This is a genomic window from Siccirubricoccus soli, assembly GCF_024178315.1.
Taxonomy (GTDB): Bacteria; Pseudomonadota; Alphaproteobacteria; order Acetobacterales; family Acetobacteraceae; genus Siccirubricoccus; species Siccirubricoccus soli.
The window spans coordinates 1-94,733 of record NZ_JAMZIK010000051.1; the positions used below are offsets into that span (position 1 = coordinate 1).

At 71.2% G+C, this 94,733-nt stretch carries 79 protein-coding genes, 2 tRNA genes and 3 pseudogenes; 39 read left to right on the forward strand and 45 right to left on the reverse strand.

Features of this window, described 5'->3' with window-relative positions:
* Positions 1 to 246 (forward strand): annotated as a pseudogene (locus tag NJ376_RS08520) (squalene/phytoene synthase family protein); the annotation flags it as partial.
* Positions 247 to 481: 235 nt separating this feature from the next.
* Here the strand turns inward: NJ376_RS08520 and NJ376_RS08525 are convergent.
* Both NJ376_RS08525 and uvrA read right to left on the reverse strand, forming a co-directional pair.
* The gene (locus NJ376_RS08525; protein WP_252952819.1) at positions 482 to 1,315 is read right to left on the reverse strand and encodes a calcium-binding protein; all 834 of its coding nucleotides are present in this window, start codon (positions 1,313 to 1,315) and stop codon (positions 482 to 484) included.
* A 177-nt stretch (positions 1,316 to 1,492) separates the two neighbouring features.
* Positions 1,493 to 4,390, reverse strand: coding sequence for an excinuclease ABC subunit UvrA (gene uvrA / locus NJ376_RS08530; protein WP_252952820.1), 2,898 nt, complete (start codon positions 4,388 to 4,390; stop codon positions 1,493 to 1,495).
* Positions 4,391 to 4,628: 238 nt separating this feature from the next.
* On the opposite strand from uvrA, the gene ssb reads away from it, so the two are divergent.
* Positions 4,629 to 5,144: a single-stranded DNA-binding protein gene (gene ssb / locus NJ376_RS08535; RefSeq protein ID WP_252952821.1), complete on the forward strand. Its 516-nt coding sequence runs from the start codon at positions 4,629 to 4,631 to the stop codon at positions 5,142 to 5,144.
* Positions 5,145 to 5,214: 70 nt separating this feature from the next.
* On the opposite strand, the gene NJ376_RS08540 is transcribed toward ssb, so the two are convergent.
* Together NJ376_RS08540 and NJ376_RS08545 are read right to left on the reverse strand one after the other, a co-directional pair.
* A complete protein-coding gene (locus NJ376_RS08540) occupies positions 5,215 to 6,111 on the reverse strand; it encodes a DMT family transporter (protein WP_252952822.1) in 897 nt (298 codons plus the stop codon).
* A 300-nt stretch (positions 6,112 to 6,411) separates the two neighbouring features.
* Positions 6,412 to 7,647, reverse strand: coding sequence for an MFS transporter (locus NJ376_RS08545; protein WP_252952823.1), 1,236 nt, complete (start codon positions 7,645 to 7,647; stop codon positions 6,412 to 6,414).
* 104 nt (positions 7,648 to 7,751) lie between these two features.
* Between NJ376_RS08545 and NJ376_RS08550 the strand changes: the two genes are divergently transcribed.
* On the forward strand, positions 7,752 to 8,594 hold the full coding sequence (locus NJ376_RS08550; protein WP_252952824.1) for an alpha/beta fold hydrolase: 843 nt from the start codon (positions 7,752 to 7,754) through the stop codon (positions 8,592 to 8,594).
* A 117-nt stretch (positions 8,595 to 8,711) separates the two neighbouring features.
* Here NJ376_RS08550 and NJ376_RS08555 read toward each other — a convergent pair whose 3' ends face one another.
* Together NJ376_RS08555 and NJ376_RS08560 are read right to left on the reverse strand one after the other, a co-directional pair.
* On the reverse strand, positions 8,712 to 9,254 hold the full coding sequence (locus tag NJ376_RS08555) for an MOSC domain-containing protein (RefSeq protein ID WP_305879967.1): 543 nt from the start codon (positions 9,252 to 9,254) through the stop codon (positions 8,712 to 8,714).
* Between the two features lie 334 nt (positions 9,255 to 9,588).
* A complete protein-coding gene (locus tag NJ376_RS08560; RefSeq protein ID WP_370288100.1) occupies positions 9,589 to 10,035 on the reverse strand; it encodes an Lrp/AsnC family transcriptional regulator in 447 nt (148 codons plus the stop codon).
* A 129-nt stretch (positions 10,036 to 10,164) separates the two neighbouring features.
* Between NJ376_RS08560 and NJ376_RS08565 the strand changes: the two genes are divergently transcribed.
* The 3 genes and pseudogenes from NJ376_RS08565 to NJ376_RS08575 all read left to right on the forward strand — a co-directional run bounded on the left by NJ376_RS08565 (position 10,165) and on the right by NJ376_RS08575 (position 13,552).
* Complete coding sequence (locus tag NJ376_RS08565; protein WP_252952825.1) at positions 10,165 to 11,424, forward strand: D-amino acid dehydrogenase; 1,260 nt, start codon at positions 10,165 to 10,167, stop codon at positions 11,422 to 11,424.
* Between the two features lie 123 nt (positions 11,425 to 11,547).
* Positions 11,548 to 12,129, forward strand: a pseudogene (locus tag NJ376_RS29235) (cysteine hydrolase family protein); the annotation flags it as partial.
* A 427-nt stretch (positions 12,130 to 12,556) separates the two neighbouring features.
* Entirely contained in the window at positions 12,557 to 13,552 is a 996-nt protein-coding gene (locus NJ376_RS08575) for an aldo/keto reductase (protein WP_252952827.1), read from the forward strand.
* A gap of 171 nt (positions 13,553 to 13,723) precedes the next feature.
* Here the strand turns inward: NJ376_RS08575 and lipB are convergent, their stop codons facing one another.
* Positions 13,724 to 14,374 carry a lipoyl(octanoyl) transferase LipB gene (gene lipB / locus NJ376_RS08580; RefSeq protein ID WP_252952828.1) on the reverse strand — a complete coding sequence of 217 codons (651 nt, stop codon included), beginning with the start codon at positions 14,372 to 14,374 and terminating at the stop codon, positions 13,724 to 13,726.
* Between the two features lie 29 nt (positions 14,375 to 14,403).
* Between lipB and NJ376_RS08585 the strand changes: the two genes are divergently transcribed.
* The 4 genes from NJ376_RS08585 to NJ376_RS08600 all read left to right on the forward strand — a co-directional run bounded on the left by NJ376_RS08585 (position 14,404) and on the right by NJ376_RS08600 (position 19,799).
* Positions 14,404 to 14,489 (forward strand) — tRNA-Leu (locus tag NJ376_RS08585).
* Positions 14,490 to 14,716: 227 nt separating this feature from the next.
* On the forward strand, positions 14,717 to 16,294 hold the full coding sequence (locus NJ376_RS08590; protein ID WP_252952829.1) for a hypothetical protein: 1,578 nt from the start codon (positions 14,717 to 14,719) through the stop codon (positions 16,292 to 16,294).
* 468 nt (positions 16,295 to 16,762) lie between these two features.
* Positions 16,763 to 19,048 carry an NADP-dependent malic enzyme gene (locus NJ376_RS08595; protein WP_252952830.1) on the forward strand — a complete coding sequence of 762 codons (2,286 nt, stop codon included), beginning with the start codon at positions 16,763 to 16,765 and terminating at the stop codon, positions 19,046 to 19,048.
* A 49-nt stretch (positions 19,049 to 19,097) separates the two neighbouring features.
* Positions 19,098 to 19,799, forward strand: coding sequence for a DUF1028 domain-containing protein (locus NJ376_RS08600; protein WP_252952831.1), 702 nt, complete (start codon positions 19,098 to 19,100; stop codon positions 19,797 to 19,799).
* Positions 19,800 to 20,025: 226 nt separating this feature from the next.
* Here NJ376_RS08600 and NJ376_RS08605 read toward each other — a convergent pair whose 3' ends face one another.
* From NJ376_RS08605 to NJ376_RS08620, 4 genes are read right to left on the reverse strand one after another with little or no spacing between them, the layout of a single operon-like run.
* Entirely contained in the window at positions 20,026 to 20,634 is a 609-nt protein-coding gene (locus NJ376_RS08605; RefSeq protein ID WP_252952832.1) for a LysE family translocator, read from the reverse strand.
* Positions 20,631 to 22,253, reverse strand: coding sequence for a hydantoinase B/oxoprolinase family protein (locus NJ376_RS08610; protein ID WP_252952833.1), 1,623 nt, complete (start codon positions 22,251 to 22,253; stop codon positions 20,631 to 20,633). The genes NJ376_RS08605 and NJ376_RS08610 overlap by 4 nt, the downstream gene beginning before the upstream one ends.
* Positions 22,253 to 24,391 (reverse strand): hydantoinase/oxoprolinase family protein, encoded by a 2,139-nt coding sequence (locus NJ376_RS08615; RefSeq protein WP_252952834.1) that lies wholly within the window; start codon positions 24,389 to 24,391, stop codon positions 22,253 to 22,255. Before NJ376_RS08615 ends, NJ376_RS08610 begins: the two co-directional genes overlap by 1 nt.
* 10 nt (positions 24,392 to 24,401) lie before the next feature.
* Positions 24,402 to 25,358, reverse strand: a complete 957-nt coding sequence (locus NJ376_RS08620; protein ID WP_252952835.1) for a Bug family tripartite tricarboxylate transporter substrate binding protein — start codon at positions 25,356 to 25,358, stop codon at positions 24,402 to 24,404.
* 265 nt (positions 25,359 to 25,623) lie between these two features.
* Between NJ376_RS08620 and NJ376_RS08625 the strand changes: the two genes are divergently transcribed.
* Together NJ376_RS08625 and NJ376_RS08630 are read left to right on the forward strand one after the other, a co-directional pair.
* A complete protein-coding gene (locus tag NJ376_RS08625; protein WP_252952836.1) occupies positions 25,624 to 26,577 on the forward strand; it encodes a Bug family tripartite tricarboxylate transporter substrate binding protein in 954 nt (317 codons plus the stop codon).
* 580 nt (positions 26,578 to 27,157) lie between these two features.
* On the forward strand, positions 27,158 to 28,114 hold the full coding sequence (locus NJ376_RS08630; protein WP_252952837.1) for a TIGR03557 family F420-dependent LLM class oxidoreductase: 957 nt from the start codon (positions 27,158 to 27,160) through the stop codon (positions 28,112 to 28,114).
* A 105-nt stretch (positions 28,115 to 28,219) separates the two neighbouring features.
* On the opposite strand, the gene NJ376_RS08635 is transcribed toward NJ376_RS08630, so the two are convergent.
* On the reverse strand, positions 28,220 to 29,779 hold the full coding sequence (locus NJ376_RS08635) for an acyl-CoA carboxylase subunit beta (RefSeq protein WP_252952838.1): 1,560 nt from the start codon (positions 29,777 to 29,779) through the stop codon (positions 28,220 to 28,222).
* A 160-nt stretch (positions 29,780 to 29,939) separates the two neighbouring features.
* On the opposite strand from NJ376_RS08635, the gene NJ376_RS08640 reads away from it, so the two are divergent.
* The 4 genes from NJ376_RS08640 (at position 29,940) to NJ376_RS08655 (ending at position 32,837) form a co-directional block, all read left to right on the forward strand.
* Positions 29,940 to 31,130 (forward strand): acetyl-CoA acetyltransferase, encoded by a 1,191-nt coding sequence (locus NJ376_RS08640; protein WP_252952839.1) that lies wholly within the window; start codon positions 29,940 to 29,942, stop codon positions 31,128 to 31,130.
* A 74-nt stretch (positions 31,131 to 31,204) separates the two neighbouring features.
* Entirely contained in the window at positions 31,205 to 31,525 is a 321-nt protein-coding gene (gene cutA, locus NJ376_RS08645) for a divalent-cation tolerance protein CutA (RefSeq protein WP_252952840.1), read from the forward strand.
* A 68-nt stretch (positions 31,526 to 31,593) separates the two neighbouring features.
* Entirely contained in the window at positions 31,594 to 32,511 is a 918-nt protein-coding gene (locus NJ376_RS08650) for a DnaJ C-terminal domain-containing protein (protein WP_252952841.1), read from the forward strand.
* On the forward strand, positions 32,508 to 32,837 hold the full coding sequence (locus NJ376_RS08655) for a chaperone modulator CbpM (protein ID WP_252952842.1): 330 nt from the start codon (positions 32,508 to 32,510) through the stop codon (positions 32,835 to 32,837). Before NJ376_RS08650 ends, NJ376_RS08655 begins: the two co-directional genes overlap by 4 nt.
* A gap of 93 nt (positions 32,838 to 32,930) precedes the next feature.
* Here the strand turns inward: NJ376_RS08655 and NJ376_RS08660 are convergent, their stop codons facing one another.
* The gene (locus NJ376_RS08660) at positions 32,931 to 34,085 is read right to left on the reverse strand and encodes a bifunctional 2-C-methyl-D-erythritol 4-phosphate cytidylyltransferase/2-C-methyl-D-erythritol 2,4-cyclodiphosphate synthase (protein ID WP_252952843.1); all 1,155 of its coding nucleotides are present in this window, start codon (positions 34,083 to 34,085) and stop codon (positions 32,931 to 32,933) included.
* Positions 34,086 to 34,259: 174 nt separating this feature from the next.
* Between NJ376_RS08660 and dusB the strand changes: the two genes are divergently transcribed.
* The 11 genes from dusB to NJ376_RS08715 all read left to right on the forward strand — a co-directional run bounded on the left by dusB (position 34,260) and on the right by NJ376_RS08715 (position 47,790).
* The gene (gene dusB, locus NJ376_RS08665) at positions 34,260 to 35,369 is read left to right on the forward strand and encodes a tRNA dihydrouridine synthase DusB (protein ID WP_252952844.1); all 1,110 of its coding nucleotides are present in this window, start codon (positions 34,260 to 34,262) and stop codon (positions 35,367 to 35,369) included.
* Between the two features lie 11 nt (positions 35,370 to 35,380).
* Positions 35,381 to 36,556 carry a two-component system sensor histidine kinase NtrB gene (locus NJ376_RS08670; protein ID WP_252952896.1) on the forward strand — a complete coding sequence of 392 codons (1,176 nt, stop codon included), beginning with the start codon at positions 35,381 to 35,383 and terminating at the stop codon, positions 36,554 to 36,556.
* On the forward strand, positions 36,553 to 37,992 hold the full coding sequence (gene ntrC / locus NJ376_RS08675) for a nitrogen regulation protein NR(I) (RefSeq protein ID WP_252952845.1): 1,440 nt from the start codon (positions 36,553 to 36,555) through the stop codon (positions 37,990 to 37,992). Before NJ376_RS08670 ends, ntrC begins: the two co-directional genes overlap by 4 nt.
* Positions 37,992 to 40,394 carry a sensor histidine kinase NtrY-like gene (locus tag NJ376_RS08680; RefSeq protein WP_370288103.1) on the forward strand — a complete coding sequence of 801 codons (2,403 nt, stop codon included), beginning with the start codon at positions 37,992 to 37,994 and terminating at the stop codon, positions 40,392 to 40,394. The genes ntrC and NJ376_RS08680 overlap by 1 nt, the downstream gene beginning before the upstream one ends.
* Positions 40,384 to 41,796, forward strand: coding sequence for a nitrogen assimilation response regulator NtrX (ntrX, locus tag NJ376_RS08685; protein WP_252952846.1), 1,413 nt, complete (start codon positions 40,384 to 40,386; stop codon positions 41,794 to 41,796). Before NJ376_RS08680 ends, ntrX begins: the two co-directional genes overlap by 11 nt.
* A gap of 281 nt (positions 41,797 to 42,077) precedes the next feature.
* Positions 42,078 to 42,950, forward strand: coding sequence for a D-amino-acid transaminase (locus NJ376_RS08690; protein WP_252952847.1), 873 nt, complete (start codon positions 42,078 to 42,080; stop codon positions 42,948 to 42,950).
* Positions 42,940 to 43,605, forward strand: a complete 666-nt coding sequence (locus NJ376_RS08695) for an HAD family hydrolase (protein ID WP_252952848.1) — start codon at positions 42,940 to 42,942, stop codon at positions 43,603 to 43,605. The genes NJ376_RS08690 and NJ376_RS08695 overlap by 11 nt, the downstream gene beginning before the upstream one ends.
* Entirely contained in the window at positions 43,602 to 44,966 is a 1,365-nt protein-coding gene (locus NJ376_RS29240; protein WP_252952849.1) for a methyltransferase domain-containing protein, read from the forward strand. The genes NJ376_RS08695 and NJ376_RS29240 overlap by 4 nt, the downstream gene beginning before the upstream one ends.
* A 337-nt stretch (positions 44,967 to 45,303) precedes the next feature.
* On the forward strand, positions 45,304 to 45,624 hold the full coding sequence (gene hfq / locus NJ376_RS08705; protein ID WP_252952850.1) for an RNA chaperone Hfq: 321 nt from the start codon (positions 45,304 to 45,306) through the stop codon (positions 45,622 to 45,624).
* A gap of 67 nt (positions 45,625 to 45,691) precedes the next feature.
* Complete coding sequence (gene hflX, locus NJ376_RS08710) at positions 45,692 to 46,969, forward strand: GTPase HflX (RefSeq protein ID WP_370288112.1); 1,278 nt, start codon at positions 45,692 to 45,694, stop codon at positions 46,967 to 46,969.
* A complete protein-coding gene (locus NJ376_RS08715; RefSeq protein WP_252952851.1) occupies positions 46,966 to 47,790 on the forward strand; it encodes an inositol monophosphatase family protein in 825 nt (274 codons plus the stop codon). Before hflX ends, NJ376_RS08715 begins: the two co-directional genes overlap by 4 nt.
* 168 nt (positions 47,791 to 47,958) lie before the next feature.
* Here NJ376_RS08715 and mazG read toward each other — a convergent pair whose 3' ends face one another.
* From mazG to NJ376_RS08760, 9 genes are all read right to left on the reverse strand, one after another.
* Positions 47,959 to 48,738 carry a nucleoside triphosphate pyrophosphohydrolase gene (gene mazG / locus NJ376_RS08720; protein ID WP_252952852.1) on the reverse strand — a complete coding sequence of 260 codons (780 nt, stop codon included), beginning with the start codon at positions 48,736 to 48,738 and terminating at the stop codon, positions 47,959 to 47,961.
* 356 nt (positions 48,739 to 49,094) lie between these two features.
* Entirely contained in the window at positions 49,095 to 49,895 is an 801-nt protein-coding gene (locus NJ376_RS08725) for an MBL fold metallo-hydrolase (RefSeq protein ID WP_252952853.1), read from the reverse strand.
* Between the two features lie 5 nt (positions 49,896 to 49,900).
* Positions 49,901 to 50,680, reverse strand: a complete 780-nt coding sequence (locus tag NJ376_RS08730) for a TatD family hydrolase (protein ID WP_252952854.1) — start codon at positions 50,678 to 50,680, stop codon at positions 49,901 to 49,903.
* Positions 50,681 to 50,684: 4 nt separating this feature from the next.
* Positions 50,685 to 52,220, reverse strand: a complete 1,536-nt coding sequence (gene metG / locus NJ376_RS08735; protein WP_456309138.1) for a methionine--tRNA ligase — start codon at positions 52,218 to 52,220, stop codon at positions 50,685 to 50,687.
* 12 nt (positions 52,221 to 52,232) lie between these two features.
* The gene (locus NJ376_RS08740; protein ID WP_252952856.1) at positions 52,233 to 53,258 is read right to left on the reverse strand and encodes a DNA polymerase III subunit delta'; all 1,026 of its coding nucleotides are present in this window, start codon (positions 53,256 to 53,258) and stop codon (positions 52,233 to 52,235) included.
* Entirely contained in the window at positions 53,255 to 53,887 is a 633-nt protein-coding gene (gene tmk, locus NJ376_RS08745) for a dTMP kinase (RefSeq protein WP_252952857.1), read from the reverse strand. Before tmk ends, NJ376_RS08740 begins: the two co-directional genes overlap by 4 nt.
* Before the next feature lie 239 nt (positions 53,888 to 54,126).
* Positions 54,127 to 55,362, reverse strand: a complete 1,236-nt coding sequence (locus tag NJ376_RS08750) for a D-alanyl-D-alanine carboxypeptidase family protein (RefSeq protein ID WP_252952858.1) — start codon at positions 55,360 to 55,362, stop codon at positions 54,127 to 54,129.
* Positions 55,363 to 55,547: 185 nt separating this feature from the next.
* Positions 55,548 to 56,453, reverse strand: coding sequence for a septal ring lytic transglycosylase RlpA family protein (locus NJ376_RS08755; RefSeq protein ID WP_252952859.1), 906 nt, complete (start codon positions 56,451 to 56,453; stop codon positions 55,548 to 55,550).
* Positions 56,450 to 57,424, reverse strand: coding sequence for a lytic murein transglycosylase (locus NJ376_RS08760; protein ID WP_252952860.1), 975 nt, complete (start codon positions 57,422 to 57,424; stop codon positions 56,450 to 56,452). The genes NJ376_RS08755 and NJ376_RS08760 overlap by 4 nt, the downstream gene beginning before the upstream one ends.
* A 165-nt stretch (positions 57,425 to 57,589) precedes the next feature.
* Here NJ376_RS08760 and NJ376_RS08765 point away from each other — a divergent pair, with 165 nt between their 5' ends.
* Positions 57,590 to 58,990 (forward strand): MmgE/PrpD family protein, encoded by a 1,401-nt coding sequence (locus NJ376_RS08765; RefSeq protein ID WP_252952861.1) that lies wholly within the window; start codon positions 57,590 to 57,592, stop codon positions 58,988 to 58,990.
* A gap of 150 nt (positions 58,991 to 59,140) precedes the next feature.
* Here the strand turns inward: NJ376_RS08765 and NJ376_RS08770 are convergent, their stop codons facing one another.
* The 6 genes from NJ376_RS08770 to NJ376_RS08795 form a co-directional block, all read right to left on the reverse strand.
* Positions 59,141 to 60,307, reverse strand: coding sequence for a beta/alpha barrel domain-containing protein (locus tag NJ376_RS08770; RefSeq protein WP_252952862.1), 1,167 nt, complete (start codon positions 60,305 to 60,307; stop codon positions 59,141 to 59,143).
* The gene (locus NJ376_RS08775) at positions 60,307 to 61,680 is read right to left on the reverse strand and encodes a class II 3-deoxy-7-phosphoheptulonate synthase (protein WP_252952863.1); all 1,374 of its coding nucleotides are present in this window, start codon (positions 61,678 to 61,680) and stop codon (positions 60,307 to 60,309) included. The genes NJ376_RS08770 and NJ376_RS08775 overlap by 1 nt, the downstream gene beginning before the upstream one ends.
* A gap of 188 nt (positions 61,681 to 61,868) precedes the next feature.
* The gene (gene gorA, locus NJ376_RS08780; RefSeq protein ID WP_252952864.1) at positions 61,869 to 63,248 is read right to left on the reverse strand and encodes a glutathione-disulfide reductase; all 1,380 of its coding nucleotides are present in this window, start codon (positions 63,246 to 63,248) and stop codon (positions 61,869 to 61,871) included.
* A gap of 88 nt (positions 63,249 to 63,336) precedes the next feature.
* The gene (locus NJ376_RS08785) at positions 63,337 to 64,566 is read right to left on the reverse strand and encodes a YeeE/YedE family protein (protein WP_252952865.1); all 1,230 of its coding nucleotides are present in this window, start codon (positions 64,564 to 64,566) and stop codon (positions 63,337 to 63,339) included.
* Positions 64,567 to 64,704: 138 nt separating this feature from the next.
* Complete coding sequence (locus NJ376_RS08790; RefSeq protein ID WP_252952866.1) at positions 64,705 to 65,151, reverse strand: MaoC family dehydratase; 447 nt, start codon at positions 65,149 to 65,151, stop codon at positions 64,705 to 64,707.
* A 165-nt stretch (positions 65,152 to 65,316) separates the two neighbouring features.
* Entirely contained in the window at positions 65,317 to 66,795 is a 1,479-nt protein-coding gene (locus tag NJ376_RS08795; RefSeq protein WP_252952867.1) for an NAD-dependent succinate-semialdehyde dehydrogenase, read from the reverse strand.
* Between the two features lie 106 nt (positions 66,796 to 66,901).
* Between NJ376_RS08795 and NJ376_RS08800 the strand changes: the two genes are divergently transcribed.
* The 3 genes from NJ376_RS08800 to NJ376_RS08810 all read left to right on the forward strand — a co-directional run bounded on the left by NJ376_RS08800 (position 66,902) and on the right by NJ376_RS08810 (position 69,272).
* Positions 66,902 to 67,849: a Bug family tripartite tricarboxylate transporter substrate binding protein gene (locus NJ376_RS08800; protein WP_252952868.1), complete on the forward strand. Its 948-nt coding sequence runs from the start codon at positions 66,902 to 66,904 to the stop codon at positions 67,847 to 67,849.
* A gap of 262 nt (positions 67,850 to 68,111) precedes the next feature.
* Positions 68,112 to 68,900: a cyclase family protein gene (locus NJ376_RS08805; protein ID WP_252952869.1), complete on the forward strand. Its 789-nt coding sequence runs from the start codon at positions 68,112 to 68,114 to the stop codon at positions 68,898 to 68,900.
* Positions 68,901 to 69,181: 281 nt separating this feature from the next.
* A tRNA-Ser gene (locus NJ376_RS08810) sits at positions 69,182 to 69,272 on the forward strand.
* Positions 69,273 to 69,806: 534 nt separating this feature from the next.
* On the opposite strand, the gene NJ376_RS08815 is transcribed toward NJ376_RS08810, so the two are convergent.
* From NJ376_RS08815 to fusA, 6 genes are all read right to left on the reverse strand, one after another.
* The gene (locus NJ376_RS08815; RefSeq protein WP_252952870.1) at positions 69,807 to 71,075 is read right to left on the reverse strand and encodes a Glu/Leu/Phe/Val family dehydrogenase; all 1,269 of its coding nucleotides are present in this window, start codon (positions 71,073 to 71,075) and stop codon (positions 69,807 to 69,809) included.
* A 424-nt stretch (positions 71,076 to 71,499) separates the two neighbouring features.
* The gene (locus NJ376_RS08820; RefSeq protein WP_252952871.1) at positions 71,500 to 72,471 is read right to left on the reverse strand and encodes a Bug family tripartite tricarboxylate transporter substrate binding protein; all 972 of its coding nucleotides are present in this window, start codon (positions 72,469 to 72,471) and stop codon (positions 71,500 to 71,502) included.
* 367 nt (positions 72,472 to 72,838) lie between these two features.
* Positions 72,839 to 73,627: a cyclase family protein gene (locus NJ376_RS08825; RefSeq protein WP_252952872.1), complete on the reverse strand. Its 789-nt coding sequence runs from the start codon at positions 73,625 to 73,627 to the stop codon at positions 72,839 to 72,841.
* A gap of 57 nt (positions 73,628 to 73,684) precedes the next feature.
* Positions 73,685 to 75,289 carry a flavin-containing monooxygenase gene (locus tag NJ376_RS08830; RefSeq protein ID WP_252952873.1) on the reverse strand — a complete coding sequence of 535 codons (1,605 nt, stop codon included), beginning with the start codon at positions 75,287 to 75,289 and terminating at the stop codon, positions 73,685 to 73,687.
* 220 nt (positions 75,290 to 75,509) lie between these two features.
* Positions 75,510 to 76,946 (reverse strand): bifunctional D-glycero-beta-D-manno-heptose-7-phosphate kinase/D-glycero-beta-D-manno-heptose 1-phosphate adenylyltransferase HldE, encoded by a 1,437-nt coding sequence (hldE, locus tag NJ376_RS08835; RefSeq protein WP_252952874.1) that lies wholly within the window; start codon positions 76,944 to 76,946, stop codon positions 75,510 to 75,512.
* A 90-nt stretch (positions 76,947 to 77,036) separates the two neighbouring features.
* On the reverse strand, positions 77,037 to 79,118 hold the full coding sequence (fusA, locus tag NJ376_RS08840; protein WP_252952875.1) for an elongation factor G: 2,082 nt from the start codon (positions 79,116 to 79,118) through the stop codon (positions 77,037 to 77,039).
* A 322-nt stretch (positions 79,119 to 79,440) separates the two neighbouring features.
* On the opposite strand from fusA, the gene NJ376_RS08845 reads away from it, so the two are divergent.
* Complete coding sequence (locus NJ376_RS08845; RefSeq protein ID WP_252952876.1) at positions 79,441 to 80,916, forward strand: LVIVD repeat-containing protein; 1,476 nt, start codon at positions 79,441 to 79,443, stop codon at positions 80,914 to 80,916.
* Positions 80,917 to 81,008: 92 nt separating this feature from the next.
* On the opposite strand, the gene wrbA is transcribed toward NJ376_RS08845, so the two are convergent.
* Positions 81,009 to 81,608: an NAD(P)H:quinone oxidoreductase gene (gene wrbA / locus NJ376_RS08850; protein WP_252952877.1), complete on the reverse strand. Its 600-nt coding sequence runs from the start codon at positions 81,606 to 81,608 to the stop codon at positions 81,009 to 81,011.
* Positions 81,609 to 81,674: 66 nt separating this feature from the next.
* The gene (locus NJ376_RS08855) at positions 81,675 to 82,097 is read right to left on the reverse strand and encodes an ankyrin repeat domain-containing protein (protein ID WP_252952878.1); all 423 of its coding nucleotides are present in this window, start codon (positions 82,095 to 82,097) and stop codon (positions 81,675 to 81,677) included.
* Positions 82,098 to 82,617: 520 nt separating this feature from the next.
* Here NJ376_RS08855 and NJ376_RS08860 point away from each other — a divergent pair.
* Both NJ376_RS08860 and NJ376_RS08865 read left to right on the forward strand, forming a co-directional pair.
* The gene (locus tag NJ376_RS08860) at positions 82,618 to 82,839 is read left to right on the forward strand and encodes a hypothetical protein (RefSeq protein WP_252952879.1); all 222 of its coding nucleotides are present in this window, start codon (positions 82,618 to 82,620) and stop codon (positions 82,837 to 82,839) included.
* A 10-nt stretch (positions 82,840 to 82,849) separates the two neighbouring features.
* A pseudogene (locus NJ376_RS08865) lies at positions 82,850 to 83,062 on the forward strand (VOC family protein); the annotation flags it as partial.
* A 247-nt stretch (positions 83,063 to 83,309) separates the two neighbouring features.
* Here NJ376_RS08865 and NJ376_RS08870 read toward each other — a convergent pair.
* The 6 genes from NJ376_RS08870 to NJ376_RS08895 form a co-directional block, all read right to left on the reverse strand.
* Entirely contained in the window at positions 83,310 to 83,492 is a 183-nt protein-coding gene (locus NJ376_RS08870; RefSeq protein ID WP_252952881.1) for a hypothetical protein, read from the reverse strand.
* 66 nt (positions 83,493 to 83,558) lie between these two features.
* Entirely contained in the window at positions 83,559 to 84,524 is a 966-nt protein-coding gene (locus tag NJ376_RS08875; protein WP_252952882.1) for an MBL fold metallo-hydrolase, read from the reverse strand.
* Positions 84,525 to 84,669: 145 nt separating this feature from the next.
* Entirely contained in the window at positions 84,670 to 85,038 is a 369-nt protein-coding gene (locus tag NJ376_RS08880; protein ID WP_252952883.1) for a DUF2155 domain-containing protein, read from the reverse strand.
* Entirely contained in the window at positions 85,038 to 85,250 is a 213-nt protein-coding gene (locus NJ376_RS08885) for a hypothetical protein (protein WP_252952899.1), read from the reverse strand. Before NJ376_RS08885 ends, NJ376_RS08880 begins: the two co-directional genes overlap by 1 nt.
* Positions 85,251 to 85,252: 2 nt before the next feature.
* Positions 85,253 to 85,780 (reverse strand): outer membrane lipid asymmetry maintenance protein MlaD, encoded by a 528-nt coding sequence (mlaD, locus tag NJ376_RS08890; protein WP_252952884.1) that lies wholly within the window; start codon positions 85,778 to 85,780, stop codon positions 85,253 to 85,255.
* A 5-nt stretch (positions 85,781 to 85,785) separates the two neighbouring features.
* Positions 85,786 to 86,145 (reverse strand): NADH-ubiquinone oxidoreductase subunit NDUFA12 family protein, encoded by a 360-nt coding sequence (locus NJ376_RS08895; RefSeq protein ID WP_252952885.1) that lies wholly within the window; start codon positions 86,143 to 86,145, stop codon positions 85,786 to 85,788.
* Between the two features lie 205 nt (positions 86,146 to 86,350).
* On the opposite strand from NJ376_RS08895, the gene NJ376_RS08900 reads away from it, so the two are divergent.
* The 4 genes from NJ376_RS08900 to NJ376_RS08915 are packed head-to-tail and all read left to right on the forward strand — an operon-like array spanning position 86,351 to position 90,850.
* Positions 86,351 to 87,877, forward strand: a complete 1,527-nt coding sequence (locus NJ376_RS08900; protein ID WP_252952886.1) for a TSCPD domain-containing protein — start codon at positions 86,351 to 86,353, stop codon at positions 87,875 to 87,877.
* A 13-nt stretch (positions 87,878 to 87,890) separates the two neighbouring features.
* Positions 87,891 to 88,355, forward strand: coding sequence for a RidA family protein (locus NJ376_RS08905; RefSeq protein WP_252952887.1), 465 nt, complete (start codon positions 87,891 to 87,893; stop codon positions 88,353 to 88,355).
* Positions 88,356 to 88,415: 60 nt separating this feature from the next.
* On the forward strand, positions 88,416 to 89,588 hold the full coding sequence (locus NJ376_RS08910) for a GNAT family N-acetyltransferase (RefSeq protein ID WP_252952888.1): 1,173 nt from the start codon (positions 88,416 to 88,418) through the stop codon (positions 89,586 to 89,588).
* Positions 89,585 to 90,850: a Zn-dependent hydrolase gene (locus NJ376_RS08915; protein ID WP_252952889.1), complete on the forward strand. Its 1,266-nt coding sequence runs from the start codon at positions 89,585 to 89,587 to the stop codon at positions 90,848 to 90,850. The genes NJ376_RS08910 and NJ376_RS08915 overlap by 4 nt, the downstream gene beginning before the upstream one ends.
* Positions 90,851 to 91,075: 225 nt before the next feature.
* On the opposite strand, the gene NJ376_RS08920 is transcribed toward NJ376_RS08915, so the two are convergent.
* Positions 91,076 to 91,513 carry a PaaI family thioesterase gene (locus NJ376_RS08920; protein WP_252952890.1) on the reverse strand — a complete coding sequence of 146 codons (438 nt, stop codon included), beginning with the start codon at positions 91,511 to 91,513 and terminating at the stop codon, positions 91,076 to 91,078.
* On the reverse strand, positions 91,500 to 92,462 hold the full coding sequence (locus NJ376_RS08925; RefSeq protein ID WP_252952891.1) for a Gfo/Idh/MocA family oxidoreductase: 963 nt from the start codon (positions 92,460 to 92,462) through the stop codon (positions 91,500 to 91,502). Before NJ376_RS08925 ends, NJ376_RS08920 begins: the two co-directional genes overlap by 14 nt.
* 151 nt (positions 92,463 to 92,613) lie before the next feature.
* Here NJ376_RS08925 and NJ376_RS08930 point away from each other — a divergent pair, with 151 nt between their 5' ends.
* A complete protein-coding gene (locus NJ376_RS08930) occupies positions 92,614 to 93,204 on the forward strand; it encodes a DUF4286 family protein (RefSeq protein ID WP_252952892.1) in 591 nt (196 codons plus the stop codon).
* Positions 93,205 to 93,346: 142 nt separating this feature from the next.
* Here the strand turns inward: NJ376_RS08930 and NJ376_RS08935 are convergent.
* The coding region (locus tag NJ376_RS08935) for an ABC transporter substrate-binding protein (protein WP_252952893.1) at positions 93,347 to 94,733 on the reverse strand (1,387 nt) is incomplete at its 5' end.

Sequence of the window (94,733 nt, forward strand, 5' to 3'; positions counted from 1 at the left end):
GCGACGCCCGACGCCCCGGCGGTGCGGCAGGTGGTGGCGCGGCTGGCGCAGGCGGCGCTGCCCGGCCTGGCGCCGCTGGCGGCTGGGCTGCGCCGCCTGCCGCGCGGCGCGGTGGCGGCCGCCCTGCCGCTGGTGCTGGCAAGGCGCGACCTGCAGCGTCTGGCGAAGGGGCGGGAGGTGCCGGCGGCGCGCGGCTTCGGCGACCGGGCGGCGGTGATGTGGGCCGGGCTGCGCGGGCGGGTGTGAGGGGAACCCAGGAGGTCCCGCCCATGGATTCGATCCCGCCGGGGAGGGGAGACAACTCCGACCAGGGAGCGGGAGCGGCATCGGTCATCGGCCGGGGCTGTGCACGCAGCCCGCGGCCCGTCGGGCGGCCGAGGGGCGATTGATCGGTCATGCTCAGCCGCTACCGGCATGGCTTCGCAGCGTCAGCCTTCGGGACTGACAGGACCCTCCTGCCCGATATCCGGGGCGGTCCCGGTCAGAGTGGATCCTGGCTGGCGATCGCGGTGCCCGGTACGGCGAAGGTCGCCGCGGTGAAATCCGCCGCCGTCAGGCCGATGAAGGTGAGGGTGGTGCCCTCGCCCAGGGTGAGCACGGCGCCGGAGGCACTGTCCGTCAGCGCCAGCAGCGGGTCGAAGCCCGGCGCCAGGTTCAGCAGCTGCAGCACATCCGCCGCCGGGTCGAAATCCAGCATCAGGTCGTGGCCGCCCGGCAGCGCCAGGTCGAAGCGGAAGAGATCGGCGCCGAGGCCGCCGCCCAGCGTGTCGTCGCCGAGGCCGCCGATGATGGTGTCGGCACCCGCGCCGCCGAGGATGAGGTCGTTCCCCGCATCGCCGGAGATGCTGTCGCCGGCCGTCGCGGCCGCCGCCATGGTCGAGAAGGCGGCGAGGAAATCGTCGCCGGCGCCGCCGGAGAGGGTGTCGGCCGCCAGATCGCCGCCGAAAACGGTGTCGTTGCCGAGGCCGCCGAGGACGAGGTCGCCGATGCTGTCATTCCCGGTGATGACGTCGTTGCCCGCGCCGCCATCCACCGTATCGGCGCCCTCCAGGCCGAGGATCACATCGTCCCCGGCCGCGCCGAGGACCGAGTCGCTGCCCGTGCCCGAGTCGATGGTGTCGTTGTCCGCGCCGCCATGCAGCATGTCGTCGCCCGCGCCGCCCGTCAGGCTGTCATTGCCGCTGTCGCCGGCCAGGAGGTCGCTACCGGCGCCGCCCGCGAGCGTGTCGTCGCCCTCCAGGCCAAAGAGAATCACATTCGTCGTCCCGGCGCCCAGCCCATCGCTGGCGAGCGTTCCGAACCCGATATTGGCCATGCGCAAGGCTCCTCCGCCGATGCCGGCGCTGCGCGCCGATGCGCGGCGTTACCGCAGGACAACACGAAAGCGGGATCGCCGATCGCGCGGGCGGGATCACGACTCGCGGAGAAGGCGCATGCTTCTTGCGAAATTCGCGTTCTGCGTAACTTCGGCGGAAGCCGTTCCCGTTTCGGTTCAGGCGCGCTTGCGCTTCCTGGCCGGCGGCGCCTGTTCGAGTCCCTGCGCAGGCAGCAGCGGGGCGAGGAAGCGGCCGGTATGGCTTTCCGGCGCGGCCGCCACCTCCTCTGGCGTGCCGCTGGCCACGATCCGGCCGCCGCCATCGCCGCCCTCGGGGCCGAGGTCGAGGATCCAGTCAGCGGTCTTGATGACCTCCAGATTGTGCTCGATGACCACGACCGTGTTGCCCGCCTCCACCAGCGCGTGCAGTACCTCCAGCAGCTTGCGCACATCCTCGAAATGCAGGCCGGTGGTCGGCTCGTCGAGGATGTAGAGGGTGCGGCCGGTGGCGCGGCGGGAAAGCTCCTTGGAGAGCTTGATGCGCTGCGCCTCGCCGCCCGAGAGCGTCGTCGCCTGCTGGCCGAGATGGATGTAGCCGAGGCCGACCTCGCGCAGCACCTTCAGCTTGTCGTGGATGGCGGGGACGGCGGAGAAGAACTCCACGCCCTCATCCACCGTCATCTCCAGCACATCGGCGATGCTCTTGCCGCGGAACTTCACCTCCAGCGTCTCGCGGTTGTAGCGCTTGCCCTTGCAGGCATCGCAGGTGACGTAGACGTCCGGCAGGAAGTGCATCTCGATCTTGATGACGCCGTCGCCCTGGCAGGCCTCGCAGCGGCCGCCCTTGACGTTGAAGCTGAAGCGGCCGGGCTTGTAGCCGCGGGCGCGGCTTTCCGGCAGCTCGCTGAACCAGTCGCGGATCGGGGCGAAGAGGCCGGTATAGGTCGCTGGGTTGCTGCGCGGGGTGCGGCCGATCGGCGACTGGTCGATGTCGATGATCTTGTCGAGCAGCTCCAGCCCCTCGATCCGCCCATGCGGCGCGGGCACGGTGCCGGCGCCCATCAGGCGGCGCGCCGCGGCCTTGTACAGCGTCTCGATCACCAGGGTGGATTTGCCGCCGCCGGAGACGCCGGTGACGCAGGTGAAGGTGCCGAGCGGGAAGCTGGCGGTCACGTCCTTCAGGTTGTTGCCGGTGGCGCCCACCACCTTCAGCGCGCGCTTCGGGTCGATCTTGCGGCGCGTCGCCGGCACCTCGATGCGGCGGCGGCCGGAGAGGTAGTCGCCGGTCAGGCTCACGGGGTTGGCGGCGACCTCCGCCGGCGTGCCCTGGGCGATGACGCGGCCGCCGCCGGCGCCCGCCGCCGGGCCGATATCCACCAGATGGTCGGCGGCGCGGATGGCGTCCTCGTCATGCTCCACCACCAGCACCGTGTTGCCGATGTCGCGCAGCCGCCGCAGCGTCGCCAGCAGCCGCTCATTGTCCCGCTGGTGCAGGCCGATGCTGGGTTCGTCCAGCACGTAGAGCACGCCGGTGAGGCCGCTGCCGATCTGCGACGCCAAGCGGATGCGCTGGCTCTCGCCGCCCGAGAGGGTGGCGGAGGAGCGGGCGAGGGAAAGGTAGTCCAGCCCCACATCCACAAGGAATTGCAGCCTTTCCTCGATCTCCCGCAGGATGCGGCGGGCGATTTCCTGGCGCTGCGGCGTCAGCGTCGCCATCACCGTGGAGAACCACTCCCGCGACTTGCGGATGGAAAGCTCGGAGGCCTCGCCAATGTGCTTGCCGGCGACCTTCACCGAGAGCGCCTCCGGCTTCAGCCGATGACCGTTGCAGGCCGGGCAGGGGCGTTCGGCCTGGTAGCGCGTCAGATCCTCGCGCACCCAGGGGTTGTCGGTCTCGCGGTAGCGGCGCTCGAGGTTCGGCAGCACGCCCTCGAAGGGCTTCTTCACCTCATAGGCGCGCAGCCCGTCCTTGTATTTCAGCGTCACGACCTCGGCGCCGGTGCCGCGCAGGATGCCGTCCTGCACCTTCTGCGGCAGGTCGCCCCAGGCATCCGTCATCTTCACCTTGAAGTGGCGGGCGAGGCTTTCCAGGGTCTGGTCGTAATAGGGCGACTGCGTGCCGGCCCAGGGCATGATGGCACCTTCGGCGAGGCTCCGCCGCTCATCCGGCACCACCAGCTCGGGGTCGAAGAAGCTCTCCGTGCCGAGCCCGTCGCAGGAGGGGCAGGCGCCCTGGGGCGAGTTGAAGGAGAAGAGCCGCGGCTCGATCTCCTCGATGGTGAAGCCGGAGACGGGGCAGGCGAATTTGGCGCTGAAGACGGTGCGCTCCTGGGTATCCGCATTCTCCGCATAGGCGATGCCGTCGGCGAGGGCGAGGGCGGTCTCGAAGCTGTCCGCGAGGCGCGGGGCGATGCCGTCCCGCACCACGATGCGGTCCACCACGATCTCGATGTCGTGCTTCAGCTTCTTGTTCAGCGCCGGCACCTCGGTGATGAGGTGCAGCGTGCCGTTCACCTTCACCCGCTCGAAGCCGCGGCGCTGCCACTCCGCCAGCTCCTTGCGGTACTCGCCCTTCTTGCCGCGGACGACGGGGGCCAGCAGCAGCAGGCGGGTGCCCTCGGGCATGGCGAGGACGCGATCGACCATCTGGGAGACGGTCTGCGCCTCAATCGGCAGGCCGGTGGCCGGGCTGTAGGGTACGCCGACCCGCGCCCAGAGCAGCCGCATATAGTCGTGAATCTCGGTCACCGTTCCGACGGTGGAGCGGGGGTTGTGGCTGGTGGTCTTCTGCTCGATGGAGATGGCCGGGCTCAGCCCCTCGATGCTGTCCACATCCGGCTTCTGCATGAGCTGGAGGAATTGCCGCGCATAGGCCGAGAGGGATTCGACGTAGCGGCGCTGGCCCTCGGCGTAGATCGTATCGAAGGCGAGGGAGGATTTCCCGCTGCCCGAAAGCCCGGTGATGACCGTCAGCGTGCCCCGCGGCAGGTCCAGGTCCAGGTTCTTCAAATTGTGCGTGCGGGCGCCGCGGATGCGGATCAGGCCAGACGGGGGCAATGGGGTGGGGTTGGCCATCTGCGGGGTGGCTCCAACGGGCGGTGCCCGTGTTCGCATTGTGTTCTTGTGTTGATGCCACTATATCAGCGGCAAGGGAAGGGTCGTCCTGCGCCAGGCCGGGGACGCGCCGCAAGGCTGTGGCGGGGCAGGGGCCGCACCGCTAGGCTGGCGGGCAGACTCGCCGTAAAGGCGGCCCGACCACCGGGAAGGCGGCGCACCCGCCCGCCTGGCGGACGGCAATTCGGAGATCTACGGCATGGCCGGCAGCGTCAACAAGGTGATCCTGGTGGGCAATCTGGGGCGTGACCCCGAGGCCCGCAACATGCAGTCCGGCGACCGTGTCGTCACCTTCTCCGTCGCCACCAGCGAGAGCTGGAACGACCGCGCCTCCGGCGAGCGGAAGGAGAAGACCCAGTGGCACCGGGTGGCGATCTTCAACCAGAAGCTCGGGGAGATCGCGGAGAAATACCTCCGCAAGGGCAGCAAGGTCTATCTCGAAGGCCAGCTCGAGACCCGGAAATACACCGACAAGGACGGCAATGAGCGGGAGACCACGGAGGTGGTGCTCAGCCGCTTCCGCGGCGAACTGACGCTGCTGGATGGCCGCGGCGGCGGCGAGGCGGGCGAGGGCGGCGGCTATGGCGAGCGCGGCAGCGGCCGGTCCTCGGGCGGCGGCTATGGCGGCGGCGGGCGCTCCTCCGGCAGTGGCGGCGGCTGGGACAGCAAGCCGAAGGGCGGCGGCAGCGACCTGGACGACGACATTCCGTTCTGATCCGCAGGCTTCACGCCTGAAAGGGCACGGGGCTGCCGCCCTCGCGGCGCCCCTTTGCCACCGCGGCGGGTCAGACCGCCTGCCGGCGGAGATACTGTTCCCGCAGGAAGATGAACAGCCCGGCGCCGATGATGATGACGGCCCCGGCCAGGGGCAGCGGCCCCATCACCTCGCCGAAGAACAGGTAGCCGAACAGCATCCCCCAGAGGATCAGCGTGTACTGGTAGGGCACGACCACGGAGGCCGGCGCCATCCGCAGCGACTGGTTCACGCAGAGATTGCCGCAGAGCGAGCCGATGCCGAGGAAGAGCATCAGCACCAGATCCAGCATCCCGGGCGGCGTCCAGCCCTGGACCAGCACCAGCGCGCCGCCGAAGGCCAGCGCCGCCAGGAGCTGCGCCGTCATCAGCACCGTGCCCGGCGTGCCGGCCAGCTTGCGGGTGGCAATGAGGAACAGGGCGTAGCTGAAGCTGCCGACCAGGGCGCAGATGGCGCCGAGGGAGAGCGACCCGGGCGAGGGGTGCAGCGCCAGCACCACGCCGAGGAAGCCCACCGCCACGGCCGTCCAGCGGCGCCAGCCCACCCGCTCGCCCAGCAGGAAGGGGGAGAGGGCGGTCACGTAGATCGGGCCCGCCATGTAGTAGGTCATGACCTCCGCCAGCGGCAGCTCGGTCAGGGCCCAGAAGAAGAGCGCTCCCTCCAGCGTCGAGAAGATGGCGCGCAGGAGCTGCAACCCCGGGCGCGGCGCCCGGAGGAAGGCGTAGGGGCCAAGCGTCCGGATGAAGGGCGCCATGGCGCAGAGCCCGGCGATGCTGCGCACCAGCAGCAATTGCCCGACGGCATAGGCCCCCACCAGCCATTTGCCCAGCGTATCGTTCACCGCGAAGAGCAGCACGCCGAGCAGCATCATGGCGACGCCGCCGGTGTTGCCCGTGGCCAGGGCGCCCAGGCGCTGCAGGAGAGACACGGCGATGATCCACCCTTCGCCGCCCTTCTCACCGATGGCGGGGGAGGCCACGCCGCAGCATTAGGGCAGGATCGAGCCTGGGGGAATCGCCCGCCCGGATGGCCTGCCCTGCAAAAATATAGCAACCAGAGCCGCTTATCTCCGGCCAGTGAGACCCGGCGCGGAAGGTCAGGACGTTCCGAGCCGGGTATCGCGCGCCGGGCCGGTGTCGCGGCCGCGTACCCAAGGGCCGACATCGGTCGGCATGTCGCGGGGCCGGTATGGGACGCTGTCCCGCTGCGGCGCGGGCCCTGATCCGGCTCAGCGCGCCTGGGCCGGTCCCCGCATCGCCAGCGCCCCGCCCCCCAGCAGCAGCGCCAGCCCCAGCGCCGCCATGATAGGGATGCCCGCCTGCGGCCCCAGCGCATCCGCCAGCGCCCCGGTCAGCAGCACGCCGAAGGGCCCGGTGCCGATGCAGGTCGTCACCAGCCCCAGCACGCGGGACCGGGCCTCGGGCGGCGAGGCGGTTACCGCCAGGGCGGTCTGCAGCGCGCCGAAGAGCGCGGTGCCGAGACCACCCAGCGCCAGCAGCCCCACCGCCAGCCACAAGGCCGGCATCAACGGCAGCAGCAGCAGGGCCAGCATGAAGACGGCGCAGCCGCCCAGCAGCGCCAGCGGCGACAGCCAGGCCCGGCGCCCGGCCGCCAGCGCCAGCCCGGCCAGCAGCGCGCCCATCGGCTCCGCCGCCGTCAGCAGGCCGATCTGCGCCGGCATCGCGCCATAGGCCCTTGTGCCGAGCGCCGGCAGCACGCTGGCGAAGCTGAAGGCGAAGACGTTCATCGCCACCGTCGCCACCACCACCACCCGCAGCACCGGCAGGCGACGGACCAGCGCCACGCCCTCCGCCATGTCCAGCAGCACCTGGCGCGGCCGGAAGGCCCGCCGCGCCTGCGGCAGCCGCACGCCGGAGAGCATGAGGAAGGTGCAGCCATAGCAGGCGGAGGCGAGGGCGAAGGCCGGCCCGATGCCGAGCCATTGATACAGCACCCCGCCCAGCAGCGGCCCGATCATGCGGGTGGTGTGGGCGGTGGTGGTGTCCAGTGCCATGGCCTGGACCAAATCCTCCTCCCCCGCCGCCTCGCTCAGCATGCGGCGGCGGGAGGCCATCTCGCCGGTCCAGACCAGCCCGGCCAGCAGCGCCGCCAGCCCAAGGTGCCACACCTCCAGCGCGCCGGCGAAGGCAAGGGCGGCGATCGCCGCGGTGCTGAGCGCCGTCGCCGCCTGGCCGCACATCAGCAGCTTGCGGCGGTCCAGCACCTCGGCGATCGCCCCGGTGAAGGCGCCGGCCAGCAGCATGGGCACGGAGCGCGCCATGACCACCAGGGAGGTGGCGAAGGCGGAGCCCGTCGCCTCGAAGGTGAAGACGGAGGCGACCAGGATCTCCACCCAGCGCATGGCATTGGCCAGCGCCCCCACCGCCCAGAGGCGGCGGATATCCGGGTTGCCGATGAGGCGGAGCAGGGGATGGCGGTGCGCTTCGACCGCGTCGCGTGGCATGGCTGGCTTGGCGCCCAGCCTCGCCCGTGCGGCGCCCGCTGTCGAGGGGGCTGTTCCGCAGCGCAAAACGCGGCAGGATCGGCACCGAGGAAGGAGGAACCGCCATGCCCTACGCCCCCGCAGAAGGTGCGCGCCTGTATTACGAGGAGGCCGGCACCGGCCACCCCATCCTGTTCATCCATGAATTCGGCGCCGATCACCGGGAATGGGAGGACCAGATGCGGTTCTTCTCCCGCGAATACCGCTGCATCGCCTATTCGGCGCGGGGCTACCCGCCCTCCGAGGTGCCCTCCGACCCGAAGCTCTATGGCCAGGATTTCGCCGTGGCGGATGCCGTCGCGGTGCTGAAGCACCTGGGCATCGAGAAGGCGCATATCGTGGGCCTTTCCATGGGCGGCTTCGCCACGCTGCTCTTCGGCATCCGCCATCCGGGAATGGCGACGGCACTGGTGCCGGCCGGCGCCGGCAGCGGCTCCCCGAAGCAGGAGCAGGCGGCCTTCCGCGCCGCTTGCCAGGAGCGGGGGGAGAAGCTGATCGCCCAGGGCTGGAAGAGTGAGATGGCGGAGGAGACCGGCCATTCCCCGACCCGCATCCAGTTGAAGAAGAAGGACCCGCGCGGCTGGGCCGCCTATATGGAGCGGCTGGCGCAGCATTCCGGCCTCGGCACCGGGCTGACCATGAAGCACTACCAGGGGGAGCGCGACTCGATCTTCGACTGGGAGGCGGAGCTGCGGCAGATGCAGGTGCCGACCCTGCTGGTGGTGGGTGACGAGGATTGGCCCTGCATCGAGACCAATGTCTGGCTGAAATCGGTGCTGCCGAATGCGGGCCTCTGGATGCAGCCGCGCACCGGCCATGCGATCAACCTGGAGGAGCCGGCGGCCTTCAACCGGGAAGTGGCGGCGTTCTTCGCCACGGTGGAGAAAGGGCGGTGGCGGCTGGGGTGATCGGGCGGCAGCGCCGGTGTTGAGCGGGGCCCTGCCCCTCTCAAGCTCTCCCCGCCAGGGGCCGAAAGCCCCTGGACCCCTTGAGTTCGGCGGTGGGACTGCCGGGGCTTCCTTCGGTCAGACGCGCTCCAGCTTCCGGTGCGGCAAGGCCGGCAGCGTCACGCGGATCGCATCGCCTGGCCTGACCGTGCCGCCCGCCAGCACCACGCCCATGATGCCGGCCTTGCGCACCAGCCCGCCCGCCGCATCGCGGTCCAGCACCGCGGCCAGCAGCCCGGGCTGGAAGCGCTCGATCTGGCCGCAGGGGTTGCGCAGGCCGGTCACTTCCACCCGGGCCGCCTCCCCGAGATGCAGCACCGCGCCGGTCGGCAGGGCGAGCAGGTCGATCCCCTCGGTGGTCACATTCTCGCCCAGCTCGCCTGCCGCGACGCGGAAGCCCTTCGCCGCCAGCTCGGCGAAGAGCTCGCTCTGCATCAGATGCACCTGGCGCAGATTGGGCTGGCCCGGCCCGGCCCTGACGCGGGAGCGGTGCTGCACCGTCACGCCGGCATGCGCATCGCCGGCCACGCCCAGCCCCGCCACCAGCGTGATCTCCGGGAAAAGGTGCTTGGAGAAGCGATGCCCGCCATCCCGCGCCACCGCGATCACCCGCGCCGCCATGCCGCCCTCCTGATCCTGCGTCGCCTCTCTGCTTCGGAGGAGCCGCCGCCGCCAAGCGGAGGACAGCCCGGTTGATCCGTGGCCCCGTTGATCGAAGGCGCCTTCACGCGCCTTCGACACCGCCGAAGGCGATTATTCGCGAGGGCCATGGGGCGGTTTTCGTGTCAAGGACGCAGGCGCGTCGTGCGAACAGCACGCCTCCGGCGCGACGCGCGGTGCGCCTTCGGCGCATCCTTGACACGGCAACCGCCCCATGGCCTGGGCTTGAGGTGCGCTCGACGGGATCGAGCGCACGCGGAAGCGTGCCTCACCGACGACATGCCCGGCCAGGAGCCTACCCCCGGATGACGCTGCGGATGGCGAAGCTGGACTGGATGCGTGCCACACCTGGCATGCGGGACAGCGCCTCCTTGTGGATGCGCTCATAATCCGCCGCATCGCGCGCCTCGACGCGCAGCAGGTAGTCGGCGATGCCGGTCATCAGGTAGCACTCCCGCACCTCCGGGCAGCGCCGCACCGCCTGCTCGAAGCGCTTCAGATGCTCATCCGTCTGGCGTTCCAGGGTGATCTGCACGATGACCACCACCCCCTCCCGCGCCGGCGCCTCCTCCAGCACGACGGTGTAGCCGCGGATCACGCCGCGATGCTCCAGCAGCCGCAGCCGGCGCAGGCAGGCGGAGGGCGACAGGCCCACCTGCTCGGCCAGCTTGGCATTGCTCATCCGCGCATCCGCCCGCAGCAGGCGGATCAGGGCGCGGTCGGTGTCGTCCAGGGCGTGCACGCAAGATCCTGCGAATTCCTGGCATAATATGCAACGGAACCGCCGCCGATGGCAGGGGGTTCGACGCATCGGCGGGAAATTCGCGCCATCCTTTCATAGTCTTGCTGCCGATACGGGTTGGAGGCGGCGATGCGCGTGATCGTGCTCGGCAGCGGCGTGGTGGGGGTGACCAGCGCCTGGTTCCTGGCCAAGGCGGGGCATGAGGTGACGGTGCTGGACCGCCAGAAGGCGGCCGGCATGGAAACCAGCTTCGCCAATGCCGGCCAGGTCTCGCCCGGCTATTCCGCCCCCTGGGCGGGTCCCGGCATCCCCGTCAAGGCGCTGAAATGGCTGATGATGCGCTACCGCCCGCTGGTCATCTGGCCGCAGCTCGAACAGGGGCTCTATCGCTGGCTGGGCCAGATGCTGGCCAATTGCACCGCCGCTGCCTACGGCCTGAACAAGGGCCGCATGGTGCGCCTGGCGGAATACAGCCGCGACGTGCTGAAGGAGCTGCGGGCCGAGACCGGCATCGCCTATGACCAGCGCATGCAGGGCACGCTGCAGCTCTTCCGCACTCAGAAGCAGCTCGATGCGGTGGGCGAGGACACGGCGGTGCTCGACCAGTTCCAGGTGCCCTATGAGCTGCTGGATCCGGCGGGTTGCATCGGCGCCGAGCCGGCGCTGGGGCGCGTCGCCGACAAATTCGTCGGCGGGCTGCGCCTGCCGGGCGACGAGACGGGCGATGCGCATGTCTTCACCCAGCGCCTGGCCGCGCTGGCCGCGGCGGCCGGCGTCACCTTCCGCTATGGCGTGACGGTCCAGGGGCTCGAGACCGAGGCGGGCGAAGTGGTGGGCGTCGCCACCGATCAGGGCCGCTTCACCGCGGACCGCTATGTGGTGGCGATGGGCAGTTACTCGCCGGCGCTGCTGCGGCCGCTCGGCGTGCAGGTGCCGGTCTATCCGGTGAAGGGCTATTCCCTGACCTTGCCCATCACCAAGGAAGAGGCGGCGCCGGTCTCGACCGTGATGGACGAGACCTACAAGGTGGCGATCACCCGCCTAGGCGACCGCATCCGCGTCGGCGGCACGGCGGAGCTGGCGGGCTTCTCCCTGAAGCTGCGCGCGCCGCGGCGGGAGACGCTGGCGCATTCCGTCGGCGACCTCTTCCCCGAGGGCGGCGACCTGGCGAAGGCGAGCTTCTGGACCGGCCTGCGCCCGATGACGCCGGACGGCACGCCGGTGGTGGGGCCGACGCGCTACCGGAACCTCTACCTGAACACCGGCCATGGCACGCTGGGCTGGACCATGGCCTGCGGCAGCGGGCGGCTGCTGGCGGATCTGCTGACCGGGCGGGCGCCGGAGATCGAGCACACCGATCTGGCACTGGACCGCTACGCCTTCGCCTGAACGCCAGCCCCGGATAGCCAGGCGGCGCTGCCGCAATCCGCAGCGCCGGGGTTGAGTGGTCCGCAGGGGCGCCCCGGTGCGGCGGGGCGCCCGAGACAGAGGCCATCCGGCAGCCGAATTCCATTGCCGCGCGAGCCGTGGCGGGCCGAGCAGGCCCAGGCCGCCCGGGCTCTCCGGGATGCTGGCTTAAGGCTCCCTGAGGCCAAGCGGGCGGCACTGGCGGGCGGCCATGCAGATCGACACAATCGACCCCAGGATGGCGGCGATGATCGTCGTCGACATGCAGAACGACTTCGTCGCCGAAGGCGCTCCCATGGAAACCCCGGCGGCACGGGCCATGGTCCCGCGGCTGGCGAGGCGCTGCGGATCTGCCGCGACCGCGGCATCAGGGTCATCTGTACGGCCCATGGGTACCGGCGCGACGGCTGCGACACGGGGTTGTCCAAGATGCACCCGCCGATCGCCAGCCGCGCCGCGCTGGTGGCCGACACGCCGGGCATCGAGATCTACCCGGACCTCGCGCCGCAACCGAACGAGCATGTCATCAAGAAGCGCCGCTACAGCGGCTTCGTCGGCACCGACCTCGACGTCATCCTGCGGGAATGGGGCACCGAGACGGTGATCATCTCTGGCACCGCGACGGAGAATTGCTGCCACGCCACGGGCCGGGATGCGATGTTCCGCAACTACCGGGTGGTGTTCCTGTCCGATGCCACCGCGACCTACGACTACCCGGACCGGGGCTTCGGGCCGATGCCCAACGCCGAGGTGCATCGCGCGACGCTGATCATCCTGGCGGCCTCCACCGCCCGTGTCATGCCGGTGGCGGAGATGGCGCGGCGCTTCGCCGATGGCGCAGGCGAGGCGCGGGCGGCGGAGCAGGCGAAGCGCCCGGCCCCGGCATCGGGCCTCGACGCTGCCGGCAGGCCCGGTGGCGGCTTTGAGCGGTGGCCGTCCACCTCCATCGCACAGGCGGGGACAGCCGCCGTGACCAGACCCGGCTTGACGCCCGGCCGCGCCCGGACCCAGGCTTCGCATCCGCAGCATCAAGGGGCGGACATGCAGCGATGGGGCGGCACCACGCGTCGCCATCCACGCCATGCCCAGCCCGCGAGCCCCAGGGGAGAACGCCATGGAATACCGCATGCTCGGCCGCAGCGGCATCAAGGTCAGCCGCTACTGCCTCGGCACCATGATGTTCGGCGGCCCGACCGATGCCGCGGAGAGCCAGCGCCTCATCGCCCGTGCGGCGGAGGCGGGGATCAACTTCCTCGACACCGCGGATGGCTACAATGGCGGGACGTCGGAGGAGGTGGTGGGCGCCGCCATCGCCGGCAACCGCCATGCCTGGGTGCTGGCGACCAAGATCGCCAACCGGGTGGGGAAGGGGCCGAACGAAGGCGGCCTCTCCCGCAAATGGGTGATCCAGGGGACGGAAGCCTGCCTGAAGCGCCTCGGCACCGATTTCATCGACGTGCTCTATCTGCATAAGGAGGACCATGCGACGCCGCTGGAAACCACGGTGCGGGCCCTGGCGGAGCTGGTGCATGCGGGGAAGGTCCGGCATTTCGGCGTCTCCAACTACCGCTCCTGGCGCATCGCCGAGATCTGCCGGCTCTGCGACCAGATGGGCATCGACCGGCCGGTGGTCTCCCAGCCCTACTACAACCTGATGAACCGCCAGCCGGAGGTCGAGCAGCTTCCCGCCGCCGCCTATTATGGGCTCGCGGTGTTCCCCTATTCGCCGCTGGCCCGCGGCGTGCTGACGGCGAAGTACCGGCCGGGCGAGACGCCGGAGCCCGGCAGCCGCGCCGCCCGCCAGGACAGGCGGATGCTGGAGACGGAGCTGCGGCCGGAATCACTGGAGATCGCGCAACGTCTTCGGGCGCATGCCGAGGCGCGGGGGACGAGCGCGGCGCATTTCGCCATCCAATGGGTGTTGGCCAACCGCCACGTCACCGGCGCCGTGCTGGGGCCGCGGACCATGGCGCATCTGGAGGATTACCTGGCGGCGCTGAGCTTCCGCCTCTCGCCGGAGGATGAGGCGCTGGTGGACCGGCTGGTGGCGCCGGGGCATCCCAGCACGCCGGGCTACAATGACCCGCAATACCCGATCGAGGGGAGGTAGGCCGAGCGGAGCGTCGCGGCAGTGCCGTGGCTCTCGCACCCACCCCACCAAAGGCCGAAGGGCCTTTGGAAGGCATGGGTAAGGACGCGGCGGTTCAGCCGGCCGCCTCGACCGAGCCGGTGAAGCAGGGTGCAGCGCAAGTCGGGGCGGTGAGGGAGCAGCGCCGCTCCCTCAACCGAACACCTCGGTCCAGGCGGCCATCAGCGCAGCATCCGCCTCCTCCATCGTCGCCGGGATGCCCAGCCGGTGCAGCGAGGTGACGCCATACTGGCTGATGCCGCAGGGCACGATGCCGCCGAAATGCGTGAGGTCCGGGTCCACGTTCAGCGCAATGCCGTGCCAGGTCACCCAGCGGGTGACGCGCACGCCGATGGCGCCGATCTTGTCCTCCGTCCCTCGCGCCTTATCCACCACCCAGATGCCGACGCGGCCTTCCCGCCGCTCCCCCTTCACGTTGAAGCGGTCGAGCGCCCGGATCACCCATTCCTCCAGATTGTGGACATAGGCCCGCACGTCGCGGCCGCGCCGGGTGAGGTCCAGCATCACATAGGCGGTGCGCTGGCCGGGCCCGTGATAGGTCCATTGCCCGCCGCGCCCGGCCTTGAAGACCGGAAAGCGCGGATCGAGCAGCCCTTCCGCCGCGGCGGAGGTGCCGGCGGTGTAGGTGGGCGGGTGCTCCACCAGCCAGACCAGCTCCTCCGCCGTGCCGGCGTGGATGCCCGCCACCTGGGCTTCCATGGTGGCGAGGGCTTCGGGATAGGGGGTCAGCCCCTCGGCGATGCGCCAAAGGGGCGTGGGGGCAGTTGATCGGGGCAAGGTCATCGTCTATAGGCGCGCCTCCTACCCGGTTCGCGGTCGTGGCGGAATGGTAGACGCGCCAGCTTGAGGTGCTGGTGGGGGAAACCCCGTGGAAGTTCGAATCTTCTCGACCGCACCATTTCTCTCCGCATGCCGCCGCCCGCCAGCCCGGCACGCCGGCGCGATGCCCTTCGGCCCAGCCATGTCATTCTCCGGGGCCCTGGCGGCAGGTCAGGCATCAGACATAGGCGGCAGCCCCGCCCGGCACCAGGGCCGGCGCGGCCCGCCATCCCAGCGCCGGATTGGCCGCAAGCCGCGGCCTCTCCCACTCTGTCGCCCCCGATGGCCGCGGTCGAAAGGAACGGGATGAAAGCCCTGATTGCGACCTCAGCCCTCGCGCAGCTCGCCGGCTCGGAACTGGTTGCCCTCGAATTGCTGGAATGCCTGCGGGAGCATGGCGTGGCGTGCGACCTGACGGCGCATGTCCACGGCTCGCCGATGCGGGAGGTGGCGCAGGAAGCCGGCGCGCATATCCTGCCCCATCCTGGCCGGGTCCGCCTGTTCGACTACGACATCGCCTGGCTGCAGACCCAGGTCGCCCCAACCCTGGACCTGACGATCGACGAGCATTCCCGGCCACGGACGCTCTGCCTCTTCGCCCATCTGGACCTGAAATTCGTCCTCGCCGGGCCGGGGATGCTGGAGGACCTGATCGCCGACCACTTCATGTACTGCTCGCCGGAAGCGGCAGCGCATTTCACCGGGCTCGGCCTCGACGCCGAGCGGGCCTGGGTCTTCCACAACGCCGCGCCCTCCCGCTTCGCCGGGGAGGCGAGGGCAGGGGAGGTGCTGCGGCACCTCACCATCATCTCCAACCACGCGCCGCCGGAGCTGCTGGACGCCGCCGGGCTGCTGCGCGAGGCCGGGGTGGAGGTGGTCCATTACGGCGCCGAAGGCGGCATCGAGAACATCCGGATGGCGCCCGAGCACTTCGCCCGGACTGATGCGGTCGTCACCATCGGCAAGAGCGTGCAGTACAGCCTGCTCGCCCGCCGCCCCGTCTATGTCTACGACCATCTGGGCGGCCCGGGATGGCTGCTCGAGGCGAATTTCACCGCCTGCGCCCAGGCCAATTTCTCGGGCCGGTGCTGCGGCCGCAAGCTCGGCGCAGCGGAGATTGCGGCGGAGCTGCTCGGCGGCTTCCGGCCCGCCCGCCGCGCGGCGCAGGCCTGGCCGGAGACGCTGCTGCAGACCTACCGGCTGGAGCCCTATGTGCGGCAGATCCTGGAGCGAAGCGCGAACGCCAAGCCCGCCGCCGCCGTCGCCGCCCTCATGGCGGTCCATCGCCACGCCCTCGAGCGCGAGCGGCAGCTTGCCGTCGCCGCCTATCACTACCTGCAGTCCCGCGAATACCTGCGAGGGGAAAGGCTCAGGCTGATCCGTGAGCTGGAACTGCTCAAGGCGCGGGACGGGACGCTGCCCCTGCCATTCCCATCCAACCGCACGCCGGGCCTCACCACGAGCCGGGAGGAATTCGCCCATGGCGTGGTCCGGCTGGAGAACGGCAATGGCTGGTCGCGGCTGATCGAGGGCGACCGGTACCGGCTGCATGCCGCGCGCCCCGGCGCCCAGCCAGCCGAGCTCCGCTGGGAGCTGCGCGGCGTCAGGCGCAGCCTTGCCGTCGAATGCCTGGCCGGCATCGCGGTCCCCGACTGCGCCCGGCTTTTCCTCGAGCTCCGGGTCCTGCTGGGCGGCGAGGTTTTCAGCGCGGCCGCCACGCAACTCGGGGACGGCATCGGAAGCTCCTTCCTGAAGATCCATATCCCTGAGCCTGGGGAGGCGGAGGTCGCGATCATTCTTCAGGCCGTCGCCGCCCGGCCGCTGACGGGGAAGGAAAGGGCGGTGGTGGATCTGCAGCCGTTACAGGCCGTGCCTCTGTCCTAAAGCCGGTTGGATGGGAGGCGGCGCCGCCCTGGGCTAGGGCCTGTTAGCGAATGGGCCTCGGGTCGGTCTGGCGGGTCTTTTTCGCCTTGGGGGCGTCGGTCGGCTTGCCAAGGCAACCAGCCTTGGCTGCGCCGCCCTCCTGCCCAGCACAAAAATCCCTCGCCTGCCCCCCGCCTCGCCCAGTCCCTAATAGGCCTAAAGCAATATCCGACCAGGGGGAGCCACCTGACTGGATATGCTCCAGAAAATACAATATCCGAAGCGGCTTATCTCCGACCTGATGGCTCACGGCGCGATCCATCAGGTCGGGGGCTGCTCCAGAGCGGGCCTCCGATCAGGCGGAATCGCCTGGCGGGATGCCCCGCTTCAGAAAGTGAAGTATCTGGAGCAGCCTGCCCCTGACCTGGCGGCTCGCGACGTGATCCATGCGATCGGGGCTGCTCCAGTGTCTCCGCCGGAGGTGACTGCATGGACGAGGATTTCCGCCGCGCTGCACTCGACTACCACCGCTTCCCGCGGCCGGGGAAGCTGGCGATCGAGCCGACCAAGCGCATGGCCACCCAGCGCGACTTGGCCCTCGCCTACTCCCCCGGAGTCGCCGCCGCCTGCGAGGAAATCGCCGCCAACCCGGATGCCGCCTGGGACTACACCGCGCGCGGCAATGTCGTCGCCGTCATCTCCAACGGCACCGCCGTGCTCGGCCTCGGCGCCATCGGCGCGCTGGCCGGCAAGCCGGTGATGGAGGGCAAGGCGGTCCTCTTCAAGAAATTCGCTGGCATCGATTCCATCGACATCGAGGTGGAGGAGCGCGACCCGCAGAAGCTCATCGAGGTCATCGCCGCCCTCGAACCCTCCTTCGGCGCCATCAACCTCGAGGACATCAAGGCCCCCGAATGCTTCGAGGTCGAGCGGGTGCTGCGGGAGCGCATGCGGATCCCGGTCTTCCATGACGACCAGCACGGCACCGCCATCATCGTCGCCGCCGCGGTCCGCAACGGCCTCGTCCTCCAGGGCAAGCGGATCGAGGAGGTGAAGCTGGTGAACACCGGCGGCGGCGCCGCGGCGCTCGCCTGCCTCGACCTGCTGGTGGAGATGGGGCTGCGGCGAGAGAACGTCACGGTCTGCGACATCAACGGCGTCGTCCATACCGGGCGCAACGACCTCGATCCCTACAAGGCGAAGTACGCCAGGGAGACGGCGGCACGGACTCTGGAGGAGGTGCTGGAGGGCGCCGATATCTTCCTCGGCCTCTCCGCCCCGCGGGTGCTGAAGCCGGAATGGCTGGGCAAGCTGGCGCCGAAGCCGCTGGTCCTCGCCCTGGCGAATCCGGAACCGGAGATCCTGCCGGAAGCCGTGCGCGCGGCGCGGCCGGATGCGATCGTCGCCACCGGCCGCAGCGACTACCCGAACCAGGTCAACAACGTCCTCTGCTTCCCCTTCATCTTCCGCGGCGCCCTTGATGTCGGCGCGACGGCGATCAACGAGGCGATGAAGGTGGCGGCCGCCGACGCCATCGCGGCGCTCGCCCGCGTCGAGGCGAGCGAGGTGGTGGCGGCGGCCTATGGCGGCCATGCCCCGGTCTTCGGCCCGGACTACATCATCCCCCGCGCCTTCGACCCGCGGCTGATCCTCGAGATCGCGCCGGCCGTGGCGCGCGCCGCCATGGAGACCGGAGTCGCCCGCCGCCCCATCGCCGATTTCGCCGCCTACCGGCGGGAGCTAGAGCGCTTCGTCTTCCGCTCCGGCTACCTGATGCGGCCGATGTTCGAGGCCGGCCGCCAGGCCCCCCGTCGGGTCGCCTATGCCGAAGGCGAGGATGAGCGGACGCTGCGCGCCGTGCAGACCGTGCTCGATGAGGGGATCGCCGAGCCGGTGCTGATCGGGCGGCGGGAGGTGATCGAGGCCCGCGCCCGGGCCATGGGGCTGCGCATGGATTTCTCCCAGTCGGTCGAGATCCTCGACCCCAATCTTGATCGCGCGGTGTTCGAGCCGCTGATCAGCCTCTACCAGAAAAAAGTTGCCCGCCGCGGCGTGCCGCCGGAGGCGGCGGCGCGGCGCGTCGGCACCCGCGCGGCCGTCACCGCCGCCGTCCTGCTGGAGGCCGGGCTGGTCGATGCCGCGCTGGTCGGCGGCAGCGGCAATTGGATGCGGCAATGGCACTACGCCTATGACGTGATCGGCAAGCGGGAGGATGCGGGGCGGGTCTATGCGCTCTCGGCCGTCATCATCCCCACCGGCACGCTGTTCTTCGTGGATACCCATCTGCTGGTGGAGCCCAGCGCGGAGCAGATTGCCGAGATGACGCTGCTGGCGGCCGAGCAGGTGCATGCCTTCGGCATCACGCCCAAGGTCGCCCTGCTCAGCCATTCCTCCTTCGGCGCCTCCCACGCCCCGACGGCGCGCACCATGCGGGCGGCGCTGGGGCTGATCCGCGAACGGGCGCCGGGGCTGGAGGTGGATGGCGAGATGCATGCGGATGCCGCGCTGGTGCCGGCGATCCGCGCCCGGGCGGTGCCGGAGAGCACCCTGAGCGACACCGCCAACCTGCTGGTCTTCCCCAACCTCGACAGCGCCAATATCAGCTTCAACCTGCTGAAGGCGGCGGCAGACGGGCTGCAGGTGGGGCCGATCCTGCTCGGGATGCGCAAGCCGATCCATGTGCTGGTGCCGAGCGTGACGGCGCGCGGCATCGTCAACCTGACGGCGGTGGCGGTGCACCAGGCGAATGCGCTGCGGGAGGAGTGGGCGGGCTGACCGCCCTCGCGGTCCGGGCGATGATGCGGGGACAAGGGGGAACCGTGCCATGACCTTCAGCATCGCCGCGTACTGCCCGGAGACCGGCGCGGTCGGCGTCGCCGTCGCCACCTATTCCCTGGCCTGCGGCGCCCGCGCCCGGGCGGCCACCGGGCGGGGCGCCATCATGAGCCAGGGCTTCGCCAGCCCGCCGCTGAGTCTCCTCGGCATCCGGTTGCTAGAGGAGGGGCTGCCGGCGCCGGAGGTGATGGCGCGCCTCGCTGCCAGCGACCCGGATTTCGCCTGGCGGCAGATCAGCCTGGTGGATGGCGCGGGCCGCGCGGTGGGGCATACCGGCCCGCATTGCCGCGGCTGGGCCGGGCAGGCGGAGGGGCCGGGCTGCGTCGCCTGCGGCAATGTCCTGGCCGGGGAGGGGGTGGTGCAGGCCATGGTGGCCGGCTTCATGGCCGCCGCCGGAGAGCCCCTGGCGGAGCGGCTGCTGCACGCCCTGGAAGGCGCCCGCAAAGCGGGCGGCCAGGTGGGAGCGGAGGGACCGCTGCCAGAGCGCTCCGCTGCGGTGAAGGTCCACCATGTGGAGGCGCATCCGCTGGTCGATCTGCGCGTGGATTTCTCCGCCGATGCCATCACCGATCTCCGCCGCCTCTGGGCGGAATGGCAGCGCATGGCGCCCTATTACGAGCAGCGCTGGCGCAACCCCGTGGCCACGCCAGCGCAGGATGCCTGGATGCGGTCGCAGGGCAGGGGCGGGTAGGGTGGCTTCAGGTCAGGCGGCCTCGCTTGGCGGCCCAGGCAATGCAACGCGATGAAGGGCTAGAGCATTTTCGGTTCACATGCGTTCACCGACAGCGCTCTACGCCTTTGTTTGCAGAGCAGATTCACGCCTTCGGGCGATGCCGTCCTACGGCGATCTGCTCTAAACCGAGTTCACGCAGGCCCTGTCGGCGTGAACTCGCTCCAGCGGCGCCCCGGCCCGATCCTCAGCGCGCGGCGATGGACGTAGCGGCACCGGCCATCGCAACCGCACTGCCGCGCTTCGCCAGCCGCAGGGCGCGGGGCGAGGTGAAGAAGCGCTGCGCGCGCGAGGCGGCCTGGGCATAGCCAGCGAACACCGCCACGACGATGGCGGCGATCACCAGGGCCAGTTCCAGCGCGCCCGTCAGCGTCAGCCCCGCCATGTCCACCACCGAGGGCAGCAGTGCCAGGAAGAACACCACGGCCTTCGGATTGCCGAGATTGATCGACAGCCCCGCCAGGAACAGCCGCCCCGCGCCATCCGGCTGCGGCGCGGCCTTTATCGGCTGGGTGGCGGAGCGCCAGAGCTTCCAGGCGAGGTAGAGCAGATAGGCCGCGCCGGCATAGCGCACCGCCTGGAAGAGTGGCGCGAAGCTGGCGGCCAACGCGGCCAGCCCCGCCGCCGCCACCGCGAACCACAGCAGGGAACCGGCGGCGCAGCCCGCAATGAAGGCGGGCGCTCCGCCCAGGCCGCGGGCCAGCACCCGCGCCACCAGCGCCGTCACCGCCGGCCCGGGCAGGATCACCACCGCCAGATAGGCGGTGGCGAAGAGCAGCAGGCCGGTCGCGCTCATCGCCGGTAGCTTTCTGCCTCCGTCACATAGCCATGCGTCAGATCATGGGCGAGCGCCGCCGGGTCGCGCTCCGACGGTGCGCCATGGCCGCCGCCGCCGGGCGTCCGCAGCGTCACCCGGTCGCCCCGCAGCAGGACGTATTGCCGCTTCGGGTCGGTGCGCTCGCCATTGATGCGCAACTCGCCCGGCGCCCCAGGCTTGCCGCCTTCGATCCCGAAGGCCGGGAAGATGGTGCGCTCGGCGAGAAAGGAGACGGCGATCGGTGTGTCGCTCAGGCTCTCCACCTCGATCTCCTGCCCGAGCCCGCCGCGATGCCGCCCCGGCCCGCCGCTGTCCGGCCGCAGCGTCTTGTGGTGGAAGCGCAAGGGGGCGATGTGCTCGCTGATCTCGATGCTGGTCGAGGAGACGTTGGAGGGCCAGGAAAGCGTGGTGACGCCATCCCCCCGCACATTGCCGCCCATCCCGCCGTTGAAGAAGAACATGTTGGCGAAAGGCTTGCCGTCCCGGACGCCCGACTGGTTCATGCCCCACATGGGGGAGCCGCAGGCGGCCATCACCCGCTCCGGCACCACCTGGCCGAGGCAGCCGAAGACCAGCATCGGCAGGTAATGCCCGATCAGCATGCGGGAGCCGCCGGAGGCCGGGAAGACCGGGTTGACGATGCTGCCCGGCGGCGCCGTGACGCTGATCGGCCGCCAAGCGCCTTCATTGTTCGGCAGGGAGGGGTTGGTGCAGACCTTCACCCCGTACATGCACATGGCATAGGTGTAGCAATAGGCGCAGTTGATGGCCCGATCCACCTGGGCGTCGGTGCCGGCGAAATCCATGCTGATGGCATCGCCGGCGATGGTCAGCGCCATGCGGATGGTCACCGGCTTGTCCAGCAGCCCATCGGTCTGCAGCTCGCTGTGGTAGGTGCCGTCCGGCAGGGCGCGTATCGCCTCGCGCATCGCCGCCTCGCAGCGGCCCTGGATCTCGGCGGCGAGGTCCGTCAGGTCCGGCAGGCCGTATTGCCGCATCAGGCCGAGGAGGCGGTCCTCCATGAGGTCCAGCGCCACCACCTGGGCCCAGAGATCGCCCATGGTCTGGTCCGGGGTGCGGACATTCTTGCGGATCATCGCCACCAGCGTCTCGTCGGTGGCGCCGCCGCGCATGAGCTTGAGGGGCGGGATCTGCAGCCCTTCTTCGAACACCTCGCGCGGCTCCGGGCTGCGGATCTTGCCGCCGATATCCGGCGCATGCGCGGTGGAGGCGCTGAAGGCCACCAGACGGCCATCGAGGAAGATCGGCTTGGCCACGGTGATGTCCGGCAAATGGCCGGTGCCGAGCCAGAGGTCGTTGGTGATGAGCACGTCGCCCGGCGCCAACGTCTCCGGCGGATAGGCCTTCAGGAAATGCTTCACCGTCTCCGGCAGCGTGCCGATGAAGGAAGGGATGCTTTCCGTCGCCTGCACCAGGGATTGCCCGGCGGCATCGGTGACGATGCAGGAGAAATCGTAGCTCTCCCGCACCAGGGTGGAGAAGCTGGTGCGCACCAGCGCCGCCGCCGCCTCGTCCACCAGGGAGATCAGGCGGCGCCAGAGCAGCTCCAGCTCCACGGCATCGAAAGTGCGGGCCATTACCGCTTCTCCTCCTGCGCCGGCCGATTCAGACCTCCGCGCCCTTCGGCGCTGCGGTCATCGGACGGCGCGATCTCCGCCAGGATGGTGCCATCCGCCAGCACGCGGGCGCTGGCACCGGGGCCGATGATGAAGGTGCTCTCGTCTTCCTCGAACACCGCCGGCCCTGCCACCTCGGCGCCGGGGGCCAGGGCGTAGCGGTCATAGACCGCGGTCGGCAGCGTCTTGCCGGCATCGGGGAAGAAGACCGGCCGCTCGCCCTTCCGCGCCGTGCTGCCGGCGTGCTGCGGCAGGCGCAGCGTGCCGCCGGCGCCGGGCATGGGTGCGGTGAGGGAGAGCCGCAAGGCGACGAATTGCGCCGCCGCGCCCGGCGGGGTGCGGGCGAAGAGCCGGCGGTAGGCGGCCTCGAAGGCGGCGCGCACCGGGGCTTCCGTCAACGTCTCCGGCAGCGCCACGGTGATCTCGCTGCCCTGGCCGATATAGCGCATATCCGCCAGCCGCCGCGCCACGCGCCCGTCCTCGGCCGCCCCCGTCTCCCGCAGCACCGCCAGCGCCTCCGCCTCCAGCGCCGCGAAGACGCGCCCGGCCGCGGCGTAGTCGGCGCCTGAGAGCGGCGCGTTGAAGCTGGCGACGCGGTCCACCCGGGCGGGCGCCATCAGCATGCCGATGGTGCTGCCCGCCCCGGCGCCCGGCGGGCAGGCGACGCGCGTCACGCCGAGCTTCCGCGCCACATGCCAGGCATGCACCGGCGCCGCGCCGCCGGTCGCCAGCAGCGCATATTCCGCCGGGATGCGGCCGCGTTCCGCGATGGCGACGCGCGCCGCACCCGCCATGTTCTCGTTCACCACGTCATGCACGCCGAAGGCGGCGCGCTCCCCGGCCACGCCGAGCGCCCCCGCCAGCCGGCCCAGCGAAGCCTCGGAGGCCGCCGCGTCGATCCGCATCGCGCCGCCGAGGAAGAATTCCGCGTTCAGATAGCCGAGCGACAGGTCGGCATCCGTCACTGTCGGCTCCGCCCCGCCGCGGCCATAGCAGGCGGGCCCGGGCTGCGCCCCGCTGCTCTCCGGCCCCACTTGCAGCGTGCCAAGCCCGCTGCGCCTGGCGATGGAGCCGCCGCCGGCGCCGATCTCGATGAGCTCCACCGTGGCGATCTGGATCGGCAGGCCGGAGCCGCGTAGGAAGCGCTTCTCCCGCGCCGCCTCGAAGCCCCAGGCGACCAGCGGCTCGCCATCATCCACCAAAGCGAGCTTCGCCGTGGTGCCGCCCATGTCGAAGGCCAGCACCCGGTCCAGCCCGGCATGGCGGCCGAACCAGGCGCCGGCGAGCGCCCCGGCCGCGGGCCCGCTTTCCAGCAGATGCACCGGGGCGCGCTTCGCCTCCTCCACATGCGTCAGCCCGCCATTGGAGAGCATGAGGAAGAGCCGCCCCGGAATGCCGGCCTCCCGCAGCGCGCCCTCCAGCCGGGCCAGATAGGTCTCTGCCAGCGGCCGCACATAGGCATTGGCGACGGTGGTGCTGGCGCGGGGGTATTCCCGGATCTCGGGCGCGATGTCGGAGGAGAGGGAGAGCGACAGCGCCGGGAAGCGCTTCGCCACCGCCTCCGCCACCGCCCGCTCATGCGCCGGGTTGGCATAGGCGTGCAGGAAGACCACGGCGAGGCTCTCGATGCCCGCCGCCACCAGCGACTCCACCTCCCGCAGCGCGGCGTCGAGGTCGAGCGGCCGCTCCACGCTGCCATCGGGCGCCAGCCGCTCCGCCGCCTCCCGCCGCCAGGGGCGGGGGACGAGCGGCTTCGGCATCTCGATGAACAGGTCGTAGAGCTCGTATTTCCGCTCCCGCCCGATCTCCAGCGTGTCGCGGAAGCCCGCCGTCGTCAGCAGGCCGGTCCGCGCGCCCTTCCGCTCGATCAGCGCATTGGTGAAGAGTGTCGTCGCATGCACCACCCGGCCGATCTCGCCCGGCCCGATGCCGGCCTTCTCCAGCACGGCGCGCGTGCCCGCCATGGTGCCGCGGGCCGGGTCGTCGGGCGTGGTGCTCTCCTTCCAGATCACCGCGCGCCCGTCGCGCGGGTCCAGCACCACCAGGTCGGTGAAGGTGCCCCCGATATCGATGCCGAGGGAATAGGGCGCTGCCATCATGGATCCTTCGTCAATCGGCCCGGATGTTGCCGGCTTTCGCCACCTGCGCCCAGCGCTCCCGGTCGCGGCGGATGCGGGCGGCGAAGGCGGGGCCGGCCTCCCCCAGCGGGAGCAGGCCGCGGGCGGCCAGCACCGGCGTGGTGACAGGATCGGCCAGGGCATCGAGGAACAGCGCCGCCAGCTCCGCCTGCTGCCCTTCCAGCAGGCCCGCCGGCCCGACCAGGCCGAACCAGTTGCCCATGGCGAGGGAAGGGTAGTCCGCGGTCAGCAGCGGCAGGTCGGGGAACAAGGCGAGCGGCGCATCGGCCGCCAGTGCCAGGGCCCGCACCTGGCCGCCGCGCACCATCTCCGCCACCTCCGCGATATTGGCGAAGAACAGGTCGATCCGCCCGGCGGCAAGGTCGAGCAGCGCCGGCGCCCCGCCGCGATAGGCGACATGGGTCAGCTTCAGCCCGGCCGCCACGGCGAAGCCCTCCGCCCCGAGCTGGTTGGTGCTGCCATTGCCGGTGGAGCCATAGGTGAGCGCCCCTGCCGGCCGCGCCCTGGCCTCGGCCACCAGCTCCGCCACCGTCCGGAAGGGCGCGTCCGGCCGCACCACCAGCGCCATGGGCGTGGTGGCCAGCGCGGCGATCGGCGCCAGCTCGCGGTCCAGATCCAGCGGGATCTGGCTGCCCGGCACCACCGGCGCGACGGCAAGCTGGCCCATGATGCCGATGCCGAGGGTGGTGCCATCGGCCGGGCTGCGCGCCACCGCCTGCAAGGCGATGAAGCCGAGGGCGCCGGAGCGGATCTCGACGATGACGGAGGGGCCGCCGCGGCGCTGGATGGCCTCGGCGGCGATGCGCGCCACCTGGTCGGCGGTGCCGCCCGGGGCGAAGCCGACCAGCAGGCGGATGGGGCCCCGCGGCTGGGCGATAGCCGGGGCGGCAAGCAGGGATGGCACGGCAAGCAGAAGGCGACGGCGCATGACGCCTCATCCGGCTGCGGGTGACCCCGTTCCTCGCAGGGCCTGCCCTTTATGGGTCGGTGCTGGCGAGCATATCCTCGGCGAGGTGGCGCGCGGGGTCCATCCCTCGGGAAAAGATCGGGTAGGATGCCTTGGCGGCGACCCTGACCCCTGCGCGCCCCGCCATGTGGGGACCGATTCCCGGATCCCGCTGCGCCCGCCGGGTTGACGCAAGCCGCGCGGTCCCCAAACACTCGCGCCAACCAAGCCAGGGAACGTCTTGCCCATGCCTCGCCTGTTGCGCCTCGCCTTCGCCGCGCTGCTCCTCGCCACACCTGCCGCGGCGCAGGAGCGCACCATCCGCATGGTCAGCGGCTTTGCCGCCGGCGGCTCCTCGGACCTCGTCGCGCGCCTCGCCGCCGATGCCGCCGCGTCTCTGCTGCAGGCGCGAATCGTGGTGGAGAACCGTACCGGCGCGAACGGGGTGATCGGCGCCGCGGAAGTGGCGCGCAGCGCGCCGGACGGCAACACCGTCTTCCAGTGCCCGATGAGCACCCTCGGCATCGTGCCCTTCCTCATCGGCGTCTCCCTGCCGGTCGATCCCGGGGAGGCGCTGATCCCGCTCGGCAACCTCGCCCTTTCCTCCTACGGCTTCGCCGTCGCGGCGAACGGGCCCTATCGCAGCGTGCCGGAGGTGCTGGCGGCGGCGCGGGAGAAGCCGGGGCAGGTGACCTTCGGCAGCGCCGGCGTCGGCAGCGCGCAGCATCTGGCGGGCGAGCTGCTGCAGCAGAAGGCCGGCGTGCAGATGACGCATGTGCCCTATCGCGGGGCGACACCGGCCATCGTCGACATTCTCGCCGGGCGGACGGATTTCATGATCACCAACCTCGCCGACATGGCGCGGCAGGTGCAGGACGGCGCGCTCAAGCTACTCGCCATCGGCGACGATGGCGGCTCGGCGCTGTTTCCCGATGTCCCGCCGCTCTCCCGCTTCGTCCCGGGCTTCGAGGTGGCGGGCTGGTTCGGCATCTGCGGCCCGCGCGGCATGGCGCCGGAGCAGGTGGCGCGCTGGGAGGCGGCGCTGCGCCAGGCGATGCAGGGGGAGGCGCTGCGCCGGCGCCTGGCGGAGAGCGGGCTGACGCCCCGCTTCGAGGATGCGGCGACCCTTGCCCGGCGCATCGCCAATGACCGCAGCACCTGGCGGGGCGTCATCCAGACAGTGGGCGTCCGGGCGGAATAGCATCTCCGCGGCGTCGCTGCGCGACGCCGTGGGGGCAATAGTGGCTCCCGCCATTCGGTGCTGGTCAGGCCGCTCGCATAGCGTAGGCCCGCGCGGCTATGCTGCTTTCGGTCGGACGCCGCCCACGTGCTTCCCCGGGGAGATGGCCCGGACGCCAGTCTTCCAACCAGCCATGCCGAGAGCGATGAGTGATCTCCTGACCGAGGAAGAGGCGTACAGGGCGATGTACTTCTTCCTCCGCGCGTATTGGATGAGGACCGCATCATCGGACATCGCTGCCCTGCTCGGTGAGCTGAGTCTTCTGGAGGACGGCAGCCCGACCGACCCTGCTGCCGCGGGTGATTTCCGCCTCGCGATTGCCGAGGCGAGGAACTCCGCCTCCACTCGCCCACCTCTGCGTCGGCCGTCATAGAGCGCCAACCGTCCATTCAGAGAGTGTTTCGAAACGGGTTCTAGGGGCCTCGCACAGCCTGCCAAGGCAAGCCGCGCCGGGGCAGCGGGCAGCACCCGTCCGGCGGGTGGAACAAACACCGGGCCGTGCGCCGCGTTAGCCGGGTTCTGGCAACACGGCGAGGGCGCGATGGTGAAGCTCGGCTACAAGCTGATGGCGGAGGAGCACGGCCCCGCCGATCTGGTCCGCAACCTGCAACGGGCGGAGGCGGCGGGCTTCGACCTTGCGGCGATCTCCGACCATATTTCCCCCTGGGTCGAGGAACAGGGGCATTCCTCCTTCGCCTGGACCGTGCTGGGGGCCATGGCCCAGGCGACGCAGCGCATCGGGCTGATGACCGCCGTCACCTGTCCGCTCTTCCGCTATCACCCGGCGATCATCGCCCAGGCCGCCGCCACCGTGGCGCTGCTGAGCGGCGACCGCTTCACCCTCGGCCTCGGCGCCGGGGAGCGGCTGAACGAGCATGTCATCGGCACCGGCTGGCCCGGGGTGCTGGAGCGGCATGCGCGGCTCTCCGAGGCGCTCGACATTCTCGGCGGGCTGCTCGGCGGCGAGATGACGCATTACGAGGGCAAGTATTACCGCCTGGACCATGCGAAGCTCTATGACCGCCCGGCGCATCCGGTGCCGCTGGTGCTGGCCGCGGGCGGGCCGGATGCGGCGCGGCTGGCGGCGAAAAAGAGCCACGGCCTGATCGCGACCGAGCCGCGGAAGGAGCTGGTGGAGGCCTATCGCCAGGCCGGCGGAAGCGGCCCCTGCTATGCGGAGGTCTCGCTCTGCGTCGCGGAGAGCGAGGCGGCGGGGCAGGAGGTGGCGCATCGCTACGCCCGCTGGTCGCTGACCGGCTGGCCGGTGATGGCGGAGCTGCCGCATACCGAGAGCTTCGCCGCCGCCACCGAGCATGTGACGCCGGAGATGGTCGGCCAGCAGGCGAGTTGCGGTCCGAAGGCCGAGGCCCATCTCAAATCGATCAACCGCTTCATCGAGGCGGGCTTTGACCACATCATCCTGAGCCAGATCGGCCCGGATCAGGAGCGTTTCATCGCACTCTTCGAGCGCGAGCTCGCCCCCGCCCTGCGCCGATGAGGAAGGGCGCCGCCTCCCTCCGCCCGCGACGCCCAGACTCCCGGTTTCCAAAGGCCCTTCGGCCTTTGGCGGGGTGGGTTCGGGAGGGGCAAAGCCCCTCCCGACCTAAGGCCGCAGCCCCCTTGCTCTCTGCCCCGGCTCCAGCGTCCGCTCCGCCAGCGTGGCGAATTCGCAGAGCAGCCGGCGTGTCTCCCGCGGGTCGATGATCTCCTCCGCCCAGAAGGCCTCCGCCGTCCGCAGCGGGGAGCGCAGCTTCTGCAGCCGTGCCTCGATCTCCACCAGCTTCGCCGCCGGATCTTCCGCCGCGTCGATGTCGGCCCGGTAGGCCGCCTCGATCCCGCCTTCCAGCGGCAGGCTGCCCCAGCGGGCGGAGGGCCAGGCGTAGCGGATGGTGTAGCGGTTGGCCGGCTGGTGGATCGCCCCCGCCACGCCGAAGGCGTTGCGCAGCACCACCGTGCACCAGGGCACGCTGCACTGGTTGATCGCCGCCATGGCGCGCACGCCCCAGCGAATGGTGGCCGCCTTCTCCGCCTCCAGCCCGATCATGAAGCCCGGGCAGTCCATCAGGTGCACCACCGGCAGGTGGAAGGTATCCGCCAGGTCGACGAAGCGGATCACCTTGGCGCAGGCATCCGCGGTCCAGGAGCCGGCATAGAACATCGGGTCGCCCATGATGACCGCGACCGGCAGCCCGTTCAGCCGGGCGAGGGCGGTGATGATGGAGCGGCCGAAATACCGCCCCATCTCGAAGACCGAGCCGCGGTCCATCAGCCCTTCCAGCAGCGCCCGCGCCCGGTAGGGCTTGCGGATGTCGCGCGGGATGACGGAGAGCCAGCCCTCCTCCCGCCGCGTCGCCTCGTCCTCGCTCGGCAGCCGCTTCGGCAGCTCGAAGACCGAGGAGGGCAGGTAGGACAGGAAGCGCCGCGCCGCCGCGAAGGCCTCCTCCTCGCTGTCCACGGCATGGTCCACCGCGCCCGCCTTGCACTGGATCTCCCACCCCCCGAGCTCGCTTTTCGAGAGGTTGTTGCCCATCGCGTTCACCACCGGTGGGCCGGCGACGAACATGGCGCTGGTCTCCCTCGTCATGACCGAGAAATGGGAGGCGGCGAGCCGCGCGGCGCCGAGCCCGGCAACCGAGCCGAGGCCAAGCGCCACGACCGGCACGCGGGAGAGGTTGTCCCCGGTATGGTGGTACAGCCAGGTGCCGCCGACGCCGCCCGGCAGATTGGCCCGGCCTGTCGTCTCGATGGTCTTCACCGAGCCGCCGCCGCCCGATCCCTCGATGATCCGGATGATCGGCAGGCGCAGCTCGGCCGCCATCCGCTCCGCCATGATCGGCTTGTCCCGGATGGTGGCGTCGGCGCTGCCGCCACGCACGGTGAAATCGTCGCCGACGATCACCACCGGCCGCCCCTCCACCGAGCCACGGCCCATGACGCAATTGGAGGGGGTGAACTCCTTCAGTTCACCATCCGGCCCGTAGCTGGCGCGGCCGGCGATGGCGCCGACCTCATGGAAGGAGTGCGGGTCGAGCATGGCGTCGATCCGCTCCCGCACCGTCAGCCTTCCACCCTGGTGCTGGCGGGCGACCTTGTCCGGGCCACCCATGGCCTTCGCCATGGCTTCGCGAGCGCGCAATTCGTCGAGTTCGGGTTGCCAGCTCATCTCCTGCCTTTCCTGGACGGTCCCGGCGCCGGCCTGGGCCGCCGCCTGTCCGGCCCACTGTCCCGTGTCGTGCCGCCGGGCTCAAGCCCCGGCCCGGCCGAGGCGGTAGCCCGCGCCTGAGCTTCGGCCTATCCTGCCATCCGAAAACGGAGGATCGACCATGGCCGTCCCGACGCCGAACGCCCCCGAAGCCTGCATCATCGGCTGGGCCCATACCCCCTTCGGCAAGCTGGAGGAGCCGGACCTCGAATCCCTCCTCGCCCGGGTCGGCCGCGCCGCCATCGAGGATGCGGGTATCTCCCCGGCCGAGATCGATGCCGGCTTCATGGGCGTCTTCGGGGAGGGATTCACCAACCAGGGCTTCCCCAGCTCCCTGATCCTGCAGAGCGTGCCGGAGCTGCGCTTTAAGCCCATCACCCGCTACGAGAATGCCTGCGCCACCGGCAGCGCCGCCATCCATGGCGCGCTGGACTTCCTGGCGGCGAAGCGCGGCCGCTTCGCCCTGGTGTTGGGCGCGGAGAAGATGACGGCAACGCCCGGCGCCCAGGTCGGCGAGATCCTGCTGAACGCCAGCTACCGGAAGACGGAGCAGGACATCAAGGGCGGCTTCGCCGGCGTCTTCGCCCGCATCGCGGAAGCCTATTTCCAGCGCCATGGCGACCAGTCCGACGCGCTGGCGGCGATCGCCGCGAAGAATCACAAGAACGGCGTGGACAATCCCTGGGCGCAGATGCGGAAGGACCTCGGCTACGCCTTCTGCCGTGCCGAGAGCGAGAAGAACCCCTTCGTCGCCCCGCCGCTGAAGCGCACGGATTGCTCCCTGGTCTCGGATGGCGCTGCGGCGCTGGTCATCACCGATGCCGAGACGGCCAAGAGCATGCAGAAGGCGGTGCGCTTCCGCGCCGCGGTGCAAGTGAACGACATGCTGCCCATCGCGGCGCGTGACGTCATCCGCTTCGAAGGCCCGCGCGAGGCCTGGTCCCGCGCGCTGGACCAGGCCGGGCTGAAAGGCATCACCGACCTTTCCTTCGTCGAGACGCATGACTGCTTCACCATTGCCGAGCTCATCGAATACGAGGCGATGGGGCTGGTGCCGGAAGGGCAGGGGGCCCGGGCGGTGCTGGAAGGCTGGACGGCGGCGGATGGCAAGCTGCCGGTGAACCGCTCCGGCGGGCTGAAGGCGAAAGGCCACCCGATCGGCGCCACCGGCGTCTCCATGCATGTGCTGACGGCCATGCAACTCACCGGCACGGCGGGGGCGATGCAGCTTCCGAAGGTGGAGATCGGGGGCATCTTCAACATGGGCGGGGCGGCGGTGGCCAATTACGTCTCTATCCTGGAACGCGTCTGAAGACAGGGAGGGCTCTGCCCTCCCTGACCCACCCGCCAAGGGCCGAAAGGCCGTTGGAACCCGGGAGTTTGCCGATGGCAACGGACGTCATCCTGGTCTACGTGACGGCCAGCAACCAGGACGAGGCCAGGCGCATCGGCCGCGTGCTCGTCGAAGAGCGGCTCGCGGCCTGCGTGAACATCCTGCCGGGGCACACCGCGATCTACCGCTGGGACGGAGAGATCGAGGACGGGCCGGAGGGCGCCTTCCTCGCCAAGACCACCATCGACCGCTTCGAGGCGCTGCGCGCCCGCATCCGGGAGCTGCACAGTTACTCCCTGCCCGCCATTGTCGCGCTGCCGGCGGCCGCCGGCGATGCCGAGTTCCTCGACTGGGTCAGGGCCCAGACCGGCTGAGGAACCCGCGCCCCGCCCGGCGCTTGTTGCGACAGGGCCGGGATGCATGAGGGGGAGAGACCGCACGCATGGAGGATCCCTACGCCGTCCTCGGCGTGCCGAAGACCGCCTCCGCGGAGGAGATCCGCAAGGCCTATCGGCGCCTGGCCAAGCAATGGCACCCCGACACCAACCCGGACAAGCCGGAGGCCGAGGCGCGGTTCAAATCCGTCAGCGCCGCCTATGCCCTGCTCTCGGATGCCGAGCAGCGGGCGCGCTATGACCGCGGCGAGATCGACGCCTCCGGCGCTGAGCGGGCACCCCCGGGCGGCGCGGGCGGCTGGCGCGACTGGGCGGAGGCGCCGCAGGGCGCGCGCTACCGCTCCTACGGCTTCAGCCCCGAGGCCGGCGAGATCGACCCGGAGGAGTTCGAGGAGCTGCTGGCCCGCGCCTTCGGCGGCGCCCGCCGCGCCGGCCCGCGGCGCGGCGCCGATATCGAGGTCATGCTCCGCATCCCCTTCCTCGATGCCGTGCGCGGCGCGGTGCGGCAGATCACCCTGCCAGATGGCAAGCAGGTCTCCCTGACCATCCCGAAAGGGGCGGAGGAGGGGATGGTACTGCGCCTCGCCGGCCAGGGGCGGCCGGGGCGCGGGGAGGGGGCGCCGCCCGGCGACCTGCTCGCCGCGCTGGAGATCGAGCCTCACCCCTTCTTCCGGCGGGAGGGGAAGGACATCCTGCTCGACCTGCCGGTGACGCTGCAGGAAGCGGTGCTCGGCGCCCGGATCGAGGTGCCGACCATCGAGGGACCGGTGACCATGACCATCCCGCCGCATTCCGGCGAGGGCACCCGGCTGCGGCTGCGCGGCCGCGGCATCGAGGGCGGGCACCAGATCGCCGTGCTGCATGTGGTGCTGCCGCAGGGGAGCGAGCCGGCGCTGGAGGAATTCCTCCGCAACTGGATGCCTGAGGACCGGCGCAACCCGCGGGCGGGGATGCAGGCGCCATGATCGGCCTCGCGGAACTCCTCGCCCAGGTGCCGGCGGTGCCGGAGGCCGAGGTCACGCTTTGGATCGAGCGGCGCTGGCTGCGGGCGGAGCAGGCGCCCGGCGGCGGCTGGGTCTTCACCGAAATGGACGTGGCCCGCTGCCGGCTGCTGGCGGAGCTGCGGATCACCCTGGAGCTGGAGGAGGAGGTGATGCCCCTGGTCCTCTCCCTGCTCGACCAGCTCTACGATGCCAGGCGCACCGTAAAGGCGCTGCTCGCCGCGCTGGACCAGCAGCCCGACGAGGTGCGGCAGGCAGTACTGGCCGCAGCACGACGCGAAACCGGTTGACCCGCCCGCTGCCAGCCTCCGACCGGGGTCCGGGGAGTGGTCCACCCCCGGCGGGGGGTTGGCGGCACTGCCGCCAACGGGCGGAGCCCCGCCTCATCCCATCGGCAACAGCAGCATCGCCGCCGCCTGGGCCGCGATGCCCTCGCCCCGCCCGGTGAAGCCCAGCCGTTCCGTCGTCGTCGCCTTCACGCTGACCAGCCCCGGCGCCACGCCCAGCAGCTCCGCCAGCCTTGCCTGCATGGCGTCCCGGTGCGGGCCGATGCGCGGCCGCTCGCAGAGCAGGGTGACGTCAGCATTCGCCAGCACCCCGCCACGCGCGGCGATGCGCCCGGCGGCGTGGCGGAGGAATTGCGCGCTGTCGGCGTCCTTCCACGTCATTTCGGAAGGCGGGAACCAACGGCCGATATCGCCCTCCGCCAGCGCGCCATAGATGGCATCGCACAGGGCATGGATGCCGACATCGGCGTCGGAATGGCCTTCCAGCCCGAATTCGCAGGGCACCTCCACGCCGCACAGCACCATGCGGCGGCCCTTCTCGGTGCGGTGAACGTCGAAGCCGGTGCCGATCCGGGGCATCAGGCGGGTCATCAGCATGGCCTCCACCCGGGCGAGGTCCTCCGGGAAGGTGATCTTCACATTGGTCTCGGCGCCCGGCACCAGGGCGACGGTGGCGCCGGCGCGTTCCAGGAGCTGGGCATCGTCCGTCGCTTCCTCGGCGGCGGCGCGATGGGCCGCAAGCAGGGGGGCGAAGCGGAAGGCCTGCGGCGTCTGGGCACGGTAGAGCCCGGCCCGCGGGACCGTCACTGCGATCAGGCCACCCTCGGCCCGCTTCAGCGTATCCGCCACCGGCTGGGCCGGGATGGCGCCGGGGTGGGTGTCCAACGCCGCCAGCAGGGCAGGGATGGTGCCGGACGGCACCACCGGCCGCGCCGCGTCATGCACCAGCACCGCCTCGGGCGGCGGGGCGCGCCGCGCCAGCGCCTCCAGCCCGGCCCGCACGCTCTCCTGCCGCGTGGCGCCGCCGGTGACGGGGGGCAGGGAAGGCAGCCCCTCCAGCAGGGCGGCGATCCGGCCTTCCTCGCCCCTGGCGCAGACCGGCTGGATGGCGGTGACGCGGCCCTCGGCCAGCAGCGCCTCGGCGGCGTGCCGCAGCACCGCGCGCCCGAGCAGCGGCAGGTATTGCTTCGGCTGGGCGGCGCCGAATCTCTGGCCGCTGCCGGCGGCCATCAGGAGGGCGATGACGGTCATGCCGGCGGTATAGAGCGCGCCCGCCGGCCCGCGAAGGCCACCGCGGCGGCGCAACGCTCTGCGGCGCTGCCGCGTCCCGATCCCCGACGCCGCGACAAAAATTTCGCCACCCTTCCGTCTCCGCCGGCATGGTGCGTTGCCGAAGGATGCGATCTCGCTTACTTTGCCCAAATCATGAGCACGCCATCGCCTGACCCTCAGGCCGACTCCTCCCAGGGCAAGCCTGGGTTGCGGCCGATCCAGCTCGGTCCGGTACGGATCGAGACGCCGGTCTACCTGGCGCCGATGTCCGGCGTCACGGATCTTCCCTTCCGGCGGCTGGCCCGAGCCCAGGGCACCGGCATGGTGGTCAGCGAGATGATCGCCAGCCAAGCCATGGTGCGGGAGAACCGCCAGACCCTGAAGATGGCGGAGCTGGACGGGTTCGGCGCGCCTTCCGCCGTGCAGCTCGCCGGCTGCGACCCGCAGGTGATGGCGGACGCCGCGAAGCTCGCCGCCGATCGCGGCGCCGCGGTCATCGACATCAATTTCGGCTGCCCGGTGAAGAAGGTGGCGGTCGGCCAGCAGGCCGGCAGCGCGCTGATGCGGGACGAGGTGAAGGCCGCCGCCATCCTGGAGGCGACGGTGAAGGCCGTTTCCGTCCCGGTCACGCTGAAGATGCGCATGGGCTGGGACCATAATTCCCTCAACGCCCCGCGCCTGGCCCGCATCGCCGAGGAGTGCGGCATCCGCCTCGTCACCATCCATGGTCGCACCCGGCAGCAGCTCTACACCGGCACCGCCGATTGGGCCTTCGTGCGGCGGGTGAAGGAAGCCGTGCAACTCCCTGTCCTGGTGAATGGCGACATCCTCTCCCCGGAGCACGCCGCCGAGGCACTGAGGCAATCCGGAGCGGATGGGGTGATGATCGGCCGCGGCTGCTATGGCCGCCCCTGGTTCCCCCGCATGGTGGCCGAATACCTGGCGACCGGGGAGATGCCCGCCGAACCGGCCCTGGCCGAGCAATTGTCCATTCTTCTGGAGCATTACCGGGACATGCTCAGCCATCATGGCAGCCAGACGGGCGTACGCCTCGCTCGCAAGCACATCGCCTGGTACTCGAAGGGTCTGCCCGGCTCGGCCGAGTTTCGCAGCAGGATCAACCAGGTGGACAGCGTTGTTGAAGTGGAATCCTTGATCCAGGCCTTCTACCAGCCGCTGCTGGACCAGGGGCTGGAGGCCATCCGCGCCGCCTTCCAGCAGAAGGGCCATGCGGCAGACGGCGCGGAGCGGATGGCGGCGTGAAGACCGCCACCATGGCGCGAAGCGCGCCGCTTGCCCTCAGCCGGCCGAGCCAGGTCCAGGCGCCGCTGCCGGATGCGGCGGCGCTGCTCGCCGCCCTGCCCATGCCGGCCGTGGTGCTGGATGCGGAGAACCGCTTCCGCTACGCCAACCCGGCGGCGGAGCTGTTCTTCCAGCTTTCCTTCGCCACCCTCGCCGCCATGCGGCTTGGCGACCTGCTGCCGGAGGACAGCCGGCTCTTCGCCCTGCTGGACCAGGTGCGGCAGCATGAGGCGCCGGTCTCCGACCACGACCTGACACTGGACAGCCCCCGCCTGCATCGCCGCGGCGTCACCGCCCATGGCGGGCCGCTGCCGGAGATGCCGGGCGGGGTGGTGCTGACGCTGCAGGACGGCTCCACGGCGCAGATGATGAACCGCCAGCTCAATTTCATGGGCGCGGCGCGCGGCGCCTCCGCCATGGCGGAAATGCTGGCACATGAGGTGAAGAACCCGCTCTCCGGCATTCGCGGCGCGGCGCAATTGCTGGAACAGGGGGCCGCCGCCTCGGACCGTGAGCTTTGCCAGCTCATCCAGGACGAGGCCGACCGCATCCGCCATCTGGTGGACCGGATGGACATGTTCTCCGACCGTCCGGTGGATCTGGCGCCGGTGAACATCCACCAGGTGCTGGACCATGTGAAGCGCGTCGCCCAGACCGGCTTCGCCGCCCATCTGCGGGTGGTGGAGGAGTACGACCCCTCCCTGCCCCAGGTCTGGGGCAACCGCGACCAGCTTGTACAGATCCTGCTGAACCTGGTGAAGAACGCCGCGGAAGCCGTTGATCCGGTTGGGGGAGAGATTGTCTTCTCCACCGCCTACCACCATGGCCTCCGCATCGCCGTGCCGGGCAGCACGGAGCGCGTCCACCTGCCGCTGCAGGTGAGCATCCGGGACAACGGCCCTGGCATCCCGGAAGCCGTGCGGGCCACGCTGTTCGAGCCCTTCGTCACCACCAAGCGGGGCGGGCAGGGGCTCGGCCTCGCCCTGGTGGCGAAGCTCGTCGCCGATCAGGGCGGCCTGATCGAATGCGACAGCCGTCCGGGCCGGACAGTGTTCCGCCTCTCCTTGGCCATGCCGCCGCCCGGGATGCGCGACGCATCCTCCATGACGGGGAAATCGGGGCTGCCACGCCTCAGGGACCGCCGATGAACGACAACCGTACCATTCTGATCGCCGATGACGACCGGGCGATCCGGACCGTCCTGAGCCAGGCCCTCGGCCGCAGCGGCTACCAGGTGCGGGCGACCTCCTCCGCCTCCACCCTCTGGCGCTGGGTGGAGGATGGGGAGGGCGACCTCGTCATCACCGATGTGGTGATGCCGGATGAGAACGGGCTCGACCTCGTCCCGCGGATCAAGCGGATACGGCCCGATCTTCGCGTGGTGGTGATGTCCGCGCAGTCCACCTTCATGACGGCGCTGAAGGCCGCCCAGCGCGGCGCCTTCGAATACCTGCCGAAGCCCTTCGACCTGAAGGAGCTGATGTCGGTGGTGGAGCGGGCGCTGGCCACCCCCCAGGCGCCGGCCGAGGCGGAGGAGGAGGAGGCCGGAGAGCGCCTGCCGCTCGTCGGCCGCAGCCCGGCGATGCAGGAGATCTACCGCACCGTCGCTCGCCTCACGACCACCGACCTGACGGTGATGATCACCGGCGAGTCGGGCACCGGGAAGGAGCTGGTGGCGCGCGCCCTGCACGATTACGGGCGGCGCCGCGGCGGCCCCTTCATCGCCATCAACATGGCGGCCATCCCGCGCGAGCTGATCGAGAGCGAGCTGTTCGGCCATGAGCGCGGGGCCTTCACCGGCGCGCTGAACCGCGGCGTCGGGCGCTTCGAGCAGGCGGCGGGCGGCACCCTCTTCCTCGACGAGATCGGCGACATGCCGCCCGAGGCCCAGACCCGTCTGCTGCGGGTGCTGCAGGAGGGCGAGTTCACCACCGTCGGCGGCCGCACCCCCATCAAGGCCAATGTCCGGATCGTCGCCGCCACCCACCGGGACCTGCGGCAAGCCATCCGGCAGGGGTTGTTCCGCGAGGACCTGTTCTACCGCCTGAACGTCGTCCCCCTCCGCCTGCCGCCGCTGCGGGAGCGGCTGGAGGACATCCCGCTGCTGGCCCGCCACTTCCTCGACCGCGCCCGGAATTCCGGCCTGCCGGCAAAGCAGCTCAGCCCGGAGGCGCTGGAGCGGCTCAAGCAGCATGCCTGGCCGGGCAATGCGCGGGAACTCGAGAACCTGATGCGCCGCCTCGCCGCGCTCTACGCGCAGGAGACGATCGACGCCGACGCCGTCAGCGCCGAGCTGTCCGAGGCCGAGCCGCCGGCGGAGGCCGGCGCCCGCGGGCCGGAGACGCTGGAGCAGGCGGTGGAGCGCCACCTGAAGGCCTTCGTTGCCGCGCACAAGGACGGGCTGCCGGTGCGGGACCTCTATGACCGGGTGCTGGCGGAGGTGGAGCGGCCGCTGCTGCGGCTCGTCCTCGGCGCCACAAGGGGCAACCAGATCAAGGCGGCGGCGATGCTCGGCCTCAACCGCAACACCCTGCGGAAGAAGATCCGGGAACTCGACCTGCCCGTGGTGCGCGGGCTCGGCTGATGCGTCCCGTCCCCGCCCGCGCCGCGGCTTCGGCCGAGCGAGGCGGCGGGGCGCCGGGGGAGGCGGCGCCGCCGCCGCCGAAGCCCCGGCGGCCGGTGCGGCGGCTGGCGGATCTGCTGCTCGGCCGCGGCATGACCCTCGGCCTCGCGGTCGGGGCGCTGCTGCTCGGCATCGCCACCTTCGCCGTCCTCTCGGAAGGCAGCCCCTTTGGCCCCACCAAGCCCGGCACGGTGGTCGGGCTGGTGCTGGTCAACCTCGCCGTCATCCTGCTGCTGCTGGGCTCGCTCGCCGGGCGGCTGGTGCGGGTCTGGGCGGACCGCCGGCGCGGGTCCGCCGGCTCCCGCCTGCATGTGCGGCTGGTGCTGCTGTTCGGCGTGGTCGCGGTGGTGCCGGCCATGCTGGTCGCGGTCTTCGCCGCGCTGTTCTTCAACCTCGGCATCGAGACCTGGTTCAGCGACCGGGTGCGCACTGCGCTGGAGGCCAGCCTCCAGGCCAGCCGCGGCTATCTGGAGGAGCACCGCAACACCATCCGCGGCGATGCCCTGGCCATGGCCGCCGACCTCTCCCGCGCCCGCGTCCTGCTGCCGGACAACGGCATTGCTTTCGCCCGGCTGATGGCGACGCACACCGCGCTGCGCAACCTGACGGAGGCGGTGGTCTTCGACCCCGCCACCCTGCAGGTGATCGCCCATGCCGGCTACACCACCAGCTTCACCCTGGACCCACCGCCGGAGGACGCCATCGCCACGGCGCGGCTCGGCGATGTGGCCGTGATCCCGGCGGAGGACCGGGTGCGGGCGGTCGTCGCCCTCGATATCGGCCCCATCGCCTCCGGCGGCTGGATGCTGCTGATCGGCCGGCCGCTCGACACCACCGTGCTGCTGCACCAGCGCTCCGTGGAAGCCGCGGTGGCCGAGTACAACGAACTGGACCGCAACCGCTCCGGCCTGCAGATCACCTTCGTGATGATCTTCGCGATCGCCGCGCTGCTGGTGCTGCTGGCGGCGGTGCTGATCGGCCTGGTGCTGGCCAACCAGCTCGCCCGGCCGATCGGGCGGCTGATCGTGGCGGCGGAGCGGGTGCGCGCCGGCGACCTGGCGACGCGGGTGGAGGAGGGGGCGGCGGATGAGGAGATCGCCAGCCTCGCCCGCGCCTTCAACCGCATGACCAACCAGCTCGCGGCGCAGCGCTCGGAGCTGCTGCAGGCCTATCGCCAGATCGACGACCGCCGCCGCTTCACCGAGACGGTGCTGGCCGGCGTCTCCGCCGGGGTGGTGGGGCTGGAGCGGGACGGCCGCGTGAACCTGCCGAACCGGCGGGCGAGCGAGCTGCTGGGACTCGACCTCGACGCCGCCATCGGCCTGCCGCTCGCCGCCGCGGTGCCGGAATTCGCCCCGCTGCTGGCGGCGCTGGAGGAGGGGCAGCCCGCGGCAGGGCTGGAGAAGCCGCGCACGGCGGAAATCCGCATCGGCCCGCCCTCCCACCGCCGCACCCTGCTGGCCCGGCTGGCGGTGGAACGCCCGGCGAGCGGCGAGGAAATCGCCGGCTACGTCCTCACCTTCGACGACATCACGGAGCTGCTCTCCGCCCAGCGCAAGGCGGCCTGGGCGGATGTGGCGCGGCGCATCGCGCATGAGATCAAGAACCCGCTGACCCCCATCCAGCTCTCCGCCGAGCGGCTGAAGCGCCGCTACCTCAAGCAGATCAGCCAGGACCCCGAGACCTTCGTCGCCTGCACCGACACCATCGTGCGGCAGGTGGGCGATATCGGCCGAATGGTGGATGAGTTCAGCGCCTTCGCCCGCATGCCCCAGCCGGTGATCAGGCCGGAGGATCTGGTGCAGGTGGCGCGCGACGCGCTGGTGCTGCAGCGCGACGCCCATCCCGAGATCGAGTACCGGCTGGAGCAGCCCGAAGCCGCGCCGGTGGTGCCCTGCGACCGCCGGCTGATGAACCAGGCGCTGGTGAACCTGTTGCAGAACGCCGCGGACGCCATCGCCATGCGGCCGGAGGGGGAGGTGCCGCCGCAGCCCGGGGGGCTGCGCGGACACATCACCGTGCGCGTCGCGGCGGAGGAGGAGTGGGTCCACATCGTGGTGGAGGATGACGGGATCGGCCTGCCGCAGGGCGAGGAGCGCGACAGCCTGACCGAGCCCTATGTCACGCACAAAGCGAAAGGAACCGGCCTCGGACTTGCCATCGTGAAGAAGATCATGGAGGACCATGGCGGTAGGCTGGGGCTTGAGGACCGGCCGGGCGGGGCAGGGGAGTCGGCGGAAGCCGGGTCCTCCGGCGGCGCCCGTGCGGTGCTCACCCTGCCCTGGCGTCCGGCCCAGGACAGGCCGGCGCCGCAGGAGGCGGAACGTCCCGATGGCAGCATGAGGCGCGCGCATGGCGCATGAGATTCTGATCGTCGATGACGAGCCGGACATCCGCGCCCAGATCGAGGGCATCCTGTCCGACGAGGGCTACGAGACACGGCAGGCGGGGAATTCCGACCAGGCCCTGGCGGCGTTCAAGCAGCGCCGCCCGTCGCTGGTCGTGCTCGATATCTGGCTACAGGGCTCCAAGCTCGACGGACTCGGGATATTGCAGGCGCTGCACCGGGAAGAGCCGCAGATCCCGGTGGTGATGATCTCCGGCCACGGCACCATCGAGACCGCGGTGCAGGCCATCCAGCAGGGCGCCTACGACTTCATCGAGAAGCCCTTCAAGACCGACCGGCTGCTGCTCATCGTGGCGCGGGCGCTGGAGGCGGCGCGGCTGAAGCGGGAGAATTCCGAGCTCCGCCTGCGTGCCGGGGCGGAGACCGAGCTGGTGGGGCTGTCCCCCGCCATCGCCCAGCTCCGCACCGCCATCGAGCGGGTGGCGCCGACCGGCAGCCGGGTGCTGATCACCGGCCCCGCCGGCTCGGGCAAGGAGGTGGCGGCGCGGATGATCCACGCCCGCTCCCGCCGCGCCGATGGGCCTTTCGTCGCGCTGAACTGCGCCACGCTGAACCCGGCGCGGTTCGAGGAGGAGCTGTTCGGCGTGGAGGCCGGGCCCGACCCGCTGGCCCTGCCGCGCCGCGCCGGCGTGCTGGAACGCGCCCATGGCGGCACCCTGCTGCTGGACGAGGTGGCGGACATGCCGCTCGAAACCCAGGGCAAGATCGTGCGCGCCCTGCAGGAGCAGGGCTTCGAGCGGATCGGCGGCGCGACGCGGGTGAAGGTGGATGTGCGCGTCCTGGCCACCACCAACCGCGACCTCCAGGCGGAGATCGCCGCCGGGCGCTTCCGCGAGGATCTCTATTACCGCTTGGCCGTGGTGCCGCTGAAGATCCCGGCGCTGCGGGAGCGGCGGGAGGATGTGCCAGCGCTGGCCCGCCACTTCATGGCCCGCTCCGGCGAGACCTCCGGCATGGCGCCACGGGAGATCGCGGAAGATGCGCTGGCGGCGCTGCAGGCCTATGACTGGCCGGGCAATGTCCGCCAGCTCCGCAACCTGATCGACTGGCTGCTGATCATGGCCCCGGGCGAGCCCAGGGAGCCGATCCGGGCGGAGATGCTGCCGCCGGAGGTAGGCTCCGCCGCGCCGGCCATGCTGAAGCTGGACCGCAGCAGCGAGATCATGACCCTGCCGCTGCGCGAGGCGCGGGAGCTGTTCGAGAAGCAGTATCTGGAGGCGCAATTGCTGCGCTTCGGCGGCAATATCAGCCGGACGGCGAATTTCGTCGGCATGGAGCGCAGCGCGCTGCACCGGAAGCTGAAATTCCTCGGCGTGCATGCGGAGGACCGGGCACCGCCGGCGGCGGGGCTGGCCTGACCTAGGAAGCTCCGCCCCCTGGCCCCGCCAGGGGGCTGCCCCTTGGCGGCAGCGCCGCCACGCCCCGCCGGGGAGGAGGTTCCTCCCCGGACCCTGATGCGACTCGCCGGTTGAGCCGGGAGCCCTGGGGGAAGCGGGCAGAGGCTGCGGTCCTTGAGGGCTCCGCGTCCCGGGCTATGGGCCCTGCTGTGACATCGCGGCGCTGTCCGACGCCGGGCCCCGCGCCCGCTGACCTGCCCGCCATTCCGGTCTATCCTGCCCCGCCGCAACCCGGGGTTTCCATGTCGCGCATCGCCTATGTGAATGGCCGCTACCTCGACCAGCGCCTGGCCGAGGTGAATATCGAGGATCGCGGCTATCAATTCGGCGACGGCGTCTATGAGGTGGTCCACCTCTACCAGGGCCGCTTCGTCGATGCGGCGCTTCACCTGGACCGGCTCGACCGCTCCCTGCGCGAGATGCGCCTGCCGAGCCCGATGCCCCGCGCCGCCCTGCTGCATGTGCTGGCCGAGGTCGCCCGGCGGAACCGGGTGACGGAGGGGCTGCTCTACATGCAGGTGACGCGCGGCGTCGCCCCGCGGGAGCACGCCTTCCCGAAGCGCCCGGTGCCGCCGGCCCTGGTCGTCACGGTCAAGCGCATCCCGCCCTTTCCGACCGATCTGGATCGCTGGGGCGCCAGCGCCATCACCCATCCGGATCTCCGCTGGGCTCGCTGCGACATCAAGACGGTGAACCTGCTGCCCAATTGCCTGGCCCGCCAGGCGGCGCGGGAGGCGGGGGCGATCGAGGCCATCCTGTATGAGGCGGCGACCGGCCTTGTCACCGAGGGGGCCGCCACCAGCTTCTGGATCGTGGATGAGGCGGGCACCATCCGCACCCGCCCGCTCAGCCACGCCATCCTGCCCGGCTGCACCCGCGCCGCGCTGATGGCGGAGCTGGCGGAGGCCGGCATCGGCTTCGAGGAACGCGCCTTCTCGCTCGAGGAGATGCGCCAGGCGCGGGAGGCCTTCCTCACCTCCGCCACCTCCTTCGTGCGGCCCATCACGCGGATCGACGGCGCCCCGGTGGGGGATGGGCAGGTCGGGCCGGTGGTCCGCAAGCTGTTCGCGATCTTTGCCCGCCACGTCCAGGGCGAGCGGCGCAATGCCGCCTGAGCCGCCCCGCCCCGCCGCCCTGCTCTGGGACTGGGACAACACGCTGGTGGATGGCTGGGCTGCCATCCAGCACGGGCTGAACGCCGCCTTCCGCGCCTTCGGCCTGCCGGAATGGGACCGCGAGACCGTGCTGCGCAATGTCCGCCGCAGCCTGCGGGAGAGCTTTCCAGAGATCTTCGGCGCGGAGTGGGAGAGGGCGCGCGACATCTTCTATGCCGGCGTCCGCGCCCGCCACCTGGAGGTTCTCCGCCCCATGCCCGCGGCCGAATCCGCCATCCTGGCTGCCGCCGCCGTTGGCCTGCCCCAGGGCGTCATCAGCAACAAGCAGGGCCCCCTGCTGCGGGCGGAGGCGGCGCATCTCGGCTGGGCGCCGCATTTCCGCATCCTGCTCGGCGCCGGCGATGCGGCGGCCGATAAGCCGGACCCGGCGCCCTTCCGCCTCGCTTTCCCGGCCCTCGGCATCCCGCTCGGGCCCACCATCTGGTATGTCGGCGACACCGCGCTCGACATGCAGGCGGCCCGCGCCGCCGGCTGCACCGCCGTGCTGCTGGGCGATGCGGCGCATGATGGCGGCGTCGCCAACATCGCGCCGGACCTCGCCTTCCCGGACGCCGCCGCCCTGGCCGCTTGGCTGCGGGAGCCGCCCGCCCGGTGACCGAGCGCCGCTTCATCGGCAAGGTGGAAGCGGTGGTCCGCGGCCGGCTGATGGGCTGGGCCTGGGACCGGCAGGAGGGCCGCGCCCCGCGCCTCGCCATCGAGGTGAATGGCGACAGGGTGGCGGAGCTCGCGCCGGACCTCGTCCTGCCGGGGCTGGTCAAGGCCGGGCTCGGCGATGGCAGAGGCGGCTTTGCCTGGGCCATCCCCGCCACTCTCTGCGACCCCGCCCCCTGTCGCCTCCGCCTGCTGGCGGCCGAGGATGGCAGCCTGATCTTCGAACACCCCAAGGCCCGGCTCGCCCAGGCGGGAGAGGAGCTGCTGCGCGCCTGGAAGCAGGAAGCGCTGTCCCAGGGCCTCTGGGCGCTGGAGAGCGTGGCGGAGGCCAATGGCCAGCTCAGCGGCGCCGGCTGGGCGGTGCCGCCGTGGGCCCAGCCCCAGCCCCTGCGGCTGCTGGTGAACGGCCAGCCCGCCCGCATGACCTGGCTGCGCCGGCCTGCGCCGGAGGTGGTGGATGCGCTGGGGCTGACCGGCCGCTTCGATTCGCCCCGCTTCCGCTTCTCCCTGCCACTGGGGCCAGGGGGCGGGAAGGGGAGCCCGCTCGCCGCGCCCTGGCATTTCACCCTGGCCGATGGCGCCGGCCGCAGTCTTGCCCCCGGCCAGGATGTCTGGGTTTCCAACCTCCCGGTCCCGCAGCCGCCGGAGGTGCTGCGGGAGCGCAGCCTTCCCGGCAGCGACGCCGCCGCCTTCGACCGCTCCGGCGCCACCGCGGCGGAGCTGGTGCTCCGCGCCCTGGCCCGGGTGCTGCCGGGTGGGTTGGGCAAGGCGCGGGCGGTGCTGGATTGGGGCTGCGGCTGCGCCCGGGTCGGCCGCTACCTGCTGCCGCGTCTCGGCCAGCGCTATCTTGGCCTGGACACCGATTCCGCCGCCATCACCTGGTGCCGCGCCGCCCTGCCCGGGGCGCGCTTCACCGTCTCGCCGGCCGCCCCGCCGCTGGACCTGCCGGCCGCCTCCCTGGATGTGGTCCTCGGCCTCGGCGTCATGCCACATCTCGACCCGCCGGCGCAGGCGGCCTGGCTGGCGGAATTCGCCCGGCTGCTACGGCCGGGCGGCGTCGCCCTGCTCACCAGCCTGGGCAAGATGGGCTGGGTGGCGGCGGCGCGCCGCCCGGCGGATTTCCTCGCCTGGCGGCGGGAGGGCTGGCGGGTGCTGCGGCAGGCCGGCCCGGGCCGCCCGCTGGTCCTCAGCCAGACGCCGGCGCAGGTTCACCGCGCCTGGGGCCAGCAGCTCGAGATCCTGGAGGTGCAGGAGGGCGGCATGGGCGGCTATCAGGATCTGGTTCTGGCACGGAAGCGCGGCTGACCCGGGACGTCACGGCCCCATCGGCGCCTGCCGCCCGGGGTCGTTCCGCGGCCTGGCTGGGGAAGGCGGCCCTGGCGATCCGGCGGCTCCGGGACTCCATGCGACCGATGCGCGGCCTGGGCCGCAGGGCTGCCCCCGCGGCCTCGGTCAACGGCCGGTGCCGCTGGTATCGGGCGTTCATTCGGCATGGGCGACATTCCCGGCGAGCGTGCAATGGTGCAGTGCAGCGTCTTGCATTGCCTCCGCCGCTCTGGGAATGTGGCGGCCCTTGGCGGGCTCGCCCCCGCCGCGGCGGGCCGTCTCCGGACAGCCTGCCAACAAGAAGAAGGACCGAGCCGTGGCAGCCGAGAAGTCCCAGAACGTGCAGGACGTGTTCCTGAACCACGTTCGCAAGAGCAAAACGCCGGTGACGATCTTCCTCGTCAATGGCGTCAAACTTCAGGGCATCATTACCTGGTTCGACAATTTCTCGGTGCTGCTGCGCCGGGATGGCCACACCCAGCTGGTCTACAAGCACGCCATCAGCACGGTGATGCCGGGCGCGCCGATCCAGCTCTTCGACGCGACGGCGGCCCGCGAGGGCGGCGCGGCGTCGGTCACGCGCGAGGGGACGACTCTCACCATGAGCCGTGAGGTCAACCCTGTCGGGACCGACTGAGCACGGTTTACCGCCGCCGGCCAATGACCGCGGGGACGGCACCGATACCGGGCCGACCCGCGCCGCGGTGATCCTGCCCTATGAACGCCCGCTGCGGGCCCTGGCCCCGGTGGCCGACTCCGCCCCCCGCGCCGCTGAGGCGCGGCTGGCGGAGGCTGTCGGCCTCGCCGCCAGCATCGGCGTGACCATCGTCCATACCGCCATCTTCCCGCTGCGGGAGAAGCGGCCCAGCACCCTGCTGGGCGAAGGCCAGGTGGCGGCGGCGAAGCAGGAGATCAGCGACCAGCGCGTGGCGCTGGTGGTGGTGGACGCCGCGCTGACGCCCGTGCAGCAGCGCAACCTGGAGCGCGACTGGCGCTGCAAGGTGATCGACCGCACCGGCCTCATCCTCGAGATCTTCGGCGAGCGCGCCCGGACCAAGGAGGGCGCGCTGCAGGTGGAGCTCGCCCATCTGGACTACCAGCGCACCCGCCTGGTGCGGTCCTGGACCCACCTCGAACGCCAGCGCGGCGGCTTCGGCTTCCTCGGCGGCCCCGGCGAATCCCAGATCGAGCTCGACCGCCGCCTGATCGGCGAGCGGATGGTGAAGCTGCGGAAGGAGCTGGACCAGGTCCGCCGCACCCGCGGACTGCACCGCAAGCAACGGGAGCGGGTGCCCTACCCGGTGATCGCCCTGGTCGGCTACACCAATGCGGGGAAGAGCACGCTGTTCAACGCCCTGACCGGCGCCGGCGTCTATGCCCAGGACCAGCTCTTCGCCACGCTGGACCCCACCATGCGGGGCATCCGGCTGCCGAGCGGCCGCCGCGCCATCCTCTCCGACACTGTCGGCTTCATCTCCGACCTGCCGACCCAGCTCGTCGAGGCCTTCCGTGCGACGCTCGAGGAGGTGGCGGCGGCCGACATCATCCTGCATGTGCGGGACAGCGCCCATCCGGACAGCGCCGCCCAGCGCGGCGACGTGCTGCGGGTGCTGCGGGAGATGGCGGAAGGCCCCAACCCCGCCCTCGATGCCGGTTGGGAAGGCCGGGTCATCGAGGTGCTGAACAAGGCCGACCTGCTGGGTGGCACCGCGGCGCTGCCGGGTGGCGACGCCACCCAGGGCATCCCCGTCTCCGCCCTGACCGGGGAGGGGCTGGACCGGCTGCGGGAGGTGCTGGATGAGCGCCTCGCCGCCGGCATGGACATGGTGGACTACGCCATCCCCGCCAGCGACGGCGCCCGCCTCGCCTGGCTGTACCGGCATGGCGAGGTGCTGGAGCGGCGGGAGGCGGAGGGGGACATCCATATCCGCGTCCGCCTCAGCCCCGCCGACCGCGCCCGTTTCGAGCAGGAGCCGGCATGATCTCCACCCCTCTGGCGAGCGAGGTGGCGGCGCTGCTCCGCCAGGCCGCGCAGGCCGAGATCCTGCCGCGCTGGCGCCGGCTGGAGGCGGACGCCATCCGCACCAAGACCGGGCCGCTGGATCTGGTGACGGATGCCGATGAGGCGGCGGAGCGGGTGATCGCCGCCGGGCTGCGGCGCCTCTTCCCAGGCTGCCTGGTGGTGGGGGAGGAGGCCTGCGCCGCCGATCCCGCACTGCTCGGCCGGCTGCGCGGGGCGGAGCTGGCCTTCGTGGTCGATCCGGTGGACGGCACGGCGAATTTCGCCGCTGGCCTGCCGCTCTTCGGCTGCATGGCCGCGGCCATCCACCGCGGCGAGGTCATCGCCGGCTGGATCCACGACCCGCTGGGCGACGACACGGCGATCGCGCTGCGCGGGGAGGGGGCCTGGATCGAAACCGCCGCCGGCGCCCGCCGCGACCTCCGCGTGGCGGCGCCGGTGCCGGTGGGGCAGATGGTGGCTGCCGTCTCCTGGGGGTACATGGTGCCGCCGCTGAAGGCGCAGGTGACGGCGCGACTGCCGCAGCTCGGCGCCGTCATCGCCCTGCGCTGTGCCGCGCATGAATACCGGCTGGCAGCCGAGGGCCACGCCCACGCCCTTGTCTACAACCGCCTCTACCCCTGGGACCACGCCCCGGGCTGGCTGCTGCACCGGGAAGCCGGGGGCTACTCGGCCCGATTCGACCGCACGCCCTACAGCCCGGTGGAGTTCACCGGCGGGCTGATCGTGGCGCCGAGCCGCGCGGCCTGGGAGGAGCTGCACGCGACGCTGATCGCGGCATAGGGCAGAGGCGCCCCGGCCCGGCGGAGAGCCAGGGTCGCAATCCTCCTGCCGAGCAGCGTTATCGCCACCGGCCTCCCTGCACCCCGCCTCCTGATCCCTGGCCCGATGGCATGGTGATTGGCGATCTTCGCAACAAAACCCTTCGACTCGGCCTGCTTCCAGCCCGAGTCAGGCTTTCTCCTCCCGCTTCACCGCCTGCCACTCTGCCTCCATCCGCGGCAGCCCGGCATCTGCCGGAGTCAGGCCCTGCTTTGCCAGCGCCACTTCCACAGCGTTGAATCGCCGGATGAATTTGGCGTTTGCCCCGTGCAGCGCCTGCTCCGGATCGACATCGAGCTTCCGCGCCAGGTTCACCACGACGAAGAGCAGATCGCCCACCTCATCCGCCAGCCGCTCCGGCGCGCCGCCCGGGATCTCGGCCTGCAGCTCCGCCACTTCCTCCGCCAGCTTCTCGAGGACCGAGTCGGGGTCCGGCCAATCGAAACCGACTCGGGCGACCCGCTTGCTGATCTTCAGTGCCCGAGTCAGGGCGGGGAGGGCGGTCGGCACTCCGGCCAGGGTACCGCTCTCGGCCCGCGCCGATCGCTCGCCGGCCTTCAGTGCCTCCCAGCCGGGCGTGTCGCCCTCACCAAAGACGTGCGGGTGCCGCCGAACCATCTTGGCCGCAATCGCCGCCGCCACCGCCGCGAAGTCGAAGACCCCGAGCTCCTCCGCCATCCTGGCGTGATAGACGACCTGGAAAAGCAGATCGCCCAGCTCGTCCAGCAGCGCCGGCATGTCCGGCCCCTCGGCGATGGCGGCCGCCACCTCATAGCCTTCCTCGACGGTGTAGGGCGCGATGGTCTCGAAGCTCTGCTCCCGGTCCCAGGGACAGCCGCCGACCGGCGCCCTGAGCCGCGCCATGATGTCCAACAGCCGACGCAGCGCGGCCTCCGCAGTCTCCGTCATCACCAACTCTCCCAGATCCGGCCCACCGATATGGGAGCGGCGCCGTCCCGCCAAGCCCGAGGCCGGATCTGTCGGCACGCCGAGTCGGGCAGGGTGCCAGCCGGGAGTACGCTAATTGTTCTTGTGGTCGGCCGGCTCGGCCAGTCAGGCGACCGCTTCGGATACGCTACATCCACCAGCGCCGTGTACCGCATAAGACATATTATGGAAAATATCTGATTGGGGATAAGGCGCGGGAAAAGCTGGGGAAAGCCTCGGGTCAGATGTTCCTGTTCTGGCCGGGGCGTTGCCCGCCGGGGCCCCCGACCACGGGAACGAATGCCAAACACGGGACGCCAGACAAGGGCCGGCGCCGCTCAGCCCGTCAGCGGCACCTCCAGCCGCATGCCGTCGAAGCCCGGCTCGATGCCCGGCGGCAGCTCCCGCCGCAGCGCCTGGTAGTCCATGGCGGTGCCCATATGCGTCAGCACCACCCGCCGCGGCCGCAGCCGGGCCGTCCACTCCAGCACCTGCTCCAGATTGGCGTGCACCTTGTGCGGACCCTTCTGAAAGCAGCCCACCACCCAGGTATCCAGGCCTTCGAGCGCCGCCAGGCTCTCCTCCGGCAGCATCACCACATCCGTCGAGTAGGCGAAGCCACCGATCCGGATACCGAGGGTGTCCATCACCCCATGGTCCTGGCGGAAGAGCTGTACCGGCAGGCCGGCGATCTCCCTGGTCTGGCCGTACTCGATGCGGATCGGCTCCAGCGCCGGCCGGTAGAAGAAGGGCGGCGTCGGGCCGATGAAGGCGTAGTCGAAACGATCATCCAGCTTCTGGAGGGTGGTCCTGGTGCCATAGGCATCGACCGCCCGGCCGGTGATGCGGTTCACCTGGCGGATGTCGTCGATGCCCAGGATGTGGTCGGCATGGGCATGGGTGAAGACCACCGCCTCGAACCGCGCCGCCCCCACGGCCAGGAGCTGCTGGCGGAGGTCCGGCCCGGCATCGATCAGCAGCCGCCTTCCCTCCGGCCCCTCCACCAGGGCGGAGGTGCGGGTGCGGCGGTTGCGCGGCTCGGCAGGGTCGCACTCCCCCCACTCGCCCCCCTCGCCTGCCCCGCCCAGCAGCGGCACGCCGCCGGAGCCGCCGCAGCCGAGGAGGGTGACGCGCAGCATCGGTCTCAGGCCGCCTTCGGGTAGAGGCGGAGGAAGTTCGCCGTGGTCAGCTCCTCCAGCGCGGCCATGGAGAGGCCGCGCGCCTCCGCCAGCACCTTCGCCGTATGGGCGACGAAGGCCGGCTCGCAGCGCTTGCCGCGCAGCGGCACGGGGGCGAGGTAGGGGCTGTCCGTCTCCACCAGCAGCCGCTCCGCCGGCAGCTCGGCCGCCAGCGCCCGCAGCTCCGGCGATTTCGGGAAGGTCAGGATGCCGGAGAAGGAGATGTAGCCGCCCAGCGCCACCGCCTGCCGCGCCAGGTCCGGGCCGGAGGAGAAACAGTGCAGCAGGAAGGGGAAGGCGCCGCCCGCCTCATGCTCCTCCCGCAATATGCCGATGATGTCCTCGTCTGCCTGCCGTGCATGGATGGCCAGCGGCAGGCCGGTGGCGCGGGCGGCGCGGATGTGCCGCCGGAAGCCTTCCTGCTGCAGGTCGCGCGGGGCCTTGTCGTAGAAATAGTCGAGGCCGCTCTCGCCGAGGCCGATGATGCGCGGGTGGTCGGCCAGCGCGACCAGCTCCTCGACCGTCGGCAGCCCCTCCGGCTCGCCGGCATTGTGCGGGTGGACGCCGACCGTGCCCCAGACCGTGTCGGGAAAGCGCTCAGCCAGGGCCTTCACCGCTGCGGCCTGCGCGACGCGCGTGCCGATGGTCACCATGCGCCCCACCCCGGCCTCCCGGGCCCGGGCGAGGATCGCGTCGATCTCGTCCTCGACGAAGTAGTCGAGGTGGCAATGGCTGTCGATCAGCATGGCGTCAGGCGGCCAGTTCGATCTTGCGGAAGAGCGGGCTGGGCGGCGGCAGCGGAATGCCGCCCGGCAGCGGCGTCGCCAGATCGGCCAGCTTGCGTTGATCCTTCGGCACGCCGAGCTGGTCCAGCAGCGCGTCCATGGTGGTGGGCATGAAGGGCCAGAGGACGGTACCGAAGACCCGCAGCGCGTCATGAAGCAGACGCAGCACCTGCAACATCAGCACAGGATCGGTCTTCTTTAGCGCCCAGGGCGCCATTTGGGTGATGTAGCTGTTGGCATAGCGCACCTCAAACATAATATGCTCAAGGGCGGAATGAAACTGTTGGTCCTCTAGCGCTTTGCCAACTTTCTCTCTGAGATCACTGATGCCGCTGTGTAGCGTCGTGTCGTGCATCAAATGCGGATTCTCTATTGGGGCTGGCAGCTTCCCCTCGCAATTCCGCTGGATCAGCGAGAGCGTCCGGTTCGCCAGATTGCCCAGCGCATCCGCCAGCTCGCCGTTGGTCCGCCCGGCCAGGGCGGCGCGGGAGAAGTCGCCGTCATTGCCGAAGGGCACTTCGCGCAGCAGGAAATACCGCACCGGGTCCAGCCCGTATTCGTCGATCAGCGCCAGCGGGTCGATGACGTTGCCGAGGGATTTCGAGATCTTCTGCCCCTCATTCGTCCACCAGCCATGGGCAAACACCCGCTTCGGCGGCGCCAGCCCGGCGGCCTCGAGGAAGGCCGGCCAGTAGATGGTGTGGAAGCGGATGATGTCCTTCCCGACGAAATGCACATCCGCCGGCCAGAATTTCCAGCGCGGGTGGCTCTCGTCGGGGTAGCCGGCCGCGGTGATGTAGTTGGTCAGCGCGTCCAGCCAGACATACATCACATGTGCCTCGTCGCCGGGCACCGGGATACCCCAGCGGAAGCTGGTCCGGCTAATCGAGAGGTCGCTGAGCCCGCCCTTGATGAAGCTGATGACCTCGTTCCGCCGGCTCTCGGGCGCAATGAAGCGGCGATTGTCCTCGTAATAGCGCAGCAGCCAGTCCTGCCACTTGGACAGGCGGAAGAAGTAGCTCGGCTCCTTCACCCAGGCGACCGGGGCGCCGGAGGGGGCGTATTTCACCCCGTCCCGTTCGATCAGCTCGTCCGGGCCGTAGAAGGCCTCGTCGCGCACCGCGTACCAGCCCTCATAGGCGCCGAGATAGATCTCGCCCCGATCGGCCAGCCGCCGCCACAGCTCCTGGCAGGCCGCCTTGTGGCGCGGCTCCGTGGTGCGGATGAAATCGTCGTTGGAGAAGCCCATGCGCTCGGCCAGGACGCGGAAGCTCTGGCTCACCCGGTCGGTGAAGGATTGCGGGTCCATGCCCGCATCCTGCGCCGCCTTCTCCACCTTCTGGCCGTGCTCGTCCGTGCCGGTCAGGAAGAAGACCTCTTGCCCCTCCAGCCGCTTCCACCGCGCCAGCACATCGGTGGCGAGCGAGGTGTAGGCGTGGCCGATATGCGGCTTGTCGTTCACGTAATAGATCGGGGTCGTGACGTAGTAGGGTTTCGACATCGCCGCCATCTTTCAGCGAAGGGCGAGCTGGCCGAGTCCGGTCAGCACGGCCTGCTTGCGGTCGAGGTTCAACCGCTCCGTCTCCTCCGCGAGGAGGCCGAGCTTGTCCCACAGCCCCGCCCAGTCGGCAAGCGAACGCCCGCCGAGCCAGGGCGCCGCCGCCCCATCCCCGCCCCCTTGGCCGGCCGCCCGCAGCCCCGCCGCCAGTGCGCGCCGCAGCAGGGCGAAGAAGGTGCCGAGCGCCGCCGGGTCCCGCCGCCCCGCCACCTTCTCGGCGATCTCGAAGGCGAGGCGCGGGTCGAGGGCGGGCAGGCCGCGCAGCACCTCCTCGACCAGCGCCTGCAGGGCGAGCCCCTCGCCTTCCGCCAGGCTCAGCGCCCGGCCTGGGCTACCATCGGCGATCGCCGCCAGCCCGGCGCGCTCCTCGGCCGAGAGCTCCGGCAGCCAGCGGCCGAGCAGCCCCTCCATGGTCTCCTGCGGCAGCGGGTAGAGGTCGAGCCGCCGGCAGCGGCTGCGGATGGTCGGCAGCAGCGCCCCCGGCTGGCTGGTGACGAGGAGCTGCATGGTCCGCGGCGGCGGCTCCTCCAGCGTCTTCAGCAGGATGTTCGGCACCACCTCGCGCTCGGTGCGGTCCAGCTCCTCCACCACCAGCACGCGCCAGCCGCCCTCGGCCGCGGTATGCGCCATGAAGCGCAGCGCGGCGCGGGCGTCGTCGGCCCGCAGCACCTCCTTCTTCCCCTTGTCGCCGGTGTTCGGCGCCATGGTGAAGAGATCGGCATGGGCGCCGGCGGCGACGCGGCGGAAGGCAGGGTGGTCCTCCGGCACGAAGAGCGGCGCCTGGCCCGGCACCGGCTCCGGCATGCCGGCCAGCAGCCAGCGGGCGAAGCGGTAGGCGAGCGTCGCCTTGCCCACGCCGGGCGGGCCGGCGACCAGCCAGGCATGGTGCAGCCGGCCGGCGCGGGCGGCCTCCTCCAGCAGCTTCGCCGGCAGGTCATGGCCGGCGAGATCCGGGTTGGCGCGGGGCTCCGGTGGCGTCATGGCGGCAGCAGGCGGGACCGCACCGCGACCAGGATTGCATCGGTCACCGCATCGGCCGGCGGCGCGGCGTCGATGCGGACACAGCGCCCGGGATTCTCGGCCAGCACCGTGGCGAAGCCGGCCCGCACCCGGGCGTGGAAGGCGTCGTCCAGCCGGTCATAGCGGTTGACCTCGCCGCGGCGGAGGGCGCGTTCCAGCCCCAGCGCCTCCGGCACCTCCAGCATCAGGGTGAGATCCGGCGCCAGCCCGCCCAGCGCGGCGGCCGCAATGGCCTCGAAGACCGGCCGCGTCACGCCCTGGCCATGCACCTGATAGGCGAAGGTCGAGTCGGCGAAGCGGTCGCAGACCACCCAGATGCCGGCGGCGAGCGCCGGCGCGATCAGCCGCGCCACATGCTCCCGCCGCGCGACGAAATGCAGCAGGCATTCGGCGATGGGGTCGAAGCCGCGGGAGAGGATGAGGCCGCGCACCGCCTCCGCCCCCGGCGCCCCGCCCGGCTCGCGCGTCAGCAGCACGGGCAGGCCGGCCTCCGCCAGGGCGGCGGCGAGACGGCGGGCCTGGGTGGATTTCCCTGCCCCCTCCCCGCCTTCCAGCGTGATGAAGCGGCCCCGCTGCGCGGACCCGGTCACGACCGCCCCATCCGCAGCGCGCCACGAACCAGGCCCATGGAAGGCGCGGACCCGCTCTCCCCGCCGTCCCTGTGCGCGCCTCGGCAATCCATCGTCCGGCCCATCACCGCTTCGCTCATCGGGCCACCTTATAGCAGCCGCGCTGCCCGCTGCCCTGCCGCGGCAGGCTGTGCGAAGCCTCGGGCCACGCAGCGCCCCCGGGGGGAGCCCGCGAGGACACGAAGCGGCTTCGTGGGGCGTCAGCCCCCGCCCACCCAGCGGCCGATGACCGCGGGGATGCGGGCCACGAGGCCGAGCTTGTCCACATCCGCCCCCGCCATCAGCGGCAGGGACATGGGCGGCACGCCCTGGCCGGAGACCTCGAGCCGGCCGAGCTCCGTCCCCTTCAGCACCGGCGCCGCGACGGGCGCGTCATAGCGCAGCCGCGCCTGCAGGTTCCGCCGCCATTGCCGCGGCAGCGTCACCACCACGTCCCGTCCGCCGACCAGCGGCACGGTCGAGCGTTCCCCGAGATGCACCGGCACTTCCTCGATCACGTCCTGGGCGCGGAACAGCACGACGTTCTCGAATTCGCGGAAGCCCCATTCCAGCAGCCGCTCGCTCTCCTCCGCCCGCGCCCGCATGGAGGTGAGGCCGTTGAAGACCAGGATCAGCCGCCGCTCCCCGCGCTTCGCGCTGGCGGTCAGGCCGTAGCCCGCTTCCTCGGTATGGCCGGTCTTCAGCCCGTCCGCGCCCGGCACCCGGGCCAGGGTGGGATTGCGGTTCTCCTGGGTGATGTCGTTCCAGCGGAAGCTGCGCTCATTGTAGACGCGGTAGTAGTCGGGGAAATCGGCGATGAGGCGCTTGGCCAGCCGCGCCAGGTCGCGGCAGGTCATCCGGTGCTCCGGGTCCGGCCAGCCGGTGGCGTTGCGGAAATTGCTGTCGGTCAGGCCGATCTCCCGCGCCTTGGCGTTCAGCTCCTCGGCGAATTGCTGCTCGCTGCCGCTGATGGCTTCCGCCAGCACCACGCAGGCATCGTTGCCGGACTGCACGATGACGCCGCGGATCAGCGCCTCCACCGGGACGGTGGTGCCGATCTGGACGAACATCTTGCTGCCGCCCATGCGCCAGGCCCGCTCGCTGACCGGCAGCTCCTGCGACATGGTCAGCCGGCCCTGCTTCAGCCGCTCGAAGACCAGGTACATGGTCATCAGCTTCGACATGGAGGACGGCGGCATGCGTTCGTCCGCATTCTTCTCCAGCAGCACCGCATCCGTGTCGTAGTCGATCACCAGCGCCTGCTTCGCCTGGGTGTCCAGCGGGCCGAGCGGGGTGTTGGCCGGCGAGGTGGGCGGCGGAGCCGGGCGGGCGGCGGGCGCGGCGCGGGAGCCGCGCGACTGCGCCAGGGCGGGCAGCGGCAGGCTGGCGGCCGCGGCGGAGAGGACCACAGCGCGGCGGCCGGGAGAGGATTCGGCCGAACGGGTCGGGCGGGACATGGGACGGGCTCCTGGAGCGCTGGCGGCATCGATACGCCCGACGGCCGGGTGGGCTCAAGCGCTGGATGAAGAGAGGTCGCTAATGGGTTGCGAGGGCTCCCGGCGCGGGATCCCGTAGGGGCTCCGCCACCGTCGCCTTCGTGACCACTTCACGGATCGGCGGGCTCGCCCGGAGCCTCCGGGTGCTAATCCACGAGCAGCTTCGGATCCGGCAGCCCGCTCCGCCGGAGCTGCGCCAGCGCCTGGTCGGCCGCGGCCAGGTTCGGGAAGGGCCCCATGCGCACCCGGTACTGCACCTCCCGCCCGCTGCCGAAGCCCTCCACCCGCGCCCCGGCCCAGGCCAGGCTCGTCGCCTGGCGCTGCGCCTGGTCCCGCCGGAAGAAGGTCCCGGCCTCGATGACGATGCGCCCGGCCTCGGCCGGGTATTGCGTCACCTGCTCGGGCAGCGGGTTGGGTGGCAGTTCTGCACGGCTGGGCTCCTCGCCCGGCAGCGGCGCCGGACCGGCAGCGGCGCTGCGGCCCGCCCCCTGGCGCGCCCCGGGCGGGGGCGGCAGGGCCTCGCGCTGCACGGCGCCGCTCGGCGCTGCCGCCACCTGCAGCGGCGCCGCCTCCCGGCTCGGCAGGGCGCCGGCCAGGGCCCGGCTCGGCGCCTCATCCACCGCGATCCGGACCGGGATCGCCCCCTCCCCCGTCAGCCCCAGCAAACCGGCGGCCCGGGCCGAGAGGCCGAGGATCCGCCCCGGCTGCGCCGGCCCGCGGTCATTCACCCGCACCCGGAGCTCCCGCCCATTGGCCAGGTTCCGCACCAGCAGGATCGCCGGCAGCTGCAGCGTCCGGTGCGCGCCCATGAGCTGGTCGGGGTCGAAGATCTCGTTGCTCGCCGTCAGCCGCCCGGCCCGGCGGTCCGGCAGCCGCGTGGCGAAGCCGGTCTCCACCAGGGCGAAATCCTCGCGCGGATAGGACCAGACCCCGCCGAGGCTATAGGGCTCCCCCACCACATAGCGCGAGGGCGGCGGGGGCGGGCGGCGCTCGCAGCCCGCCAGGGCGAGGCCGGCCAGCGCGGCCAGCAGCAGCGCGGCGCCAGCCCTCATGCCACCCGATCGGAGAGCAGCCCGACCGCCAGCCCGTAATTCACCGGCGGGTTGTAGCGGCGGATGACCCGCAGGTTGTGATGGCCGAGGAAGACCTGACCGCCCCCCCGGTTCGGCAGGATGAGCTGCGTCTCGATCTCCGCAGGCGGCAGCGGCCCGCCATCCACGGCGCGGAACCCCATCCGGGCGAAGTCGCGCAGCGGCCGCTTGGTCTCGGTATCCGCGCCGGCCAGGGAGAAGCCCGCGGGCGGCAGGGTCACGCGGCCCCAGGGCTCGCCGTGCCGCCAGCCGCTGCGCTGGAAGTAGTGGGCGATGGAGGCCAGGGCATCCGCCCGGCTGTCCCAGATGTCCCGGCGGCCATCGCCGTCGAAATCCACCGCCAGCCGCTCGAAATTGCTCGGCATGAATTGCGGCTGGCCCATCGCCCCGGCCCAGGAGCCGCGCATCCGCTCCGGCGTCACGTCCCCGGCCTGCAGCACGCGCAGCGCCGCCAGCAGCTCGGTGCGGAAATAGCTGGCGCGGCGGCCTTCCCAGGCCAGGGTCGCCAGCGCCTCGATGACGCCGAAGCCGCCGGTATTGCCGCCGAAATTGGTCTCCACCCCCCAGATCGCCACGACGACGTGGGGGGAGACGCGGTAGCGCGTCTCGATCGCCCGCAGCAGCGTGGCGTTCTCCGCATAGCTCCGCTGCGCATTGGCGATGCGCGTCGGGGACAGCATGATGCGGTCCCGGTACTCCTCCCAGGAGAGGCCGCCCTCCGGCTGGCGCCGGTCCAGCTCGATCACCCTGGCATTGGGGCGCAGCCCGGCGAAGGCGCGGTTCAGCGTGGCGGCGGAGATGCCGGCGCGGCGGGCATCCGCCCGGACCCCGTCGAGGAAGCTTTCGAAGCCCTGCTCGGCCTGGGCGCGAGCCAGCGCGGGGGCCGCGGCGGCAATGCCGACTCCGGCCAGGAATGAACGCCTTGGAAGCATGGGGAGGAGAGGTGCCATGGCCGGAGTGTCGCTGCAACGCGGGCCGTGTTCCTGCGGGACAAGCCTTGCCGATCTCCTGACACCGCCTGCCCCTCCGGCGGCGTGGCCGGACTTGCCCTGAGGCGCCAGCGGGCTAGACTCCGCCAGGATCCGAGGAGGAAACCCATGGCCGCCGTCACCGCCGAGCTTGCCCGCTACTGCGCCAGCCTCGACTTCGCCAACCTGCCCGCCGAGGTGAAGGAACGGACGCGGTTCCTGGTGCTGGACCTGGTCGGCAACATCGTGCGCGGCCGGCACGATGCGGAGAGCACCCCCGCCCTGCTGAGCATGGCCCGCGCCCTCGGCCTCGCCGCCGGCGGCTCCGCCGTGCTGGGCGATTCCGCCCGCTACACGCCGGCCGGCGCCGCGATGCTGAACGGTGCCCTCGCCCATTCGCTGGATTTCGACGACACCCATGCGGCCGGCACGCTGCACCCGGGCGCCCCGGTGATCCCCGCCGCCCTGGCGGCGGCCGAGATGGTCGGCGCCGATGGCCGCACCGTGCTCTCCGCCATCGTCGCCGGCTATGAGACGACCTGCCGCCTCGCCCTCGCCCTGCCGGGCGGCGACCATTACGACCGCGGCTACCACCCGACCGCGACCTGCGGCGCCTTCGGCGCGGCGGCGGCGGCGGGGCGGGTCTGCGGGCTGGACGGGAAGGCGATGCAGGACGCCTTCGGCATCGCCCTGTCCCAGGCCGCGGGCTCCCTGCAATTCCTGGCCAACGGCGCCTGGACCAAGCGCTTCCAGGTGGGGTGGAGCGCGATGAACGGCCTGGCCGCCGCGACGCTGGCGCGCGAGGGCTTCCGCGGCGCCGCCGAGGCCTTCGAGGGCAAGGCCGGCTTCCTGCGCGCCTATGCGCCAAACCCGAAGCCGGAGCGGGCGCTGCAGGGCCTCGGCACCGAGTTCGAGCTGATGCAGACGGCGGTGAAGCCCTACCCCTCCTGCCGCTACGGCCATGCCGGCATCGACGCCGCCATCGCGCTGCGCGCCGAACTCGGCCTGAAGCCGGAGGAGATCGAGAGCGTCACCATGGGCCTGCCCAACAAGGGCATGCTGCTGGTCGGCGCCCCGCTGGCCTACAAGCAGAACCCGCAGAACGTGGTGGACGGCCAGTTCAGCGGGCCCTTCGTGGTGAGCTGCGGCCTGGTCTTCGGCCATATGGGCTGGGACAGCTATGCGCATCTGCAGCACCCGCAGGTGCGGGCCCTGCTGCCCAAGGTGAATTGCGTGGAGGATCCGGAGATCCAGGCGCTGTTCCCCACCTATATGGCGGGCAAGCTGACGGTGAAGGCGCGCGGCCAGGAATTCGTGAAGCTAGTGAAGGTGGCCAAGGGCGAGCCGGAGAACTTCCTCACCGAGGCCGAGCTGCGTGCGAAGTTCCACGGGCTGGTGGATGCGGTGCTGGGCGCGGAGCGCGCGGCGCAACTCGCCGACGCGGTGCTGGGGCTGGAGCGCACCAGCGATGTGAACAGCATGATGCGGCTGGCAGCGCCGATCATGGCGGCGAAGCTGGCGGGGGAGTGAACGCAGGGGGCTCTGCCCCCTGCAGCCCTGCCGGGGACCGGACCGGTCCCCGGTCTGAGTCGGCCGGTTCAACCGGACGCGCAGGAACTCACGGTTTCCAAAGGCCCTGCGGCCTTTGGCGCGGGGAGTTTGAGGGGAGCAGAGCTCCCCTCAACCATGCCCCCCGTTCTTCTTCCGCTCGCCATTCCGCCGCAGCAGGAATTCCCGCCCCAGCTTCACCCGCGGCACGCCGTCATAGGCGACGATATCCGCGGTGGCGTAGGTCTCGGACCAGCTATCCGGGATGAAGCTGCCGGTGCCGACCACGTCGATCGGCGCGCGCGCTTCCGCCATCACCCGGCACTTGCCGACGCCGAAGCCGGAGGAGGCGACGATGCGGACCTTCGGGAAGCCGGCCTTGTCCAGCTCCTCCCGCATCCGCCAGATGGCGGCGGCGGAGACACCGGTGCCGACCAGGTGGCGCAATTCCGTCTCGCTGCGGTAGCGGCGGATGGCGCCCGGCGCGTGGCGTTCCAGCACGGCATAGCTCTCGGCGGGATCGAGCCCTTCGAGGAAGCGGCCGCCATGCGTGTCCAGCCGCACCGCCAGCCTTCCGGCCGCCGCCAGTTCCGGGAAGCGCTGGCAGACGGCGATGCCGTCCGTCACCTCCCGTCCGAAATAGTCCACCAGCACCGTCAGCGGCTCGTCCGGATAGGCCTCGTGGAACATCTCGGCGGCACGCAGCGTGCTGCCGGCATAGCCGATCAGCGCATGCGGCATGGTGCCATAGCCGTGCGAGGCGCCGAACCAATGCGCCGTGGCATCCGTGGCGTTGCCGATGAAGCCCTTGGCCCCTTCCCTTTTCGCCGCCGCCCCGCCGACCGAGGCGGCATAGGCCATCATGTTCTGCATCTCGAAGCCGGCACAATGCCGCGCATCCATGGCCAGGAACCCCACCTCCGGCAGCTCCAGGCACATCTGGTAGGCGTTGTGCGCGGCGACGCAGGGCGGCCCCAGCTTCTGCAGATACAGCGTCTCGAGGTCCGAGAGCTCGATGAAGGAGCCGGTAATGTAGAGAATAGGGTCGCCCGCGCCGACCCAGGTCCCCTCTGGATGCATCAGCTCGATCTCGAATTGCGTGCCGCGGGCGGCGGCGACGCTCTTCAGCCAATCCAGCATCAGCCGCGGGGCGCTGACGACCGGGCGCCGCAGGAAGACCGCGTAGGTCACGCGGCAATCCCCGAAGCGCTGCACGATGGCACGCGTCCGGTTGAAATAGGCATCCGTCCGCGCCGTGATGGCGCCGTCGGTGGCCTCCACCGGCGGCTCCCCGGGCATTACTGGGCTGCCTGGGCCGGCTGCAGCGGCGTGCGCCGCGCCTTCAGCTCGGCCGCGATGAGGAAGGCGAGCTCCAGCGACTGCTCCGCATTCAGCCGCGGATCGCAGAAGGTCTGGTAGCGCAGCGAGAGGTCCGCCTCGGTCAGGCGGTGCGCGCCACCGAGGCATTCCGTCACCTCCTGCCCCGTCATCTCCACATGCACGCCGCCCGGCCAGGTACCTTCCGCCGCATGGCAGTCGAAGAAGCGCCGCACCTCGGTCAGCACCGCGTCGAAGGGCCGCGTCTTGTAGCTGCCGACGGTGGTGGTGTTGCCGTGCATCGGGTCGCTGATCCAGACCACGTTGCGCCCGGCCCGCCGCACCGCGCGCAGCAGCGGCGGCAGCTTCGCCTCCAGCTTGTCGGCACCCATGCGGGTGATGAGCGTGAGGCGGCCCATGGTGTTGGCCGGGTTCAGGATCTCGGTCAGGCGGACCAGCTCCTCCGGGTCCATGCTCGGCCCGACCTTCATGCCGATCGGGTTCTTCACCCCGCGCAGGAATTCCACATGTGCCCCGTCCGGCTGCCGCGTGCGGTCGCCGATCCAGAGGAAATGGGCGGAGCAGGCATAGTGGTCGCCGGTGGTGGAATCGACACGGGTCAGCGCCTGCTCATAGGGCAGCAGCAGGCTCTCATGGCTGGTGTAGAACTCCGTCTCCCGCACCTGCGGCAGGTCGGACATGCCGCAGGCCTGCATGAAGGAGAGGGTCTCGTCGATCCGGTGCGCCAGGTCGCGATAGCGGTCGCCGAGCGGGCTGCGCTCGACGAAGCCGAGATTCCAGCGATGCACCTGATGCAGATCGGCATAGCCGCCCGTGGCGAAGGCGCGCAGCAGATTCAGCGTGCCGGCCGATTGCATATAGGCGAATTCCATCCGCGCCGGGTCCGGGATGCGGGCCTCCGGCGTGAATTCCGGGCCGTTGATGATGTCGCCCCGGTAGGATGGCAGGGTGACGCCGTCCTTCGTCTCATTGTCGCTGCTGCGCGGCTTGGCGAACTGCCCCGCCATGCGGCCGAGCTTCACCACCGGGATGCCGCCGCCGAAGGTCAGCACCACCGCCATCTGCAGCAGCACCCGGAAGGTGTCGCGGATGACGTTGGCGGTGAAGTCGCCGAAGCTCTCGGCGCAATCGCCGCCCTGGAGGACGAAGCCCTGGCCGGCGCCGGCCTTGGCCAGCGCCGCCTGCAGCCGCCGCGCCTCGCCGGCGAAGACCAGGGGCGGCCATTTCGCGAGGCGGGCTTCCACCTCGGCGAGTTTGGCGGCGTCCGGGTATTCGGGCACCTGCTTGATGGGCAGGCCCCTCCAGCTTCCCGGGTGCCAGGCGCGCGCAACCATAGTCGTTTATCTCCCTTGGAACTGGGGATGATAGCGGAGGGACAGGGGGGGTGGAACCCTGGGGCACGGTGTCGAGGAAGGGCCTTGCCCTGCCTCAAACTCCATCCCGCCAAGGGCCGAAGGGCCCTTGGATCCCTCGGGTCGGCAGGTTGACCGCCGGGTCCGAACTCCGCCCCTCTCGGCAGCCCCTACTCCGCCGCCTTGGCCTCCACCCCCGCCACCCGCGTCCGGGTCCGCATCGTCACGAACTCCTCCGCCGCGGTCGGGTGGATGCCGATGGTCCGGTCGAAATCCTCCTTGGTCAGTCCCGCCGCCACGGCGATGCCGATGCCCTGCATGATCTCGCCGGCATCCTCGCCCAGCATATGGGCGCCGAGCACCTTCCGCGTCCGCTGGCAGACCACCAGCTTCATCAGCGTCTTCCGCCCTTCCCGCTTGCTCAGCGTGTGCCGCATCGGGGTGAAGCGGGTGACGTAGATGTCCACCGGCCCGCGCGCCGCCGCATCCGCCTCCGTCAGCCCCACCGTGCCGATGGGCGGCGAGGTGAAGACGGCCGTCGGGACGTTCTCGTAGCTCGCCCGGCGCGGGTTGTTGCCGAACAGGGTATCCGCCAGCGCATGCCCCACCGCCGTCGCCATGGGCGTCAGGTTCAGCCGGTCCGTCACGTCGCCGATGGCGAAGATGTTGGGTGCGGTGGTGCGGTGCTCCGCATCCACCTCGATGGCGCCCTTCGCGGTGCATTCCACCTTCGCCGCCGTGAGGTTCAACCCCGCCGTGTTCGGCTCCCGCCCCGTCGCGAAGAGCACCGCCTCGCCCTCCAGCACCGCGCCGCCCAGCAGGGCGAGCCGCAGATGGTCCCCCTGCCGGTCCAGCCGCGCCGGCACCTGGCCGGCATGCAGGCGGATGCCCTGGGCCTCCAGCGCGTCCTTCAGCGCCTCGCGGATGTCCTGGTCGAAGCCGCGCAGCGGCAGGTCGGCGCGGTAGACCACGTCCACCTCCGCGCCGAGGGCGCGGAAGACGCAGGCGAATTCCAGCGCGATATAGCCGGCGCCGACGACGACCAGCCGCTTCGGTACCTCCTGCAGCGTGAAGACGTCGTCGGAGAGCATGCCGAGCTCGGCGCCCGGGATCTCCGGCCGCACCGCCCGGCCGCCGACGGCGATGACGATCTTCTCTGCCGTCACGCGCTTGCCGCCGACATCCAGCGTATGGGCATCGACGAAGGTGGCGCGGGCATCGAAGCTGGTGACGCCGGCATTGCCGAGCAGCCGGCCATAGATGCCGGAGAGCCGCTGCACCTCTGCATCCCGCGCGGCGGCAAGCTTCGCCAGCGAGAAGCCCTTCACCTCCATCTCCCAGCCGAAGCCGGCGGCTTCCTCCGCCCAGCCGGCATATTCGGCGGCGTTCACCATCAGCTTCTTCGGCACGCAGCCGACATTGACGCAGGTGCCGCCCCAGAAGCGCTCCTCCGCCACGCCGACGCGGGCGCCATGGCCGGCGGCGATGCGGGCGCAGCGCACGCCGGCGGAGCCGCCGCCGATGACGAAGAGGTCGAAATCATAGGCCATGCTCTGCCCTTCCCCACCATGCCGGCCGGGGCCGGACCTTTCCGGAGTATATGCGTCCGCCGGCGCGGATTGGTAAGCCGCCTGGCCGTCAGCAGCCCGTCTGCCGCGGCAGCCGCTCCACCTCCAGCCCGAACCAGGGGCGCAGCCCGGTGCCGAGCAGGTTGCCGAAGAAGGCGGCGACCATCCAGGCCCAGCCATGCAGGCTGCCGGAGGCGATACCGGAGAAATAGGCGCCGATATTGCAGCCATAGGCCAGCCGCGCCCCGTAGCCGAGCATCAGCCCGCCCACCACCGCCGCGACCGCCGAGCGCAGCGGCAGGCCCCAGCGCGGCGCGAAGCGTCCGGCGAGCGCCGCGGCCAGCAGCGCGCCGAACATGATGCCGACATCCATCACCGAGGTGACATCGGCCAGCACGCTGCCTTCCAGCGCCGCGCGCTGCGCCGGGGCCTGCCAGAAGGGCCAACTCGCCGGGTCGAAGCCGATCAGCGCCGCCGCCTTGGAGCCCCAGAGGGCGAAGGCCGAGGTGATGCCCCAGGGCCGCCCGGCCAGCGCCAGGGTGACGAAGTTCAGCACCGCCAGCGCCACCGCGCCGGCGACCAGCGGCCAGGGGCCGCGCAGCAGCCGCGCCAGGCCCACGCGCGGCGCACCCTCCGGCCGCACCAGCCGGCCGTGGCGCCGGCGTTCCAGCACCACGCTCAGGCCGGCGATGGCGGCGAAAGCGGCCAGGTTGGCGGCCAGCGCCGGCCCCACCCCCCAGGCCTGCACCAGCGAGACCGGCGGCAGGTGCGGCAGCGCCGCCCACCAGTGCAGATGCGCCGCCCCCAGCGCCGAGCCGGCGATGAAGGCGGCCAGGGTCAGCAGCATGCGGACCGAGCCGCCGCCCACGGTGTAGAGCGTGCCCGAGGCGCAGCCGCCGCCGAGCTGCATGCCGATGCCGAAGAGGAAGGCGCCGAACGCCACCGAGACCCCGACCGGCGCCACCAGCCCCTGCACCGGCTGGCCGAACAGCGTGCCCGCCGCCAGGACGGGGAAGAACAGCAGCACCGCCACCGCCAGCATCACCATCTGGGCCCGCAGCCCGGCGCCGCGGCGATCGGCGATGAAGACCCGCCATGCCGAGGTGAAGCCGAAGGCGGCATGGTAGAGCACCAGCCCGAGCGCCGCGCCGAGCAGGTAGAGCGCCGCCTGCCGGGGGCTGACCGCCTGGCCGATGAGCAGCGCGCCGCCCAGCAGCAGGGCGCCGGCGCCGAGCGCGGGACCGGTATTGATGGCGACGGACCGAACCGGCTGCGGCCCGGCAAGGGTGGTGGCGGACATGGCGGCTCCCGGCAAATTCCTATGCCGGGTGATTAGGTGCCGCGACCCCCTGGTTTCATGCTCCGTTCCGCAGCCGCCCGGGAAAAGCCGACCCGCGATGGCCGCATGGCTGCCGGCCCGTCCTGCCAGGGGCCGGGTTCAGCCGGCCGGCCGCTTCGGCACGATCAGCCGGACGGTGAAGACCTGCACCTCCTCCCCCGCCTGGTTCAGGGTGCGGTTGCGCATGAGGGCGGAGCCGCGGTCGGGCCGGGAGCGGCTCGGCGTCACCTCCAGCACCTCGATCTCCAGCCGCAGCTGGTCGCCCGGCCGCACCGGCTTCAGCCATTGCAGCTCCCCGCCGCCGCCGATGATGCCGCCGGCGAGGTCCCCCGCCGCCTGCACCACCATGGACATGGTGATGGCCGCGGTGTGCCAGCCGCTGGCCGCCAGCCCGCCGAAGAAGCTGGACTTCGCCGCCTCCGGGTCGGTGTGGAAGGGCTGCGGGTCGTAGCGGCGGGCGAATTCGATGATCTCCGCCTCGGTGACCGTCACCGGCCCGGCGGTGAAGCGCCGCCCCGGGGTGAGGTCTTCCAGGTAGAGCGTCATGGCCGGCACGCCCCTGCACGACCAGGGGGGGCGGGGCGGAACAGGGCGGGCATGCGGACCTCCGGTCGGGTTTCGCGGTTGCGGAACCCTAGAGACCCGCCTGCCGGCCGGCGACTGAATTCCCGTGGCGGCGGCGGCGCCGGCCGCACCGGCGCCGCCCGGCCCTCAGCTGCCGATGCCGCCGAGGGCGAGGTACTTCACCTCCAGATACTCCTCGATGCCGTAATGGCTGCCCTCGCGGCCAAGGCCGCTTTCCTTCACCCCGCCGAAGGGCGCCACTTCCGTGCTGATCAGCCCCTCATTGATGCCGATCATGCCGGTCTCCAGCGCCTCCGCCACCCGGAAGATGCGGCCGACATCGCGGGCGTAGAAATAGGCGGCGAGGCCGAAGGGCGTGTCATTCGCCAGGGCGATCGCCTCCTCCTCCGTCTTGAAGCGGAACAGCGGCGCGACCGGGCCGAAGGTCTCCTCGCGGAACATCAGCGCGTCATGCGGGACATTCGCCAGGATGGTCGGCTCGTAGAAATTGCCGCCGCGGCTGTGGCGCTTGCCGCCGGTGACGACGCTCGCGCCATGCTGCAGCGCGTCGGCGACATGCTCCTCCACCTTCGCCACCGCATCGGCGTTGATGAGCGGGCCTTGCGTCACGCCGGATTCGAAGCCGTCGCCCACCTTCAGCGCCTCGACCGCCGCCTTCAGCTTGGCGGCGAAGGCGTCATAGACGCCGTCCTGCACCAGGATGCGATTGGCGCAGACGCAGGTCTGGCCGGTGTTGCGGTACTTGCTGGCCATGGCGCCCTGCACCGCGGCGTCGAGATCGGCATCGTCGAAGACGATGAAGGGGGCGTTGCCGCCGAGCTCCATCGAGGTCTTCTTGATGGTCGGCGCGCATTGCTGCAGCAGCACCCGGCCCACCTCGGTGGAGCCGGTGAAGGTCAGCTTGCGGACCAGCGGGTTGGAGGTCAGCTCCTTCCCCGTCTCGCCAGAGGGGCCGGTGATCACGTTGCAGACGCCCGGCGGCATGCCCGCGCGCTCCGCCAGCACGGCGATGGCCAGCGCCGAGAAGGGCGTCTGCGAGGCGGGGCGGATGACGCCGGTGCAGCCCGCGGCCCAGCCCGGCCCGGTCTTCCGGGTGATCATCGCGGCGGGGAAGTTCCAGGGCGTGATGGCGGCGAAGACGCCGATCGGCTCCTTCGTGACGATGATCCGCCGGCCCTTGGCGTTCTGCGGAATGGTGTCGCCATAGACGCGCTTGGCTTCCTCGGCGAACCACTCGATGAAGCTCGCCGCATAGGCGATCTCGCCCTTGCTCTCGGCCAGCGGCTTGCCCTGCTCGGCGGTCATGATCGCGGCGAGGTCGTCGGTATTCGCGATCATCAGGTCGAAGAGCTTGCGCAGGATGGCGGCGCGGTCCTTCGCCAGCATGGCGCGCCATGCCCCCTGCGCCTTGTGCGCCGCCTCGATGGCGCGGCGGGTCTCGACGGCGCTCATGGCCGGGACGCGGCCCACCACTTCCCCGGTGGAGGGGTTGCGGACCTCGAGCGTCTTGCCGCTATCCGCCTGCACCCATTGCCCGCCGATGCAATTGGCCTGGCGGAACAGGTCGGGGTCCTTCAGCGGCAGGCGGGCGATGGCGTCGAGCATCGGGGGTCTCCTTCCCTCATTGGCGGCAAAGATAGGCACCGGAAGGTGCTTTGTCAGCCGCGGGCCCAGGGCTAGGCTGGCCGCAACGAGAATGCGGGAGGGAGGGATGCGGCGGCATGCCTGGGCGCTGGGGCTTGTGCTGCTCACCGCCATGCCGGCGGCGGCACAGTACCCCGAGCGGCCCGTCACCATCATCCACAATTACGGTCCCGGCACCGCCTCCGACGCCACGGCCCGCACCATTGCCGAGGCCTTCGCGGCGCATTTCGGCAAGCCCTTCCCCGTGCTGAACCGGGACGGCGCGGCGGGGGTGGTGGGGGCCCGCGCCCTCGCCGGCAGCCCACCGGATGGCTACACCCTGATGGTCGGGCCGATGACGGCGCTGACCTCGCAGCCGCATCTGGTGCGGGATACCGGGCTCTCGCCGGAGGCGGTGGCGCCGGTCTGCAACATTTCCGCCAACATGCTCGGCATCGTGGTGCGGGCGGACAGCCCGTGGCGGACCGGGCCCGACATCGTCGCGGCGGCGAAGCAGCGGCAGCTGATCTATGGCGCGACCGGGGTGGTTTCGCTGACCGCGCTCGGCGTCCACCGGATGCAGGCGGCGGCCGGGGGAGAGTATCAGTCGGTGGCCTTCCGCAGCGACGGCGCCTCGCTGACCGAGCTGCTGGCCGGACGGCTGGATTTCTCGGCGACGCTGATCGCCAATGCGACGCCGCAGATCAGGGCCGGGGCGCTGCGGCTGGTGGGCGCCTTCGCCGACCGCCGCTACCCGGACTTCCCCGAGGTGCCGACGCTGCCGGAGCAGGGCATCGCCGCCGAGCAGATGAGCTATGCCGGGCTGATCGCCCCGCGCGGCACGCCGGAGCCGGTGCTGGCGGCGCTGGAGGCGGCCTGCGCCGCCGCCATCGGCTCGGCGCCCTTCCAGCGGGCGGTGGCGCAGTACGGCATCGTGGTGGACCACCGCGGCCGGGCGGAATTCGCGGCGCTGCTGGCCAGGGAGTATCGGAGCCTCGGCTCGGTGCTGCGCGACCTGCGGGTCCAGCCGGAGTGAGGGCCTCCACAGCCGGCCGCCGGTGCCCGCTGCGGCGGGCGGTGCGGATCGTGGTCGGGGCAGGCGCCGGGCTGCACATCCGGTCGGCCGGGCATGGCCGAGGCGTGAGCGCAGCCGGGCGGCATTGCCGGCCCCTGCCCTTCCCTCACCCGCCGTATGCCGCGACGGCCCGGGCGGCGCCGGATGAGCGCGACCCGGCCCGGCCGGTTTGACCCGCCCCGAGAGTGGCACCTACCGTGCGGCGAGTATCAGGGGGAACGCCATGCCGCGCCGCATCATCGACATCTCCGTGCCGCTCAAGGCCGGGATCAAATCCGACCCGCCCTGGGCCCTGCCGAAGATCGACTACCACGACCACAAGATGACGGCGCCGCCCATCGCCGAGTATTTCGGCATCTCCCTGGACCAGCTGCCGGAGGGGAATTACGCGGCGCGGGAGCAGGTGCAGATCTCCACCCATGCCGGCACGCATCTGGATGCGCCCTACCATTTCTTTCCCCGCCAGGATGAGCGGCTGACGCCCGGCGGCCGTCCCTCGCTGCGGATCGACGAGGTGCCGCTCGACTGGTGCTTCCAGCCCGGGGTGAAGCTGGATTTCCGCGCCCTGCCGGATGGCTACACGGTGCAGCCCGAGGATGTACAGCGGGAGCTGGCGCGGATCGGCCATAGCTTGCAGCCGCTCGAGATCGTGGTGGTGAACACCCGCGCCGGCAGCCGGTATGGCGAGGACGACTACATCGATGCCGGCTGCGGCATGGGCAAGGCGGCGACGCTCTGGCTGCTGGAACAGGGGGTGCGGGTGACCGGCACCGATGCCTGGTCCTGGGACGTGCCCTTCAGCGTGACGAAGCAGCGCTTGGCGGAAGGCGCCGACCCCGGGATCATCTGGGAAGGCCACCGCGCGGGCCGGGAGATCGGCTACTGCCACATCGAGAAGCTGCACAATCTGGAAGCGCTGCCATCGGATGGCTTCATGGTGGCCTGCTTCCCGGTGAAGGTGCACCGGGGCTCCGCCGGCTGGACCCGGGCGGTGGCGATCTTCCAGGACTGATACTCGGTTCGGAACGTCCTGACGTTCCGAGCCGGATATGGCGCGCAGCTGGTGTGGCGACTGCGCGCCGCGAAGCCCGGGATTGAGGCGCAGCCCCGGGACAGCCGCGCAGCCTTCCGCGGGCGGAGGCGGCTTTGGCCGGCACATTCGCCACGCGGCGGCCAATCGCCGAGACGGTTCCGCCCTGGCCTGAAAATGCGCCGCCCCCGGTTGCCGGGACGGGGCGGGCCGATTATGGTCCGCGCCCCACGCCCGTTGGACCAGAGCGGGCGGCGCGGTACGGATGGGTGGCCGAGCGGTCGAAGGCGCGCGCCTGGAAAGTGCGTATACGTCAAAAGCGTATCGTGGGTTCGAATCCCACCCCATCCGCCAGCGCCAGTTGAGAATCACCTTCTGCGAATCCGGCGCTGAGCCCCGTGGGGTTCGGAGTGCGCAGCCATGCGCATGGGGTGACACCCGCCACACTGAACGCGCGGGGCGCCGGCATTGCTGTCGGCACGCTCGCCCCGGCTGCGTCGCCGGGCCGGGGCGGGCGTGCAAATGGCGGGCGCCCGCTGGGTCGCCCTACCGATCCCGCCTAGAGCGGTTTCCGTTCGCACTGGCTCACGGAGCCCGCTCTCGGTTGTGGTTATAGCGAGCAAATACCTCCGATCCGATGATTCCATCTGATCGGAGTTTGCTCTAGAGCAGCCTCCGACCTGATGGATGACGCCGTGATCCACCAGGTCGGAGATAAGCTGCTCTAGATCTTATGTTTCTAGGACAAGAAATCCGATCAGGTGGTTCCAACCGGTCGGATTTCTCTAGAGCAGATCGCCGTAGGGCGGCAGCGCCCGAAGGCGTGAATCTGCTCTGCAAACAAAGGCGTAGAGCGTTTTCGGTGAACGCCTGTAAACCGAAAACGCTCTAGCTGGTGAAGAACTGCTGAGTCCCGTGTGCCTCGATGGCGCCCGCCAGGCGCGAGAGGGCATGGATATAGGCCGCCGTGCGCGGGGAGACCTGCCGCTCGCGCGCAATGGCCCAGACCTTGCTGCCCTCCCGCTCCATGAGCGCCTTCAGGCGCTGGTGCACTTCCTCGACCGGCCAGTAGAAGCCCTGCCGGTTCTGCACCCATTCGAAGTAGGAGACCGTGACGCCGCCGGCATTCGCCAGGATATCCGGCAGGATGACGACCTTCCGCGCCTCCAGGATGCGATCCGCCTCCGGCGTGACTGGGCCGTTGGCGAGTTCGAGCACCACCCGGGCGCGGACCCGCTCGGCATTCCCCTCATGGACCATGTTCTCGAGGGCCGCGGGGACCAGCAGGTCGCAGTCCACAGCGACCAGATCCTCGGGCGCCAGCGGCTTCACGCCGCCCTGCCCGGCGATGGCCGTCACCGGCTGGCCGGTGTCCTTAGCACGCAGCAAGGCGTCCAGATCCAGGCCCTCGGGGTGATACACCGCACCGCGCGAATCCGAGACGGCAACGATGCGGTGCCCGTCCGCCGCCAACAGCTTGGCGATGAACTGGCCGGCATTGCCGAAGCCCTGTACCGCGACGCGCATCCGGCCATCCAGGCCGAGATCGCGGGCCAAGCGGGACACCAGGTAGTAGCCGCCGCGCGCGGTCGCATCCTCGCGGCCAAGCGAGCCACCAAGGGCGATCGGCTTGCCCGTGATCACCGCGGGGACGGATTGGCCGACGATCGTGGAATACTCATCCGCCATCCAGCCCATGATCATGGCGTTCGTGTAGACGTCGGGCGCCGGAATGTCCCGGTCCGGCCCGATGATCCGGGAGAATGCCTGCACATAGGCGCGCGACAGCCGCTCCAGCTCCGCCTTGGAGAGGGACCGGGGATCGACCCGCACGGCGCCCTTGCCGCCACCGTAGGGCAGATCCATGACGGCGCATTTGAAGGTCATCCAGAAGGCGAGGGTTTCGACCTCCTCGACCGTGGCCTCGGGGTGGAAGCGAATGCCACCCTTGGTCGGCCCCCGCGTGTCGTCATAGCGACAGCGCCAGGCAAGAAACGACTTCCGCGAGCCATCATCCATCCGGATCGTCAGCCGGACCTTGGTAGTCTCCCGAGGATATTTCAGCCGCTCGAGCACATCCCCATCGATCTGAAGATGCCGCGCCGCCTCATCCAGGCGGGTAAGCGCCAGGTCGAGGATGTTGTCTCTCTCCAACATGTTTTGAACTCTTCGGTCAAAGGAGCTGGCGTTATCGGGCGCCAGGGCGAACCGGATCGCATGGCATGCCGAGGCATGCAACTCCTCTGCCTCGGAAACCAGGCGATATTGGCGCCGGCCAGCGCCCGACGGCGTTCGCCCGACGCAGCCGGGGACGCTTGGCGGTGCCGTACCCTGTCCGCTGCCAGCGCGTTGCGCGGCGCGTTCCCTGCCGGGCAGGTCGCGCCCCGGGAGTGCCGACAGCCGGTATGTCCAGACCTCGACGGGCCAAGGCCCAACCCGTCCGCTCGCCGGCGTTCAGCCGCGTCCGCACAGCATGCCCGGCACGGAGCCACCCGCCGAAACAGCCAGCATCGGAGGCAAGCCCCTCCCTGGTGGCCTGCCACGGGGGCCTCGGCGCCCTGGGGGCGGCTCGGCGCTGTGCTTAACCCTCCAGCGTGATGTGCGCCTCGCGCACCACCTTGCCCCAGCGTGCGGCCTCCGCCTTCAGGTATTCGGCATAGCGGGCGGGGCCATAGCCCAGCTGGCTGAAGCCGTTGGTCTTCAACGTCTCGGCGAAGTCGGCGGTGGAGAGGACCTCCGCCACGGCGGCGTGCAGCGCCTCCGCCACGGGGCGCGGCGTGCCGGGGGCGGCGAGCAGCCCGATCCAGGCATCGGCAATCACCGGCATGCCGGCCTCCGCCATGGTCGGCACCTCCGGCACCAGAGGGAAGCGCTCGGCCGAAAGCACGGCCAGCATATTGGAACGGCCACGCTGCGGCTGGCCCACCGCCACGGGCACCACCGTGACATCGACCTGGTCCGCCGTGGCGGCGAGCATGGCCGGCCCGGCCCCGCCATAGGGAATGTGCGTGAGGTCGAGGCGCGCCGCCTGCTTCACCATCTCCCCCGCGGCGTGGGAGACGGTGGCGACGCCATAGGAGCCATAGGTGAGCGCCGGCTGCGCGCCGCGGGCCTTTTCCAGGAATTGCTGAAGGTTGGCAGTGCCGAGGCCGGGCCGCGCGATCAGCGCCATGACCACATTGGCGATGCCGGTGACGGGGACGAAATCCTCCGCCCTGAAGGGCAGCTTCGGGTTCGCCGCCGGCATAACGGTATGGGTGTCGCAGGTGGCGAGGATCAGCGCATGGCCATCCGCCGGCGAGGCCAGGATGTTCTGGCTGGCGACGACGCCGACGCCGCCCGGCCGGTCCTCCACCACCAGGGGCTGGCCCAGCCGGTCGCCGAGACGCTGGGAGATGAGGCGGGCGAGCATGTCCGTGGCGCCGCCCGGCGGGAAGGGCACGACGACGCGCACCGGCCGGTTGGGGCGCCAGGGCGCCTGGGCCAGGGCGGGCATGGCCAGCATGGGCGTGGCCAGAGCGCCGAGCAGCAGGCCGCGACGGGTGGGCAGCATCTGGAGGTTTCCCCGATAGTCGTTGCCGGGACGATGCGGGAGGGCGGGGGATGGGTCAACGGGGCAAGGGGCGGCACGCCATGAGGCGCGGCGCCTCCCAGGCTCTTCCCGCCGGCGTCGAAGGGCCCGAGGAAGGCGGGGCTCCGGCCTGGCGGCCGCGGTCCTGCCCTCCGGCAAACCGACGGGACCGGCTGCACGCCAGGCAACCGGCCCTGGTGTCCCGATCCCGAATTCCCGCGGCTTTCGGGATCGGACGCCAGGCTTTGCTTTCGGTGGCCTGCCTGTCCGCTCCATTCGCTGGAAACCCGGCAAGCCTCCCGGGCGGGAGCGGGGCGGTCACGGCGCGGCCGCGCCGGCCCCCCTCCCCTCAGTCGTCGATGATCGCCACTGCCCGCGTCCAGCCGGCCGAGCCCCGGTGCACCTTCACCGGGAAGCACACCACCTGGAACGCGTCCGGCGGCAGCACCTCCAGATTGTGCAGCTTCTCGAGGTGGGAGTAGCCGATCTCCCGCCCTGCCCGGTGGCCTTCCCAGATCAGCTCCGGGCTGCCGCCCGCGGCGATGCGGCGGCGGGTGTGGCTGAAGGGCGCGTCCCAGGACCAGCCATCGGTGCCGACCAGCCGCACCCCGCGCTCCAGCAGCCAGAGCGTCGCCGCCTTCCCCATTCCGCAGCCGCGGTCGATGTAGTCATCCTCGCCATAGCGGGCCCCGGCGCTGGTGTTCACCACGACGATCTCGAGCGGCTTCAGCCTGTGGCCGATGCGCTTCAGCTCCGCCTCCACATCGCCGGGCTGCACCACATAGCCGTCCTCGAAATGCCGGAAATCCAGCTTCACCCCGGGCTGGTGGCACCATTCCAGCGGTACCTCGTCGATCCGCCAGGAGGGCTCGCCGCCCGGCTTCAGCCGCTCGTTCATGCGGGAGAAGTAGTGGTAGGGCGCGTCCAGATGCGTACCGTTATGGGTGGAGATGTCCACCCGCTCCACCGCCGCGTACTCGCCCTCGGGCAGGTCGGAGACCTTCACCCCCATATACTCCGCCATGCGCGGGGCGGATTGGTGGTGGTTCACATACTCGATCTTCGGCTCCATCCCCGGCGGGTCGGATTTGATCCCGGCCTTGAGCGGCACGGAGATGTCGATGAAGCGGCGGGCCATGGCCTGTCCTCCCTTGCGGTTGGCGACGAGGCTAGCCGGCCCGGCGCAGGCTGACCATCAGGCGAAGCGCAGCTCCCGGTAGCCCTCCGCCGCCACCCGCGCGGAGATGCGCCGGTACTTCACCGCCCCGCCATAATAGCCGAGGGTGCGCCGCACCTCCTCCCGCCCCTCGACATTGCGGTTCACCCCGGTCTGCCAGGAAGCCACCTGGGTGAAGAGCAGCCCGGCGGCCGCTTTCTCGACATGCTGCGCCCAATCCTCCACCGCTGCCTCCCGCGCCTCCACGCGCCGGTGGCCATGCTCGCGCATGTAGCGGACGAGGCCGGTGAGCCAGTCCACGATCTCCTCGATGTTGCGCGGGATGTTGCCGCGGGCGGTGTGGGGGCCGAGGACCATCAGCATGTTCGGGAAGCCCTCCGCTAGCACGCCGAGGAAGGTGCGCGGGGTGCCCCGCCAATCCTCCCGGAGGCTGCGCCCGCCCGGGCCGGTGATGGCGATGCGGTCATAGGGGCCGGTCACGCCGTCGAAGCCGGTGGCGTAGATCAGGATGTCGAATTCATGCTCCCGCTCGCTGGTCCGGATGCCGCGGGGGGTGATGCGCTCGATCGGCGTCTCGTTGATGTCCACCAGCTCGACATTGGGCTGGTTGTACACCTCGTAATAGCCGCTCTCGAGCGGCAGGCGGCGGGTGCCGAAGCCGTGGTTCTTCGGGATCAGCTTCTCCGCCGTGACGGGGTCCTTCACCCGCTCGCGGATCTTCTTCTTGGCCCATTCCGTCATCAGGGCATTCGCCGCCGGGTCCACCAGCACGTCGCGGAAATTGCCGACCCAGATGCCGAAGCCCGGCTCGGCATAGAGCTTCTCCCAGAAGGCCTCGCGCTCTTCAGGCGAGACATCCAGCGCGCGGCGCGGATCGGCCTGGTGGATGAAGCAGGTATCGGTCTGGCGGCAGCGCTCGAAGATCTCGGCATAGCTCGCCTTGATCTGCGCCTGCTCCTCCGGCGTGATCGGGCGGTTGTGCAGCGGCGCCGCCCAGTTCGGCGTGCGCTGGAATACCGTGAGGTGCCCGACCTCCTTGGCGATGGTCTGGATGGTCTGGATGGCCGTCGCGCCGGTGCCGATGATGCCGACGCGCTTGCCGCGGAGATCGACGCCTTCCCGCGGCCAGCGGGCGGTGTGGAAGGCGGGGCCGGCGAAATCGTCCCGCCCGGGGATGTTCGGCAGGGTATAGGCGGAAAGCGGCCCGAGGGCGGTGATGAGCAGGGGCGCGCTCGCCTGCTCGCCGCTTTCCAGGGTGATGGTCCAGCGCGTCGCCGCCTCGTCCCAGGTCGCGGCGGTGACGCGGCTGTGGAACTGCATGTCCCGCCGCAGGTCGAATTTGTCGGCGACGTGGTTCAGGTAGCGCAGCGTGTCCGGCTGCGCGGCGAAATGCTCCGGCCATTCCCATTCCTGCAGCAGCTCCTGGCTGAAGGAATAGCCATAGGACCAGCTTTCGGAATCGAAGCGGGCGCCGGGGTAGCGGTTCCAGTACCAAGTGCCGCCGACATCGCTGCCGGCCTCGAAGACGCGGACGCGCATGCCGAGCTCCCGCAGCCGGTAGAGCTGATACATGCCGGCGATGCCGGCGCCGATGATGATGGCCTCGTAGCCGGGCTGCGCCATGCAGGCCTCCTCCCCTTCCCCGAACCGGGGTTGGGAAAGAGCTTAGCAGGCTATCGGAAATGGGAAACGGGGGGCTCCGGGGTCCTGCCGGCTCAGCCCACGGATCCGAGCTTACACCAGGGTCCGGGGACCGGTCCCCGGTGGGGGTTGGCGGCACCGCCGCCAACGGGCAAGACCTCGATCCCTGTCCCTGTTTCAGCCGGGCGCCCGCAAGGTGCCCCTACCGCCTGAGCCTGGCGATGGTGTTCGTCGTGGAGCGCCCCGGCACCAGCTCGATCAGCGCCACCTCGCCGCCGGCGGCCTGCACCACATCGGCGCCCACCACCTGCTCGATGCTGTAATCCGCGCCCTTCACCAGCACGTCCGGCAGCAGCAGCCGGATCAGCTCCAGCGGCGTGTCCTGCCCGAAGCCGACCACCGCATCCACCGAGGCCAGCGCCGAGATCACCGCCGCCCGGTCCGCCAGGCTGTTCACCGGCCTTTCCGGCCCCTTCAGCCGGGCCACGCTGGCATCCGTGTTCAGCCCCACCACCAGCCGGTCGCAGCGCCGGCGGGCAGCGCGCAGCAGCGCCACATGGCCGGCATGGAGGATGTCGAAACAGCCATTGGTGAAGCCGACGCGGAGGCCATGGGCCTTCCATTCCGCCACCAGGCGCCGCGCCGCCGCCCAGTCCAGCAGCGCCTCCTCCCCCGGGGCGGAGCCACTGCCGGCGCGGAGGGCATGGGCCAGCTCATCCGCGCTGACCGTCGCCGTGCCCAGCTTGCCGACCACGATGCCGGCCGCCGTATTGGCGATGCCCATCGCCTCCTCCAGCGGCTTGCCGGCGGCATGGGCGAGGGCCAGGGTGGCGATGACCGTATCCCCGGCGCCGGAGACGTCGAAGACCTCCCGCGCCTCGGCCGGGACGCCGGTGGCGGGGCCGTCGGCGCGGACCAGCATCATCCCCTTCTCCGCCCGCGTGCACAGCAGGGCGGGCAGGCCGGCTCCGGCCATCACCCGGCGGGCGGCCGCCTCGACCTCCGCCTCCGTCCCAGCGGGGGCGCGGGCGGCGCGGGCGAGCTCGCGGGCATTGGGGGTCAGGCAGTCGGCGCCGCGGTAGAGGCCGAAATCCTCGCTCTTCGGGTCGGCGAAGACCGGCACGCCGCGTGCCTTGGCGGCGGCGATGGCGGCGGCGACGGTGCCGGGCGCCAGCACGCCCTTGGCATAGTCCGAGAGGATCAGCGCGCCGCAGCCGGGCAGCGCCGCCTCCACCGCCGCGACCAGCGCGGCGGCCTCGGCGGCATCGGCCGGGCCCGTCACCTCGTCATCGATGCGCACGACCTGCTGGGTGCCGGCAATGACGCGCATCTTACACACGGTGGGGCGGGAGGAGCTGGCGACCAGCGCATCGGCGATGCGGGCATCCTCCGCCAGCAGGGCGCGGCATTCCGCCGCCGCGGCATCCTGGCCGACCAGCCCGACCAGCACCGCCTGGCCGCCCAGCGCCGAGATGTTCCGCGCCACATTGCCCGCCCCGCCCGGCATGGCGCGGGCCCGGCGCTGCCGCAGCACGGGCACGGGCGCCTCGGGCGAGATCCGCTCCACCTCCCCGTAGAGGAAGCGGTCCAACATGACGTCGCCGAGGACGAGGATGCGGAGGGCGCTGAAATCGAGCATGAGCGCGGCATAGCGCCCCGCCCCCTGGAAAAGCAAACGGCGCGGCGGGTTGCCCCGCCGCGCCGTGCCTGGACCGTCCGGCCTGCCGAATCAGGCGGAGTTCTTCATGATCTCATCCGCCACATTGCGCGGCACCGGATCGTAGTGGTGGAACTGCATGGAGAAGGAGGCGCGACCCTTGGTCATGCCCCGCAGGTTGGAGATGTAGCCGAACATCTCCTTCAGCGGCACATGCGCCCGGACGATGACCGAGGTGCCGGCCATGTCCTGGCTCTGGATCACGCCGCGGCGGCGGTTCAGGTCGCCCACCACGTCGCCGACATGGTCCTGCGGGGTGGTCACCTCCACATCCATGATCGGCTCCAGGATCACCGGGCCGGCCTTCTTCATGCCCTCGCGGAAGCAGGCCTTGGCGGCGATCTCGAAGGCCAGGGCGCTCGAGTCGACGTCGTGGTACTTGCCATCCACCAGGGTGAACTTGAAGTCCACCGTCGGAAAGCCGGCCAGCACGCCGGTATCGGCCTGCACCTTGATGCCCTTGTCGACCGCCGGGATGTATTCCTTCGGCACCGAGCCGCCGACCACGGCGTTGACGAACTCGATCCCCTGGTTCCGCTCCAGCGGCTCGAAGGTGATCTTCACCTCGGCGTACTGGCCCGAGCCACCCGACTGCTTCTTGTGGGTGTAGGTCTCGGTGTGGGACTTGGTGATGGTCTCACGATAGGCCACCTGCGGCGCGCCGATATTGGCGTCCACGCCGTATTCGCGCTTCAGGCGGTCGATGATGATCTCGAGATGCAGCTCGCCCATGCCGGAGAGGATGGTCTGGCCGGTCTCCTGGTCCGTGCGCAGGCGCAGGCTGGGATCCTCGCCCGCCAGCTTCTGCAGGCCGAGGGTCATCTTCTCGATGCCCTCCTTGGTCTTCGGCTCGACGGAGATGTCGATGACCGGGACCGGGAAGGCCATGCGCTCGAGGACCACCGGATCCTCCTGCGCCGCCAGGGTGTCACCCGTGCCGGTGTCCTTCAACCCGACGAAGGCCGCGATGTCGCCGGCGAAGACCTCCTTGATCTCCTCGCGCTTGTCGGCGTGCATCTGGAACATGCGCCCGACGCGCTCCTTGTGGCCCTTGGTGCTGTTCAGCACCTGGTCACCGGAGCGCAGCACGCCGCGATAGACGCGGACGAAGGTGAGGTTGCCGTACTTGTCGTTGATGATCTTGAAGGCCAGGCCGGCGAAGGGCCCGTCCTCGCTCACCTCGATGATGCGGCGCTCGCTCTCCTCGCTCTGGCCTTCCTCGGGGGCGACCTTGATGCCCTCGATGTCCACCGGGCTCGGCAGGTAGTCCACCACCGCGTCGAGCAGCGGCTGCACGCCCTTGTTCTTGAAGGAGGAGCCGCAGACCACCGGGCGGAACTCGCCGGAGATGGTGCCCTTCTTGATGCAACGCTTCAGCGTCTCGACGCCGACATCCCCCTTGTCGAAATACTCCTCCATCGCCGCCTCATCGACGCCGACGACGGTGTCGAGCAGCTTCGCGCGGTATTCGGCGGCCTTGTCCTTCAGGTCGTCCGGGATCGGCGCCTCATGGTACTTCGCGCCCAGCTCGTCGCCTTCCCAGATCAGCGCCTTCATCTCGACCAGGTCGACGATGCCCTTCAGGGTGTCCTCGATGCCGATCGGCAGCTGCAGCGTCACCCAGTTGATGCCGAGCTTCTCGGTCAGGGTGTCGGCCGCGCGGAAGAAGTCGGCGCCGGTGCGGTCCAGCTTGTTGATGTAGATGATGCGCGGGACGTTGTAGCGGTCCGCCAGGCGCCAATTGGTCTCGGACTGCGGCTGCACGCCGGCCACGCCCTCGATGACGAAGACCGCGCCGTCCAGCACGCGCAGCGACCGGTTCACCTCGATGTTGAAGTCGATGTGGCCGGGCGTGTCGATGACGTTGATCCGGTGACCCTTCCACTCCGCCGTCACGGCGGCGGAGGTGATGGTGATGCCCCGCTCACGCTCCTGCGCCATGTAGTCGGTGGTGGTGTTGCCCTCGTGGACCTCACCGATCTTGTGGGACTTGCCGGTGTAGTAGAGGATCCGCTCGGTCGTCGTCGTCTTGCCGGCGTCGATATGCGCCGTGATGCCGATGTTGCGGATGCGGTCGAGCGGGGTACGCGCCACGATGGGCCTCCATAGGCGAAGGCGGGCCCGGCCATCCGGTCCTCCCAGGGCCGGTCCCGAAAGGACCTTCCCCAGCACCGGTGCCGCCCGCCGAACGGTCTGACTCGTCGGAGTGGTATCGGGCGTGCAGATGCCCCCTCCGGCGGCGATTTGCAAGCGCGAAGTCGGGGAAAATGGGGGCAACGGGGCCAGCGCCGGGTCGCGCCGCCGCGTCCGTCCCGGCTGCGGGGCAAGGATACGCAGGCGGATCGGCGCGCAGCGCCGCTGCCGCCGGCGCTACCCTGGCCGCCACGCCCGGCGACCGGGCGGGGAGGAAAGCACCATGGGTCATCGCCTGCCAGCCTCGGTGCTGGCCGCTCTCCTGGCGGCCGCGCCGGCCCTGGCCCAAAGCCAGCAGCCGAGCCAGCCGGCTGCCGAGAGCCGGAACATGCGGCTGCTCGGCCACCACGACCTGCAGGGCCGCAGCGCCTACCAGCCGACCGTCCACCGCCAGGGGGATCGCTGGATCCTCTATGTCGGCCACCATGGCGGCAACGCGGCGGAGCCGAAGCCGCTCAACCCGATGACCGGACAGCGGGAGTTCAACGGCACCTCCATCCTCGACGTCACCGACCCGGCGAATCCTCGCTACTTGGCGCATATCCCGGGCGAGGAAGGGCTGGACGAGGAAGGGGGGGCGCAGATGGTGCGGGTCTGCGACAACCGCCAGCTCCGCGGCGCCGCCAACCCGGCGGGCTTCACCATGCTGCGGACCCAGGGCAATGCCGGCCACCAGCTCTTCGACGTGACGGACCCGGCGCAGCCGCGGCTGCTGGCGCGCATCCCGGCCGGGCACACGCACAAGAACTGGTGGGAATGCGACACCGGCATCGCCTTCCTCGTCTCCGGCAACCAGCCGCCCTGGCGGGTGCGGCGGATGACCCAGGTCTTCGACCTGAGCGACCCGGCCAAGCCGCGCCACATCCGCGATTTCGGCCTGCCCGGGCAGCAGGTGCCAGAGGGACAGGCGGCCACCCAGCAGCATGGCGAGCACGGGGCCATCCCGACCGAGTTGCATGGCGGCATCTCCACCGGGCCCGAGGGCAACCGGATCTACTTCGGCTACGGCACGAACAGCGGCGGGCTGGTGCAGATCGTTGACCGGCAGAAGCTGATCGAGGGCCCAGCGGCACCGACCGACGAGAATCTCCGCGCGCCGGAGGTGGGGCGGCTGGCGATGATGCCCTGGGTCGGCGCCCACACCGCCTACCCGTTGCTGCGCATGCCCGTCGCGGAATTCGCCCATGACGGTCGCGGCGCGGTGCGGGACTTCGTGATGATCGTGAATGAGGCGCTGCGCAACGAGTGCCGGGACGAGGCACGGCAGATGGTCTGGTTCGCCGACATCACCGTCGAGAGCCACCCCATGGTCGTCGCCAACTGGACGGTGCCGGAGGCCTCAGGGCATTTCTGCTCGCGCGGCGGCCGCTTCGGCGCGCATTCCTCGAATGAGAGCACGGCGCCAGTCTTCCACCGGAAGCTGGCCTTCATCGCCTTCTTCAATGCCGGCGTCCGGACGCTCGACATCCGCAACCCCTACCAGCCGCGTGAGGTGGGCTTCTACATCCCGGCCATCACCGACCGTACCGCGGAGCGCTGCGTGCCGGTGGATGGCCAGTCGCGCTGCAAACGGGCGATCCAGACCAACAATGTGGAAACCGACGAGCGCGGCCTGATCTACATCGTCGACCGCGCCAACACCGGCGTCCACATCCTGGAGGTCACGGGCGAGGCGCGGGAGATTGCGGCGCTGCCCTGACTCGTACCGGGGTCCGGGGCGAGGTCCTGGCCCCGGCGGGGGGGGGCAGGGGGCAGCGCCCCCTGCCGGGGCTCGGGGCGGAGCCCCGCCCTTCATCCGAACAGCTTCATGGTGATCTGCGCCACATGCTTCCCCTGGAAGCGCGCCAGCTCCAGCTCATTCTCGCTCGGTTGCCGCTCCCCCTTGCCGCCCGCGATGGTGGTGGCGCCATAGGGCGTGCCGCCCGAGACCTCGTCCAGCTTCGTCAGCCCCTGGGCGCTGTAGGGCAGGCCGACGATGACCATGCCGTGGTGCAGCAGCATGGTATGCACCGCCATCAGCGTCGTCTCCTGCCCGCCATGCTGGCTGGCGGTGGAGCTGAAGGCGCTGCCGACCTTGCCGATCAGCGCGCCGCGGGCCCAGAGGCCGCCGGTCTGGTCCCAGAACTGCGCCATCTGCGCCGCCATGCGGCCATAGCGCGTCGGCGCGCCGACGATGATGGCGTCGTACTGGTCGATCTCCTGCGGCGAGGCCAGGGGCGCGGCCTGGTTGAGCTTGGCGCCGGACTTCTCCAGCACCTCCTGCGGCACGAGCTCGGCCACGCGCTTGACCACCGCCTCGGCGCCCGCCTCGCGGACGCCCTCGGCAATGGCGTTGGCCATGATCTCCATATGACCATACATGGAATAATAGAGCACCAGCACGCGGGCCATGGGCTGCCTCCTTCGCGGTTGCTCCTCTTACGCGCGAGGCAGCGGGGCGATGCCTTCAGCGCCGCGTTACTGCGACGGTCCTGACCACACGACCCGTTCGGCCTCGGCCGGGGTGGCGAGGCGGCGGCGCAGGGCATGGTGGCCGGCCGCCTCCGCGAGGTCGGCGGCGGTGCGGCCCTGCCGGTCGCGGAGCGCCGGGTCGGCGCCGTATTCCAGCAGCAGCGCCACGGCCTCCTCCTGCCCCGCCTCCGCTGCCGCCATCAGGGCGGTGGGCGGGCCATCCGGGTCGCCTTCCGCCTGGGCGACGCCACCGGCCTGCAGCAGCAGGCGCAGCACCTCCACCCTGCCATGCCGGGCGGCCAGCACCACCGGGTCCGTGCCGTCGCCGCGGCGGGGGGCGGCGAGATGGGGCTCCGCCGCCAGCATCGCCCGGACCGAGGCCGCATCGCCGGCCATGACCGCTTCCTGGAACCGTGCTTGGCTGCTCATCGCACCCTCCCTTGCCGGGCAGGAACGCCGTGGAAAGGCGCGGGATCAGGATTTCCGATAAGTCGCGTGGCTGAAGCGCGAGCGGAGCAGCGGCATGCGGACATGCCTCCTGCCCGCTGGGGTGCTGGAGGCCGCGCAGGCGCTGCGCGGGGCGGGCCCGGCCTCTGGCAGAGGCGCCGACGGTGGCGCGGCGGATCGCGAAGCTGGCGGTCGAGCAGGTGCAGACCTCTGGCCGACCATCCGCCGGTCGCCGGCCAAGAAGGCGGGGGCTTAACGCCGGTCGGTGGAAGATGAAGGTGGTCGACCCGTCTCGGCTTCCGGGAGGGCTGGCAGTCGGCTGAAGCGGGACCGGTTTGCCTTCGCTCACCGCCGCCGCTCCAGCCTATTGTCCTGCCACGTGATCGACGCGCCCGATGTCTCCGGCTGGGACGATCACGCTCCAGGTGCGGCGCCCCCTCGGCATCGGCGCCGGCCACGCCATTCGTACGAAATAGAAACAAAAACGGAGGAGCGCGACGGCATGCCCGCAGCGCTGCCGCGGAACGAAAACGAGCGGGCGATTGAGCAAGGAGGTCGAATCATGCCGAGGCACTTTGCCCGTCTGGGGATCGTGGTGCGGGATCTGGAGCAGGCGAAAGCATTCTTCGCCGTTCTGGGCTTCAAGGAGGCCATGTCGGTGATCATCGCCGGGGAGCCGTTCGCGACTTACATGGGCGTGTGCGTATCAAGACGGATCACGTGACGCTCGTTCTGGAGAATGTATCGCCGCGGACGGAGATCCAGCTCCTGCGGTACCAGCACCGGATCCCTTGCCGGACGCGCAGATCCGACACCTGAACAAGATCGGCATGAATCACGTCTGCTTCGCGGTCGACGATGTCGAGGAAGAGGCCGCGAAGCTCGAGGCACATGGCTTCAAGACCCGCAATCAGGTCATGGATTCCACTCGAGGACGCTGGTCTTGACGCTGGTCTTCATCGACGGGCCAGAGGGGGTCACTGTCGAACTCGCCGAGTGGCACTGAGCCGCCATGGGGCCGGCCTAGCCTCGGCCACCGAACCCGTCGCCCCCGCCGGGGAGGCGTCGCACGGTCAGACCCATGCATGACACAGAACCGCGAGCTGTCCGGATGCCAACCTTGATCAAGGCTCCAGCGTGGCGCAGGCTCCTGCGCGGCGAGGCCGCGAAGGCAGCGCGCCCGCCGCGATTCCCTCAATCGTCGGGCCCGCCCTTGCTTTGATCGGTCACGCCGGGCGGATCCGGGTACAGGTCGGACGGCACCTTGGCCTTCGGGTTCTGTGTCGTTCCGCCCTGTTGCACCTCTGCGGCCGTCGTCTTCGATGTCGGATCGGCGGTGTTCATCCGTTCCCGGCCGCCCTTGGGTAGTTCGTCCATGCGAGGGTCTCCAGCTGCTCCCTGTCCAACGCCGCAGCGGGGCGAAAGGACAAGGGCCGCCAGCGGTCAGCCGCCCGCCGCGATCTCCAGCGTGGCCCCGAAGGGAATTGTGCGGAATTCTTCCGCCGCAACCCCCTGCCGGGCGCATGCCGCCGCCAGCCAGGCCTCCGGCGCCTCGATCGCCTCGTCGGTCAGGCCGGCGAAGGTGCCGAAATGCATGCCGATGCTCCGGCGCGGCCGCAGGATCCGGTGCGCCGCCACCGCCTCCTCCGGGTCCATGTGCTGGGTGCGCATGAAGAAGCGCGGCTCATAGGCGCCGATCGGCAGCAGGGCGAGATCGATGCGCGGGAAGCGCGCCGCGATCTCGGCGAAATGCGGGCACCAGCCGCTATCCCCGGCGAAGTAGAGGCAGGCCCCCGGCGCTTCCAGCACGAAGCCGCCCCAGAGGCTGCGATTGCGGTCCCAGGGGGTGCGGGCGGAGAAATGCTGGGCCGGGACATAGGTGACGCGGAGGCCGGCGACCTCCACGCTCTGCCACCAATCCAGCTCCCGCGCCCCCTGGATGCCGGCCTTGCGCAGGTGCCGGGCATTGCCGAGGCCGGTGACGGCGGGCGGCTGCCAGCGCTGCCGCACCCGGCGCAGGGTCGGCAGGTCCATATGGTCGTAGTGGTTGTGGCTGACCAGCAGCAGGTCGCAGCCCGGCAGCGTCTCCAGCGCCTGGCCCGGCACCCGCACCCGCAGCGGCCCGGCGAAGCGCAGCGGGCTGCAGCGCGGCGACCAGATCGGGTCCAGCAGCACGCAGCGCCCCCCGAGTTGCACAAGGAAGCTGGCATGGCCGATGAAGGTGGCGGCGATCCGCCCGGCGTTCAGGCGCCGCGGCGGCGGCTGCGGCGGGTCGTCCACCCGGCGCGGCCAGGGGATGGGCTGGGAGGTGCGGCGCCAGCGCCAGACATCGCGCAGCGTCTTCACTGTGCGGTCATGGACGTTGTGGAACCGCCTCCCGTCGCAATGGTCGGAGACGGGAAAGGTCATCGCCCTCCCCTCCCCGCCCGGCGGGCGCCGGGCGCGCTGCGCCCAAGGGGCCGGCAGCGCGCGGCGCAAAGGCGGCTGCGGCGCAGGGCGCCCGGCCGTCGCACCTCGGCCCGCCCCCGCCCCGCATGGCGGGGCGTGGCGGGCGTCACTTGCACCCGAGGATCCGCAGGTCGTAGACCGGGTGCTCCAGCATCGAGACCGCTGGGTTGTTGGCGAACATCCAGCCGCGGAAGACGAGCTGCGCCTCGGGCTGGCGGCGGCTGTCCCGCACCTCCATCCAGGCGGCGGCGTCCGGCACCTCATCCGGCGGCCTCGCATTGCAGGCGGCGACGTTGATGGAGAGGGTGCCGAAATTGGCCGGCTGCCCCACCGTGGCCTGCACGACGGAAATCCGGGCCGTCACCTTGTCCAGCAATTGCAGCTCGGCGGTCCGCTTCGGCTGCCATTCCTCGGCATCCTGCGCCGCCGCCGGCATCGCGGCCAGCAACGCCACCGCCAGCAGCAGGCCGCGCATCAGCCGCGCCGCTTCGGGCTGGGCAGCTCGGCGACCAGCCGGGTGAGGATGTCGCGCATCGCGGCCTCGTCCACGCCCATCAGCAACGCATCCTCGAAGGCGTCCTGCATCACCTGCGCCAGCTCGCGGTGGTTCTCCGCCAGCACCTTCAGCTTCTCCCGGCAGGAGATGGGCGCGCCGTCGGCGCCCGGCCAGGTGGCGGGGGCCGCCATGCTCATCGCGGCGCGCCGCCGCCGGAGCCCGTCGCCGGCGTGCCCTGTTGCTGCTGCTGTTGGGAGTTGGCGCTGTTCATCTGGGTGACGGAGAAGATGAAGCGGCCGAGCAGGGATTCAAGGCTGACCGAGCCCTGCGTTTCCGTGATCCGCCCGCCATCGGCCAGGATCTTCTCGCTGCCCCCCGGCACCAGGGAAACATACTTCCCGCCCAGCAACCCCTCCGAGGTGATCTCGGCCGAGGTGTCGTCCGGCAGGCGCAGGCTGCGATCGATGCGCAGCGTCAGGTCGGCGCCGAAGGTCTGCGGGTCGATCCGGCTGTCGGTGACCGTGCCGACCTTGACGCCGGCGATCCGGACATCGGCGCCGTTGGACAGGCCGTCGATGCGGTCGAACCGCGCCCGGAGTTGCATCCCCTCCGCCACCACCGTGCCGCGGCCGCTGTGCAGCACCGCATAGGCCAGGAAGGCGGCGGCCACCAGCAGCACCACGGCCCCGGTGAGCACCTCCGCCAGGCTACGCCCTTGCATGCGGGTCAGGCGCCCGGGGTCCAGGCTTCGTAGTCGCCGCCGGTCACGCGGCGGGTGCCGCCGACATAGTCATGCCCGGCGGGGCGGTAGCTCTCCGGCGTGCCGGTCAGGTTCGGCCGGTGCTCCTGCTGCCAGGGGTAGCGCTTCTGCTCCGGCAGGGGCTCCGCGACGGTATGGTGCAGCCAAGCATGCCACTCCGGCGGCACCACCGTCGGCTCCCGCCCGCCACGGGCGTAGATCGCCCAGCGGCGGGGGCGGTTATAAATGGGCTGTAACCGGCGGCTTTCGAAATAGACGTTGCCGAAGCGGTCGGTGCCGACCTGTCGGCCGGTCAGCCTGGAGGTGAGGCGCAGCAGGAAGGACATGGAGCTCCTCGGCAGGGGCTGAGTGCGGCGGTATTGCACGCGGCGGCGCCGGGCGCAAAGCAGGGTGCCGCCGTGGCGCGGAAAAGCCGGGCGGCGCGACCCCGGGGGCCTGCCGAGTCCCATCACGCGCCATCCACAGGATATTGCGGTCGAGGATGCATCTATCCCCTAGATGCAGCGCGGCGAAGGTCCTAGCATCCCCGCCATGCGACGCTATCAGGGCACTCTCTGGGATGGTCTGGCGCTGCGGCGCCAACGCGCGGCGGCGGATCCGGACAGCGATCCGCGGCCGGTCGCCTTGCCGCCGGACTGGGAAGGCGAGGCGGCCGCCGCCCTCGCCGCCCTGGCCCCCACCAGCCGGCCGGCCAGCCTGCCCGCCGCGGCCGAGGCCTGGATCCGCCGCGCCGCCGCCGCGGGGCGGAAATCCGGCCTGCTGGACGAGGCCGGCGCGGCCGAGCTGGCCGAAGGGCTGCGCGCCCTGCTGCTGTCCCGCCGCGGCAGCGTGGGCGCCGAGGCCTGGGCCGGCGGGCGGGAGACCCGTTTCCTCCTCAACCTGCCGGCCTTCCTGGAGCCCGCGGGCGGCTTCGACCTGGAGGGCTATGCCGCCGCCTGCGCCCTTGGCGTGCGGACGCTGGATGCGCTCTCCGGCAGCCGGGTGCCGCGGCTGCGACTCGGCTTCGCCGATCTGGCCGGGCTGCTGGCCGGGCTGGGCCTGCCTTATGACAGTGGCGAGGCGCGGGCGACCGCCGCCGGCATCGCCGCCCTGACCCGCGGCGCGGCGGAGGCCGAGAGCGGCCGGATCGCGGCGCGACTCGGGGCGCGGGAGCCGGTGGCGCTTCTCTGGCCGGTGCCGCCGGCGGCAACCCCGGTGCCGGGCTTGGCCGCCGCCGCCCGCGCCGCGCTGGATGCCGCCGCGGCCTCGCCGGGGCTGCGCCACCAGGCGCTGGTGGCCCTGGCGATGCCGGATGCGGTGGAGGCGCTGCTGGGCGCCGAGACCGGTGGCATCGCCCCCGCCCCCGGCTCCACCCGCCCGGTGCTGACCGAGGCCGGGGAATGGGCCGAGGTGCCGACCCGCGCCGCCATGCTGGCCACCCGCCTGCACCCGGACCGCGCCGGGGCGCTGCTGGCGCCGGTCTCCGAGACCGCGCGCGACGCGATGCGGCAGGCGGTGGCGCCCTTCCTGCACGCCGTGCCGCCGGCGCCGGTCGCCCTGCCCGCCCCTGCCCGTCCGGCGCCGAAGTCCCAGGCCCCGCTGCGCCGCCACGCCGGCACCACCCTGCATGTCTCGGTCGGCGGCCATCGCGTGGCGTTGCGAACCGCCGAGGACGAGCAGGGCCGGCTGCTGGAGGTGGCCTTCAGCCTCTCGAAGGAAGGCGCTGCCTTCCGCAGCCTGATGGATGCCTTCGCCCATTCCGTCTCGCTTGGCCTGCAGCAGGGCGTGCCGCTGGCGGAGTATGTGGAAGCCTTTGCCTATACTCGCTTCGGCCCCTGCGGCGTGGTGGAGGGCGACCCGGCCATCCCCCGCGCCACCTCGGTGCTGGACTGGGCCTTCCGCCGGCTGGCGCTGGACTATCTCGGCCGGCACGACCTGCCGCAGCCGAGCGAGGAGGATTGCCTGGGGGATACGGTGGGCAGCGCCGCGCAGCAGGCGCCGCTGCTGCCGCTGGACCTGCCGGAGCTGCCGGCCGCCAGCCCACGCGGCCGGCGGCGGACGCTGCGGCTGGTGAGCTGAAGGAAGGCGGAACATGGCAGGCAAGGTTGCGGCGAAGCTCGCCGCTCTCGGCATCACCCTTCCCACCCCCGCGGCGCCGATCGCCAATTACGTGGCCTACAACGTCACCGGGAACCTCGTCGTCATCTCCGGCCAGATCCCGCTGCAGGACAGGAAGATCGTCTTCACCGGCAAGGTCGGGGCGGGCGTCTCCATCGAGACGGCGCAGCAGGCGGCGAGGCTTTGTTTCGTCAACCTCGCCGCCCAGCTCCAGGCGGCAGTCGGCGATCTGGACCGGGTGACGAAGGTGGTCCGGCTCGGCGGCTTCATTGCCGCGGGGCCGGAATTCACCCAGCACGCCCAGGTGATGAACGGCGCCTCGGACCTCGCCGTCGCCATCTTCGGCGATGTCGGCCGGCATGCCCGCACCACGATCGGCGTGCCCTCCCTGCCCGGGGATGCGACCGTCGAGGTCGAGGGAATGTTCGAATTCGCCTGAGCGGCGGGGCGCATTCTGCGCCCTTGCCCTCCCCATGCTGCGGTGCACATGCTGCGGGCGATGCCCGATAGCGCCCCAGACCTCACCCTCTCCCTGCATCCGCGCATCACCGACGTTCCGGCGGCGGATTGGGACGCCTGCGCCGGTGGCGGCAACCCCTTCGTCAGCCATGCCTTCCTGGCCGCGCTGGAAGCCAGCGGCAGCGCCACCGGGGAGCGCGGCTGGCTGCCGCAGCACCTGGCGCTGCGCGACCCGGGCGGCCGGCTCCTCGCCTGCGCGCCCTGCTATGCGAAGAGCCACAGCCAGGGCGAATACGTCTTCGACTGGTCCTGGGCCGATGCCTTCGAGCGGGCGGGCGGCAGCTACTACCCGAAGCTGCAGGTCTGCGCCCCGTTCAGCCCCGTGCCGGGCCCCCGGCTGCTGGCGCGGCCAGGCAGTGGCCTGGGGCCGGAGGCGCTGGGCCAGGCGCTGGTGCAGGCCTGCGGCGAACTCGGCCTTTCCTCCGTCCACGTCACCTTCTGCCAGGAAGCGGAGTGGCGCGCACTGGGCGAGGCAGGCTGGCTGCGCCGGCTGGGGACGCAGTTCCACTGGCACAATCGCGGCTATGCGAGCTTCGAGGAATTCCTCGGCGCGCTGAACAGCCGCAAGCGCAAGGCGGTGAAGCGGGAACGGCGCGATGCGGCGGCCAGCGGCTTCACCCTGAAGACGCTGCGCGGGCATGAGATCACGCCGCGCCACTGGCAGGCCTTCCACCGCTTCTACAAATCCACCACGGACAAGAAATGGGGCCGCAGCGCCTATCTCACCTCGCGCTTCTGGCCGATGCTCGGCGAGGCGCTGGACGACAAGGTCGTGCTGATGGTGGCGGAGCGGGATGGAGAGCCGGTGGCGGGCGCGCTGAACCTGCTGGGGGCGGAGGCGCTCTACGGCCGCAACTGGGGCGCCATTGTGGACGTGCCCTTCCTGCATTTCGAGCTCTGCTACTACCGCGCCATCGACTTCGCCATCGAGCACAAGCTGCTGCGCGTCGAGGCCGGGGCGCAGGGCGAGCACAAGATCCAGCGCGGCTACCTCCCCTCCCCCACCTATTCCGCGCACTGGATCGCGCATCAGGGGCTGCGGCGCGCGGTGGATGATTTCCTGGCGCGGGAGAGGCCGGCCATGGAGCGGGAGATGGCGGCGCTGGCGACCCTGTCGCCCTTCCGCCAGGGCGAGGAGGGATGCGAGGCGTGACGCGTTTTGCGGCGGCGATCCGGGCGGAGGCCGAGGCGGCCTGGGCGCTGATGGAAGCGATCGGCGATGCCACGCGCGAAGGCCCCGGCATCACCCGTGCGGCCTTCGGCGAGGGCGAGCAGAAGGCGGCCCGGGCGGTGACCGCCTGGCTGGAGGAACGCGGGCTGCCAGCTGCCGCCGATCCCTACGGCAACCTGCATGTCCGCTGGCCGGGCCAGGACCCGTCCCTGCCTGCGGTCGGTGCCGGCTCGCATCTCGATTCCGTGCCGCAGGGCGGGAATTATGATGGCCTTGCCGGCACGGTCGCGGCGCTGGCGGTGCTGGCGGCGGCGAAGGCCAGCGGCACGCGGCCGCGGCGCGGGCTGCACGCCATCGCCATGCGCGGCGAGGAAAGCCCCTGGTTCGCCACCGCCTATCTCGGCGCGCGGCTGATGCTCGGCCGCTCCACCCTGGCGGAGATCGGCGGCCTGCGGCGCTTCGACAGCGGCAGGACGCTGCGGGAGCACATGGTGGCGCTGGACCTCCCCGGCGCCGAGGGCGCGGTGCTCGGCCCCAAGGATCTGGCCTGCTTCTTCGAGCTGCATATCGAGCAGGGGCCGCTGCTGGAGGGCGCGGGCCTGCCGCTCGGCATCGCCACCGGCATCCGCGGCAATCTGCGCTTCCCGGAGGCACGGATCCTTGGCGAATACGGCCATGCCTCCGCCGTGCCGCGCGCCCATCGGCGCGATGCGGTCATCGCCCTGTCCGAGCTGGTGCTGGAATTCGATCGCTTCTGGGAAGGGCGCCTCGCCAAGGGCGACGACAATTTCGTCTTCACCATCGGCATCGTCGGCACCGACCCAGCGCAGCACGCCATGACCAAGGTACCGGGTGAGGTTCGCTTCAGCTTCAATTGCGGCGGCACGGACGCGACGGTGATCGCCGCGGCGCGCGAGCTGCTGCTCCGCACCATCGCCGGGATCGAGGCACGCCGTGGCGTGCGCTTCGAGCTGGGGCCGGAGGCGGGCACGCCGCCCGTGGCGCTGGATGCCGGGCTGATGGCGAAGCTGGAAGCCAGCGCCGCCAGGCTCGGCCATGGCACGCGCCGCCTGCCCACGGTGGGGCATGACACGGCCATGTATTGTCTCTCCGGCATCCCCGGCGCCATGCTGATGGTGCGCAACCAGCACGGCAGCCACAATCCGCAGGAGGCGATGGAGAAGGCGGACTTCATCGCAGGCGCCGAAACCCTGGCCTATGCGATGCTCGAGGCCGCTGGCTGAGGAAGGGCGCTGCCCTTCCTCAAGCTCCATCCCGCAAAGGGCCGAAGGGCCCTTTGAACCCTTAGGTCTGCTGCCCCGGCGCAAGCCAGCCGTTTCCCCGTTCGGCTGGAACGGCCGCTTCCCCGTCCCGGCCTGAATTCCGCGCAGGTCACGGCTGGTGCCGGTCGAGGCTGCGCGGCAGGCGGCGCGCGGCGGGTTTGACCGCCACCGCGCACGGCCCGGCGCTCAGCTGGCCGGGCGGGCCGCCCCCAGCGCAAACACCCCGGAACACCGCGCCGCCTTCTTCCCATCGGCCCATATGACGGCATCGGTGAAGCAGAGCGTCCGCCCGATCCGCGACGCCTCCCCCACCAGTTCCAGCCAGCTCCCCTCCGGCGCCGGCGCCAGGAACTCGATGTTCATGGAAACCGTCACCAGGAATTGCTTCGGCAGCCCCTGCTGCTCCCGCAGCGCCGAGGCCGTGTGCACCAGTCCGAGATCGGCCAGGGAGGCAATGCATCCGCCATGCGCCGCACCGGCCGAATTGCAGTGCCTTTCCTCCACCCGCATCGCCAGGGTGATGCGCCCTGGCTCCCGCTTCACCCAGAGCGGACCGAGTTCCCGCGCATAGGGCCCGCCATGCTGGGCGAGTTCATAGCCTTCCGGCACGTCAAGCGGTCGCAAGCATCGCCTCCACCATCTCCTGCACCTCCAATGCTTCCCGCAGCGTCGCCAGGTGATGCGCCTCGCCCCGCGTCATCGCCGCAACGCCGGCCAATTGCCGTTGCAGCACCAGGGGCCGCATCTTCTCGTTCGGCATGGCATCCGGCGGCGCCGCCCAGGCGCCATCCGCGCCCAGCTTCTCCGCGAAGGACCAGTCCCGTAACCGGATGGCGCCGTTCAGCACCCAGGTGTTGTGGTCGTCCTTCGCCGTGGTGCCGACGCCGCCGGTCAGCGTCACCGGCACGCCGCCCGCCGTCAGCCGCGCCCGCAGCGCCGTCTCCGCGCCATCGCCGGCGGGATAGGTTGCCTTTGCCTCCTGCAGCGCCAGGGGGCCGAGGCGCCGCCGCGTCAGGAACAGGAAGTGGGAGACGACCTCCCGCGTGAAGCCGCCCTCCGCCCGGCGTGCCAACCAACCCGCGGCGCCCTGCTGCCAGCCGCGGGGCCATGTGGCGAAGCCAACCCCGATCTCCAGCCGCTCCGGCACCAGCGCCGTCTGCCATTCCGCCAGCAGCGCCACGGCCGGCGAGGAGGCCATGGGGAAATTCACCGCCGCCCGGGCGCCCGCCGCCTCGGCCTCAGCGACGAAGCCCCGCGCCTCCTCGAGGTCGGTCGCCAGCGGCTTCTCCAGGAACACCGCCCGTCCCGCCGCCAGCGCGGCCCGCGCCAAGGGGATGTGCAGGCGGGGCGGCGTCGCCACATACAGGCACTCGCAAGCCGCGATCACCGCCTCGGCCGAGCCCAGCATCCGCACGTCGGGCGCGATCGCCGCCAGCCGCGCCGCCGCCTCCGGCGCCGGGTCGAAGACCGCGACCGGCGTCACGCTCTCCGCCGCATGAGCCAGGGCCGCGCGCAGCAGGCGCTCGCCCATGATGCCGAAACCGATGATGCCAAGCGCGATGGGGGGCGGCATGCCGATGCTCCGAAGCGGTGATTGCGCATATCCGCGACGGCGCCGTGTGGAAAGCCCGACTGGCCGGCGGGGGGGATGCCGGCTACCAAGGCGAGTGGCGCGGCCGCGGGACGCGCCCTGCCCCTCCCCTCCCGCGCAAGGGCAACGGGCCATGGCCAAGAAGGGCTTCCTCCTCGTCTTCATGCATCCGCCGCCGGGTTTCGAGGAGGAGTTCAACGCCTGGTACGACACGGAGCACATCCCGGAGCGGCTGGCGGTGCCGGGCTTCCTCACCGGGCTGCGCTACATGCATGCCAGCGGCGGCACGCCGCGCTACCTCGCCCTTTATGATCTGGAGAGTGCCGCGGTCATGGACTCGCCGGCCTATCTCCGCGTCGCACACGGCAATTCCAGCCCCTGGACCAAGCGGGTCACCGCCCGCGCCCGGGTGCAGCGCTTCGCCGGGGAGCAGGCCTGGCCGGGCGACGCCGTCACCGGCCCCGCCGCCCGGCTGCTGGTGCTGCGCTTCCGCAACCTGGCGCCGGAGCAGGCGGAGGCGGCCACCGCCGGGCTGCGCCGGCTCCATGAGGGACGCGCCGAGCTGCGCCAGCTCCGCAGCCTGGTGCAGCAGGCCGGGCCGGGGCGGTGCGACCTGCTGGGCGTCGTCGAGGCCGCGGCGCCGCTGCCCGAGGCGGTGGATGTCAGCGCCTTCGGACCGGCAGCGGCCGGGCTCGACCTGATCGCCAGCTACGCGGCGTTCTGACCGCGCCTGCCGGAAGCCGGCGCCGCCGGCCGACCTGCCGCGGCCTGGCCGCTTCAGGCCGCGCGAAATCTCGGAAGCGCCCGGCTCCTGCTCCCGCAAAGCCGCGCACCGGTGTTGCGGGGAGCGTCCGGCGCCGGGACCGTCAGCTCACCCGCTGCACGCCCCAGAAGGCATAGACCTCGGAAATCGGCTCGGTGAGCGTCCGCCGATAGGCGGTGGAGCCGAAATACTGGCCGGTCGGCAGGTAGGGCACCTCCTGGAAGGCCAGGCGCTGGATCTCCTCGGCGACGCTCTTCTGCGCCTCGAGATTCGGCGCGTCGAACCAGCTCAGCCGCAGCTCGTCGAGCTTCGGGATGTTCGGCCAGCCGAACCAGGCGCGCTCGCCATTCGCCCGGAGATACTGCATGACGCCCGGGTTCAGCCCGTCCAGCCCGTTCCAGGTGGTGTGGAACATGCTCCAGCCGCCCTTCTCCGGCGGCTCCCTGCTCGCCCGGCGCTGCACCAGCGTGCCCCAGTCGGAGACGCGGAAATCCACGTTCATGCCCAGCCGCTTGAGCTGGTCATGCGCGACCTCGCCAAGCGCGGCCAGCGCCGGCTGGTCGGTGGGCGACAGCAGCACCACCGTCTCCCCCCTGTAGCCGGCCGCCACCAGCTCGCGCTTCAGCGCCTCCATGTCCCGGGGGCCGGTGATCACCTCGATATCGGCGGTGTTGGCCAGCGGCGTGTCCGGGGTGAAGACGCCCATATCGGCGCGCCAGAGCGAGGGGTCGGCGCCCGCCGCCGCGGCCATGAAATCCGCCTGGTTGGTCGCCCGCAGCACCACCCGCCGCACCGCCGCCTTGTCGAAGGGCGGGTGCAGGTGGTTGAACACGCCGGTGCCGATGGTGCCGAGCGGCGAGGCCCGCTTGAGCAGCACCTCGCGGGAGCGGCGGAGCGCCGGGCCGAGGTCGTTCGGCGGATTCTCCCACCAATCCACCTCGCCATTGCGCAGCGCCGCGGCGGCGGTGCCGGAATCCGGCATCACCATCCATTCGACGCGGTCGAAAAAGACGCGCTTCGGCCCGGCCGCCCAGCTTGTCTCTCCGTCCGGCCGAGGCACGTAGTCCGGGTTGCGCTCATAGACCACGCGGGCGCCCACCACCCGCTCATCCGCCTTGAAGCGGAAGGGGCCGCTGCCGATGGTCTCGCGGATCTGGGTGTTCGCGTCCACCGAGGCGATCCGCTCCGGCCTGATGAACAGGGCGGAGGGGCCGATCTTGGAAAGCGTCTCCAGCATCGGGCCGAAACGCCGGCTGAGGCGGATCTCGAAGCTGCGGTCGTCCGGCGCCGTCATCGCCTCGGTGCGGGAGATGAGGGCCTGGCCCAGCGCGTCCCGCTGCGCCCAGCGCTTGATCGAGGCGATGCAGTCGCGGCCGCGCACCGGCTCGCCATCGTGGAATTTCAGCCCCTCCCGCAGGCGGAAGCGCCAGGTCAGGCCGTCCTCCTCCCAGGCCTCGACCATCTGCGGCTGCGGGCGCAGATTGCCGTCC

Excerpts from the sequence above, each read along its gene's own strand:
- NJ376_RS08550 (WP_252952824.1), top strand. The coding sequence starts at position 7,752 with ATGCCCTACGCCCCCGCAGAAGGTGCGCGCCTGTATTACGAGGAGGCC.
- NJ376_RS08635 (WP_252952838.1), bottom strand. The coding sequence starts at position 29,779 with ATGAGCTGGCAACCCGAACTCGACGAATTGCGCGCTCGCGAAGCCATG.
- NJ376_RS08885 (WP_252952899.1), bottom strand. The coding sequence starts at position 85,250 with ATGGCGGCCCCCGCCACCTGGCCGGGCGCCGACGGCGCGCCCATCTCC.
- NJ376_RS08800 (WP_252952868.1), top strand. The coding sequence starts at position 66,902 with ATGCGGCGGCATGCCTGGGCGCTGGGGCTTGTGCTGCTCACCGCCATG.
- NJ376_RS08680 (WP_370288103.1), top strand. The coding sequence starts at position 37,992 with ATGCGTCCCGTCCCCGCCCGCGCCGCGGCTTCGGCCGAGCGAGGCGGC.
- NJ376_RS08730 (WP_252952854.1), bottom strand. The coding sequence starts at position 50,680 with ATGCTGATCGACAGCCATTGCCACCTCGACTACTTCGTCGAGGACGAG.
- NJ376_RS08870 (WP_252952881.1), bottom strand. The coding sequence starts at position 83,492 with ATGGACGAACTACCCAAGGGCGGCCGGGAACGGATGAACACCGCCGAT.
- mazG (WP_252952852.1), bottom strand. The coding sequence starts at position 48,738 with ATGACGGAGACTGCGGAGGCCGCGCTGCGTCGGCTGTTGGACATCATG.
- NJ376_RS08740 (WP_252952856.1), bottom strand. The coding sequence starts at position 53,258 with ATGACGCCACCGGAGCCCCGCGCCAACCCGGATCTCGCCGGCCATGAC.
- NJ376_RS08625 (WP_252952836.1), top strand. The coding sequence starts at position 25,624 with ATGCCTCGCCTGTTGCGCCTCGCCTTCGCCGCGCTGCTCCTCGCCACA.
- NJ376_RS08825 (WP_252952872.1), bottom strand. The coding sequence starts at position 73,627 with ATGGCCCGCCGCTTCATCGACATCTCCGTGCCGCTCAAGGCCGGGATC.
- NJ376_RS08930 (WP_252952892.1), top strand. The coding sequence starts at position 92,614 with ATGGCCAAGAAGGGCTTCCTCCTCGTCTTCATGCATCCGCCGCCGGGT.
- NJ376_RS08525 (WP_252952819.1), bottom strand. The coding sequence starts at position 1,315 with ATGGCCAATATCGGGTTCGGAACGCTCGCCAGCGATGGGCTGGGCGCC.
- NJ376_RS08610 (WP_252952833.1), bottom strand. The coding sequence starts at position 22,253 with ATGGCCCGCACTTTCGATGCCGTGGAGCTGGAGCTGCTCTGGCGCCGC.
- NJ376_RS08755 (WP_252952859.1), bottom strand. The coding sequence starts at position 56,453 with ATGAGGGCTGGCGCCGCGCTGCTGCTGGCCGCGCTGGCCGGCCTCGCC.
- NJ376_RS08845 (WP_252952876.1), top strand. The coding sequence starts at position 79,441 with ATGGGTCATCGCCTGCCAGCCTCGGTGCTGGCCGCTCTCCTGGCGGCC.
- NJ376_RS08695 (WP_252952848.1), top strand. The coding sequence starts at position 42,940 with ATGCCGCCTGAGCCGCCCCGCCCCGCCGCCCTGCTCTGGGACTGGGAC.
- NJ376_RS08905 (WP_252952887.1), top strand. The coding sequence starts at position 87,891 with ATGGCAGGCAAGGTTGCGGCGAAGCTCGCCGCTCTCGGCATCACCCTT.
- NJ376_RS08690 (WP_252952847.1), top strand. The coding sequence starts at position 42,078 with ATGTCGCGCATCGCCTATGTGAATGGCCGCTACCTCGACCAGCGCCTG.
- NJ376_RS08895 (WP_252952885.1), bottom strand. The coding sequence starts at position 86,145 with ATGTCCTTCCTGCTGCGCCTCACCTCCAGGCTGACCGGCCGACAGGTC.
- uvrA (WP_252952820.1), bottom strand. The coding sequence starts at position 4,390 with ATGGCCAACCCCACCCCATTGCCCCCGTCTGGCCTGATCCGCATCCGC.
- cutA (WP_252952840.1), top strand. The coding sequence starts at position 31,205 with ATGGCAACGGACGTCATCCTGGTCTACGTGACGGCCAGCAACCAGGAC.
- NJ376_RS08655 (WP_252952842.1), top strand. The coding sequence starts at position 32,508 with ATGATCGGCCTCGCGGAACTCCTCGCCCAGGTGCCGGCGGTGCCGGAG.
- NJ376_RS08790 (WP_252952866.1), bottom strand. The coding sequence starts at position 65,151 with ATGACGCTCTACCTGGAAGACCTCACCCCGGGGCGGCGCTTCACCGCC.
- ntrC (WP_252952845.1), top strand. The coding sequence starts at position 36,553 with ATGAACGACAACCGTACCATTCTGATCGCCGATGACGACCGGGCGATC.
- NJ376_RS08750 (WP_252952858.1), bottom strand. The coding sequence starts at position 55,362 with ATGTCCCGCCCGACCCGTTCGGCCGAATCCTCTCCCGGCCGCCGCGCT.
- NJ376_RS08615 (WP_252952834.1), bottom strand. The coding sequence starts at position 24,391 with ATGATGGCAGCGCCCTATTCCCTCGGCATCGATATCGGGGGCACCTTC.
- NJ376_RS08925 (WP_252952891.1), bottom strand. The coding sequence starts at position 92,462 with ATGCCGCCCCCCATCGCGCTTGGCATCATCGGTTTCGGCATCATGGGC.
- ssb (WP_252952821.1), top strand. The coding sequence starts at position 4,629 with ATGGCCGGCAGCGTCAACAAGGTGATCCTGGTGGGCAATCTGGGGCGT.
- NJ376_RS08575 (WP_252952827.1), top strand. The coding sequence starts at position 12,557 with ATGGAATACCGCATGCTCGGCCGCAGCGGCATCAAGGTCAGCCGCTAC.
- NJ376_RS08875 (WP_252952882.1), bottom strand. The coding sequence starts at position 84,524 with ATGACCTTTCCCGTCTCCGACCATTGCGACGGGAGGCGGTTCCACAAC.
- NJ376_RS08830 (WP_252952873.1), bottom strand. The coding sequence starts at position 75,289 with ATGGCGCAGCCCGGCTACGAGGCCATCATCATCGGCGCCGGCATCGCC.
- NJ376_RS08815 (WP_252952870.1), bottom strand. The coding sequence starts at position 71,075 with ATGTTGGAGAGAGACAACATCCTCGACCTGGCGCTTACCCGCCTGGAT.
- NJ376_RS08760 (WP_252952860.1), bottom strand. The coding sequence starts at position 57,424 with ATGCTTCCAAGGCGTTCATTCCTGGCCGGAGTCGGCATTGCCGCCGCG.
- hldE (WP_252952874.1), bottom strand. The coding sequence starts at position 76,946 with ATGCTCGATTTCAGCGCCCTCCGCATCCTCGTCCTCGGCGACGTCATG.
- NJ376_RS08715 (WP_252952851.1), top strand. The coding sequence starts at position 46,966 with ATGATCTCCACCCCTCTGGCGAGCGAGGTGGCGGCGCTGCTCCGCCAG.
- dusB (WP_252952844.1), top strand. The coding sequence starts at position 34,260 with ATGAGCACGCCATCGCCTGACCCTCAGGCCGACTCCTCCCAGGGCAAG.
- NJ376_RS08855 (WP_252952878.1), bottom strand. The coding sequence starts at position 82,097 with ATGAGCAGCCAAGCACGGTTCCAGGAAGCGGTCATGGCCGGCGATGCG.
- metG (WP_456309138.1), bottom strand. The coding sequence starts at position 52,220 with ATGTCGAAACCCTACTACGTCACGACCCCGATCTATTACGTGAACGAC.
- NJ376_RS08555 (WP_305879967.1), bottom strand. The coding sequence starts at position 9,254 with ATGGCGGCGCGGGTGATCGCGGTGGCGCGGGATGGCGGGCATCGCTTC.
- gorA (WP_252952864.1), bottom strand. The coding sequence starts at position 63,248 with ATGGCCTATGATTTCGACCTCTTCGTCATCGGCGGCGGCTCCGCCGGC.
- NJ376_RS08820 (WP_252952871.1), bottom strand. The coding sequence starts at position 72,471 with ATGCTGCCCACCCGTCGCGGCCTGCTGCTCGGCGCTCTGGCCACGCCC.
- NJ376_RS08660 (WP_252952843.1), bottom strand. The coding sequence starts at position 34,085 with ATGACCGTCATCGCCCTCCTGATGGCCGCCGGCAGCGGCCAGAGATTC.
- NJ376_RS08605 (WP_252952832.1), bottom strand. The coding sequence starts at position 20,634 with ATGAGCGCGACCGGCCTGCTGCTCTTCGCCACCGCCTATCTGGCGGTG.
- NJ376_RS08860 (WP_252952879.1), top strand. The coding sequence starts at position 82,618 with ATGCCCGCAGCGCTGCCGCGGAACGAAAACGAGCGGGCGATTGAGCAA.
- NJ376_RS08805 (WP_252952869.1), top strand. The coding sequence starts at position 68,112 with ATGCCGCGCCGCATCATCGACATCTCCGTGCCGCTCAAGGCCGGGATC.
- ntrX (WP_252952846.1), top strand. The coding sequence starts at position 40,384 with ATGGCGCATGAGATTCTGATCGTCGATGACGAGCCGGACATCCGCGCC.
- NJ376_RS08600 (WP_252952831.1), top strand. The coding sequence starts at position 19,098 with ATGACCTTCAGCATCGCCGCGTACTGCCCGGAGACCGGCGCGGTCGGC.
- NJ376_RS08795 (WP_252952867.1), bottom strand. The coding sequence starts at position 66,795 with ATGCTCGACGCCATCGCCCGCCTGCCGCTGAAGGACCCCGACCTGTTC.
- NJ376_RS08670 (WP_252952896.1), top strand. The coding sequence starts at position 35,381 with ATGGCGCGAAGCGCGCCGCTTGCCCTCAGCCGGCCGAGCCAGGTCCAG.
- NJ376_RS08630 (WP_252952837.1), top strand. The coding sequence starts at position 27,158 with ATGGTGAAGCTCGGCTACAAGCTGATGGCGGAGGAGCACGGCCCCGCC.
- NJ376_RS08725 (WP_252952853.1), bottom strand. The coding sequence starts at position 49,895 with ATGCTGCGCGTCACCCTCCTCGGCTGCGGCGGCTCCGGCGGCGTGCCG.
- NJ376_RS08770 (WP_252952862.1), bottom strand. The coding sequence starts at position 60,307 with ATGCCCGGGGAGCCGCCGGTGGAGGCCACCGACGGCGCCATCACGGCG.
- NJ376_RS08765 (WP_252952861.1), top strand. The coding sequence starts at position 57,590 with ATGGCCGCCGTCACCGCCGAGCTTGCCCGCTACTGCGCCAGCCTCGAC.
- NJ376_RS08900 (WP_252952886.1), top strand. The coding sequence starts at position 86,351 with ATGCGACGCTATCAGGGCACTCTCTGGGATGGTCTGGCGCTGCGGCGC.
- NJ376_RS08640 (WP_252952839.1), top strand. The coding sequence starts at position 29,940 with ATGGCCGTCCCGACGCCGAACGCCCCCGAAGCCTGCATCATCGGCTGG.
- lipB (WP_252952828.1), bottom strand. The coding sequence starts at position 14,374 with ATGACCTTGCCCCGATCAACTGCCCCCACGCCCCTTTGGCGCATCGCC.
- NJ376_RS08880 (WP_252952883.1), bottom strand. The coding sequence starts at position 85,038 with ATGCGCGGCCTGCTGCTGGCGGTGGCGTTGCTGGCCGCGATGCCGGCG.
- mlaD (WP_252952884.1), bottom strand. The coding sequence starts at position 85,780 with ATGCAAGGGCGTAGCCTGGCGGAGGTGCTCACCGGGGCCGTGGTGCTG.
- NJ376_RS08650 (WP_252952841.1), top strand. The coding sequence starts at position 31,594 with ATGGAGGATCCCTACGCCGTCCTCGGCGTGCCGAAGACCGCCTCCGCG.
- NJ376_RS08595 (WP_252952830.1), top strand. The coding sequence starts at position 16,763 with ATGGACGAGGATTTCCGCCGCGCTGCACTCGACTACCACCGCTTCCCG.
- NJ376_RS08775 (WP_252952863.1), bottom strand. The coding sequence starts at position 61,680 with ATGGTTGCGCGCGCCTGGCACCCGGGAAGCTGGAGGGGCCTGCCCATC.
- NJ376_RS08910 (WP_252952888.1), top strand. The coding sequence starts at position 88,416 with ATGCCCGATAGCGCCCCAGACCTCACCCTCTCCCTGCATCCGCGCATC.
- NJ376_RS08545 (WP_252952823.1), bottom strand. The coding sequence starts at position 7,647 with ATGCCACGCGACGCGGTCGAAGCGCACCGCCATCCCCTGCTCCGCCTC.
- NJ376_RS08785 (WP_252952865.1), bottom strand. The coding sequence starts at position 64,566 with ATGTCCGCCACCACCCTTGCCGGGCCGCAGCCGGTTCGGTCCGTCGCC.
- NJ376_RS08565 (WP_252952825.1), top strand. The coding sequence starts at position 10,165 with ATGCGCGTGATCGTGCTCGGCAGCGGCGTGGTGGGGGTGACCAGCGCC.
- NJ376_RS08590 (WP_252952829.1), top strand. The coding sequence starts at position 14,717 with ATGAAAGCCCTGATTGCGACCTCAGCCCTCGCGCAGCTCGCCGGCTCG.
- NJ376_RS08620 (WP_252952835.1), bottom strand. The coding sequence starts at position 25,358 with ATGCGCCGTCGCCTTCTGCTTGCCGTGCCATCCCTGCTTGCCGCCCCG.
- wrbA (WP_252952877.1), bottom strand. The coding sequence starts at position 81,608 with ATGGCCCGCGTGCTGGTGCTCTATTATTCCATGTATGGTCATATGGAG.